General features: G+C 62.2%; 106 protein-coding genes and 1 pseudogene (1 of these 107 cut by a window edge). 24 read left to right on the top strand and 83 right to left on the bottom strand.

Annotated elements, in window-relative coordinates; all coding sequences use genetic code 11:
• Positions 1–49: 49 nt before the first annotated feature.
• Positions 50–1,066, top strand: coding sequence for an RnfABCDGE type electron transport complex subunit B (locus MU846_RS07855; protein WP_246951394.1), 1,017 nt, complete (start codon positions 50–52; stop codon positions 1,064–1,066).
• Here MU846_RS07855 and MU846_RS07860 read toward each other — a convergent pair.
• Positions 1,063–1,887: an HAD family hydrolase gene (locus tag MU846_RS07860; RefSeq protein ID WP_246951396.1), complete on the bottom strand. Its 825-nt coding sequence runs from the start codon at positions 1,885–1,887 to the stop codon at positions 1,063–1,065. The two genes, MU846_RS07855 and MU846_RS07860, sit on opposite strands and share 4 nt — an antisense overlap.
• Positions 1,888–2,150: 263 nt before the next feature.
• Here MU846_RS07860 and nth point away from each other — a divergent pair, with 263 nt between their 5' ends.
• Both nth and MU846_RS07870 read left to right on the top strand, forming a co-directional pair.
• Positions 2,151–2,792: an endonuclease III gene (gene nth / locus MU846_RS07865; protein WP_246951398.1), complete on the top strand. Its 642-nt coding sequence runs from the start codon at positions 2,151–2,153 to the stop codon at positions 2,790–2,792.
• A gap of 160 nt (positions 2,793–2,952) precedes the next feature.
• Positions 2,953–3,666: a BUD32 family EKC/KEOPS complex subunit gene (locus MU846_RS07870; protein WP_246951400.1), complete on the top strand. Its 714-nt coding sequence runs from the start codon at positions 2,953–2,955 to the stop codon at positions 3,664–3,666.
• Between the two features lie 11 nt (positions 3,667–3,677).
• Here the strand turns inward: MU846_RS07870 and MU846_RS07875 are convergent, their stop codons facing one another.
• From MU846_RS07875 to MU846_RS07895, 5 genes are all read right to left on the bottom strand, one after another.
• Positions 3,678–4,727, bottom strand: coding sequence for a succinylglutamate desuccinylase/aspartoacylase family protein (locus MU846_RS07875; RefSeq protein ID WP_246951403.1), 1,050 nt, complete (start codon positions 4,725–4,727; stop codon positions 3,678–3,680).
• Positions 4,724–5,632: a 30S ribosomal protein S6--L-glutamate ligase gene (gene rimK / locus MU846_RS07880; protein ID WP_246951405.1), complete on the bottom strand. Its 909-nt coding sequence runs from the start codon at positions 5,630–5,632 to the stop codon at positions 4,724–4,726. The genes MU846_RS07875 and rimK overlap by 4 nt, the downstream gene beginning before the upstream one ends.
• The gene (locus MU846_RS07885) at positions 5,629–6,105 is read right to left on the bottom strand and encodes an ATP-dependent zinc protease family protein (RefSeq protein WP_246951407.1); all 477 of its coding nucleotides are present in this window, start codon (positions 6,103–6,105) and stop codon (positions 5,629–5,631) included. The genes rimK and MU846_RS07885 overlap by 4 nt, the downstream gene beginning before the upstream one ends.
• Positions 6,102–6,491 carry a lactoylglutathione lyase gene (gene gloA / locus MU846_RS07890; protein ID WP_246951409.1) on the bottom strand — a complete coding sequence of 130 codons (390 nt, stop codon included), beginning with the start codon at positions 6,489–6,491 and terminating at the stop codon, positions 6,102–6,104. The genes MU846_RS07885 and gloA overlap by 4 nt, the downstream gene beginning before the upstream one ends.
• 162 nt (positions 6,492–6,653) lie before the next feature.
• Complete coding sequence (locus tag MU846_RS07895) at positions 6,654–7,874, bottom strand: argininosuccinate synthase (RefSeq protein ID WP_246951412.1); 1,221 nt, start codon at positions 7,872–7,874, stop codon at positions 6,654–6,656.
• A 153-nt stretch (positions 7,875–8,027) separates the two neighbouring features.
• Between MU846_RS07895 and rnt the strand changes: the two genes are divergently transcribed.
• Positions 8,028–8,702: a ribonuclease T gene (rnt, locus tag MU846_RS07900; RefSeq protein WP_246951414.1), complete on the top strand. Its 675-nt coding sequence runs from the start codon at positions 8,028–8,030 to the stop codon at positions 8,700–8,702.
• A gap of 131 nt (positions 8,703–8,833) precedes the next feature.
• On the opposite strand, the gene MU846_RS07905 is transcribed toward rnt, so the two are convergent.
• The 29 genes from MU846_RS07905 to rpsB form a co-directional block, all read right to left on the bottom strand.
• Positions 8,834–9,781, bottom strand: coding sequence for a cation diffusion facilitator family transporter (locus MU846_RS07905; protein ID WP_246951416.1), 948 nt, complete (start codon positions 9,779–9,781; stop codon positions 8,834–8,836).
• Positions 9,782–9,784: 3 nt separating this feature from the next.
• Positions 9,785–10,609, bottom strand: coding sequence for a peptidoglycan DD-metalloendopeptidase family protein (locus MU846_RS07910; protein WP_246951418.1), 825 nt, complete (start codon positions 10,607–10,609; stop codon positions 9,785–9,787).
• Positions 10,606–11,538, bottom strand: a complete 933-nt coding sequence (locus MU846_RS07915; protein ID WP_246951420.1) for a DUF368 domain-containing protein — start codon at positions 11,536–11,538, stop codon at positions 10,606–10,608. Before MU846_RS07915 ends, MU846_RS07910 begins: the two co-directional genes overlap by 4 nt.
• The gene (locus MU846_RS07920; RefSeq protein ID WP_246951423.1) at positions 11,539–12,201 is read right to left on the bottom strand and encodes a protein-L-isoaspartate(D-aspartate) O-methyltransferase; all 663 of its coding nucleotides are present in this window, start codon (positions 12,199–12,201) and stop codon (positions 11,539–11,541) included. It abuts the gene before it with no gap.
• A 31-nt stretch (positions 12,202–12,232) separates the two neighbouring features.
• Positions 12,233–13,258 (bottom strand): tRNA pseudouridine(13) synthase TruD, encoded by a 1,026-nt coding sequence (gene truD / locus MU846_RS07925; RefSeq protein ID WP_246951425.1) that lies wholly within the window; start codon positions 13,256–13,258, stop codon positions 12,233–12,235.
• Positions 13,255–13,740 carry a 2-C-methyl-D-erythritol 2,4-cyclodiphosphate synthase gene (gene ispF / locus MU846_RS07930; RefSeq protein ID WP_306799318.1) on the bottom strand — a complete coding sequence of 162 codons (486 nt, stop codon included), beginning with the start codon at positions 13,738–13,740 and terminating at the stop codon, positions 13,255–13,257. The genes truD and ispF overlap by 4 nt, the downstream gene beginning before the upstream one ends.
• A complete protein-coding gene (gene ispD / locus MU846_RS07935; protein WP_246951427.1) occupies positions 13,722–14,456 on the bottom strand; it encodes a 2-C-methyl-D-erythritol 4-phosphate cytidylyltransferase in 735 nt (244 codons plus the stop codon). Before ispD ends, ispF begins: the two co-directional genes overlap by 19 nt.
• Complete coding sequence (locus MU846_RS07940) at positions 14,443–14,745, bottom strand: FtsB family cell division protein (RefSeq protein ID WP_246951430.1); 303 nt, start codon at positions 14,743–14,745, stop codon at positions 14,443–14,445. Before MU846_RS07940 ends, ispD begins: the two co-directional genes overlap by 14 nt.
• Positions 14,746–14,838: 93 nt before the next feature.
• Positions 14,839–16,131, bottom strand: coding sequence for a phosphopyruvate hydratase (eno, locus tag MU846_RS07945; RefSeq protein WP_246951431.1), 1,293 nt, complete (start codon positions 16,129–16,131; stop codon positions 14,839–14,841).
• Between the two features lie 17 nt (positions 16,132–16,148).
• Entirely contained in the window at positions 16,149–16,997 is an 849-nt protein-coding gene (kdsA, locus tag MU846_RS07950; RefSeq protein ID WP_246951433.1) for a 3-deoxy-8-phosphooctulonate synthase, read from the bottom strand.
• Between the two features lies 1 nt (position 16,998).
• Positions 16,999–18,633, bottom strand: coding sequence for a CTP synthase (gene pyrG, locus MU846_RS07955; RefSeq protein WP_246951436.1), 1,635 nt, complete (start codon positions 18,631–18,633; stop codon positions 16,999–17,001).
• A 328-nt stretch (positions 18,634–18,961) separates the two neighbouring features.
• Positions 18,962–20,311, bottom strand: coding sequence for a tRNA lysidine(34) synthetase TilS (gene tilS, locus MU846_RS07960; RefSeq protein ID WP_246951438.1), 1,350 nt, complete (start codon positions 20,309–20,311; stop codon positions 18,962–18,964).
• A gap of 82 nt (positions 20,312–20,393) precedes the next feature.
• Positions 20,394–21,365: an acetyl-CoA carboxylase carboxyltransferase subunit alpha gene (locus MU846_RS07965; RefSeq protein ID WP_246951440.1), complete on the bottom strand. Its 972-nt coding sequence runs from the start codon at positions 21,363–21,365 to the stop codon at positions 20,394–20,396.
• Between the two features lie 157 nt (positions 21,366–21,522).
• A complete protein-coding gene (gene dnaE, locus MU846_RS07970; RefSeq protein ID WP_246951442.1) occupies positions 21,523–25,023 on the bottom strand; it encodes a DNA polymerase III subunit alpha in 3,501 nt (1,166 codons plus the stop codon).
• A gap of 82 nt (positions 25,024–25,105) precedes the next feature.
• Positions 25,106–25,747 carry a ribonuclease HII gene (rnhB, locus tag MU846_RS07975; protein ID WP_246951444.1) on the bottom strand — a complete coding sequence of 214 codons (642 nt, stop codon included), beginning with the start codon at positions 25,745–25,747 and terminating at the stop codon, positions 25,106–25,108.
• On the bottom strand, positions 25,744–26,913 hold the full coding sequence (gene lpxB / locus MU846_RS07980; protein ID WP_246951446.1) for a lipid-A-disaccharide synthase: 1,170 nt from the start codon (positions 26,911–26,913) through the stop codon (positions 25,744–25,746). Before lpxB ends, rnhB begins: the two co-directional genes overlap by 4 nt.
• A gap of 22 nt (positions 26,914–26,935) precedes the next feature.
• Positions 26,936–27,703, bottom strand: a complete 768-nt coding sequence (lpxA, locus tag MU846_RS07985) for an acyl-ACP--UDP-N-acetylglucosamine O-acyltransferase (RefSeq protein WP_246951448.1) — start codon at positions 27,701–27,703, stop codon at positions 26,936–26,938.
• 209 nt (positions 27,704–27,912) lie between these two features.
• Positions 27,913–28,347 (bottom strand): 3-hydroxyacyl-ACP dehydratase FabZ, encoded by a 435-nt coding sequence (gene fabZ / locus MU846_RS07990; protein ID WP_246951646.1) that lies wholly within the window; start codon positions 28,345–28,347, stop codon positions 27,913–27,915.
• Between the two features lie 116 nt (positions 28,348–28,463).
• On the bottom strand, positions 28,464–29,483 hold the full coding sequence (lpxD, locus tag MU846_RS07995) for a UDP-3-O-(3-hydroxymyristoyl)glucosamine N-acyltransferase (RefSeq protein ID WP_246951451.1): 1,020 nt from the start codon (positions 29,481–29,483) through the stop codon (positions 28,464–28,466).
• Positions 29,484–29,487: 4 nt separating this feature from the next.
• Positions 29,488–29,988, bottom strand: a complete 501-nt coding sequence (locus MU846_RS08000; protein WP_246951453.1) for an OmpH/Skp family outer membrane protein — start codon at positions 29,986–29,988, stop codon at positions 29,488–29,490.
• A gap of 10 nt (positions 29,989–29,998) precedes the next feature.
• On the bottom strand, positions 29,999–32,350 hold the full coding sequence (bamA, locus tag MU846_RS08005; protein WP_442780656.1) for an outer membrane protein assembly factor BamA: 2,352 nt from the start codon (positions 32,348–32,350) through the stop codon (positions 29,999–30,001).
• A 14-nt stretch (positions 32,351–32,364) separates the two neighbouring features.
• Positions 32,365–33,687: an RIP metalloprotease RseP gene (rseP, locus tag MU846_RS08010; RefSeq protein WP_246951455.1), complete on the bottom strand. Its 1,323-nt coding sequence runs from the start codon at positions 33,685–33,687 to the stop codon at positions 32,365–32,367.
• Positions 33,688–33,784: 97 nt separating this feature from the next.
• A complete protein-coding gene (gene ispC / locus MU846_RS08015; RefSeq protein ID WP_246951456.1) occupies positions 33,785–34,987 on the bottom strand; it encodes a 1-deoxy-D-xylulose-5-phosphate reductoisomerase in 1,203 nt (400 codons plus the stop codon).
• Positions 34,988–34,989: 2 nt separating this feature from the next.
• The gene (locus tag MU846_RS08020) at positions 34,990–35,811 is read right to left on the bottom strand and encodes a phosphatidate cytidylyltransferase (RefSeq protein WP_246951458.1); all 822 of its coding nucleotides are present in this window, start codon (positions 35,809–35,811) and stop codon (positions 34,990–34,992) included.
• Positions 35,805–36,590, bottom strand: coding sequence for a polyprenyl diphosphate synthase (uppS, locus tag MU846_RS08025; RefSeq protein WP_246951461.1), 786 nt, complete (start codon positions 36,588–36,590; stop codon positions 35,805–35,807). The genes MU846_RS08020 and uppS overlap by 7 nt, the downstream gene beginning before the upstream one ends.
• A gap of 90 nt (positions 36,591–36,680) precedes the next feature.
• On the bottom strand, positions 36,681–37,238 hold the full coding sequence (frr, locus tag MU846_RS08030; protein WP_246951463.1) for a ribosome recycling factor: 558 nt from the start codon (positions 37,236–37,238) through the stop codon (positions 36,681–36,683).
• Between the two features lie 111 nt (positions 37,239–37,349).
• The gene (pyrH, locus tag MU846_RS08035; RefSeq protein ID WP_246951465.1) at positions 37,350–38,102 is read right to left on the bottom strand and encodes a UMP kinase; all 753 of its coding nucleotides are present in this window, start codon (positions 38,100–38,102) and stop codon (positions 37,350–37,352) included.
• Positions 38,103–38,380: 278 nt separating this feature from the next.
• Positions 38,381–39,265, bottom strand: a complete 885-nt coding sequence (gene tsf, locus MU846_RS08040; RefSeq protein ID WP_246951467.1) for a translation elongation factor Ts — start codon at positions 39,263–39,265, stop codon at positions 38,381–38,383.
• A 117-nt stretch (positions 39,266–39,382) separates the two neighbouring features.
• The gene (gene rpsB / locus MU846_RS08045; RefSeq protein ID WP_246951469.1) at positions 39,383–40,132 is read right to left on the bottom strand and encodes a 30S ribosomal protein S2; all 750 of its coding nucleotides are present in this window, start codon (positions 40,130–40,132) and stop codon (positions 39,383–39,385) included.
• A gap of 271 nt (positions 40,133–40,403) precedes the next feature.
• Here rpsB and map point away from each other — a divergent pair, with 271 nt between their 5' ends.
• The 8 genes from map (at position 40,404) to MU846_RS08085 (ending at position 50,864) form a co-directional block, all read left to right on the top strand.
• Positions 40,404–41,180 carry a type I methionyl aminopeptidase gene (map, locus tag MU846_RS08050; RefSeq protein ID WP_246951471.1) on the top strand — a complete coding sequence of 259 codons (777 nt, stop codon included), beginning with the start codon at positions 40,404–40,406 and terminating at the stop codon, positions 41,178–41,180.
• Positions 41,181–41,384: 204 nt separating this feature from the next.
• Entirely contained in the window at positions 41,385–44,081 is a 2,697-nt protein-coding gene (locus MU846_RS08055) for a [protein-PII] uridylyltransferase (RefSeq protein ID WP_246951473.1), read from the top strand.
• Between the two features lie 75 nt (positions 44,082–44,156).
• Complete coding sequence (dapC, locus tag MU846_RS08060) at positions 44,157–45,350, top strand: succinyldiaminopimelate transaminase (protein ID WP_246951475.1); 1,194 nt, start codon at positions 44,157–44,159, stop codon at positions 45,348–45,350.
• A gap of 45 nt (positions 45,351–45,395) precedes the next feature.
• Complete coding sequence (locus MU846_RS08065) at positions 45,396–45,755, top strand: ArsC family reductase (RefSeq protein WP_246951478.1); 360 nt, start codon at positions 45,396–45,398, stop codon at positions 45,753–45,755.
• Between the two features lie 122 nt (positions 45,756–45,877).
• Positions 45,878–46,912 carry a 2,3,4,5-tetrahydropyridine-2,6-dicarboxylate N-succinyltransferase gene (dapD, locus tag MU846_RS08070; RefSeq protein ID WP_246951480.1) on the top strand — a complete coding sequence of 345 codons (1,035 nt, stop codon included), beginning with the start codon at positions 45,878–45,880 and terminating at the stop codon, positions 46,910–46,912.
• A gap of 723 nt (positions 46,913–47,635) precedes the next feature.
• Complete coding sequence (dapE, locus tag MU846_RS08075; protein WP_246951482.1) at positions 47,636–48,772, top strand: succinyl-diaminopimelate desuccinylase; 1,137 nt, start codon at positions 47,636–47,638, stop codon at positions 48,770–48,772.
• A gap of 60 nt (positions 48,773–48,832) precedes the next feature.
• Entirely contained in the window at positions 48,833–49,177 is a 345-nt protein-coding gene (locus MU846_RS08080; protein ID WP_246951485.1) for a hypothetical protein, read from the top strand.
• Between the two features lie 94 nt (positions 49,178–49,271).
• Positions 49,272–50,864: an aldehyde dehydrogenase family protein gene (locus MU846_RS08085; RefSeq protein ID WP_246951487.1), complete on the top strand. Its 1,593-nt coding sequence runs from the start codon at positions 49,272–49,274 to the stop codon at positions 50,862–50,864.
• Between the two features lie 131 nt (positions 50,865–50,995).
• On the opposite strand, the gene MU846_RS08090 is transcribed toward MU846_RS08085, so the two are convergent.
• From MU846_RS08090 to MU846_RS08100, 3 genes are all read right to left on the bottom strand, one after another.
• The gene (locus MU846_RS08090; RefSeq protein WP_246951490.1) at positions 50,996–51,841 is read right to left on the bottom strand and encodes a CvfB family protein; all 846 of its coding nucleotides are present in this window, start codon (positions 51,839–51,841) and stop codon (positions 50,996–50,998) included.
• 42 nt (positions 51,842–51,883) lie between these two features.
• Positions 51,884–52,414 carry a DUF2058 domain-containing protein gene (locus tag MU846_RS08095; protein WP_246951492.1) on the bottom strand — a complete coding sequence of 177 codons (531 nt, stop codon included), beginning with the start codon at positions 52,412–52,414 and terminating at the stop codon, positions 51,884–51,886.
• 129 nt (positions 52,415–52,543) lie between these two features.
• Positions 52,544–53,284, bottom strand: coding sequence for a TIGR04219 family outer membrane beta-barrel protein (locus tag MU846_RS08100; protein WP_246951494.1), 741 nt, complete (start codon positions 53,282–53,284; stop codon positions 52,544–52,546).
• A 346-nt stretch (positions 53,285–53,630) separates the two neighbouring features.
• On the opposite strand from MU846_RS08100, the gene plsB reads away from it, so the two are divergent.
• On the top strand, positions 53,631–56,141 hold the full coding sequence (gene plsB, locus MU846_RS08105; protein ID WP_246951496.1) for a glycerol-3-phosphate 1-O-acyltransferase PlsB: 2,511 nt from the start codon (positions 53,631–53,633) through the stop codon (positions 56,139–56,141).
• Between the two features lie 388 nt (positions 56,142–56,529).
• On the opposite strand, the gene MU846_RS08110 is transcribed toward plsB, so the two are convergent.
• The 14 genes from MU846_RS08110 to MU846_RS08175 all read right to left on the bottom strand — a co-directional run bounded on the left by MU846_RS08110 (position 56,530) and on the right by MU846_RS08175 (position 70,331).
• Positions 56,530–57,252, bottom strand: a complete 723-nt coding sequence (locus MU846_RS08110) for a class I SAM-dependent methyltransferase (RefSeq protein ID WP_246951498.1) — start codon at positions 57,250–57,252, stop codon at positions 56,530–56,532.
• A gap of 3 nt (positions 57,253–57,255) precedes the next feature.
• Positions 57,256–58,065 carry an undecaprenyl-diphosphate phosphatase gene (locus MU846_RS08115; RefSeq protein ID WP_246951500.1) on the bottom strand — a complete coding sequence of 270 codons (810 nt, stop codon included), beginning with the start codon at positions 58,063–58,065 and terminating at the stop codon, positions 57,256–57,258.
• Positions 58,065–58,505 (bottom strand): acyl-CoA thioesterase, encoded by a 441-nt coding sequence (locus tag MU846_RS08120; RefSeq protein WP_246951502.1) that lies wholly within the window; start codon positions 58,503–58,505, stop codon positions 58,065–58,067. Before MU846_RS08120 ends, MU846_RS08115 begins: the two co-directional genes overlap by 1 nt.
• A complete protein-coding gene (tsaB, locus tag MU846_RS08125) occupies positions 58,502–59,179 on the bottom strand; it encodes a tRNA (adenosine(37)-N6)-threonylcarbamoyltransferase complex dimerization subunit type 1 TsaB (RefSeq protein ID WP_246951504.1) in 678 nt (225 codons plus the stop codon). Before tsaB ends, MU846_RS08120 begins: the two co-directional genes overlap by 4 nt.
• Entirely contained in the window at positions 59,160–61,130 is a 1,971-nt protein-coding gene (gene yoaA, locus MU846_RS08130) for a DNA repair helicase YoaA (RefSeq protein ID WP_246951506.1), read from the bottom strand. The genes tsaB and yoaA overlap by 20 nt, the downstream gene beginning before the upstream one ends.
• 206 nt (positions 61,131–61,336) lie before the next feature.
• Complete coding sequence (locus MU846_RS08135; RefSeq protein ID WP_246951507.1) at positions 61,337–62,134, bottom strand: hypothetical protein; 798 nt, start codon at positions 62,132–62,134, stop codon at positions 61,337–61,339.
• 1,127 nt (positions 62,135–63,261) lie between these two features.
• A complete protein-coding gene (gene minE, locus MU846_RS08140; RefSeq protein WP_246951509.1) occupies positions 63,262–63,516 on the bottom strand; it encodes a cell division topological specificity factor MinE in 255 nt (84 codons plus the stop codon).
• The gene (gene minD, locus MU846_RS08145) at positions 63,513–64,334 is read right to left on the bottom strand and encodes a septum site-determining protein MinD (RefSeq protein WP_246951510.1); all 822 of its coding nucleotides are present in this window, start codon (positions 64,332–64,334) and stop codon (positions 63,513–63,515) included. The genes minE and minD overlap by 4 nt, the downstream gene beginning before the upstream one ends.
• Before the next feature lie 50 nt (positions 64,335–64,384).
• Positions 64,385–65,137: a septum site-determining protein MinC gene (gene minC, locus MU846_RS08150; protein WP_246951512.1), complete on the bottom strand. Its 753-nt coding sequence runs from the start codon at positions 65,135–65,137 to the stop codon at positions 64,385–64,387.
• Between the two features lie 319 nt (positions 65,138–65,456).
• Entirely contained in the window at positions 65,457–66,116 is a 660-nt protein-coding gene (gene adk / locus MU846_RS08155; RefSeq protein WP_246951514.1) for an adenylate kinase, read from the bottom strand.
• A gap of 177 nt (positions 66,117–66,293) precedes the next feature.
• A complete protein-coding gene (locus MU846_RS08160; protein ID WP_246951516.1) occupies positions 66,294–67,319 on the bottom strand; it encodes a TPR domain-containing protein in 1,026 nt (341 codons plus the stop codon).
• Positions 67,316–67,786 carry a cytochrome c-type biogenesis protein gene (locus tag MU846_RS08165; RefSeq protein WP_246951518.1) on the bottom strand — a complete coding sequence of 157 codons (471 nt, stop codon included), beginning with the start codon at positions 67,784–67,786 and terminating at the stop codon, positions 67,316–67,318. The genes MU846_RS08160 and MU846_RS08165 overlap by 4 nt, the downstream gene beginning before the upstream one ends.
• Complete coding sequence (locus MU846_RS08170; RefSeq protein ID WP_246951520.1) at positions 67,783–68,358, bottom strand: DsbE family thiol:disulfide interchange protein; 576 nt, start codon at positions 68,356–68,358, stop codon at positions 67,783–67,785. Before MU846_RS08170 ends, MU846_RS08165 begins: the two co-directional genes overlap by 4 nt.
• Positions 68,355–70,331, bottom strand: coding sequence for a heme lyase CcmF/NrfE family subunit (locus tag MU846_RS08175; protein ID WP_246951522.1), 1,977 nt, complete (start codon positions 70,329–70,331; stop codon positions 68,355–68,357). Before MU846_RS08175 ends, MU846_RS08170 begins: the two co-directional genes overlap by 4 nt.
• Before the next feature lie 637 nt (positions 70,332–70,968).
• Here MU846_RS08175 and fabA point away from each other — a divergent pair.
• From fabA to MU846_RS08190, 3 genes and pseudogenes are all read left to right on the top strand, one after another.
• Positions 70,969–71,487 (top strand): 3-hydroxyacyl-[acyl-carrier-protein] dehydratase FabA, encoded by a 519-nt coding sequence (gene fabA, locus MU846_RS08180; RefSeq protein ID WP_246951525.1) that lies wholly within the window; start codon positions 70,969–70,971, stop codon positions 71,485–71,487.
• Positions 71,488–71,579: 92 nt separating this feature from the next.
• Complete coding sequence (gene fabB, locus MU846_RS08185; RefSeq protein ID WP_246951527.1) at positions 71,580–72,794, top strand: beta-ketoacyl-ACP synthase I; 1,215 nt, start codon at positions 71,580–71,582, stop codon at positions 72,792–72,794.
• Positions 72,795–72,978: 184 nt separating this feature from the next.
• Positions 72,979–73,177, top strand: a pseudogene (locus tag MU846_RS08190) (transposase); the annotation flags it as partial.
• Between the two features lie 755 nt (positions 73,178–73,932).
• On the opposite strand, the gene MU846_RS08195 reads toward MU846_RS08190, so the two are convergent.
• Positions 73,933–74,970 (bottom strand): porin, encoded by a 1,038-nt coding sequence (locus MU846_RS08195; RefSeq protein ID WP_246951529.1) that lies wholly within the window; start codon positions 74,968–74,970, stop codon positions 73,933–73,935.
• Positions 74,971–75,169: 199 nt separating this feature from the next.
• Between MU846_RS08195 and ada the strand changes: the two genes are divergently transcribed.
• Positions 75,170–76,237 carry a bifunctional DNA-binding transcriptional regulator/O6-methylguanine-DNA methyltransferase Ada gene (ada, locus tag MU846_RS08200; protein ID WP_246951531.1) on the top strand — a complete coding sequence of 356 codons (1,068 nt, stop codon included), beginning with the start codon at positions 75,170–75,172 and terminating at the stop codon, positions 76,235–76,237.
• Complete coding sequence (locus MU846_RS08205; RefSeq protein ID WP_246951533.1) at positions 76,234–76,884, top strand: DNA-3-methyladenine glycosylase family protein; 651 nt, start codon at positions 76,234–76,236, stop codon at positions 76,882–76,884. Before ada ends, MU846_RS08205 begins: the two co-directional genes overlap by 4 nt.
• Positions 76,885–77,113: 229 nt before the next feature.
• Here the strand turns inward: MU846_RS08205 and mazG are convergent, their stop codons facing one another.
• The 4 genes from mazG to cysM form a co-directional block, all read right to left on the bottom strand.
• Positions 77,114–77,920, bottom strand: a complete 807-nt coding sequence (gene mazG / locus MU846_RS08210) for a nucleoside triphosphate pyrophosphohydrolase (RefSeq protein WP_246951535.1) — start codon at positions 77,918–77,920, stop codon at positions 77,114–77,116.
• Positions 77,921–78,101: 181 nt separating this feature from the next.
• On the bottom strand, positions 78,102–80,345 hold the full coding sequence (gene relA / locus MU846_RS08215; RefSeq protein WP_246951537.1) for a GTP diphosphokinase: 2,244 nt from the start codon (positions 80,343–80,345) through the stop codon (positions 78,102–78,104).
• A gap of 33 nt (positions 80,346–80,378) precedes the next feature.
• Positions 80,379–81,713: a 23S rRNA (uracil(1939)-C(5))-methyltransferase RlmD gene (gene rlmD, locus MU846_RS08220; protein WP_246951539.1), complete on the bottom strand. Its 1,335-nt coding sequence runs from the start codon at positions 81,711–81,713 to the stop codon at positions 80,379–80,381.
• A gap of 4 nt (positions 81,714–81,717) precedes the next feature.
• Positions 81,718–82,620 (bottom strand): cysteine synthase CysM, encoded by a 903-nt coding sequence (gene cysM, locus MU846_RS08225; protein ID WP_246951541.1) that lies wholly within the window; start codon positions 82,618–82,620, stop codon positions 81,718–81,720.
• Positions 82,621–82,742: 122 nt separating this feature from the next.
• On the opposite strand from cysM, the gene MU846_RS08230 reads away from it, so the two are divergent.
• Entirely contained in the window at positions 82,743–85,475 is a 2,733-nt protein-coding gene (locus MU846_RS08230) for a response regulator (RefSeq protein ID WP_246951543.1), read from the top strand.
• Here MU846_RS08230 and acpS read toward each other — a convergent pair.
• The 12 genes from acpS to rpoE form a co-directional block, all read right to left on the bottom strand.
• Entirely contained in the window at positions 85,436–85,819 is a 384-nt protein-coding gene (gene acpS / locus MU846_RS08235) for a holo-ACP synthase (protein ID WP_246951545.1), read from the bottom strand. The two genes, MU846_RS08230 and acpS, sit on opposite strands and share 40 nt — an antisense overlap.
• A complete protein-coding gene (gene pdxJ, locus MU846_RS08240) occupies positions 85,816–86,550 on the bottom strand; it encodes a pyridoxine 5'-phosphate synthase (protein WP_246951547.1) in 735 nt (244 codons plus the stop codon). Before pdxJ ends, acpS begins: the two co-directional genes overlap by 4 nt.
• Positions 86,551–86,681: 131 nt before the next feature.
• A complete protein-coding gene (gene recO / locus MU846_RS08245; RefSeq protein WP_246951549.1) occupies positions 86,682–87,347 on the bottom strand; it encodes a DNA repair protein RecO in 666 nt (221 codons plus the stop codon).
• 9 nt (positions 87,348–87,356) lie between these two features.
• Entirely contained in the window at positions 87,357–88,259 is a 903-nt protein-coding gene (era, locus tag MU846_RS08250) for a GTPase Era (RefSeq protein ID WP_246951551.1), read from the bottom strand.
• The gene (gene rnc, locus MU846_RS08255; protein WP_246951553.1) at positions 88,256–88,939 is read right to left on the bottom strand and encodes a ribonuclease III; all 684 of its coding nucleotides are present in this window, start codon (positions 88,937–88,939) and stop codon (positions 88,256–88,258) included. The genes era and rnc overlap by 4 nt, the downstream gene beginning before the upstream one ends.
• A gap of 53 nt (positions 88,940–88,992) precedes the next feature.
• Positions 88,993–89,370 (bottom strand): DUF4845 domain-containing protein, encoded by a 378-nt coding sequence (locus MU846_RS08260; RefSeq protein ID WP_246951555.1) that lies wholly within the window; start codon positions 89,368–89,370, stop codon positions 88,993–88,995.
• Positions 89,371–89,402: 32 nt separating this feature from the next.
• Positions 89,403–90,212, bottom strand: a complete 810-nt coding sequence (lepB, locus tag MU846_RS08265; RefSeq protein WP_246951557.1) for a signal peptidase I — start codon at positions 90,210–90,212, stop codon at positions 89,403–89,405.
• Positions 90,212–92,011 carry a translation elongation factor 4 gene (gene lepA / locus MU846_RS08270; RefSeq protein WP_246951559.1) on the bottom strand — a complete coding sequence of 600 codons (1,800 nt, stop codon included), beginning with the start codon at positions 92,009–92,011 and terminating at the stop codon, positions 90,212–90,214. Before lepA ends, lepB begins: the two co-directional genes overlap by 1 nt.
• 135 nt (positions 92,012–92,146) lie before the next feature.
• Positions 92,147–93,565 carry a DegQ family serine endoprotease gene (locus MU846_RS08275; protein WP_246951561.1) on the bottom strand — a complete coding sequence of 473 codons (1,419 nt, stop codon included), beginning with the start codon at positions 93,563–93,565 and terminating at the stop codon, positions 92,147–92,149.
• A 74-nt stretch (positions 93,566–93,639) separates the two neighbouring features.
• Positions 93,640–94,626, bottom strand: a complete 987-nt coding sequence (locus tag MU846_RS08280; RefSeq protein ID WP_246951563.1) for a MucB/RseB C-terminal domain-containing protein — start codon at positions 94,624–94,626, stop codon at positions 93,640–93,642.
• A gap of 31 nt (positions 94,627–94,657) precedes the next feature.
• Positions 94,658–95,236: a sigma-E factor negative regulatory protein gene (locus MU846_RS08285; RefSeq protein ID WP_246951565.1), complete on the bottom strand. Its 579-nt coding sequence runs from the start codon at positions 95,234–95,236 to the stop codon at positions 94,658–94,660.
• A gap of 88 nt (positions 95,237–95,324) precedes the next feature.
• Positions 95,325–95,894, bottom strand: coding sequence for an RNA polymerase sigma factor RpoE (gene rpoE, locus MU846_RS08290; protein ID WP_246951567.1), 570 nt, complete (start codon positions 95,892–95,894; stop codon positions 95,325–95,327).
• Positions 95,895–96,335: 441 nt separating this feature from the next.
• Here rpoE and nadB point away from each other — a divergent pair, with 441 nt between their 5' ends.
• A complete protein-coding gene (gene nadB, locus MU846_RS08295) occupies positions 96,336–97,952 on the top strand; it encodes an L-aspartate oxidase (protein ID WP_246951570.1) in 1,617 nt (538 codons plus the stop codon).
• Positions 97,953–97,971: 19 nt separating this feature from the next.
• Here the strand turns inward: nadB and MU846_RS08300 are convergent, their stop codons facing one another.
• Together MU846_RS08300 and MU846_RS08305 are read right to left on the bottom strand one after the other, a co-directional pair.
• On the bottom strand, positions 97,972–98,316 hold the full coding sequence (locus MU846_RS08300; RefSeq protein ID WP_246951572.1) for a hypothetical protein: 345 nt from the start codon (positions 98,314–98,316) through the stop codon (positions 97,972–97,974).
• Position 98,317: 1 nt separating this feature from the next.
• The gene (locus tag MU846_RS08305) at positions 98,318–98,587 is read right to left on the bottom strand and encodes an FAD assembly factor SdhE (RefSeq protein WP_246951574.1); all 270 of its coding nucleotides are present in this window, start codon (positions 98,585–98,587) and stop codon (positions 98,318–98,320) included.
• Between the two features lie 156 nt (positions 98,588–98,743).
• On the opposite strand from MU846_RS08305, the gene ygfZ reads away from it, so the two are divergent.
• Together ygfZ and yihG are read left to right on the top strand one after the other, a co-directional pair.
• Positions 98,744–99,781, top strand: a complete 1,038-nt coding sequence (gene ygfZ / locus MU846_RS14755) for a CAF17-like 4Fe-4S cluster assembly/insertion protein YgfZ (RefSeq protein WP_246951576.1) — start codon at positions 98,744–98,746, stop codon at positions 99,779–99,781.
• A gap of 126 nt (positions 99,782–99,907) precedes the next feature.
• Entirely contained in the window at positions 99,908–100,834 is a 927-nt protein-coding gene (yihG, locus tag MU846_RS08315; protein WP_246951578.1) for a 1-acylglycerol-3-phosphate O-acyltransferase, YihG family, read from the top strand.
• Here yihG and MU846_RS08320 read toward each other — a convergent pair.
• Entirely contained in the window at positions 100,831–101,298 is a 468-nt protein-coding gene (locus MU846_RS08320; protein ID WP_246951580.1) for a hypothetical protein, read from the bottom strand. The two genes, yihG and MU846_RS08320, sit on opposite strands and share 4 nt — an antisense overlap.
• A 146-nt stretch (positions 101,299–101,444) precedes the next feature.
• Between MU846_RS08320 and MU846_RS08325 the strand changes: the two genes are divergently transcribed.
• Positions 101,445–102,608, top strand: coding sequence for a PQQ-dependent sugar dehydrogenase (locus MU846_RS08325; RefSeq protein WP_246951582.1), 1,164 nt, complete (start codon positions 101,445–101,447; stop codon positions 102,606–102,608).
• On the opposite strand, the gene MU846_RS08330 is transcribed toward MU846_RS08325, so the two are convergent.
• The 6 genes from MU846_RS08330 to MU846_RS08355 all read right to left on the bottom strand — a co-directional run bounded on the left by MU846_RS08330 (position 102,578) and on the right by MU846_RS08355 (position 109,653).
• On the bottom strand, positions 102,578–104,335 hold the full coding sequence (locus MU846_RS08330) for an outer membrane protein assembly factor BamB family protein (protein WP_246951584.1): 1,758 nt from the start codon (positions 104,333–104,335) through the stop codon (positions 102,578–102,580). The genes MU846_RS08325 and MU846_RS08330 overlap by 31 nt on opposite strands.
• Positions 104,332–104,673 (bottom strand): glucose dehydrogenase, encoded by a 342-nt coding sequence (locus tag MU846_RS08335; protein WP_246951586.1) that lies wholly within the window; start codon positions 104,671–104,673, stop codon positions 104,332–104,334. Before MU846_RS08335 ends, MU846_RS08330 begins: the two co-directional genes overlap by 4 nt.
• A 207-nt stretch (positions 104,674–104,880) precedes the next feature.
• Positions 104,881–105,978: an enoyl-CoA hydratase/isomerase family protein gene (locus MU846_RS08340; protein ID WP_246951588.1), complete on the bottom strand. Its 1,098-nt coding sequence runs from the start codon at positions 105,976–105,978 to the stop codon at positions 104,881–104,883.
• Positions 105,979–105,992: 14 nt separating this feature from the next.
• Complete coding sequence (gene mmsB / locus MU846_RS08345) at positions 105,993–106,880, bottom strand: 3-hydroxyisobutyrate dehydrogenase (RefSeq protein WP_246951590.1); 888 nt, start codon at positions 106,878–106,880, stop codon at positions 105,993–105,995.
• Positions 106,881–106,950: 70 nt separating this feature from the next.
• Positions 106,951–108,099: an acyl-CoA dehydrogenase family protein gene (locus MU846_RS08350; protein WP_246951592.1), complete on the bottom strand. Its 1,149-nt coding sequence runs from the start codon at positions 108,097–108,099 to the stop codon at positions 106,951–106,953.
• 63 nt (positions 108,100–108,162) lie between these two features.
• Positions 108,163–109,653, bottom strand: coding sequence for a CoA-acylating methylmalonate-semialdehyde dehydrogenase (locus MU846_RS08355; RefSeq protein ID WP_246951594.1), 1,491 nt, complete (start codon positions 109,651–109,653; stop codon positions 108,163–108,165).
• Between the two features lie 120 nt (positions 109,654–109,773).
• On the opposite strand from MU846_RS08355, the gene MU846_RS08360 reads away from it, so the two are divergent.
• Positions 109,774–110,703 carry an AraC family transcriptional regulator gene (locus MU846_RS08360; RefSeq protein WP_246951596.1) on the top strand — a complete coding sequence of 310 codons (930 nt, stop codon included), beginning with the start codon at positions 109,774–109,776 and terminating at the stop codon, positions 110,701–110,703.
• Positions 110,704–110,810: 107 nt separating this feature from the next.
• Here the strand turns inward: MU846_RS08360 and ung are convergent, their stop codons facing one another.
• The 5 genes from ung to MU846_RS08385 all read right to left on the bottom strand — a co-directional run.
• On the bottom strand, positions 110,811–111,494 hold the full coding sequence (ung, locus tag MU846_RS08365) for a uracil-DNA glycosylase (RefSeq protein WP_246951598.1): 684 nt from the start codon (positions 111,492–111,494) through the stop codon (positions 110,811–110,813).
• A gap of 25 nt (positions 111,495–111,519) precedes the next feature.
• Positions 111,520–112,248 carry a TetR/AcrR family transcriptional regulator gene (locus MU846_RS08370; protein ID WP_246951600.1) on the bottom strand — a complete coding sequence of 243 codons (729 nt, stop codon included), beginning with the start codon at positions 112,246–112,248 and terminating at the stop codon, positions 111,520–111,522.
• A gap of 32 nt (positions 112,249–112,280) precedes the next feature.
• A complete protein-coding gene (lysS, locus tag MU846_RS08375) occupies positions 112,281–113,768 on the bottom strand; it encodes a lysine--tRNA ligase (protein WP_246951602.1) in 1,488 nt (495 codons plus the stop codon).
• An 80-nt stretch (positions 113,769–113,848) separates the two neighbouring features.
• Positions 113,849–114,968, bottom strand: a protein-coding gene (prfB, locus tag MU846_RS08380) for a peptide chain release factor 2 (protein ID WP_246951604.1) whose coding sequence is annotated in 2 segments (ribosomal slippage) — positions 113,849–114,895 and positions 114,897–114,968 — 1,119 coding nt in all. Because the reading frame shifts where the segments join, the coding sequence is not laid out codon by codon here.
• A 117-nt stretch (positions 114,969–115,085) separates the two neighbouring features.
• Positions 115,086–115,343: the 3' portion of a DUF7352 domain-containing protein gene (locus MU846_RS08385; protein WP_246951606.1), read on the bottom strand. Its footprint extends 27 nt past the window's final position; 258 of the gene's 285 nt are visible here — the last part of the coding sequence; the start codon falls outside the window, past its right edge; its stop codon occupies positions 115,086–115,088.

The following is a 115,343-nucleotide window of genomic DNA, read 5'->3' on the forward strand; positions in this document are numbered from 1 at the left end:
CCTGCCGCATACTGGCGCCCCTTGCCGACGCTGGCCGACGCCCTTGACCATGAACGACCCGCAGGCTGATCTGATTCCTCTTGCACAGCGCATTGACGCCCTGTTGCCGCAAACCCAGTGCGGCCAGTGCGGGCATCCCGGCTGCCTGCCCTATGCCAAGGCAATAGCGGCGGGGGCCGAGCACAATCTTTGCCCGCCCGGCGGCCAGGCCACCGCAGACGCACTGGCGACGCTGTTGCAGCGCCCTGTGCTGGCGCTGGATACCAGCGCCGGGCCGCATTATCCGATGCAGCGCTTGGCAGTGATCCGCGAAGACGAGTGCATCGGCTGCACCAAATGCATTCAGGCCTGCCCCGTGGATGCCATCGTCGGCGCCGCCCGGCTCATGCATACCGTGATTGCCGACGAATGCACCGGCTGTGAACTGTGCCTGCCGCCCTGCCCGGTAGACTGCATCGATATGGTATCAGTGCCGGATAGTGATGCAGCGGTGCAGACCCCGCGCGGCCGCGCCCGCGCCGATCATTTTCGGCGGCGTTACCAGGCGCGGCTGGCACGCCTGAACGCCCGGCAAGCCGCACGCAGCAAACGCCCGCGCCCGATGGTGCCGCCGCCGGCCTCTGCTGGCAGCGCCAGCCAGGATCAGCTCAAGGCGCTGCAAACCCGCTACAAGACCAGCCAGCGTTTGTGGCGCGAGGCCCATGCTGCGCTGCAACGCGCCGAGCGACAGGGCCAGGCCAGCCCCGCTATGGCCGCCCGCGTGGCCGACCTGCGCGAACAGGCGGACGCCTTGCGGGAGCAGATCGGCCAGCTTATGGACAACGCCCGGCAGCGCATTCTTGCCGACACGGGCCTAACCCTCGCTGCGCTGAAACAGCGAGCGGCGGAAACAGCCGTGGCGCTCGGCGCTGGCCAGCGTGCCCTCGTCACCGCTCGCGAGCGCGGCGACGAGACAGAGATACGGCGCCTGCAAAAGCAGCTGACGCGGCTGGCCACCGAAGCGGCCGCAGCCGAACGCACGCTCAACCGCGCACTTGATAATGCCGGGCTGGGTGACAGCACTTAACGAGCCCGCTCCACCCGCAGCTGCTGCGCCAGCATCCGCCGTGCCAGCGCCACCAGCTCGCCCAGGCTCGCCACCACACCATGCGGCCGATACGGGTGCTTGAGCGTGCCGGGGAAAATCTTGTCCAGCCAACTCTGCTCCCAGCCCGCTCCATTATAAAACAGCGCCGTCACACCCGCTTCGTGCGCTGCGATAATGTCGGTGGTGGAATCGCCCAGATACCAGCAACCCTGCGCCGGCGCATCCAGCTGCCGCAGTGCTTCAAGGAGCATGTCCGGTGCCGGCTTGCGGCGCGCCACCTCATCGCCACACACCATCACGTCAAACAGCGCCGGCCAGCTGCCAGCGTCCAGCTGTTGCAGCTCATGCAACATGAAACGACGGCTGCGATTGCTGATCAGTCCCAGCCGCAGCCCCAGCGCACGCAGACACTGTAATTGCGTGCGCGCATCCGGCTCCAGTGCATGCACCATGCCCACATAACGGTGATAGGCTGCATCAAACGCCTCATGGGCACGGCGCTTGGCCTGTTCGTTGTCGCCAAACAGCACCTCGAAAATATCTGTGCGGGAGATCTTGCGCTGGGCAACAATTTTCGGGTGAAGGTGACGGTGCTCCCGCACGTAGTGCACCAGTTTTGCATCTTCGAAGGTTTTCGCTTGTTCCGGTCCCAGCAGCTCGGTCAGCAGCCCCAACTCTGCCAATCGTGGCAGCACGTCATCGACCGCGTGATACATCGCATCGTGGGTATCCACCAGCGTCGCGTGCCAGTCGATCAGGATCACGGTCGGCCCGGCCTGCGGCTGTTGCAGGATTGCCATGGCAGCGTTGCTCCTTTTTTTACCCCGGCGCACTCAGTGTCGCGCCGGGGCCGGCACCTGAGAAGCACTCCGCGCCGCCACCGCTGGTCTTTTTACAGTCTCGCCTCGCAACGCACGGGCATTGCCGCGCTGGCGCGCAACACCGGCGTGAGAATGTCATAGAGAATGTTATACTTGCCCGTTGGCTCTGCCTTCGTCAGCGCGGCCTGGCACAGCAACGGCCGTCGCCGCCCGCATCCGCATCGACAACCAGCAAAACGACTATGAATCGGGAAAAACGTACTGAAATTTTCCGGCGCCTGCGCGAGCAACGCCCCAACCCGACGACAGAACTTGAATACAATTCCACTTTCGAGTTGCTGATTGCGGTCATCTTGTCGGCGCAATCCACCGATGCGGGTGTCAACAAAGCCACGGCGAAGCTGTTTCCGGTGGCGAATACGCCGCAGGCAATCTTTGCTCTGGGTGTGGATGGCCTGAAGCAATACATCAAGACCATCGGCCTGTTCAACAGCAAGGCCGAGAACATCATCAAGACCTGCCGCATCCTGCTCGATCAACACGACGGCGAAGTGCCACGCGAGCGTGCCGCGCTTGAGGCATTACCCGGTGTCGGCCGCAAAACCGCCAACGTGATTCTCAACACTGCATTCGGCGAGCCGGCCATGGCCGTGGATACGCATATCTTCCGCGTCGCCAACCGCACGCGCATTGCACCGGGAAAGAACGTGCTGGAAGTGGAACGCCGCCTGCTGCGGCTGATCCCGAGCGAATTTCTGCTCGATGCACACCACTGGCTGATCCTGCATGGCCGCTACACCTGTGTGGCGCGCAAACCGAAATGCGGCAGCTGCATCATCGAAGATCTGTGCGAGCTGCCGATGAGCCAGCGGCCCGAATACTGACGCCGCCAGCACCGATCAAACAATGGCTCATGCAAGCGCCGCCGCTGGTGCACTGCTGGCCCGATCATTGACAGCCGGGCGGGTTTGATCTGATTTTACCCGCCCATCCTGCGATGCCTTGCACTGGCGCGCTATGCTATGCGCCATTCTGGGAGGACACATGAACATTCACCCCCTGAGCCGGGCCGAGCTGGACGCGCTCGCCCGTGACGGCAAAGTGCTGGAGGCCGATGGCCACGGCGTGAAAGTGGTAGCGCTGCCGGACGGCCGCATCCTGAAATTCTTTCGCCGCAAACGCCGCTTCAATCGCGATCTGCTGGCGCCGGCGGCATTGCGCTTTGCACGCCACGCCCTGCGCTTGCAGCGCCTTGGTATCCCCACTCTGCGCGTGGACAGCCTGCACCGGGTAGCCGGCGAACCTCATAGCGTGGCGGTCTATCAACCGCTGGCTGGCAGCACCTTGCGCGAGCTGCTGCGTGACGGCCATGCATCACCGCAGTTGATGTATCGCGTGGGCGCTTTCCTGGCGCTGCTGCATCGCAAGGGTGTTTTTTTCCGCTCGGTTCATCCCGGCAATATCATCGTCACACCGCAGCAGCACTTCGGCCTGATCGATCTGCTCGACATGAAAGTGCGCCCGTGGTCGATGTCTCGCTGGGCACGCCGACGCAACTGGCTGCATTTCTTGCGCACACCGCAAGACCGGCCGTTCCTTTCGCCTGCGCTGCTGGATGCCGTCATCCTCGGTTATGTGGATAACGCCGACCTACCGCAACGGGAGCTGGCAACGGTCGGCAGCCATGCCTGGGGCAGCTATCAGGCCGCCGGACAAACTGCCTCGCAGCACAGCGGGCGCCCAGGCTCCGGCGCCTGATTCACCGGCCATCAGGGTGCGATGGGCACCTCGCCCTCGATGGCCGGCTCTGCCTGAAGAATATCGTTGGTGAACGTCTCGACCTGCTGCGCCACACCTCGCACTTCCTCAAAACGGGCGATATGAAAAAGTGCTTCGCCCTCGTTCACCAGCGGCAAATTGTCACGCCCGATCAGGATGCCGGCGCAGGGGGAGCGCACTTCGATTTCTTCGTCGGTAAACGGGCTGCTGATGCGCCCGAGCAACTGCCCTTCACGGATGCGCGCACCCAGCGCCACCAGCGCACGGAACACACCATCACAATCGGCACGCACCCAGGTGGAGCTGCCCGCCACGGTCGGCTTTACCGTAGACGGCGTCGTGCGGCGATCGGCAAGCATGCCCAGATGCCGCATCACGTTGATCACCCCGCGCACGCCCACACGAATCGACGCCTCCTCGAAACGCAACGCTTCGCCGGCTTCGTAGGTAATCACCGGAATACCCTGCGCCTCGGCCACTTCACGCAAGGTGCCATCCCGCAATACCGAGTTCAGCACCACTGGCACGCCGAACGCATCCGCCATGGCGGCGGTTTCTGCACTGGCCAGGTTGGCGCGTATCTGCGGCAAATTGGAGCGGTACACAGCGCCGGTGTGCAGATCAATCGCATGAGTGGCCCGATCCAGCACCCGGGTTTTGAACAGCCACGCCATGCGCGCACCCAGGCTGCCGGTTTCGGAGCCCGGGAAGCAGCGGTTGAGATCGCGCCGATCCGGCAGGTAGCGTGATTTGTGAATAAACCCGAATACGTTGACGACCGGCACGGCGATCAAGGTGCCGCGCAGCCGTTTCAATGCCGCCATACGCAACAGGCGGCGAATGATCTCCACACCGTTGAGCTCGTCACCGTGGATCGCCGCACACACCAGCAAGGTCGGCCCCGGTTGGCGGCCATGCACGACGTGCACCGGTATATTCAACGGCGTTTGCGTATAAAGCTGTGCGGCCGGCATTTCCACCACCGCACTCTGCCCCGGCGCGGCCACCACGTCGCCAAGCTCGAATGGTTGCACTGTCATCCCTTGATGCCTTTGGTAGCGGTACGGTGCGGGCGCGCCGCTTTTTCCAGAAAGCTGACAATCATGCCCGCCACATCCTTGCCAGTGGCCGACTCGATGCCTTCGAGGCCCGGCGAAGAATTCACTTCCATCACCAGCGGGCCATGGTTGGAACGAAGAATATCCACCCCAGCGACGTTCAAACCCATGATGCGCGCAGCTCGCACAGCCGTGGCGCGCTCCTCGGGCGTGATACGGATCAGCGAAGCGCTGCCACCGCGATGCAGATTGGAGCGGAACTCGCCATCTTTCGCCTGACGCTTCATCGCGGCAACCACTTTGCCGTTGATGACAAAACACCGGATATCTGCACCACCGGCTTCCTTGATGTATTCCTGCACCATGATGTTCGCCGACATGCCCATGAAGGCTTCGATAACGGATTCAGCCGCCTGCCGGGTTTCCGCCAGCACCACGCCGATGCCCTGCGTGCCTTCCAGCAGCTTGATGACCAGCGGCGCGCCGCCGACCATATTGATCAGATCGGGAATATCATCCGGTGCATTGGCAAAGCCGGTCACCGGCAGGCCCACCCCTTTGCGCGCCAGCAATTGCAGCGAACGCAATTTGTCGCGCGAACGGGTAATCGCCACCGATTCGTTGACCGGAAACACGCCCATCATTTCGAACTGGCGCAGCACGGCACAGCCGTAGAAGGTGATCGACGCACCGATACGCGGAATCACCGCATCGAAGCCCTCCAGCGTGCGGCCCTTGAAATGAATTTCAGGCTTGTGCGACACCATGCTCATGTAGCAACGCAAGGTATCAATGACATGCATTTCGTGGCCGGCCGCTTCGCCAGCCTCAACCAGGCGCCGGGTCGAGTAGAGCCTCGGGTTCCGGGAAAGAATTGCAATTTTCATAAGGGCTCACGTTGATTGCCGCCTAACAGGAAGGATGCTTGCGGGTTCACACACAGCCCGTGCATGGCGGTGCGCCCCAGCAACATCCGGAATTTCATCGTTTCACGATCGGTCAGGGTGATTTCGATCGGCCAGTGCCGACCGCCCATGGCGATATCAGCTTGAATGACAATCCGCTCCTCGCGGTGGCCACCGGAATCGGTCACCTGACGCCGATCCAGCACCGGGCAGACACACTCCTGCTCCAGTTCTGTATTGTCTTGCAGCGGATGAATGCGAAAGCGCACCCACTCCCTGCCATCCTCGACGAAAGTGTTCACCTCGAACGCGTGCAGCGCCGAGGTGCGCGCGCCGGTATCCACCTTTACCTTGATAGCGCGAATACCCAGCCCCGGCAGGCTGGCCCATTCACGCCAGCCTACATGTGTCGGCGACCGCGTCGGATGTGGCGTCGACGAGGGTGCCGACTTCATGCGTCGCGCCTGCCGAGCAATTCGATCCGGTAACCGTCCGGGTCTTCCACAAAAGCGAGCACGGTACTGCCATGCTTCATCGGGCCGGGCTCGCGCACAATGCGCCCGCCACGCTCGCGAATGCGCTCGCAGGCCGCATAAACGTCGTCTACCTCGAGCGCGATATGGCCGTAACCATTACCCAGCTCGTAGGCGCTGGTGTCCCAGTTCCAGGTCAGCTCCAGTGCGGCGCCATCCTGCTCGTCCTGGTAGCCGACAAACACATTGGTAAAGCGTCCTTCCGGGTACTCCTTACGACGCAGCTCACGCATGCCCAGAACATCGGTATAAAAAGCGACGGAACGTTCCAGATCGCCCACTCGAATCATCGTATGCAGTATGCGCATGTCATTCCTCTGGTTTTCCTTTGGCTCAGGGCACCATGACCAGTATCAGCGGTGTGTATCGCAGTTGCATTACCAGCAGAACAGATTTTGCAAACTGAAATGCCCGGCAAATACCGGGCATTTCAGCATCTTGCAGCAGGTATCCGTTGCGGATACCGGTATTTACTTCATCTTGCGGCCCGCACGTGCGGCAATGCGCAGGCGCAGCGCGTTCAGCTTGATGAAGCCTTCGGCGTCTTTCTGATCGTAGGCACCGGCGTCATCATCAAAGGTCGCGATGCTGGCATCGAACAAGCTGTCTTCCGAACGGCGCCCCACCACGATCACGTTGCCTTTGTAAAGCTTGATACGAACTTCGCCATTGGCGTTCTGCTGCGTTTCGTCGATCAGCTTTTGCAACGCCAGGCGCTCCGGCGACCACCAATAGCCGTTATAAATCAGCTCGGCATACCTCGGCATCAGGCTGTCTTTCAGGTGCGCAGACTCGCGATCCAGCGTGATCGATTCAATCGCACGGTGGGCGCGCAGCATGATGGTGCCGCCAGGTGTTTCGTAGCAGCCTCGTGATTTCATGCCCACATAACGGTTCTCGACGATATCCAGCCGGCCGACCCCGTGCTTGCCGCCCAGGCGGTTCAGCTCGGTCAGCACTGTCGCCGGGCTCATCGCCTCGCCGTTGATGGCGACGATATCGCCTTTCTCAAAGGCAAGATCGATATATTCGGCTTCGTCCGGTGCTTTTTCGGGGCTGACTGTCCAGCGCCACATTTCCTCCTCGGCCTCGGCCCAGGGATCTTCCAGAATGCCGCCTTCATAAGAAATATGCAGCAGGTTGGCATCCATCGAGTAAGGTGATTTGGTGCCCGCTTTCTTGAAATCCACGGGAATATCATGCTCTGCGGCGAACGCCATCAGCTTCTCGCGGCTGTTGAGATCCCATTCGCGCCAGGGCGCAATCACCTTCACACCGGGTTTCAGCGCATAGGCACCCAGCTCGAAGCGCACCTGGTCGTTACCCTTGCCGGTGGCACCATGGGACACTGCATCGGCGCCTGTTGCTTCGGCGATTTCCACCAGACGCTTGGCGATCAGCGGCCGGGCAATCGAGGTGCCCAGCAGGTATTCACCTTCATAGATGGTGTTGGCGCGGAACATCGGAAAAACATAGTCACGCACGAATTCCTCGCGCAGATCTTCGATGTAGATTTCCTTGATGCCCATCGCCTCGGCTTTGGCACGTGCCGGCTCCACCTCTTCACCCTGGCCGATATCGGCGGTAAAGGTCACGACTTCACAACCATAGGTCTGTTGCAGCCACTTGGCGATAACCGAGGTGTCCAGGCCACCTGAATAGGCCAGCACCACCTTCTTGATATCCGACATGAAGACTCCGCGTTAACAATAAAGACTCAGTGAGGGTCAAAGTGGGCGCCATTGTACCGTTGCCGGCGCGGCCCCGACAGCCCCGGCCCGCTTCGCACTGCCAACTATCCCCGGATTCCGGTAGCATTGCCCTCCAATCTGTACGGAGCCGTCATGTCTGACAATCGTCCCAGCCTTGCCCTGCGTTTCCGGGGCTACTTGCCTGTAGTGGTAGATGTTGAAACCGGGGGGTTCAACGCGCACACGGACGCGCTGCTGGAAGTCGCCGCGGTAACGCTGGAGATGGATCACGAGGGCCTGCTGCGCCCGGCCCAACGGGTGCACTATCATGTGGACCCGTTCGAGGGCGCCAATATCGATCAGGCAGCGCTGGATTTCACCGGCATCGACCCCTGGAACCCGCTGCGCGGCGCGGTGCCGGAAGACATGGCCCTGCGCGGCGTGTTCGAGGCGGTGCGCAAGGCGGTCAAGGCGGCGCACTGCAAGCGCGCCATTCTGGTCGGCCACAATGCCTTTTTCGATCACGATTTCCTGAAAGCCGCCGTGGTGCGCAACGATCTCAAGCGCGATCCATTTCATCCGTTTTCGTGTTTTGATACCGCCAGTCTGGCGGGCCTGGCGCTGGGCCAGACGGTGCTGGCGAAAGCCTGTGAAATGGCGGGCATCCCGTTCAACCAGAGCCAGGCCCACTCAGCGCTTTACGATGCCACCCGCACCGCAGAGCTGTTTTGCACCATCGTCAATCGCTGGCGCCAACTTGGCGGCTGGCCGCCCCCCCCGCCCACCGAGCTGCCGCCCACGCTGGCTAGCAAGAACAGCGATTTCTGATAGCGCAGGGATAAAGCAGGGATGGCCCAGGCATAGCGCAGATGCGGCACAGGCCGGCTGCGAGCTGCGCAGCTCGCCCGGCCTCAGCAGCTGGAACGTCGCGCTGAATGCAGGGCTTGCAACAGTAGCGCTTAACGCCCGCTGCCGCCGTCAGGCAACATCGCCGGGCCATGTCCCGGCAGCAATATTTTCTCCGGCCGCGCTACCGGATCGGGGTGAATGATAATTTCCGCCCCCGGCATCCGCTGCCGCAGCGCCTGCGCGACATTGACGATAATGTCGTGCGCCTGTTCCAGCGACAGCTCCTTGTCCAGCTCCACATGCACCTGAATGAACACCGTCCGCCCGGAGAGCCGGGTGCGCAGGTCATGAAATCCCATCACGCCGGGCTGCACACCAATAACCGCTGCGATGCGGTTGCGCTGGGTGTCGTCCAGCTCGCGATCCAGCAACAACTGCACCGCAGCATGGCCAATCTGCAACGCGGCCACCAGCATGAAAGTGCCCACCGCCAGGGCAACCAGCGCATCCGCCCGCAGGAAGCCGAAACCGGCTGCAACGATGGCACCGATAATGGCCACGTTCATCAGCAGATCGCTGACATAATGCAGTGCATCGCCGGCCACGGCGGTGGAGCCGGTGCGGCGTATCACATGGCGCTGGTACAGCACCAGCGCCAGTGTCAGCACAATCGATAGCACCATCACGCCAATCGCCATCCCGGTCGCCTCCACCGGCTCCGGGTGAATCAGCTTGCGGCCCCCTTCGATCATCAGCAGCACGGACGACACCGAAATGAAGGCCGACTGGCCCAACCCGGCCAGCGCCTCGGCCTTGCCGTGCCCGAAGCGGTGCTCGGCATCCGCCGGTTGCAGGGAATAACGCACCGCGATCAGCGTGACCAGCGAGGCGCCGCCATCCATCAGCGAATCCACCAGCGACGCCAGCAAGGCCACCGACCCGCTTTGCCACCAGACCAGCGCCTTGCTGACGATCAAGGTCACGGCCACCAGGGTGGAGGCCAGCGTTGCCCGGCGCATCAGGCGGGCAGCCTGCTGCGGCGAAGTCTCGGAAGGCATGGTTCAGGATCTCCGTGGTAAAACCGAGCCGGGATCGACCGGCTGACCGTCCCGGCGCACCTCGAAATGCAATTGAGTACGAAAAGTACCGGTGGCGCCCATGGTGGCGATCCGCTGCCCGGCGCGCACCGGCTCGCCCTCGCGCACCAGCATTTCATCGTTATGGGCGTAGGCGCTGAGCCAGCGGTCGTTATGCTTGATAATCAACAGGTTACCATATCCCGTCAGGCCATTGCCGCGATACACCACCACCCCGTCACTGGCGGCCAGCACCGGATCGCCGTCGCGGCCGGCAATGCTGATGCCGCGCTGCCCGGCGCGCTGGCTGAACGTGCTGATAACCTGCCCGTTGGCTGGCCAGCGCCAGGTGACAGGCCCAGTGCCGCTAGGTGTACTGCTGCCGGCCGAAGGGCCCTGCGAGGGCGCCGGGGTGCTGGCTACCGGCGGCGATGGCTGCGGCGGCTGCGAGGGCCGCGTCGCCGGGGGGGGAGTCTGCGATGCGGGCGGGCGTGTGGATGGTGTGGGTGTGGCCACCTGCTGCTGCGGCTGGCGATCCAGGTGAATGCGCTGGCCAGGGTGAATGGTGAAAGGTGCGCGGATGCCATTGGCCGCCGCCAGCTGGCGATAATCCCAGCCATACCGCCAGGCAATGGAAAACAGCGTATCGCCGCGCACCACAACGTGGCTGCCCTGGGTAATCTGGCTCGGGCGGCTGCTCATCTGGCCGCCGCCACGTGGGCCACTGGCATTGTATTCGACTACCGGGGCGTAGCTGGCGGCGCATCCGCCGGTCAGCATGGCCAGCACGGCGAGCCAGCGATAGCTCAAGAGTTCACCGTCCCTGACGCGGGGTTCTCCTGATTATGCCTGTCTCGGCCTGAAAACAGCCAGACCAGAAGTGCAGCCGCTGTCGCCGCGATGATTGCCGCCGGCAGCATGGCCGGTTCGCCAGTCGCCATACTGTAGCCGGCCGGCGTCAGCCACTGCTCGGCCGCTGTTTCGCCGGGCACCGCCACGCGCCAGGGCCAGAGCTTGACGAGTGAGCCGGCCATGAAGCCCGCCGCCAGCGCCATCACCACATCGTGGTAATGTAGCAGCAGCCAGCGCAGCAGGTGCACAAAGCCGAGCATGCCGCAGGCACAACCGGCGGCAAACGCGGCGATCAACGGCAAGTCGAAGCCGTTCAATGCCTGGAGCACGGGCGCATACATGCCCAGCAGCAGCAACACGAAAGTGCCGGAAATACCGGGCAGCAACATGGCACAGATGGCCAGCGCACCGGACAGGAAAAACACCAGCGGTGTCAGCCCCAGCGCGCCCAGGCCAGGCTGCAGGCTGACCCAGACGCCCGCCATCAGGCCCGCCGCCACCCAGCACCAGTTGCGCAGGCGACGCATCGCCAGTGGCCTTAGCACGACCACGACGCCAACCAGAATCAGGCCGCAAAAAAACGCCCACAGCGGCACCGGCCAGCGCTCCATGACCCAGATGATCAGACGAGCCGCCGGCACGATGCTGGTCACCATGCCCGCCAGCAGCACCAGCAGAAAACCGAAATTGGAGGCCCGCCAGAACGCTTTGAAACCCTGCTCGCGCCAGATGCGCAGCAGCGACGGGCGAATGCCACCCAAGGTGAGAATCAGCTCTTCGTAGATGCCGGTGATCAGCGCCAGTGTGCCGCTGGAAACGCCCGGTACGGTTTCCACCGCCCCCATGGCCATGCCGCGCAAATAAACGCCTCGCCAGCGACCGCTCATTTACCGGATTCCTCTCTGGAAGGGAACAAAACGCACCTGTTCGAGCTTGCGCTGGCGATAATCGTTCCCCTCGCGGTCGATCACGGTGAGATACTGGCTATCGGCCTCGCCTACCGGCATCACCAGCCTGCCGCCGTCAGCCAGCTGCGCGAGCAGATCGGCCGGCACATCGGGCCGGCCACAGGCGGCCAGAATGCCGTCGAAAGGCGCCTCGGATGCCCAGCCCAGGCCGCCATCGGCATGGCGCAACTGCACCGCCGCCATGCCCAGCGCCTGCAAGCGCTTGCGTGCCAGATCCTGCAACGGACGAATGCGCTCCACCGACCATATCTGCGGGCATAGCACCGCCAGCACAGCGGTCTGATAACCGGAGCCGGTACCCACTTCCAGCACTTTTTGCGGAATGCCCTTTTCGATCAACAGCTCGGTCATGCGCGCCACCACCCATGGCTGCGAGATGGTCTGCCCGTGGCCGATCGGCAAGGCGGTATCGTCATAGGCCTGGTGTGCCAGTGCTTCATCAATGAACAGATGGCGCGGGGTGTTGCGAATCACATCCAGCACGCGGGGGTCTGCGATGCCCTTGTCGCGCAGCCGTGCCACCAGCCGCTCGCGTGTGCGTGCGGATGTCATGCCGATTCCTGCGCGATCCAGCCCTGTCATGTCAGCCCCCAATGTTTTCTCCCCTTTCAGTTCAAGCCGTACGCTGCGGCCGCATCGTCTCGATCAGTTCCGCCAGCACCGTTGTGGCAAAAGCCCCGGCTGGCAGCGTCATCGACAGCACCAGCGTGGTGTCCGTGAGCGACCATTGCAGATCGCCCACCGGCAAGCGCATGGCGCGCCGTGCCGCCTCCACGCCCTGCTCACCCAACGCCTGAATCAGCGGCTGGTGCGGCTCCAGCACGGCGGCCTCCAGCTCGGCAGCCGCCCCGGATGATGCCATGCCACCGGCACCCGGCAAAGGCGCGGTAGGATGGGCCTCGCCCTGCACAACACGAGCCGCTGCCTGCGCGTCGTCATCGGCACAAAACAGCCCCCGGCTGCCCTGCGGCTGCAAGATGTCACCCGGCAACGCCCGGTGCCAGCTCTGTTGTTGTACGCGCTGCGCCAGCACCTGATTGAACAGCTCGCTGCGCACCGCAGAAAGCCACAGACTGCGCAACGCCGGCTTGCGTGGCGCCTCGCCCCGGCCCAGCAGCCAAGCGCTGGCGCGGCTGAAATTGTCGCCGGCGCGGCCAAAGCGTTGCTCGCCAAAATAATTGGGCACGCCCTGCTCGGCTATTGCAGCAAGGCGCTGCTCAAGCGCGGGCAGATCGCCCTCAAGCTCACGGATCACCAGTCTGAAGTGATTGGCGCGGTGGGTGCCACGGTTGAGCTTGCGGCGGTGGCGCACGGCGCTGAGCACGGCCACGCCATCGGGCAGCCCGGCCAGATCGGGATCGGCCTTGCCGGGCAGATGCAGGCTGAACCATTGATCGGCCACCGCCACGCGATCTTTCAGGCCGCTATAGCCCACCGCTCGCAGTGGCAGCCTGGCCCAGCGTGCCAGTGCCAGCGCCAGGTCGGTGGTATTCCACTCGCGCTTGCGCAGCAGTAACCACAGATGCTCGCCTTCACCACCGGGTTCGAAGCCGAGCTGTTCGATAACCACAAAATCTTCCGGTGACGCCCGCAATATGCCCTGCGCCACGGGCCCACCGTGGGCGCGAGGCAGTGTCATACGGCGGCTTCCAACAGCACTACGGCGAGCACGGCGATGCCTTCTTCGCGGCCGGTGAAACCCAACCGCTCGGTGGTCGAGGCTTTCACCGACACTTGAGAAATATCCGCTTGCAGCAGCTCGGCCATGCGGGCCCGCATGGCGCCCACATGCGGCGCCATTTTCGGCCGCTGGGCGATTATTGTCAGATCGGCATTGCCGAGGCGATAACCTTCGGCCTGTATCCGCTGATAAACCTTCTGCAACAGCACGGCGGAATCGGCGCCACGCCAGGCCTCGTCGGTATCGGGAAAAAAGTGCCCGATATCGCCGAGCGCCAGCGCTCCCAGCAGTGCATCAGCCAGCGCGTGCAGCACCACATCACCGTCAGAATGGGCTTTCAGCCCGTGCGTGTGTGCAATGCGCACGCCGCCGAGCATCACATGATCCCCCGGCGCGAAGGCGTGCACGTCAAAGCCCTGGCCTATACGGATGGCTGCCAACACTCGGACTCCTGTTGTTGCTGGTGCTGCTGTTGCAGAAAAAACCCGGCCAGCGGTAAATCTGCCGGCCAGGTTACCTTGATGTTGTCTGCGTGCCCTTCCACCAGCGTCGGCCGCCAGCCGATCAACTCCAGCGCCGAGGCTTCGTCGGTGATCGCCTGGCTTTTCGACAGCGCCTGCTCCAGCGCGTGTCGCAACGCGCCGATGGGAAACAGCTGCGGCGTCAGTGCGCGCCATATTTCGCTGCGTGGCAAGGTCGCGCTGATCTGCCCGGCGGCGTCGGCCTGCTTGATGGTATCGGCCACCGGCAGCGCCAGAATAGCCCCCTGCGGGCCGCACGCCTGCAACAGTTTTTCGATATCCGCCAGCCGCAGGCAGGGCCGTGCCATATCATGCACCAGCACCCAGTCGTCGTCTGCGGCGTCGGTAAGCGCCTGCAACCCCGCCAGCACCGATTCCGCCCTCGTGGCGCCGCCGGGCACGGTGCTCACACGGGGCGCCGTCGCCACGGGCAATTCCGGCCATCTCCGATCATCCGGCGCCACCACGACCACCAGCCGCACCAGCCGCTCACAGGCGAGCAAGCGGCTGACGGTGTGCTCGGCCACCGTGCGGCCCTGCAACACGAGGTATTGCTTGGGCAAGGCAGCGCCCATGCGGCTGCCGTGCCCGGCAGCGGGAATCAGACCGAACAGGCGGGCATCAGGGGGCAGCATCGCGATCCAGCACCAGATAAAATGTTTCGCCCTCGCGCACCAGGCCAAGATCGCGGCGGGCGATTTCCTCGATCTTGTCCAGCCCATCCTTGAGATCCTGAACATCGGCAGCGATCAGGCGGTTACGTTCCGCCAGGCGGGCGTTTTCGGCCTCCAGCGCAGCCAGCTGCTGGCGCAGGCCGGCCACATGGCGCAGGCTGCCCTCGCCAAACCACAATCGTGCCTGGAGCATCAGCAGCGCGAGCACCATCACCGCCAGCAGCAGTGTCGCGGTGGCGGGGCGTTTCATGCGGCTGCTCCGCCAGTGCTACAAACAGCGAACGCCGGGGCCTGTACGGCACCGGCGTTCACGCTGCGCTGCGGACGACGCGGCGTCATATCATCAGCCCAGGAAACGGAACTCTTTGCGGCCATGATACGCCGCCCGGCCCAGCTCTTCTTCGATACGGATCAGGCGGTTGTATTTGGCAACACGATCACTGCGGCAAAGCGAGCCGGTCTTGATCTGCCCGGCCGCGGTGGCCACCGCCAGATCAGCGATGGTGGTATCGGCGGTTTCACCACTGCGGTGCGAAATGACGGCGGTGTAGCCGGCATCCTTGGCCATGTTGATCGCTTCCAGGGTTTCCGTCAGCGAGCCGATCTGGTTGAACTTGATCAGGATCGAGTTGGCGATCTTCTCGTCGATACCTCGCTGGAGAATTCGGGTATTGGTGACGAACAGATCGTCACCGACCAGTTGTACCTTTTCTCCCAGGCGATCAGTCAGAATCTTCCAGCCGGCCCAGTCATCTTCGTGCTGGCCATCTTCGATGGAAATGATCGGGTAGCGGTCGCACAGCTCGGCCAGATAGTCTACAAACTGCTCAGAGCTGAGGCTGCGGTTCTCGCCGGCCAGCACATATTTACCATCCTTGTAGAACTCGCTGGCGGCGCAGTCCAGCGCCAGGGTGATGTCGTCACCAAGTTTGTACCCGGTCAGGGCAATGGCCTCGACGATGGCTTCCAGCGCGGCTTCGTTGGATGGCAGATCCGGCGCAAAACCGCCTTCGTCGCCTACAGCAGTGTTCAGGCCGCGCTTTTTCAGCACGCTCTTGAGGGCGTGAAACACTTCTGCGCCGCAACGTACCGCCTCGGCAATGGTCGGCGCGCCGACCGGCTGTATCATGAATTCCTGAATGTCGATGTTGTTATCGGCGTGCTCACCGCCGTTGATGATGTTCATCATCGGCACCGGCAGGCTGTAGGCGTTGTCATCGTCCTGCAGGTCCGAAATGTATTCGTACAGCGGCTTTTTCTGATGTGCGGCAGCCGCTTTGGCGGCGGCAAGCGACACAGCCAGAATGGCATTTGCACCCAGACGGCCTTTGTTCTCGGTGCCATCCAGCTCGATCATGGCGTGATCGATGTCGCGCTGCTCGGTGACGTCGCGGCCCAGCAGCAGCTCACGAATTTCCGAGTTGATGTTGCCGACAGCCTGCGTCACGCCTTTGCCGAGGTAACGCTGCTGGTCACCATCACGCAGCTCAAGCGCCTCGCGAGAGCCGGTGGACGCGCCGCTGGGGGCACATGCCGAGCCGACCGCGCCGGATTCCAGCAACACATCCGCTTCAATGGTCGGGTTGCCACGCGAATCCAGAATCTCGCGGGCTTTGATGTCAACGATCCTTGGCATGGAAGTCTCCGAAACGCTTAACGGTTATCAAATGGGGAAAAGGATTTGACCAGTTCATCAATGGCTTTCATCTGCGCCAGAAACGGCTCCAGGCGATCCAGACGCAGCGCACAGGGGCCGTCACATTTGGCGTTATCCGGGTCCGGGTGCGCCTCCAGAAACAGGCCGGCCAGCCCCTGGCTCATGCCGGCGCGCCCCAGCTCGGCAACTTGCTGGCGGCGCCCGTCGGCGGAATCGGCCCGGCCGCCCGGCATTTGCAGTGCGTGCGTCACATCAAGCAGCACCGGATAACCGAACTGCTTCATCACGCCGAAGCCGAGCATATCGACCACCAGATTATTGTAGCCAAACGAGCTACCCCGTTCGCACAGGATCAGCTGATCGTTACCAGCTTCTTCGCACTTGTGCAGGATATGGCCCATTTCACGCGGTGCCAGGAACTGGGGCTTCTTGATATTGATCGTGCGCCCGGTCCTGGCCATGGCCACTACCAGATCGGTCTGCCGCGCCAGAAAGGCCGGCAGTTGCAGCACATCAATCACTTCGGCGGCAGGCGCAGCCTGATAGGGCTCGTGCACATCGGTCAGCAGCGCGCAGCGGAAGGTCTGCTTGATCTCTTCGAATATCTTCAAGCCTTCATCCAGCCCCGGCCCGCGAAACGAACTCAGCGAGGAACGATTGGCCTTGTCGAAGGAGGCTTTGAACACCCAGGGGATGCCCAGCCGCTGGGTAACGGTGGCGTAGTGCTCGGCCACCTGCATCGCCAGATCGCGGGATTCCAGCACGTTCATGCCGCCAAACAGCACGAACGGCTTGTCGTTGGCGACGGCGATATCATTGATGTGCAATGTCTTCTGTGCTGTCACGTCAGCCTCCCTGTCGGGCGCGGTGCGCCAACGCCGCTTCCACGTAGCCGCGGAACAGGCCGTGGCCGTCGCGGGGCGTGGAGGTGAACTCCGGGTGGAACTGGCAGGCAACGAACCACGGGTGATCGGCCACTTCCACCACTTCCACCAGCTCGCCATCCAGCGAGCGGCCCACGATGCGCAACCCGGCTTCGGCCAGTTGCGGCACGTATTGGTTATTTACTTCGTAACGGTGCCGGTGACGCTCGACGATGCGGGCCTGCCCGTAGCAGCGAGCGGTGATGGAGTCCTCTTCCAGCACGCATTCCTGTCCGCCGAGACGCATAGTGCCGCCCAGGTCGGAGGCACCGTCGCGTTGCTCCCGACGGCCGTCACCAGTCTGCCATTCTGTGATCAGACCGACCACCGGCTCAGATGTGCCAGGATTCAGCTCGGTGGAATCAGCTTCCGTCAGCCCGGCCACATGGCGGGCAAACTCGATCACGGCCAGTTGCATGCCCAGGCAGATGCCGAGATACGGAATACGGTTTTCCCGGGCGTAGCGGATCGCCAGAATCTTGCCTTCTGCACCACGATCGCCAAAGCCGCCCGGCACCAGAATCGCATCCAGATTGCGCAGCATGGCGGTGCCATCGCGCTCCACGTCCTCGGCATCAAAATACTCGATATTCACGCGGGTGCGGGTAGCAATACCGGCGTGGGTCAGGGCTTCGTTCAATGATTTGTAGGCGTCGGCCAGCTCGATATATTTGCCCACCATGCCGATGGTGACATCCTGCTGGGGATTGAGCTGCGCATCGACCACGCGGTCCCACTCGCGCAGATCCGGCTCGGGACAATCGAGCCCGAACCGCTCGATGACGATCGAATCCATGCCCTGCTCGTGCAGCACGCGCGGCACCTGATAGATGGTGCGGCTGTCGGGACAGGAAATCACCGCCCGCTCTTCCACGTTGGTGAACAGCGCGATTTTCTCGCGGGCGCTCTCGGGAATCTCGTGATCCGAGCGACACACCAGAATATCCGGTTGCAGGCCGATGGAGCGCAGCTCCTTCACCGAATGCTGGGTCGGTTTGGTCTTGATCTCGCCGGCGGACGCGATCCATGGCACCAGCGTCAGGTGCACCAGCAGCGATTTGCTGGAGCCCATGGCGAGGCGCATTTGCCGCACTGCTTCAAGAAACGGCAGCGACTCGATATCGCCGGCGGTGCCGCCGATCTCGACAATGGCCACGTCAGCATCACCTGCGCCCTGGCGCACCATCAGCTTGATCTGGTCGGTGATATGCGGGATCACCTGCACAGTCGCGCCCAGGTATTCGCCCCGGCGCTCCTTGTCGATCACGTTCTGATAGACACGGCCCGTGGTGAAGCTGTTGCGACGGGTCAGGCGGGTGCGGATAAAGCGCTCGTAGTGCCCCAGATCAAGGTCGGTTTCGGCACCGTCCTCGGTCACGAACACCTCACCGTGCTGGTAGGGGCTCATGGTGCCGGGGTCTACGTTGATGTAGGGATCAAGCTTGAGCATGGTCACGTTCAGACCACGCGCCTCAAGCAGGGAGGCCAGGGACGAAGAGGTAATCCCCTTGCCCAGCGACGACACCACCCCGCCTGTGACAAAAATAAATCGCGTCATGCGCTCACCGCAGCAGGCCCGCAGGAGACTGGAGCCGTGTCACCCGCCATGCCGGAGCCAGCACGGAACCGGCGCTTTTCCGGCTAGCCACCAGACTCGATAGCCACCAGAAAAACAGGTTCTGTGACAGCCCGCACTATGGCGTCATGGTCACTCGGCGCCGGATCGCTCCGGGCTGGAAATGAAAACGCGGCACAGCCCTCGAAATCCGCTCGAAACTGGCTTCACCAATGGCAAAGACCGCTAAAATGCGGGCCAGATCAATGGATTGCTTCAAGGAATGCGCTGCAACTGGACGGGAGTAAATGCTAACAGAACGCCCCCATTCTCACAATGCGGAATCCGCACCCTGAAAATGCCAGGCGACCGCCCAGCCGGGCGCCCCGGGCGCACGCTGGTACCCATCCGCACAGCCCAGCTGTGCCGCTGCGAGCAGCTCATCGCCGTCAAGCAATACCGGCCAGCGGGCGCGCAGCCAGGGCGGCACGCCCGCCGCTCGCCAGCTCTCGCGCACTTCTCGTGACAACCCACCCGAGCGTATACGCGCACCAGCAGGCGCCGCCGAAACAGTAACTGCCGAAACATCAGCTGGCAGCACCCATTGCTCAGCACCGGCTGGCTCGCCTGCCGCCAGCCGACGCACGGTGACGGTCAACGGCCCCAGCGCCGTGACCGCACCGTCGGCAAGCAGTAGCGGCACGGCACCCGCCAGGGGCTGTAGCTCAGCATGTGGCAACAGATAAAGCCCGTCGCGGTGCCGGCAAAAAACGCCCTCTGGCCATTCCACACGGGGCTGCCGGTCTGGCGCAGCACAGATCAGCTCATCCAGCACGCGCTGCAACACCTGCCTGGGTGGCGCCTGCCAGCCCCGTGCGCGCACCCAGCCGTACAACAGATTGCGCTGCCGGGCCGGCCCGAGGCGCTGCAACCCGCTCAGGCTGATGGCGCCATCGGGCAGCCCCAGCGCCGCCCGATCTTCAGCGGCCAGCTCCGCCAAAAGCTGAGCGGTTTCGTGTTGCACGGCGGTGTTGCGCCCGAACACCTCCACCACTGCCGGCCAGCGTTGCGCCAGCCGGGGCAGGATTTCATGACGAAGATAATTACGATCCGCTTCGATTTCCGCGTTGGTGGGATCTTCTACCCAGGTCAGGCCCCAGTGTTGCGCCAGCGCCGCCAACTGTGGCCGACGCCACGGCAGCAATGGCCGCAGCACCAGCCGCTCACGGTAACGGGAGGCGGTGCGCATTGCTGCCAGGCCAGCCGGCCCGGCGCCACGCAGCAGGCGCAGCAGCAGTGTTTCCGCCTGATCGTCGGCATGTTGCGCCAGCAGCAGTGCGCCATCCGGCGTGGCCGCCGCCAGCAAGGCGGCCCGACGCGCCAGCCGCGCACGCTGCTCCAGGTCGGGCCCTGCCGCCAGTTCAAGGTGCACCACGTCAAAGGGCACCCCTGCCGCGGCTGCCACCGCACGGCAATGCTCGGCCCAGGATTCGGCCATCGCCTGTAGCCCATGCTGCACATGCACGGCGGTCAGCCGATGGCGAAAGCCGCCACGCACCAGGGCACTAAACAGCACCGATGAATCCAGCCCGCCGCTGAAGCCGAGCACCAGCGGGCCGGGCACAGCAGCAAGCTGTGCCTTCAGGTTTTCAATCAGCGAGGTTGCTTCGTCAGTGATCATCGGCCAGCTGGTTATCAGGCATACGCCGCCGGCAGGCGGCCACGCCATTTAACCGCGTCAGCCGGGATTGCTCAAACCGGTATCACTCGTCGGCTGGCGTGGTGCCCACATTGCCGTAGGACATCAACCGTTGATAGCGGCGTTCGATCAGGGCTTCGCTGTCGTACGCGGACAATTCGTCCAGCGCCGCCAGCAGGCTCTTCCTGAGCCGGCCCGCAGCCAGATCATAATCACGGTGGGCGCCGCCAAGCGGCTCGGGAATGACCTCATCCACGATCTCCAGCTCGTGCAGCCGGTGCGCGGTCAGGCCCATGGCTTCGGCCGCTTCGGGTGCCTTTTCGGCGCTGCGCCACAGGATCGAGGCGCAACCTTCGGGCGAGATCACCGAGTAGGTACTGTACTGCATCATTTGCAGGTGGTCGCACACCCCGATGGCCAAGGCGCCACCGGAGCCGCCTTCACCGATGACGGTGGCAACAATCGGCACCCGTAGCCGCGACATCACCAGCAAGTTCCGTGCGATGGCCTCGCTCTGCCCCCGCTCTTCTGCATCAATACCGGGGAAGGCGCCAGGCGTGTCGATGAATGTCAGGATCGGCAACCGGAACCGCTCGGCCATTTCCATCAGGCGCAGCGCCTTGCGATACCCTTCCGGCTTCGGCATACCGAAGTTGCGGCGCACCTTTTCCTTCACGTCGCGGCCTTTCTGGTGGCCGATGACCATGATCGGCTTGCCGGCCAGACGGGCCACGCCACCGATGATCGCGGGATCATCGGCAAAGGTGCGATCGCCGTGCAGCTCATCGAATTCATCAAACAGGCGTTTGATGTAATCACGCGTGTGTGGCCGGAGCGGATGGCGAGAAAGCTGCGAGATCTGCCAAGGGGTCAGGTTGCGGAAAATACTTTCCGTCAGCGCAATGCTTTTTTCCTGCAACTTGGTGATCTCGTCAGAGATATTCACCTCAGTGCCGCTGCCGACCAGTCGCAGGTCCTCGATTTTGGCTTCCAGATCAGCAATGGGCTGTTCAAATTCGAGGAAATTGGGATTCATTCCTGGACCTCTTCTGTCTTGTGCGGGGCAGTTTAGCGGCAAGCCGCCCAAAAGGTCGACCGCCGCCCCCTTTTTCTGTGGTTTCAACTTGTTACGCGGCCTGTAGTCGCGCGCGCTGCCGCTGGCCTGCAGCACCAGTGATCAGTCGGGCGAGGCGTCAGTATTCCACCGCCACTGCTTGCTCGCCGAAGCGATTGCGCAGATCTTCCAGCAGTGCCTGATCAGGGCTGACGCGCCACTCGTCACCAAGCCACACCATGCCGCGCCCCCGGGGATGCCGCAGGCGCAACGCCACCGGGCACCCACCGCCCAAATAAGGCCGCAGGGCGCCACGCAATGTTTCCGGCAATTGCGGCACCACTTCCGCGTGCACCGTGAGACGGCGGGCAAACACTGCTCTGGCGCGGCCGATGTCCATGATCTCATCGGCCGACATGCTGAAACCGCCCGTATAATCATCGTTGCGCACGCCACCGCGCACCACCAGCAGCACATCTTTTTGCACGATGTCACTGTATTGCGCAAAGGTGCGGCCGAACACCGAAACTTCCACTCGGCCGGTCTTGTCATCCAGCGTCAGAAAAGCCATGCGTTCGCCGCTACGCTTGCTGCGCGTGATGCGCAGCGCGACCACCAGCCCGGCAATCGTCGCCGCCTCGCCTTTGCCGGTAGGCGCCAGGGCATTCAGCCGTGCTGTGACGAACTGATTGACCTCATGATCGAACTGATCAATCGGATGCCCGGTGAGAAACAGCCCGAGGGTGTCTTTTTCGCCGTTGAGGCGCAGATCATCACTCCAGACACGCGCCGGCCGCCAGGCCACCGGGGTTGCAGTGGCCTCAAGGCCGCCACCGAACAGATCACCCATGCCCGCTTCGGCATTGCGGGCATCCTGCTCTGCCGCCTGGGTGGCATCCGCCAGGCTGGCCATCAGCACCGCCCTGTCCTGGTGATGCCGAGTCGGCCCGAGTTGATCCAGGGCACCGGCTCGCACCAGCGCCTCCATGGAGCGGCGATTCATCCGCTTCATGTCGACGCGGCGGCAGAAATCGAACAGATCATCGAACACCAGCCCCTGCTCACGCGCCTGAACAATGGCATCGATCGGGCCTTCGCCCAGGCCCTTGATCGCACCAAGCCCGTAGACGATGTTGCCATCCTGATTCACCGTGAAGCGGAAACCGCAGCTGTTCACATCCGGCGGCAGCACTTTGAGCTGCATGCTTTTGCATTCATCAATGAAGGTCACGACCTTGTCGGTATTCTGCATATCGGCAGAGATTACCGCGGCCATGAATTCTGCCGGATAGTGCGCTTTCAGCCAGGCGGTCTGATAGGCAACCAGTGCATAGGCGGCCGAGTGCGACTTGTTGAAACCGTAACCTGCAAACTTTTCCACCAGGTCAAAAATGCGGATCGCCAGTTCGCCATCAATGCCCTTGTTGCGCGCCCCTTCCTCGAAGATGGCGCGCTGTTCGGCCATTTCCTCGGGCTTTTTCTTGCCCATTGCCCGGCGCAGCATATCGGCTTCACCGAGTGAATAACCGGCCAGCACCTGGGCGATCTGCATCACCTGTTCCTGATACAGAATGACCCCGTAAGTCGGCTCGAGAATCGGTTTCAGCAACTCGTGCTGGTATTGTGGATCAGGGTAGGCAAGCGGCTCGCGGCCGTGTTTGCGGTTGATGAAGTTGTCGACCATGCCGGATTCAAGCGGCCCCGGTCGATACAGCGCCACCAGTGCGATGATGTCCTCGAAGACGTCCGGGCGGAGTTTCTTGATCAACTCCTTCATGCCCTGCGATTCAAGCTGGAACACCGCCGTGGTTTCGCCTTTTTTCAGCAGCTCGAAAGAGCGTGCATCGTCCAGCGGCAGTTGCGTGATATCCAGCGGCTCCTCGCCCTCGCGAGCGCGACGCTCGTTCACAGCCTTCACGGCCCAGTCGATAATGGTCAGCGTTTTCAGGCCGAGAAAGTCGAATTTCACCAGTCCGGCGGCTTCCACATCGTCCTTGTCGAACTGGGTGACAAGATTTTCGCCATCTTCGTCACAATGCAGCGCAGCAAAATCCGTCAACCGGCCCGGCGCAATAACCACACCGCCCGCGTGCTTGCCAACGTTACGGGTCAGGCCCTCAAGCCTGAGTGCCATTTCCCAGATTTCCGCCGCCGCTTCATGATCGCTGTTTTCCTCGTTTTGCAGGAAATCACGCAGCGACTCTTCCTGCTCCAGCGCTTTTTCCAGCGTCATGCCTGGCGTCGGCGGGATCATCTTCGAGAGGCGATCAGCCAGACCATACGGCTTGCCCTGCACGCGCGCCACATCACGCACCACCGCCTTGGCGGCCATGGTACCGAAGGTGATGATCTGCCCCACCGCTGCGCGCCCGTATTTTTCCGCCACATAGGCGATCACGCGGTCGCGGCCATCCATGCAGAAATCCACATCGAAGTCCGGCATGGAAATCCGTTCGGGGTTCAGGAAACGCTCGAATAGCAGATCGTACTGGATCGGATCAAGATCGGTGATTTCCAGCGCGTAAGCCACCAGCGAGCCGGCACCGGAGCCCCGCCCCGGGCCGACCGGCACACCGTTTTCCTTCGCCCAGCGGATAAAATCCGAGACGATGAGAAAGTAGCCGGGAAAACCCATGTTGTTGATGGTATCGAGCTCGAACTGGAGCCGGTCATCGTACTCTTTGCGACGCTCGGCATAATCCGGCGCGGCCGTATCCAGAATCAGCGCCAGCCGTTTATCCAGCCCGCGCCGCGACTCTTCCTGAATAAATTCCTGAATGGTCTTGCCGTCGGGAATCGGAAATTCCGGCAGAAAGTTTTTTCCCAGCCGGATGTCCAGCGAACAGCGACGGGCAATTTCGACCGTATTCTCCAGCGCTTCCGGCAAATCACTGAACAGCTCGGCCATTTCGGCGCTGCTCTTGAGGTATTGCTCGCTACTGTATTTACGCGCCCGGCGCGGATCGTCGATAGCGGCACCATCATGGATACAGACGCGCGCCTCGTGCGCGTCGAAATCGTCTTCTTCCAGAAAGCGGACATCGTTGGTGGCCACCACCGGCATACCCAGCGACGCCGCCAGCGCCACGCTGGCGTGCAGACAGTTTTCATCTCCGGCGCGGCTGGTGCGCTGCACTTCGATATAAAAGCGGTCACCGCATAACTCGCGAAAATACATCGCCAGGTGAGTGGCTTCTTCCTGCTTGCCCGCCAGCAGCAACTGGCCGATTTCACCCTGGCGTGCCGCGGAAAGGAAGATCAGCCCGGCGTGCAGCTCTTCCAGCCACTCGCGCTTCACCACCGCCCGGCCCCGCGACTGGTTATATTGCCAGGCGCGGGAAATCAGCAGCGTCAGGTTCTGGTAACCAACATCGTTCTGCACCAGTGCACACAGCCGCGCCGGTTCGTCCAGCACACCGCTTTCCAGCCACAGGTCTGCGCCGGCGATGGGCTTCACGCCCGCTCGCTGTGCCGCCTCGTAAAACTTGATGAGGCAGAACAGGTTGGAATCGTCGGTCACCGCCACTGCCGGCATTGCCTGATCGACGCACTGTTTTATCAAAGGCTTCACCCGCACCACGCCATCGACCAGTGAATAGTCGGTGTGCACACGAAGATGGATGAAGGTGGGGGTGCTCAAGATCATGTTCCTCACGAGTGAATGGCGCCGGGCATACTGGCCACGGAATCAGCTGGGCAACACCCGCCGCCGGCGCAGTGCTTCAGGCGTCAGCGCTTACCAGCCGCGCCACGGGTGCGAACGAGCGGCGGTGTTCGCGCAGCGCGCCATGCTCGGCCAATGCTGCCAGATGGCCAGCGGTCGGGTAACCCTTGTGGCGGTCAAAACCGTATTGCGGGTAGCGTTCGTGCAGCGCTGTCATCTCGGCGTCGCGGGCAACCTTGGCCAGAATCGACGCTGCACTGATCGCCGGGATCAGGCCATCGCCTTTCACCACTGGCTCGCTCGGCAGCCCGAAATCCGGGCAGCGATTGCCATCCACCAGCACCGCATCCGCGGCCTGGGCAAGCGCTTGCACCGCCCGCTGCATCGCCAGCATGGTGGCATGGTAAATATTCAGCTGATCAATTTCTGCCGGCTCTGCCCGGCCCAGCGCCCAGGCCAGCGCCTGCTCGCGAATCTCCGTGGCCAGCGCCTCGCGGCGGCGCTCGGTCAGCCGCTTGCTGTCGGCCAGCCCCTCAATCGGCCGCGCCGGATCAAGCACTACGGCGGCGGTCACCACCGCGCCCACCAATGGCCCTCGCCCCACTTCATCCACACCTGCCAGACGCATGCCCGTGAACCAGGCAAAGCGGGTCGGCTGCCACGGCAGCATTGCCGGATATTCGGCAAATGGCCGTGTCATGGCTGCTGCTCCGGCGCGAGCGTGCCGTCGATCAGCGCTTTCACGGCCGCTGCGGCGTGCACGCTGGCATCGCGGCGCAGCTGCTGATGCACGGCCTGAAACTCTTCCTGCAATTCCGCCACCGCCTCCGGGTGTTCAAACCAGTAGCGCACCGCTGCCGCCACGGCTTCCGGCGTCAGCGCATGCTGGATCAGCTCGGGAATACGCGGCGTGGCAGCGAGCAGATTGGGCAGACCGTAATGCTCAAGGCGGATCAACCGGCGAGCGATGGCGTAGGTCAGCCCACCAAGCCGATAGCCGATCACCATGGGTTTTTTCAGCAGCAACCCTTCCAATGTCGCGGTACCGGAGGCCATCAGGACGACGTCGGCGGCGGCCATGACTTCGCGGCTACGACCATCCACCAGCGCCACATCATCCAGGCCCGCTGCCAGCAGGCCACTGCGAATTTCCGTGGCCCGTTGCGGGGTGGCCGCCGGGATGACCACCGTCAAGGCCGGATCATCGGCCTTGAGCAGCTTCACCGCAGCAAGAAAATCCGGCAGCAGCTGGCGCACTTCGCCACTGCGGCTGCCCGGCAATACCGCCAGCACCTTGCCCTGCGGTGCCAGGCTCAGTGCAGCGCGTGCGCCGGCCACATCCGGTGTATCGGGAATCATGTCCGCCAGCGGATGCCCGACAAACGCCACCGGCACGCCCTGCTCCTGATAAAAACGCGCCTCGAACGGCAGCAATGTCAGCATCAGATCAATGCTTTCCCGAATCCCCTTGACGCGGCCCTGCCGCCAGGCCCAGACGGACGGGCTGACATAATGCACCGTCCGCAGGCCTCTGGCGTGTGCACGCCGTGCCACTGACAAGGTGAAATCCGGCGAATCGATACCGATGACGGCCAAGGGCGCTTCGCGCACCAGCAATTCCACCAGTTCCCGTCTGAGCCGGAACAGCTCAGGCAGACGCGGCAGCACCTCGGTAATGCCCATTACCGAGAGCCGCTCCATCGGGAACAGGGATTCACCGCCTTCCGCCTGCATTTGCGGGCCACACACGCCGATAAAGCGGGCATCGGGATAAAGGTCGCGCAGCGCACGGATCAACCCGGCGCCGAGGATATCGCCGGAGATTTCTCCGGCGATCAGTGCAAAGACGGGCTGCCTGCCTGCCATGGTCGCTCCCGTAACCGTGTGCTCAGCGGGTGATGCCGCGCTCGGAGGCACGCAGGGAATCAATGAATACTTGCAGCTCTGCGCCGCCCGCCAGCGCATCCAGCTGCGCCAGCGCCTGTTCCAGGGTCTGGCCCTGGCGATAGACAATCTTGTAGGCCTTGCGCAGCTGGCTGACCACCTCCGGGCTCCAGCCGCGGCGGCGCATGCCTTCGAAGTTCATCGAGCGTGCCGCTGCCGGGTTGCCGCCCACCATGACGTACGCCGGGATGTCCTTGAGCACCAGGCTGCACCCGGCCGTCATGGCGTAAGAGCCAATGCGGCAGAACTGATGCACGCCGGTCATGCCGCCGAGGATCACCCCATCACCGATATGCACATGGCCGGCAATGCCGGTGGTGTTGGCAAAGATATTGTTGTTGCCGATCATGCAGTCGTGCGCAACATGCACACCCACCATCAGCAGGTTGTTGTCGCCGATCCGGGTCAGGCCGTTGTCCTGGATCGTGCCACGGTGAATTGTCACGTGCTCGCGGATGACGTTGTTATCACCGATCTCGAGCGCGGTCGGCTCACCGTTATACTTCTTGTCCTGGCACGCTTCACCAATGGACGCGAACTGGAAGATGCGGTTGTCGCGGCCGATCGTGGTCGGCCCCTGAATTACCACGTGCGGCCCGATCACCGTGCCGGAGGCTATTTTCACGTCGGGCCCGATGATCGAGTAAGGCCCCACCTGCACGTCACCGGCGAGCTCTGCACCGGCGTCAATAATGGCGGTATTGTGAATCATTGTTGTCTGTTATCCGCTGTCGGCTGATTTCAGCTTTACGTTCTGTGCGATCCGGCAAGCTGGCTCTGGCGGCTGCCCTGGCAGTCGGACACAAGCATTCAGTCCGCGACGGCCTGGCAGCCGGGATCAATAGCAAGGAAGTATACGCCAGTGCGCGCCCGCATGCGCGCCGTCTGCACGACGCGCTGCTACAGCTGGTCAGGAGACGATCAGATTTTCTGCTCGGCCACCAGCGTCTCGGCGCTGGCCACCAGTTTGCCATCGACGTGCGCTTCGCAGCCGAACTTGAGAATGTTGCGGCGTACGGTGATCAGGCGTGCGCTCATCATCAGCTGATCCCCTGGCACCACCGGACGCTTGAAACGAGCGCGGTCAGTGCCCACCAGCAGGTAATTATAGCCGTCGGCTGGCCGCTTGCCGGCGGTGATGAAGCCAAGCACACCCGCCGCCTGCGTCATCGCCTCGATGATCAGCACGCCCGGCATGACAGGATCGTGGGGGAAATGGCCGTTGAAGAAGGGTTCATTGCAGGTGACGTTCTTGAGCGCCAGCACGCGCTCCCCCGGCACCAGCTCAAGCACCCGATCCACCAGCAGGAACGGATACCGTTGCGGAAGATATTCTTTGATTTCGTTGATGTTCATCATAAGCGCGCTGGCCGGGAACCATTGATCCGGCCGGAACCTTTAACAAGCCCAATGAGAAGAAGCCGCATCCGATGCCGCTTCGTGCGGTATGTGGAACAAACCGGCAAAGACGATCAGTCCCGGCGGGCGTCCTGCTCCAGCTTGCGTACACGGCGGTACAACTCATCCAGGTGGCGGAAGCGTGCCGTATTACGGCGCCAGCGGTCATGACGATCCGCCGGCAAAGCCGAGCCATAGGTGCCCGGTTCGGTAATGGATTTTGACACCAGCGTCATGCCCAGCACCACGACCTTGTCGCAGATATCCAGATGGCCGGCGATGCCGACAGCACCACCAATCATGCAATAACTGCCAATACGGGAGCTGCCGGAAACGCCCACCTTGCCCGCCATGGCGGTATGATCGCCCACCACCACGTTATGGCCTAGATGCACCTGGTCATCCAGGATGACGCCGTTGCCAATCACGGTATCTTCGATCGCGCCTCGATCAATGGTGACGTTGGCGCCGATCTCGACATCCGCGCCAATTTTCACCGCGCCGACCTGCGCGACCTTGCTCCAGCGGCCACTGCTGAAGGCATAGCCGAAACCGTCGGCTCCGATCACCGAACCGGCGTGTATGATAGTGCGAGGACCGATCACCACACCATGGTAAATTGTAACATTCGGGTAAAGCCGCACCTGCTCGCCAAGTTCGACGCCCTCGCCGACCACAGCATTGGCCATCACCACAACCCCCGCCCGCAGGCGAGCACCTGCACCAATCACCGCATTCGGCCCGATCGAGACGTTATCCTCGATCACGGCATCCGGGGCGATCACCGCTCGCGGATGGATTTCGCGGGGCGCTTCCGGTGTGGTATCGAAGTGCCGGCTGACCTTTGCGAAGGCGAGATAAGGATCGGCCACCACCAGCGTAGCTACCGGGCACGCCTCGGCCTGCTCGGCTGTACACAGCACGGCACCGGCACGTGTCTGCTCAAGATAAGGGCGATAGCGCGGGTTGGCGAGAAACGCCAGCTGCGCCGGGGTTGCCGAACGCAACGTGCCCAGCCCGCTGATTTCTGCCTCGCCATCGCCGCGCAACTCGGCGCCCAGCTCGGCCGCCAGCTGTGCCAATGTCAGCGCCACGGCCTTACTTGATCCGGTTGATGCGTTGAGTCACCTGTTTGGTGATATCCAGCTCGGGCTTCACGTAGACAGCAGCCTGTGCACTGATAACCATATCCAGGCCCATTTCGCCGGCGATTTCCTCGATGGCGCGCAGCACTTTCGGCTCCATGCTCTCCAGCAGATCCTGGCGGTCTGTATTCACCCGGCGCTGCAACGTTTGTTGCAGTGCCTGAAATTCCATGGTTTTTGTTTCACCTTCGTCGGTCAGCTTGTTGCGCTCGTCACGGCTCATGGTCATGCCGTCGCGCTGCAAGCGCTCTTCGATCTTGGCGACATCGTCGCGCAGCCGGCGCAAGCGCTGGCTCTCTTCTTCAAGCGAGGCCTCCAGCCGCGCATTACGGCTCTTCACTTCTTCGGATTCCACGATCGCCTGCATCGGATCGATCACGGCGATCTTCATATCCGCCGCAGCCACCAGTGGCAGCATCAGCACTGCGAACAGCATCGTCTTCATTGTTTTCATGAAATCACTCCTAAAAAACCTGCCCCAGGGAAAACTGGAAGAATTCGGTATCGTCGCCGGATTGCCGGTTCAGCGGCCGGGCGAAGTTGAAACTGAGCGGGCCGATGGCTGTCAGCCAGGTCAGACCGATACCCGTGGCGTAGCGAATTTCGCCGGCATCGAACTCGTACAGGTTGTTGGCTGTTTCGGTCTGGAACACCTGACCGCCATCAACAAAAAAGAAGGTGCGCACGTTGCGGCTTTCCGGCGCGAAAGGCGTCGGGAAAATCAGCTCCATGCTACCCTCCACCAGCAAGTTGCCGCCCACCGGATCGGGATCAGGGTCGCGCACACAGTTGGCCGGGTTGAGCTCGCATTGGTTGACGTAGGTGATTGCATCGGAGCGCGGGCCCAGGCTGCGTGATTCGTAGCCCCGAACGGAACCGATGCCGCCGGCATAATAGTTTTCGAAGAACGGCAATATATTGTTGTCACCATAGCCATCGCCGAAGCCGACATCGGCCCGCGTGCGCAGCGTCCAGCGGCGGCTGATGGGGAAGTAACGCTCGCCGTTCCAGGATACCTTGTAGAACATGTAATCACTGCCCGGCGAGGCCACTTCGACACCGAAGGTCTGTGACCAGCCACGGTCAGGAAGAATGCCGCGGTTCAGGGTGCTGGTGCGTAATGATGCGTTCAGCTTGAACAGATTGAACTCGTTGCCCTCGGCCATCATGAAGCGGTAAATGTCTTCCGCCACAAAATCGCCCGACGTCACCTCGATGTTGTCGTACCCGAAACCGAAATCCAGCCGCGAATATTCCGAAATCGGGTAGCCGTAGTTGACTGCTGCCCCGATCCGGTCTGCCGCATAGGAGGCCACCGTCGCCTTGCTGAAATCGATCTTGGAATAATAAAGGCTGAAGCCCCGGCTCACTCCATCGAGGGTGTAATAGGGATTGAAGTGCGAAAAGCTGTAACTGTCACGAATGTCACTGCGCGACAGGGCAAACGACACCCGGTTGCCGGTGCCCATGAAATTACTCTGGCTGACGCTGGCACCAAAAATGAAACCGCTGGCCTCGGAGTAGCCGACGTTGGCACCGATCGAGCCCGAAGGCTGCTCTTCGACGGTGTAATTCACATCGACCAGATCTTCCGAGCCGACCACGCGGGGCGTCTCGGCCTCCACCAGCCCAAAATAGCCCAGCCGCTGCAAGCGCTCTCGGGACAGATCAATCAGCGCCGTATTGGCTGGCGCGCCCTCGAACTGCCGCAGCTCACGCCGCATCACTTCATCCTGCGTTTTGACGTTGCCGCTGAAGTTCACTCGGCGCACATAGACCTTGCGCCCCGGATCGACGTAAAAGGTGATATCCACGGTCTCGCCGTCTTCACTCACCTCGGGGAAATCATTCACCTGGGCAAAGGTATAACCTTCATTGCCCAGCCGGCGCGTGAGCAGCTCCGCACTTTGCGTAATGATGCGCTGCGAGAACACTTCGCCGGGCTTGGCCAGCAACAGCGGCCGCAGATCCTCTTCTTCCACGACCAGATCGCCCGCCAGACGCACCTCGCCGATGCGGTAACGCTTGCCTTCATCCACATTGATGGTGATATATACGCGACTACGATCCGGCGTGACCGCTACCTGGGTGGATTCCATGGAGAAGTTGATGTAGCCACGATCCAGATAGTAGGAGCGCAACCGCTCCAGATCGCCGGACAGCCGCTCGCGAGAATAACGATGGCGGCTGCCGAACGGCCACCAGCCGCGTGGTTTCAGCTCGAACACACTGCGCAGCTCGGCATCGCTGAACACGTCGTTTCCGACAATATTGATATCGCGAATACTGGCCGGGCTGCCTTCGTAGATATTGATGTTCAGCGCCACCCGGTTGCGTGGCAGCGGCACTGCCTCGGTATCCACCTGGGCATCGTAACGGCCCTGGGCAACATACTGCCGTTGCAGCTCGCCGGTGATGGCCTCAAGGGTGGAGCGCCGGAAAACCTCGCCTTCGGCCAGCCCGGCATCACGCAGCCCCTTGCGCAGATTGTCTTCGTCGATGGATTTGTTGCCCTTGATCTCAAGGCGGGAAATGGAGGGCCGCTCGGAGAGCACCACCACCAGTTGATCGCCATCGCGACCGATCTGCACATCCTCGAAATCACCGGAGCCATAAAGGCGGCGCACTGCCTCGGCCACCTCACGCGGGCCGACCAGATCGCCCGACTGGATCGGCAATGCGGCATACACCCGCTCTACCGGCAGCCGCTGCAATCCTTCGACACGCACATCACTGACGCGAAACGAATCATTCGCCGCAGCAGTGGCGGCCATCATCAACAGGCCGGCAAATACACAGCAGGACCAGGCTCGCAAAACACCCCCGACTATCATGCAAACTGCCGCATCAGGTCGTTGAACACAGCAACACACATCAGCCCGAGCACCAGCATCATGCCGACACTCTGGGCCACCATCAGAAACCGCTCCGGCAGCGCTTTGCCGCGGATCATCTCGACCAGACCGAACACTATCCAGCCGCCGTCGAGCATCGGGATCGGCAGCAGGTTGATGACGCCCAGGCTGATACTGAAAAACGCCAGGAACATCAGGAAAGTCGCCACACCGATGGCGGCTGTTTCACCCGCCGCCTGCGCGATGGTGATCGGCCCGCCCAATGTCTTGACCGACAACTCACCGGTGAGCATCCGCCCCACGGCGACGAAGATCATACCGATCTGCTGCGTCATGCGCGACACGGCAGCAGGAATTGCTTCCAGCGGACTGTAATGAATTTCCCGCAGCCCGCCGAGCCGCACCCCGGCGCGGCCAACCGCCTCGCCGTCGGCGTTGACGATGGATTCAGGCACCAGCGTAACGTTAAGCGTGGCGCCATCACGGTGGGCGGCGATTGCCAGCGGCTGCCCAGGGGCACGCTGCACGCTTTCCACCCACTGCGACCAACCGGAAACCGGCTCACCGTTCACCCGCAGTATCCGGTCACCCTTGCGCAAGCCGGCCAGCTCTGCCGGGCTGCCGGCGGTGATCTCCCCCAGCTCTGCCGGCAGCGGGCGCGGGCTGACACCGATCACCGGCAGCAACGCCTGCTCCGGATCTACCGACCACGCCGCCAGCGACAACGCCACGGTGCGCTCCACGCTGTCGTCGCCGCGCACGGTCAGCGGCACCTCGCCACGCTCACCCACATGCCGCAGCATGGCCATGCCGAACTGCTCCCACGTCTGCACGGTGCGGCCATCCAGCCGCACCAGCTCATCACCGGGGCGCAAACCGGCCGTGGCCGCTGGCGAGCCATCCAGCACCGCACCGATCACGGGCGGCACACCACTCTGCCCGCCCATCAGCACCAGCCAGTAGATCAGCACGGCCAGAATCAGGTTGGCGGCGGGGCCAGCAGCATAAACGATGATCCGTTGCCAGGCGGGCTTGCCGGAAAATTCCTGGCTCTCCTCGCCGGGCTGCACCTCGCAATCGCGGCGATCCAGGGGCTTCACATAACCACCGAGGGGGATGGCGCTGATGACGAAATCGGTGCCGCTCTTGCTGCGCCAGCTGAGCAGGCGCGGGCCGAAGCCGACCGAGAAGGTGAGCACACGCACGCCGAACAGGCGCATGGTGAGATAATGGCCGTACTCGTGAATCGCCACGATGATGAGGATCGTGACCGCGAAAGCCAGCAGGGTGGTCAGCATGCTGTGTCCTGAAACTGTGTCATTGTCGTGCCTTTCCTTTGCCTGGCCCTTTGTCCGGCCCTTTCCATAGCTCTTTGCATCGTCCTTGCATCATCGCTCAACTGCTGGTGCGACGCATCAGCTGTGCCACGGCAATCTGGCGCGCTTCGTCGTCCACCGCCAGCACCGCCTCGACATCACTACAGGCGGGGGCTGACATGTGAGCCAGCGTTTCCGCCACCACCGCAGCGATCCCCGGAAAATCAAGCCGCTGGCGGAGAAATGCCTCCACCGCAACCTCATTGGCGGCATTCAGCACCGCTGTGGCCGTGCCGCCTGCCTGCATCGCTTCCCGCGCCAGCCGCAGGCAGGGAAAGCGTTGTTCGTCCGGCGCCTCGAAATCAAGCCCTCTGAGCGCCGTGAAATCCAGCCGCCGGGCGCCGGAATCAATGCGTGCCGGCCAGGCCAGCGCGCAGGCAATCGGGGTTTTCATGTCCGGTGTGCCGAGTTGGGCCAGCACCGAGCCATCCTCGTATTCCACCATGGAGTGCAGCACGCTCTGCGGGTGCACCACCACATCAATCCTGTCAGCCGGCATCGCAAACAGCCAGCAGGCTTCGATCAGCTCCAGCCCCTTGTTCATCAGGGTGGCTGAATCCACCGAAATCTTCGGCCCCATGCTCCAGTTCGGGTGCCGCACCGCCTGCGCCGGCGTGGCCGCGCGCAGTTGCGCCGCATCCCAGGTGCGAAACGGGCCACCGGAGGCTGTCAGCAGCAACCGCCGCACGCCCGCCAGCGGCGTCCCGCAAGGCGCAGCCTGGCCTCGCGGCAGGCACTGGAAGATGGCGCTATGCTCGGAATCCACCGGAATCAGCTCGGCACCATACGCCCGCACTGCATCCATGAACAGGCTGCCGGTCACCACCAGCGCCTCCTTGTTGGCCAGCAGGATGCGTTTGCCGGCTCGTACGGCGGCCAGCGTCGGCCGCACACCGGCGGCACCCACAATGGCTGCCACCACGGTGTCCACTTCGTTCGCGGCGGCCACCTGCGCCAGCGCGTCTTCGCCCGCCAGCACTTCGGTGTGTGACCCAGCGGCCCGCAGATGGTTCCGAAGTGATAGCGCGGCCTGCTCATCCGCCAGCACCGCGTAACGCGGCTGCCATTGCAGGCACTGCTCGGCCAGCTGCTGCCAGCGGGAGCCTGCCGCCAGTGCAAACACCTGGTAGCGCTCCGGGTGCAGCGCCAGCACCTCCAGCGTCTGGGTGCCGATGCTGCCGGTTGCCCCGAGCAAGGTCACCTGTTGCGGCGCTGCGCTCATGCTCAGACTCCGCCGGGCAAGGCAGCCCAGGTCAGCGCCGCCAGCGCCACCGGCAAGGCTGCCGTGACGCTGTCGATACGATCCAGCATGCCGCCGTGACCGGGCAGCATGGTGCCGCTATCCTTCACGCCGCGCTGCCGTTTGACCATGCTTTCAAACAGATCGCCCAGCACCGAGGCCAGCACGGTCAGGGCTGCGACCAGCAGCAGCCGCGACAGTGTGCCATCCACCGTCAGCAGTTGCGGCACCAGCGCGGCCACGACAAGCGCGAGCGCCAGCCCGCCGAGCAAGCCTTCGATGGTCTTGCCGGGGCTGACATTCGGCGCCAGCTTGTGGCGCCCGACAGCTCGGCCGACAAAATAGGCGCCGGTATCCGCCGCCCACACCCACACCAGGATGTACATCAACGCCCATGGCCCTGCCAGGCCCAGCGCCCCACTGCTTTGCACATGCACCACCGCGGACCAGGACGGCACCAGCAGCAGGTAGCCGATCAACGCCATCAATGCGGGCTTGGCCCAGAGCACCGCGCTGCGCGGGTAGCTCACCACCAGCACCAGCGCCAGCAGCCACCACAGCGGCAACCAGCGATACAGCCACAATGGCTGCATCATTTCTGCCAGCACCATCAGCGCCGCCAGCGATCCCAGCCACAGCAGGCGTGCCGGCATCGTCAGGCGACCGATCAGCGCCGACCACTCCCAGCCTGCTGCCATGAAGAATGCCCCCGCCACCAGGGCAAAGGCGGTGCGCTCCAGCAGGAACACTGCCCCGAGCACAATCGGCAACAGCACCAGCGCAGTGATGATGCGCAGCTTCAACATGTGGAATCCTCGTCCTGGGCGGCCAGTTGCTCGCCACTACGGCCAAAACGGCGCTGCCGGCCGGCATAGTCTTTCAGCGCATCGGCCAGGGCACGCTCATCGAAATCCGGCCATAGCAGCGGGCTGAAAAACAGTTCGCTATACGCGGCCTGCCACAGCAGAAAGTTGCTCAGGCGGCACTCGCCGCCCGTACGAATCACCAGATCAGGGGCTGGCAGGTCACCGAGCATCAGCCGCCCTTGCAGTGCCTCGGCGGTGACCTCATGCGGCGCCCGGCGCCCGGCGGCCACTTCTTCGGCCAGCTGTTGGGCAGCCTGGGTGATATCCCACTGGCCACCGTAGTTGACGGCGATGGCCAATACCATGCCTTTATTGTCAGCGGTGAGTTGTTCGGCAGCAGCCATACCCTGCTGTAGCGGCTGGCTGAAGGCATCGCGGGCGCCGATGAAGCGCAAGCGGATATTGTGTTCGTGCAGTTCGCGCACACGCTCATCCAGGGCTTCAAGAAACAGGCCCATCAGATGACGCACCTCGTCTTCCGGCCGGCGCCAGTTTTCGGAGCTGAATGCGAACAGCGTCAGCACTTCCACTTTCTTGCGGGCACAGACGCTGATGACGGCCTGCACCGCCCGCTCACCGGCACGGTGCCCCTCGAAACCCGGCAGCCCACGGCGGCGTGCCCAACGATTGTTACCATCCATGATGATGGCGACATGGCGCGGGATGCCGGCAGTCTTGAGCGAATCAATGTCCGGCGCGCTTGATCGGTTTTCCTGCATGCTGTCCATCCCGGCCCCGCGCGGGGTGCCTAAACAAAACCGGGCTGACCCTGCAGCCCGGTGTGTGCCGTTACTGTCGCCGTCAGGGCGTCAGATCGACATCAGATCTTCTTCCTTGATTTTCAGCATCTTGTCCACTTCTCCGACCATGCGATCGGTCAGCTGCTGAATCAGCTCTTCGCCACGGCGTGCATCGTCTTCGGAAATTTCCTTTTCCTTCAGCAGCTCCTTGAGGTCGCCATTGGCGTCCCGGCGAATATTGCGAATGGCCACTTTCGCCTGTTCCGCTTCGCCGCGTACCACCTTCACCAGATCCCGGCGCGTCTCTTCCGTCAGCGGCGGCAATGGCAAACGGATCAGCGTGCCGGCGGTGGAGGGGTTCAGCCCCAGATCGGATTTCAGAATGGCGCGCTCGATCTCCGGCACCAGCTGTTTGTCGAACGGCGACACCAGCAACGTACGCCCTTCTTCCACCGAGATGTTGGCCAGTTGCGACAACGGGGTATCGGAGCCGTAATAAGGCACGCTGATGATATCCAGCAGGCTCGGGTGGGCACGGCCGGTGCGCACCCGCTTGAGCGCGGTATCCAGCGCCTCGATGCTTTTCTTCATGCGGCTTTCGGCATCTTTCTTGATATCGTCGATCACCGTGCAATCCTCATTTGGTCAGATGTTCAAAAAACCCCTGCCGGGGTTTTTACGCCGCCTTCAGGCTCGGCGACAACCGCCACCGGAAGGCGTACTTCGTGCCATGGCACATCAGTCGGGCTCGATGCGTCCCGCTTCCACCAGCGTGCCTTCGCTACCCCCGAGCATCAGCTTCAGGAGCGCGCCTTTCTTGTTCATGTTGAATACGCGCAACGGCATATTGTGATCCTGGCACAAGCAGATCGCGGTCAGATCCATGACGCCGAGCTTGCTCGCCAGCACATCATCATAAGTCAGCCGATCATACTTGATCGCGGCCGGGTTTTTCACCGGATCGCTGTCGTAGACACCATCCACCTTGGTCGCCTTGAGCACCACATCTGCATTGATCTCGATGCCACGCAGGCAGGCGGCAGAATCAGTGGTAAAGAAGGGGTTGCCCGTGCCGGCGCAGAAAATCACCACTTCGCCATTCTTCAGGTAACGGATGGCGTGGCGATGGTCATAATGCTCCACCACGCCGCTCATCGGGATGGCCGACATCAGCCGGGTGCGGATATTGGAGCGCTCCAGCGCGTCGCGCAGGGCCAGGCCGTTCATCACGGTTGCCAGCATACCCATGTGATCGCCTGCGACCCGATCCAGGCCCGCTGCCTGTAGCGCGGCGCCACGGAACAGGTTGCCGCCACCGATCACCAGGCCAACCTGCACACCAATACCCACCAGTTGGCCGATCTCCAGCGACATACTGTCCAGCACCGCTGGATCAATGCCGAAGCCTTCTTCGCCGGCCAGCGCTTCGCCGCTGAGTTTCAGCAGGATGCGCTTGTAGCGCGGTGACCGGTCCTTGCTTGTGCTGGGCATGTCAGATTCTCCACTGCTCTTTGTCATTCAGGGCCTGAACTATCTGTCATTGGGAAACGGCTACCCGAGCCGGATGCCTTGCCGGCACCCTGGCTCGGCCACTGGCATCATTCACCGCGACACAGCGTTACCGCTCGGCGTCGCGGTGAATGATGCGCTATCGTGGCACACAGTGCCACGCCCGTGCCGCGCAGATGCATTTCTGGCCGGCAACAGGTACAAAAACGCCTCGCCGGCAAACCCGGCAAGGCGTTCTGCAACAACATCACTATCTCTGCTCAGCTCTTGCTGACCTGAGCCTGCGCCATTACTTCGGCAGCGAAATCGCTTTCCTCTTTCTCGATCCCTTCACCCACCACCAGGCGAACAAAGGCGACCACATCAGCACCGGCATCCTTGGTCAGCTTGCCAACGGTCACGTTCGGATCTTTCACGAACGGCTGCTCGACCAGGCTCACGTCCTTGAGGAATTTCTGCACGCGACCTGCCACCATCTTCTCGACGATTTCAGTCGGCTTGCCGGCCATGTCAGGCTGCGCACGGATAATGTCCTTCTCGCGCTCCAGCTCGGCTTCGGGCAGCTCTTCCGGGCGCACCACGCTGGGCGCAACCGCAGCAACGTGCATGGCCACATCCTTGCCCAGCTCTTCATCGCCGCCGGTCAGATCCACCAACACGCCGATACGGCCGCCGTGGACATAAGCACCCACGCGGCCGCTGCTTTGCAGCACGGCGGCACGGCGCACCTGAATGTTCTCGCCGATTTTCTGCACCAGTGCTTCACGGGCGCTCTCGACGGTGCCACCTTCTACCGGCAGCTCGGCCACGCGAGCGATGTCGGATTCGCCTGCCGCCAGCACTGCCTCAGCCACCTTGGCAGCAAAGCCGAGGAAGTTGTCGTCGCGGGCAACGAAGTCGGTTTCAGAGTTGATTTCAACCAGCGCGCCGGATTTGCCATCGGCAGACAAAGCCACCGCCACGGTGCCTTCTGCGGCTACGCGGCCGGCTTTCTTGGCCGCCTTGGCCTGGCCGGATTTGCGCAGGTCATCAATGGCGCGCTCGATGTCGCCGTCAGCTTCCACCAGCGCCTTCTTGCACTCCATCATGCCCAGGCCGGTGCGTTCACGCAGTTCTTTTACCAGAGCAGCCGTTACAGCAGCCATGATCTCACCTCATTGTCAGAGAATCCGGACGGTCGGACAACGACACGGGCCGGCCGGAAGGAGAATGTGAAGCGGGGCACCACCCTCGAAGACGGTGTGGCCCCGCGCCAGGTCGGTTCAGCTGGTGGCTTCGTCGACTTCCACGAAGCCGTCGGTGTCAGCCGCACCCGGAGCCTGGGTAGCCGCATATTCACGGCCTTCGAGGACGGCATCAGCCACCGCCTGCACATACAGCTGGATCGCACGAATGGCGTCATCGTTACCCGGAATGACGTAATCGACGCCGTCCGGGTTGCTGTTGGTGTCCACCACCGCAATCACCGGAATACCCAGCTTGCGGGCTTCCTGAACGGCGATGTCTTCGTGGTCCACGTCGACCACGAACAGGGCATCCGGCAGGCCGCCCATGTCCTTGATACCACCGATGGAGCGCTCCAGCTTCTCCATCTCGCGGGTGCGCATCAGCGCTTCTTTCTTGGTCAGCTTGTCGAAGGTGCCATCGGCCGCCTGGGCTTCCAGGTCACGGAAACGCTTGATCGACTGGCGAATGGTCTTCCAGTTGGTCAGCATCCCGCCCAGCCAGCGGTGGTCTACATAAGGCATGCCGCAGCGCTGTGCTTCTTCGGCGATGACCTTCTGTGCAGCACGCTTGGTGCCTACAAACAGAATCTTGTTGTTGCTGGCAGACAGTTTGTTGACGAAATTCAACGCATCGTTGAACAGCGGCAGCGTCTTTTCCAGGTTGACGATGTGAATCTTGTTGCGCGCACCAAAAATGAACGGCTTCATCTTCGGGTTCCAGAAACGGGTCTGGTGACCAAAGTGAACGCCGGCCTTGAGCATGTCGCGCATGGTGACGTTAGGCATCTGTTTTCTCCGGTTCGGGTTGGGCCTCCATGTTCCCTCATGACCCAACCCCACTACTGCGGGGGCACCCAGGGCCATGTGACGGAACATGTGTGGATTTCCCTTGGTTGACCCCCAACAGGTACAATCTGTACCCCTGCGGGCCGCCAGGGCGGGCGCTTTATACCACGTCCGTGCTCCGGCAACAATCGGAAAGACCCCTGGCCACGCCCGGAACATCTCCGCGCCAATCCGCGAAGCCTATGATATATCAGGAGTTTTTCCGCGTCCCATGACCATAACTTTGAAAACCCCAGAACAGATCGAACAGATGCGTGTGGCTGGCCGCCTGGCCGGCGAAGTGCTGGAGATGATCGGCGAGCATGTGCGCCCCGGCGTCAGCACTGAAGAACTGGATCGCATCTGCCACGACTACATGGTCAACACCCAGAAGGTGGTGCCGGCCACCCTCGGCTACCGCGGCTTCCCCAAATCGATCTGCACTTCGGTCAACCAGGTCATCTGCCACGGCATTCCCAGCGAAAAGAAAGTGCTGAAGAAAGGCGACATCATCAATATCGATGTCACCGTCATCAAGGACGGCTGGCATGGTGATACCAGCAAGATGTTTTATGTGGGCGAGCCGTCGGTGCTGGCGCAGCGGCTGGTCGAGGTAACGCGCGAATGCATGCTCAAGGGCATCGAGCTGGTACGGCCCGGTGTGCGCCTGGGCGATATCGGCGCGGCCATCCAGCAACATGCGGAAGCGCACCGCTTTTCTGTCGTGCGCGAATATTGCGGTCATGGTATCGGGCAGGTGTTCCACGAAGAGCCGCAGGTGCTGCATTACGGCAAGCCGGGCACCGGCCTGGTGCTGGAAGAAGGCATGGTGTTCACCATCGAGCCGATGATCAATGCCGGCAAGCCGCAAACGCGCCTGCTGCCGGATGGCTGGACAGTGGTAACACGCGATCACAAGCTTTCTGCGCAATGGGAGCACACGCTGGCAGTCACCCGCGACGGCTTCGACGTGCTGACCCTGCGCAAGGAAGAAACAGACCTGGGGTGAGCCCGCTCTGCAGCACACCGGCGGCGGTGCATCGGCTAGCGCGCACCGCCTTCTGCCTGCCCCTGCTCCTGCTGCGCGTCGCCCGCCGCAAAACACTGCACAAGCGCTGCAAAACTGCAAAAGAGACGCCGAGCCGCGCAGCATGGCATCATTGGGCATCGTTGCATTCACGGTGCCGCCATCTGGCACCAGACAGAGCAGAAGATGATTTTCGAACCTGACTTCAGCCCGGCCGCCGCCCTGAAAATGCTCCGCAACAGCAGCTCACCGGGCCAATGCGCTCGCGAACTGCTCGGCAAAGGCCAGGCGCGCCTGGCAGCCGCTTTCGCCACCACTCCCATTCGCGCTCTGGTGCGTGGTCGTGCTGCCATGGTGGATCGCGTCGTCACTGCGGCCTGGTCACTGTTCGAGCTCGATCACCTTGGCGCACTGATCGCGGTGGGCGGTTACGGGCGCGGCGAGCTGCACCCGCACTCGGATGTGGATCTGCTTGTGTTGCTCAACGAAACGCCCGATAGCGCACAGCAGGAGCAACTTGCCCATTTTGTCACCTTCCTCTGGGACACCGGCCTGGAAATCGGCCACAGCGTGCGCACCTTCGAAGAATGCGTCGCGCTGGCCACCGACGACATCACCGTGGCGACGAATATCATGGAATCGCGCACCCTGGCTGGCGACGACAGCCTGCGGGCACGGCTGGCCGCCCACACCGGGCCGGATCATATCTGGCCAACAGCCGCGTTCTTTGCCGCCAAATGGGAAGAACAGAACGAGCGCCACCGCAAGCACAACTACACCGAATACAATCTTGAGCCGGATCTGAAAAACGCGCCCGGCGGCCTGCGTGATCTACAGATGGTGAGCTGGGTTGCGAAACGTCATTTCTGCCCGCTGGATCGTGCCGGCAATCTGGAAAGGCTGGTCAGTCAGGGGTTTCTGACACAACGGGAATACGCAGCGCTGCGCCGCTGCGAGGATTTTCTGTTCCAGGTGCGCTGGGCATTGCACACCCTCAGTGGCCGTAATGAAAACCGTCTGCTGTTCGATTATCAACGGCAGGTGGCGGCCCTGCTCGGCCATGAAGACTCCGACGCCAATATGGCGGTGGAGCTCTTCATGAAAGAGTTCTACCGAGTTGCCCTGACGCTCTCGGTGATGAACGAGCTGCTGCTACAGCTGTTTGACGAAGCAATCCTGCAGGCAGACCAGCCGCGCACCATCCGGCCGCTGAACCGACGCTTCCAGATTCACAACGACTATCTGGAAGTGACCCAGCCCGACATCTTCACCCAACATCCTTCCGCGCTGCTGGAGATGTTCGTGGTGCTGGCACACAACCCCGAGGTGAAAGGCGTGCGCGCCACCACCATGCGGGACTGCATGGACAAGCGCCGCCTGATCAATCAGGCGTACCGCGACGACCCGCGCAACGCAGCGCTGTTCATGCAATTGATCCGCTCGCCCCATAAACTGTGGGCACAACTGCGCCGCATGAAGCGCTACGGCATCCTGGGCCGCTACCTGCCGGAGTTCGGCCGCATCATCGGCATGATGCAATACGACCTGTTCCATATTTACACCGTGGATGCGCACACCTTGCTGGTGGTGAAGAACATGCGCCGCATGCGCTACGAGGAAACCCGTGAGCGGTTCCCGCTGGCATGTGACGTGTTTTATCGCTTGCCAAAGCCCGAACTGCTGTACGTCGCCGGCCTCTATCACGATATCGCCAAGGGGCGCGGCGGCGATCATTCCGAGCTTGGCGCCGATGATGCCATTGCCTTCTGCCAGCGGCATGGGCTGTCCAGCTGGGACGGCAAGCTGGTGGCGTGGCTGGTGCGCAGCCACTTGTTGATGTCCGTGACCGCGCAGCGCAAGGATATTGCCGACCCGGAAGTAGTGCTGGAGTTTGCCCGGCAGGTGGGCGATCTGGTGCATCTCGATTATCTCTACGTGTTGACGGTGGCGGATATCAATGCCACCAACCCGAAGCTGTGGAATTCCTGGCGAGACGCGTTACTGCGGCAACTTTATACCGAAACAAAGCGCGCCCTGCGGCGCGGCCTGAACAACCCCATCGACAAGCAGGACTGGATCGACGATACCCGCCGCGATGCCATGAAACTGTTGCGGCAGCGCCCGCTGCCCATGCGCCGCATCGAGCAATTCTGGTCAGGCATTGGCGATGAGTATTTCCTGCGGGAAAACGCACGCGATATTGCCTGGCACACCGAGGCGATTCTCAACCGCGACACACCGGACGAGCCATTGGTGCTGGTGCGCGAGAGCAGTGGTGGCCAATATGAAGGCGGTACGCAGATATTCGTTTACACACCGGATACGGAAAACCTTTTTGCCGCCACCGTCAATGCCATGGATCATCTCAACCTGACGATCATGGATGCGCGCATCATCACCTCAGCGGATGGCTTCAGCCTGGATACCTATATTGTGCTGGATGAGCATGGCACACCGATCGGCAACGATCGCCCGCGCCTGCAAACCATGCGCGAGACGCTGACCCAGGCACTGCGTGATCCAAGCCAGTTCGGCCGTATCGTGCAGCGCCAGATGCCACGGCGAAACAAACACTTCAAAGTGCCGACGGAGGTCATCATCAGCAACGACATCGTCAACGATCGCACCGTGGTCGAGGTGCAGGCGCTGGATCGCCCCGGCCTGCTGGCCCGCATCGGGCGGCTGTTCATGGAGTTTGATCTGCTGCTGCAAAATGCACGCATTGCCACGCTTGGCGAAAAAGTCGAAGACGTATTCTTCGTCACGCAGAAAGACGGCAGCCCCGTATCCGACCCGGAGTTGTGCAAGCGCCTGCAACAGCGGTTGCAAGAAGAGCTGGACGATACCAGCCGGGATGCACTGGCCCCGACCGCCAGTGGCTGACTGATAAACTGCCGTTGCCTTTTGCTGACTACCCGACCGACCTTCGCCCCAAGCTGATTCTGAAAGAGCCGTGCCATGAACCCTGATTTGCAACAGCTGCACCCGTACCCCTTTGAAAAACTCGGCCGTCTCTTTCAGGGCATCACCACTGCCCCAATGCCGCCCATCAAGTTGTCCATCGGCGAGCCGCAACACCCGGCACCGGAGATCGTGCAGCAGGCACTGCGCGACAACAGCATCGCCCTGGCACGCTACCCCACCACTACCGGGCTGCCGGAACTCAACGCCGCCATCCGTGGCTGGCTGGAGCGCCGCTTTGGTTTGCCGCCACTTGAGCCGGGCCAGGCCCTGCCCGTATCGGGAACCCGCGAAGCATTGTTCGCCTTTGCGCAGGCGATGATCGATCGCAACCGCCCGGCGAAAGTACTGATGCCCAATCCGTTCTACCAGATTTACGAAGGCGCCGCGCTACTTGCCGGGGGCGAGCCGGTTTATCTGCCCGCCACCAGCGCCACCAGCGCCACCGGCTTGCAGCCGGATTTCGATGCCGTCAGCACGGAAACCTGGCAGCAGTGCCAGCTGCTTTATCTGTGTTCGCCGGGCAATCCCACCGGCGCAACGCTGGATATTGTCACCTTTCAGAAATTGATCCGCCTTGCCGATGAACACGATTTCATCATCGCTTCCGACGAGTGCTATTCGGAAATCTACGCCGACCAGCCACCGGCAGGGCTGATGGAAGCATGTGCCGCAATGGGGCGCACCGATTACGCCCGCTGCGTGGTATTTCATTCGCTCTCGAAACGCTCCAACCTGCCGGGGCTGCGCTCCGGCTTTGTAGCCGGTGACGCAGCCTTGCTGGCGCACTTCACGCGCTATCGCACCTATCACGGCTGCGCCATGCCGATCCATCACCAGCTGGCCAGTATCGTCGCCTGGAATGATGAAACGCATGTGGCGGAAAACCGCCGCCTGTATCAGCAGAAGTTTGCCGCCGTGCTGGATATTCTCGCCGGCGAGCTGGAGGTGGAAGCACCGCAAGCCGGCTTTTACCTGTGGCCACGCACACCCGGCAGCGATGAAGATTTTGCCCGCGAGCTGAAACGCACCCAGAACGTCACGGTGTTGCCCGGGCGCTATCTTTCCCGCGACGTGGACGGTCTCGATCCCGGCGCCGGCCGCATCCGCATGGCGCTGGTCGCCACACTGGAACAATGCATCGAGGGTGCGGAGCGCATCCGTACCTTTATCCGCAGCCAACCACGCTGACGGCACACCCGCAGCCTGGCTTTGCACTGAACAGGAGATCAACCCATGCGCATCACGATCTACGGCATCAGAGCGTGCGACACCATGAAGAAAGCCTTTACCTGGCTCGACCAGCATGGCATCGAATACGATTTTCATGATTACAAGAAAGCCGGCGCGCCCGCCGAGCGCCTGCCGGCATGGATCGCGCAACAGGGTTGGGAGCAGGTTATCAACCGCCGTGGCACCACCTGGCGCAAGCTGCCGGAGAGCACCCGGGAAAACATGACAGCCGAGGCTGCCGCGAGCGTTGCCGCCGATAATCCGTCGATGATCCGCCGCCCGCTGGTCGAGGCAGACGGCAAAGTATTGCTGCTCGGTTTTGATGCCGCCGCCTGGGCGCAGGCGCTGGGCGTGGAGCAGTGATCGTGGTCGTGCGCAGTCATTAGCGCGATGCGCTGAAGAAACGCAATGGCAAAACACGGTTCCAGAGGCTGCCTGCCGGCTGGCATAATGGTGCCGACCTTTGCAAGCAATCAGGAACGCACATGAGCAAGGCATTCGCACTCGCATTAGGCTGTGGCACACAGAACCGTAACGAGGAATGGCTCGAGGTCTACTATCCTGCACCGGTCTTGCACCCCGACGCAGCGCTCATCAAGGCCGTCGATGAGGTGCTGGGTTACGACGGCGGCAACGTTGCGCTGCCGCTGACCAAGCGGCAGGCCGGGCAACTGGCCCGCGCCTGGCGCGAAAGCGCGCATGAAGAGCAGGCGAGTTACGCGGTCGCCTTCCAGGAATCCGATCAGCCTCTGGTACTGACCCTGCTGGAAACCGACGACGCGCCGGTTTCGACACCCGAGGCGTACCTCAAGCTGCATCTGCTTTCCCACCGCCTGGTGCGCCCGCACAGCGTCGATCTCACCGGGCTGTTTGCGCTGCTGCCCAATGTTGCCTGGACCAGTGAAGGCGCCATTGATCTGGACGAGCTGCCGGAAAAGCGCCTGCTGGCCCGCCTCGATGGCCGGCTGCTGAGCATCTACGCGGTGGACAAGTTTCCCTGCATGGCCGATTACGTCGTGCCCAGCGGTGTGCGCATTGCCGACACCGCCCGCGTGCGCCTGGGCGCTTATGTCGGCGAAGGCACCACCATCATGCATGAAGGCTTCATCAATTTTAATGCCGGCACCGAAGGGCCGGGTATGATCGAAGGCCGCGTCTCTGCCGGCGTCGTCGTGGGCCGTGGCTCGGATATCGGCGGCGGCGCCTCCACCATGGGCACCCTGTCGGGCGGCGGCAACATCGTCATTTCTCTTGGCGAAGATTGCCTGCTCGGCGCCAATGCGGGCACCGGCATTCCGCTGGGCGATCGCTGCACGGTGGAATCCGGCCTGTACATTACCGCCGGCACCAAAGTGAATCTCATTGATACCGCCGGCCAGCCGACTCGCGTGGTCAAGGCACGGGAACTGGCCGGCCGGAACGATCTGCTATTTCGCCGCAACTCCCTCAGTGGCGCCGTGGAATGCCTGGCCAATACCGACGCCGCCACGCTGAACGGCGAGCTGCACCAGCACAACTGATGTGATGCACGCGCGCCGTGCCCGACCCGCTGCCGACACGCTAAGTGAAAGTCATGCAACCTGTAGCGGGGATTGTGACAGCTGCATGTCCGTAGCCCCCTCTCCCCCAACCCCTCTCCCACAAGGGGAGAGGGGAGAAAAAAGATCGGCATTTTGGGCAACCTTTTGGTGCTTTCGCGGATACCGGAAATGGCTCCACGAAAATCGACGATGAACCTTTTATAGCCCCTCTCCCCTTGTGGGACAAGCGCAGCGCAGAACAGCCGCAGGCTGGCCCGAAGGGTGAGCGAAGCGAATAAGGGGTTGGGGAGAGGGGGGATTATGGCAGAAAATATATACTCGGCACTTGACCTGAAACGAAATTGGCTAACGCTCAGGACTTTTTGGCTGTGAAAATTTTATGGAAATTTCTACGGAAGATAAGTGAAAGTAGTGCAACATGTAGCTGCTATCGTGACAGCTGCATGTCCGTAGCCCCCTCTCCCCCAACCCCTTATTCGCTTCGCTCACCCTTCGGGCCAGCCTGCGGCTGTTCTGCGCTGCGCTTGTCCCACAAGGGGAGAGGGGCGCAAAAAGATCGGTATTTTGAATAACCCATTGGTGCTTTCGCGGATATCGGAAACGGCTCCACGGAAATCGACGATGAAGCAGAAAAAAACCGCCTGAAAACGCTATGCCGAAAAACTGTTTCAGAGGACCGTCACATAAATGAGAGAGCAATCCATGCCCCTGCAAGACCGGGTACTTGCCTACAGCCAGGAATTGATTCGCCGTGCCTCGGTGACGCCCGAGGATGCCGGCTGCCAGCAATGGCTGGCGGAAAAATTGAGCGGGCTGGGTTTTCATTGCCAGCATTTGCGCTTTGGCGAAGTGGACAACTTGTGGGCGCGGCGCGGCACAAGCGGCCCGCTGCTGGCGTTTGCCGGCCACACCGATGTGGTGCCGCCGGGCGATCTGCAATGCTGGGCATCACCACCGTTCGCGCCGGAAGTGCGGGATGGCCTGTTATTTGGCCGTGGCGCGGCGGACATGAAATCCTCGCTGGCTGCCATGCTGGTGGCGATGGAGGATTTCATCTCCGAACGACCGGCGCATAGCGGCAGCCTCGCCTGGCTGATTACCGCCGATGAAGAAGGCCCGGCCACCAACGGCACCGTAAAAGTGGTCGAGACGTTGCAGGCCCGTGGCGAGCAGATCGACTGGTGTATCGTCGGAGAACCTTCTTCCACGACCACCGTCGGTGATGTGATCAAGAATGGCCGGCGGGGTTCGCTCGGCGGCGTGCTTACCATAGCCGGTGTGCAAGGGCATGTGGCCTACCCGCATCTGGCGCGCAACCCGATTCACCAGGTGGCCCCGGCGCTGGCAGAGCTGGCAGCGGAAACCTGGGACAGCGGCAACGAATTCTTCCCGGCCACCAGCTTCCAGATTTCCAATATCCAGGCCGGCACCGGCGCCACCAACGTGATACCGGGCAGCTGTGAAGTGATTTTCAACTTCCGTTTTTCTACCGCTGTGACGGCCGCCGCGCTGCAACAGCGCACCGAGGCGATCCTCCAGCGCCACGGCCTGGATTATTCGCTTGCCTGGCATCTCTCCGGCGAGCCCTTCCTGACGCCGCGTGGCGCTCTGGTGGACGCCGCCGTCACGGCGATCCGTGACACCACCGGCCGCGATACCATGCTGTCCACCGCTGGCGGTACCTCCGACGGCCGCTTCATTGCGCCCACCGGCGCGCAAGTGGTGGAACTGGGCCCGGTAAACGCCAGCATCCACAAAATCGACGAATGCACCCCGGTGGCCGAGCTGCCTGTGCTGGCTGAGATCTATCTTCGAATGCTGCGCCAGCTGCTGCCCTGACCCCGGCGGCGTGGCGGTGTATCATCATTCGTCTGTGATCAAGCAGGATGTGGCCGAGACATGCCCAAGTCCCCGAAGGAGCTATCCTTCAAGGCCCGGCAGCGTGCGCAACTACAGCGCCAGGTCGATGAATTCCTGGCCAACGGTGGCGCCATCCAACAGGTGCCCCCCGGTGCCTCCGGCGCGCCGCCCGGCAATCCCTGGCGGCAGCAGCCGTTCAGCGCCCATCGCACTGGGGAGCGCACCGAGCGCGTGCCGCTGGATCACGTCCTGGCCACACTGGAAGCACGCAAGCAGGCCCACCGGCAGAAGCCGCCGCGGATCAAGGCGCGCCGTGGGCCAAAGCGCAAGCTCATCTACGATGATTTCGGCGAGCCGCTACGCTGGCAGTGGATAGACGAATAACCCGCCAGCTAGCAGCCCGCCCGCTTTTGTGTTCACATTCGTGCTCTGTAAAACCGTGCCACCCCGCACTTGCTCGAATGATAAGGACACTGCCATGAACGCTGCCGAAACGCTTGCCGCCCGCACTGTGGAAAACATCAACCCGGCCACTGGCCAGGCTTTCTTTGAAATGCCGGAAACCGATCTGGCCCGCATGCCGGAGATGATGGCGGCTGCGCGGCGCGCCCAGGCGCAGTGGGCGGCCCGCAGCTTCAAGCAGCGCGCCGCGCATATCCAGCGGATGCGGCGCTATATTCTGGATAACGCCGAAGCGCTGGCGCTGACGATCAGCCAGAGCAACGGCAAGACCCGCACCGATGCGCTGGCCACCGAAGTGCTGCCCTGTGCGCTGGCCTGCAACTGGTATGCGCGCAATACCGGCAAGCTGCTGAAACCGAAAATGCGCGGCGCCGGCAGCCTGCTGTTCGCCAACAAACGCACCCAGATGATGCACCTGCCGCTGGGCGTGATCGGCATTATCAGCCCGTGGAACTATCCATTGTCGATCCCGTTTGGCGAGCTGGTCATGGCACTGATGGCCGGCAATGCGGTGCTGTTGAAAGTGGCCGCCGCGACGCCCGCCGTGGGCAAGGCAATCGAAGATATCGTCGCCGCCGGCGACCTGCCGCCGGGGTTGTTCCAGCATGTTGTCGGCAGTGGCGGCAAGGTTGCTGATGCGTTCTTCGCCCAGCGCGTGGACAAGCTGTTCTTCACCGGCTCCGTGGCCGTGGGCAAGCAGCTGATGGCCCAGGCCGCCCCCACCCTCACGCCGCTGTCGCTGGAGCTGGGCGGCAACGATGCCATGATCGTGCTGGCCGATGCGGATCTGGAGCGCGCTGCCAACGGCGCCGCGTGGGCGGGCTACCAGAATGCGGGGCAGTCCTGTGGTGGTGTCGAGCGCATCTATGTGGTGGCCGAAGTGTATGACGAATTTGTCCGCCTGCTCGCCGAAAAAACCCGCGCCCTGCGCCATGGCGCTGGCCATGACAACTTCGATATTGATATCGGCAGCATCACCACCGCTGGCCAGCTGCGCACGGTGCAGCAGCATGTGGAAGATGCGCTCGCCAAGGGCGCCAGCGTGGCAGCACAGTCACAACCGGCGGGGCCACAGGATGGCCTGTTCCATCCGGCCATGCTGCTGGTGGACGTGACCGACGACATGCTGGTGCAACGGGAGGAAACATTCGGCCCCGTGGTGACTGTCTGCAAGGTGGCCGACGAACAGGAAGCGCTGGCGCGGGCCAACGATTCCAACCTCGCGCTCACCTCGTCGGTGTGGACGCGCAACACCCGGCGCGGCCGGGCGCTTGCCGCACAACTACAGACTGGCGTCACCGCCATCAACGATCACCTCTACACCCACGGCCTGTCGGAAGTGCCCTGGGGAGGCTGGAAGGAATCCGGTATCGGCCGCACCCATGGCCCTGAGGGGCTGCTGGAAATGACCAACACCAAAGTGGTGAACTGGGATCTGCTGCCGGCGACACGCAACCTGTGGTGGTATCCGTTCGACGAGGCCACCTACCGGGCACTGCTCAACGCGATGCGTTTCGTGTTTCCCCGCAGTATCGGCGAGTGGTTGGGCAGCTCGCTGAAACTGACCCCCTACCTGCTGCGCAAGATGTTCACCCGCTGGAAGCCCTGATGTGCGCTGACGGCGGCATGGATGGCGGCGCCGGGCTGTCCCGGGCTGTCTTTGACCAGTGTAGTCCGCCTTGGCTGGCTACACTGGCCGCGGCCGTCCACGCCCCCGTTGCTGCGCCGTCAAGACAAACCTCACTGCCGCAAGCGGGTCTCATTGGCCGCCAGCTCCACCAGCCGCTGCCGATACAATATGCCGATCGCCTGCTTGAAGGCATTCTTGCTCAAGCCGGTGCTGGCGCGAATCGCCTCCGGCGCACTTTTGTCACCCAGCGGCAACACGCCACCGGAGCGTTTCAGTAACGCCAGCACCTCGCCCGCAGCACCTTCCAGCCGCGCCATGCCGACCGGCGCCAACGACAGATCAAGCCGGCCATCCTCGCGCACACGCCGTATATAACCCCTCATGCGCTGGCCACGGCGCACCGGCGTGGTGAGCTCATCGTGATAGAGCAAACCCCAGAAGCGGTGATTGACGATCGCCTTGCGGCCCAGATCAGTGCGCTCGGCCATCACCAGCGTGACCTCATCGCCGGATTTCAGCCCGCTGGCCTCATCGGCAATAAAATCATCCAGCCGTGTCGAGGCCGCCAGCCGGCCACGCTCATCGCGAAACACCATGGCCAGCAACTGACGCCCCTGCTCCACCGGCGCCTGCTGTTCGGAGAATGGCAGCAGCAAATCTTTCGGCAGACCCCAATCAAGGAAGGCGCCCACCGGCGAGAGGCTGGCGACACGGAACCAGCCCACCTCACCCACCTGCGCCAGCGGCATCTTCGGAGTAGCGGCCAGGTGGCCATCGGCATCCAGGAACACAAACAGATCCAGCCACTGGCCCACCGCGCAATCCGCCGCCGTATGCTGGGGCAGGATCAGTATCTGCCCATCCTCGCCGCCATCGGCATAGAACCCGGCACGGCCGCGCCGCACGACTTCAAGACGATTGCTGCGCCCGATCACCACCGCAGCGGTCGGGCTCATGTCGGGTTTTACCCTGTCAGCTTTGGTGTCAGACATGCAGGCCTACCACATCAGATCATCAGGAATCGGGTAATCTGCGTAGGGATCGTCTTCTGCCGGCGCGTTCTTGTCACGCTGGTGCAGCACTACCACGGTTTCCGGGCGGCGCTCCTGAATGCGCGCTGCAATATTGGCCGGCACAACTTCATAGCCGTTGTCGCCATGCACCACCGCAAGCTGACCACGGGCGAGCTGATCCACCATGGGCGGCAGCACGTAAATTTTCTGGATTTTCTTGTCGTCGGTGAACTGATACGGCGCCTCACCGCGCTCACGGGGCAGGCGATGGGCCATCACCAGCTGGCGCACCTGCGCGCTGATCGCCTTCTGCCGCGCCTCGTCTTCACGCTGCTGATTCAGCAGCCGTGAGCGCTCGGCCTGCTCCGCCTGCAACTGCCGCACCCGGGCAGCGGCGTCATCCACACTTTCACCACGCTCGCGTTGCTTGTTGGCCTGGCGCTTCTGGTGCTCAGCCTGCCGCGCACGTTTCTTGTCCGCAAGCCCGGCCTTGAGTAACTGATCCTTGAGAGACATGACATTGATCCGACACAGACTGTGATGCCGGTATTCTGGGGGAGGATGAAAACAAGTGCCAGCGATGAGGCCGGCCGGAACGTGCGCCTGCGCCGGCCCGGCAATGGCCGGGGGCGCAGGCGCAGTGCATCAGAACGTGAACGTCAGAGCCAGGTACGGGCCTTTGAGGGAAAAGTCGGAATCCAGATCGCTGACATCATCCAGCTCCAGATCGAGACGGTTGTAGCCCACTTGCACGCCGAGCAGGAAATCGGATGTCCAGCCCAGGTAAACATTGGTGTCTTGCAGCTTGCTACCGTCGTAGCTGACCACGTTCACTTCGCCACCGGCGTAAAAGCCGCTGAACGGCAGATTGCCGCGTGCAGCCAGATGCAGCATGGGGATGGTTTCGCTGGCGGATTCGCGGGCGCTTTCTGTCGTGGAGGCGATATTGAACTCGGCTTCCAGTCGGCGCACATTCAGACCCAGATCCAGCTTCACCCAGTTGTTCAGCGGGCTGTAGTAGAGCGTCAGATCGGTCATTTCCAGATCGTAGCTTGAGCTCACTGTGTCCGACACATTGAACGTCTCACCACCAAAGCTGATCTGGCGGCTCAACGTATTGCGTGCAGAGTCCGAAATTTCGCTGTGGCGCAGGCGCACATTGGGCAGCACCGGGATCGGATGCTCCAGGCCGATATACAGCACGTTCTCACGGGTCTTGTCGAAATCCAGATCCCGATCAAAGCTGATGTCATCCCCCCCGGACGACACGGTGCCGCTGAGCTCTGCATTCCAGGAATAGGCTCCGGCGTAGATATCCACCAGCGGGGCGCTGTACGCGGCCGGCGCCAGCAATGTCAGGCCCAGGGCCATACAGGCTTTACGCATTGTGCAACTCCTTGCATCAGACTTTTCCCGCCACCCCAGCGCGGCGAGAATCTGGCCGGCAGTATTACACCGCTCGCCAGCGGAAAAAAGACTCTTCGGATTGGCGGAGCCCGCTGCCGCAGGCATATGAGCCCGCCGGCTGAGCCTGCCGGCAGGGGGGTAAACCATGCCCAACCGAGCGCAAAGCGCAACCATGGTGCCAACTTTCGTTTTTTTGCTTTTGTCTTTTTGCCGTCGCCGCACCGCTGGTCGCCAGGTTACATCCTGAAATAAGCCTCCGCTGTCCCCATCGCCGCGCATTGATTACACTTTCGCTACCTTTCCGGACCTGTTCCCGACAAAAACTATGACTTTCTGGTTTGGCCTCGACCGACTGTTCTTCTTTCTGGCTCGCATTTTTCTCAACTGGTGCACCCGCACAACCAGCCTGCACCGTGATGCGGCAGAATTGGGGATCGACCCCACAAAGCCGATCTTTTATGTGCTGCGCGAGGCGTCTCTCGCCGATCTGCTGCTACTAGACCGGGAAACCCGGCGGCTCGGCCTGCCCAGCCCGCTGGCACCGCTTGCGCTGTCCGATCGCACCTTGCGTCGCAGCTACTTCTACCTTTATCGCCGTAAGGCACTGGTCGGCAGGGAGCGTGTCGGTGGCAACAACGCCCGCCTGATTCGTCTGGCAGAATCGCTGGGCCAACACCCTGAAGACGATTTGCAGCTGGTGCCGGTATCACTGTTCTGGGGCCGCCGACCCGACAAAGAAAACTCGCTCTGGAAGATCATCTTCGCCGATAACTGGTCGCCGCCGGGTTTCATCAAGAAATTCTTCATCATTCTGACCCAGGGGCGGCAGCTGTTCATCAATATCAGCCAGCCGATGTCCATGCGCCAGCTGGTGGACGAAAGCCTTACGGCGGAGCGTGCCGTGCGCAAGGCGCAGCGTATTCTGCGCGTACATTTCCGCCGCCAGCGCGAGGCGGTTATCGGGCCGGATTTGTCGCACCGACGAACACTCGTCAACAGCCTGATCGAAAGCGCTCCGGTGCGGGAAGTGATTAATCAGGCCGCCGCCGAAAGCGGCGACAGCTATGAAAAGCACGAAGCCCGTGCGCGCAGCTACGCCATGGAAATCGCTGCAGATTATTCCCACACCGTTATCCGTTTTCTGGAAGTGCTGCTGGAGTGGGTCTGGAACCGGCTCTACAGCGGCCTGCGTGCCTACAATCTGGAAAAGCTGCAAACCGCAGCTCAGCACCACGAGATCATCTACGTGCCCTGCCACCGCAGCCACGCTGACTATCTGCTGCTTTCCTACCTGCTTTACAAGAACGGCCTGGTGCCGCCGCACATTGCTGCCGGCATCAACCTCAACCTACCGGTTATCGGCACTGTTTTGCGGCGTGGTGGCGCTTTCTTCATGCGCCGCAGCTTCAAGGACAATCCGCTGTATTCGGCGGTGTTCAACGAGTACCTGCACATTATTCTCAGCCGCGGCTATTCCATCGAATACTTTGTCGAAGGCGGCCGCAGCCGCAGCGGGCGCATGCTCAATCCGCGCCCCGGCATGTTGAAGATGACCGTAGAGAGCTTCATTCGTGACAGCAGCAAACCGGTGGCGCTGGTGCCGGTTTACATCGGTTACGAAAAGCTGATCGAGGGCAGCACCTATATCGGCGAACTGCACGGGGCAAAAAAGCAGAAGGAAAGTATTTTCGGCTTCGTGAAATCGCTCTCGGTGCTGCGCAGCCATTTCGGCGAGGTGCATGTGAATTTCGGCGATCCGGTACTGCTGAATTCCTTCCTCGATGCCGAGCTGCCGCAATGGCGTGAGCTTGATGCCAGCCAGCCGCTGCCCGAGACACTGAAGCAGGTTGTCAGCACGCTCGGCAATACCGTGGTCACGCGCATCAATGCCGCCGCCGTTGCCAACCCGGTCAACCTGCTGGGCCTGGCATTGCTGGCGACGCCCAAACACACCATGGATGAGATGCAGCTCAAACGGCAGCTGGCGCTGTACATCACCATTCTTGAACAGGCGCCTTACGGCGGCAGTATCGAGATTGCCAATACCGACCCCGGCGACATCATCGAATACGGCCTGCGCAACGATTTCATCGTGCGGGTGGAGCATCCGATGGGCAGCCTGATCACCACCGACAACATGACCGCGCTGCAAATGGCTTATGTGCGCAACAACAGCCTGCACCTGTTCGTGCTGCCGGGCCTGGTCTGTGCGCTACTGCAAGATGCCCGCGATATCCGGCGCGACCAGCTCAAGCAGCTGGTGCACCTGCTGTATCCGTTTTTCCAGGCGGAATATTTCCTGCACTGGGATAACGATGCCGATCTGTTCCAGGCCGTGGATCACGCCATCGATGTGCTTGCGGCCCAGGGGCTGGTGCGCGTGACCGGTGATCAGTTGCGCGGCGCCCCGCTGCACTCGATGGAATCGGAGCTGCTGGATCACCTCGGCCAGACAGTCGCGCAGGCGCTGGAGCGGTTTTTCCTCACCATTCGCCTGCTGGTGGAGCACGGTAACAACCGCCTCACTGCCGAGATACTGGAAGACCTCGCGCAACAGACCGCACAGCGGCTCTCGCTGCTTTACGAATTCAATTCGCCGGAATTCTTTGATCGTGTCGTGCTACGCAACTTCATCAATCAATTGCGTGGTTACGGGCTGGTCAGCACCGGCGAGCACGGCCTGCTGTCATTCGACGAGCGCTTGCGGGCGCTGGACGATGAAGCCCGGCGCATGCTCAGCCCGACACTGCGCCACGCCATCGTCAGGCTGACGCAACTGTGCCAGGAGCAAGCCCTTGATACGCCAGTGCCGCCGCCGGAACGCAGCGCACCCTGACTGACGCCTCGGCGGCAGCTCGCCGCCGGGCGGTGCCGTGCCCCGGCTCTCACGCTCCGGAAACGGCATCAGCTGGCATCCGAGGCAGGCGCGTTACCCATGACACTTCGCACGTACTGGCCGCCGTGCAAACCTGACATTGGCGCTCCGCGCCCGAGCCTGCCGAACAGGCCGGGAGATTGAAGGTGCGACGTTGGTGCGCTGGCAGCAGATTCCCGTACGCAGTGCTCAGACCGTCCGTACTGCTCGACAGGACAATGCCGGATCGCTGGATAAAATAGTACCGGATGATAAGGCTAGATAGCCCAATAGATAGCCGCGAACAAAGACAGCGACAAGAGGTGCCGTCATGCAGTGCGCCGGGCCGCCTCAGCGCACCGCCAGCCCCTCAGCCCGTCACATAAACATCGAAGCGCACCGTCTTGCCGGTCAGCTGGTGCGAGGGCGTGCGGCCAGCCAGCACCGGCGCACGCAGCGGGCGCTTCACCACCACCCGCTTGCGCGCACATGCCAGCGCGGCCGCCAGCAGACCGGCCTCCCCCTCCGAGCTGTCAACCGGCGCCAGCTGCTGCACCCAGGCCAGCTCCTTCTTCACGGCGGCGGATTTCTCCCGCTGCGGAAACATCGGGTCGAGATACACCACCTCAGGCTTCTCGGTGGCTGTCGCCAGCCAACCGGTTGCATCCGCCTGCACCAGTGCCATCCGGCCGGCCGGCACGCCGGCACGGCGCAGCCCGTCTGCCAGCATCGCGTGCAGCACCGGCTGCCGCTCCAGCAAGATCACCTGCCAGCCGGCGGCGGCCAGAATGGCGGCATCCCGCCCCAGGCCGGCGGTGGCATCAATCACGGTGCCGCCGCCCTCGGGCAACGCGCCCGCTGCACGCACCAGCTTCTCGTGGCGCACGCGCTCGGGCGCAACCCGATAGCCGGTACGCCCAAAGGTGAGATCGACGCGCAGCGGCGCTTCAGGGCCGCCAGGGCGCCACAGCGACAACGCATCGTCGCGCACCCCCAACACCAGCGAGCAACCCGCGGCTAGCGCTGCCTGCTCGTCGGCCACCGGAGTGCCGGGCAAGCCGGCTGGCACGCCCGGCAACAGACCCAGCAACATGGCTCAGGCCACGCCCAGCCACAAGCTCAGCAGCAACACCGAGCCCAGCAGCAGACGATAGATCGCGAACGGCGCCATGCTCATACGCGCCACCAGTCGCAGGAAAAAGCCGATCGACAGATACGCCACCAGCGCCGACACCAGGCACGCCACGGCCAACTGCGCGAAGCTGTAGCCATGCTCGAACCCGATCAGGTCGCGGCTCATCAACACCAGCGCACCGAGAATCACCGGAATGGAAAGCAGAAAGGAAAAATGCGCACCATCTTCACGCCGCAGCCCCAGTAGCAGCGCCGCCGTGAGCGTAATGCCGCTGCGCGAGGTGCCGGGAATCAGCGCCATCGCCTGAGCCAGCCCGATCAGTGTGGCCACACCCATCCCGATGCCCATCAGGCCAATCGTTTGCCGGCCACGCGCGTCCGCCACCCACAGCAACAGGCCGAACAGGATGGTGGTGGTCCCGATGACGGCGACCGAGCGCGTGTACTGCTCGATCATATCCTTGAACAACAATCCGAAGATCACCGCCGGCAGCGTCGCCCATACGATCAATAACCCCAGCCGCAAATCGTCGTTCACGCGGCGCTGGCTGACGCCCTGCCAGGCGCCCGCCACCATGGCACCGAGCTGCGCACGGTAATAGCCCAGCACAGCCACCAGCGTGCCCAGGTGCACGGCCACATCAAACGCCAGCCCCTGATCCTGCCAGCCCAACAACTGCGCCGGCAGAATCAGATGCGCGGAACTGGAAACGGGCAAAAACTCGGTCAATCCTTGAACAACGGCCAGAATCAGGGCCTGCAACCAGTCCATCAGCTCTCCTTGGTAAGCGCCACAGCGTAACCTGAAATAAACTCCGGCGGCATCCGGCGCGGCTTGCCGGAATCCACCGCCACACAGACCCAACGGGTTCTGGCACGCGCCAGCGTCAGGCCATCCTGCTCACGAATAATCTGGTAGCGCCGCGTCATGCTGATGCGCTGATCGTTCTCGACGATCCAGGTGCCGAGCAGCAAGCGTTCATCGACAAACGCCGGTGCCAGGTATTCGATTTCGGTATGGCGCGCCACGAATGCTCGATTGAGGCGCTGATACGCATCCCAGCCCAGCCCCAGCGCATCGGTGTGCGCCCAGGCCACTTTTTCCAGCCAGCGCACATAAGCGGCATTGTTGGCGTGCCCCATGCGATCAATGAAAGCAGCATCCACATTCATCGCCAGCACATACGGATCGGGCAGATCCCACTCACTCATTGCCTTGCTCCCTGAATCACCTGGTCGCGCAAATACACCGGGCGGGCCTGTGCGGCCGCCACCCCCTCTCCGGCAGCAAAGCCTGGCGCTGCCAAGCGCACGATAGTTGCTGCGCGGGGGTAGCCGTCCGGCAACCACTGCTGCAAGCCAGGCAGCGCCCGTTGCAGCGCCTCGCGATGCACTTCGCCGGAGCCGGTGCCCATCTGCACTTGCGCTGGCAACGGTGGCAGCGTCGTCGGGCTGGCGAGACAGTCGGCCACCAGCGCGTGCACCCCGTCGCTGCCCTGTTGCTCATAGACGGCCAGATACAGCTCGTTCATGCGCGCATCAAAGGCCGTCAACAGCGGCCCTTGTGCACCGCGATCAAACGCGGCCAGCGCCGCCGATGCCAGCGTGGAAATACCCAGCACCGGGCGATCAATGGAGAATGCCAGCCCCTGTGCTACCGCCACCGCGACGCGTACGCCGGTAAAGGCGCCCGGCCCACGGCCGAACGCCACACCGTCAAGCTGCGCCGGCGTCAGCCCGGCGTCTGCCAGCAGCGCCGCAACCATAGGCAGCACCCGCTCGGTCTGGCGGCGTGGCGCCATTTCAAAATGCTCCAGCACGGTGCCGTTTTGCCACAGCGCGACCGAACAGCTGTCGGTCGCCGTTTCAATGCCGATCAGTTTCATCTGCAACCTGCGTGGGTGGGGGCGTTTGTGGCGGTGTCTGTGCCAGCATTCTGAAAAAACGCTGCACCACCTCAAGTTTTCGCGTGCGCGTCATGCCGGGCAAACTATCGAGAAACAACTTGCCGTAACCACGATTGACGATGCGCGGGTCGGCAACCACCAGCAAGCCACGATCAGACGGATCGCGAATCAGCCGGCCGGCGCCCTGACGCAGCGTCAGCACCGCCTGCGGCAGCTGGAACACCCAGAAAGGCTGGCCGCCGCTGGCGCGGATATTGTCGATGCGTGCCGCCGCCACCGGATCGCCGGGCGAACCGAACGGCAGCTTGTCGATAATCACGCAGCTCAGCGCATCGCCGCGCACGTCGATGCCTTCCCAGAAGCTGGCTGCACCGAGCAGCACCGCGTTGCCTTGCTCGCGAAACTGCTCCAGCAACTGGCGGCGCCCGGCCTCGCCTTGCACCAGCAACGGAAATGACAGCCGGCCGCGCAACAGCGCAGCGGCTTCGCGCAAGGCGCGGTGGCTGGTGAAGAGAAAGAACGTGCGCCCCTGTGCCGCTTCGATCACCGGCACCATGGTTTCCACCACGGCGCGCGTGTAATCCGGCGAATCCGGCATCGGCAAGCCATCCGGCACATACAGCACCGCTTGGCGGCGAAAATCGAACGGGCTGGACAAGCGCATCGTGTGCGCCTGCTCAAGGCCCAGGCGTTGAACGAAGTGGCTGAAATCGCCCGCGACGGAAAGCGTAGCCGAGGTAAATACCCAGGCGCACTGATGCCGGGCACGATGCGCACCAAAGGCTTCCGACACCGTCAACGGTGTGGCGTGCAGCATGAACGTGCGGCGAAAGTTTTCGAACCAGTACACTTGGGCCGGATCATCCGCCCGCGTCAGCCGGCCAAGGCTGGCCAGCAGCTCGCGGCTGCGACGCACGCAATTTTCCATGCCCCGGCTGGCCTTCTGCAAAGGCGCCAGCAACGCCTCAAGCTCCGCGAGTCGCGCCTGCAATGCCGCTGCCGCCTCCTGCACCGTCGGCAAGGCGGCTACTTCGTGCCAGGGCGAGCGGCGGCCTTCGTCGCCGAGGGCGAGGCGCAAATCGGCGGTGGCACGCTCCAGCGCCGCCACAATGGAATTGAGCACCTGCAAATCAGCTGCGGTATGCCCGGCTTCACTCAACGCATCACGGCCCAGCTCCGACAGCTGGCGCGCACTGAGCGATTCGCCAAAGAACGTCGCCGCCACATCCGGCAATTGGTGCGCCTCGTCGAAGATCACCGCGTTGGCGCTCGGCAGCAGCTCTGTCAGTCCCTCGCCTTTAAGTGCCGCATCGGCAAAGAACAAATGATGGTTCACCACCACCAGATCGGCTTCCTGGGCCTGCTGGCGCGCCTGAATCACCGGGCACTCGCTGTAGCGCGGGCAATCCTGGCCCAGGCAATTGTCCGCCGTGCTGGTTACCCAGGGCCATACTGGCGCATCTTCCGGCAGCTCTTGCAGCTCGGCCAGATCACCCGTGCGGGTACGAGCGGCCCAGCGCGCCACGATTTGCAGTTGCTCAGCCGTTTCGCGGGTAAGAAAGCGGCCCTCTTCCTGATGCAGCTCCATGCGGTAAGGGCACAGATAATTGGCGCGGCCTTTCAGAAGTGCGACGCGCCGCCGCAGGCCGAGTGCCTTGAGCACTACCGGGACATCTTTGAAGAACAGCTGGTCTTGCAGGCTCTTGGTACCGGTGGAAATGATGGTCGGGCCGTCGGAGAGCAATGCCGGCACCAGGTAAGCGAGCGTCTTGCCGGTGCCGGTTTCCGCCTCCACCACCAACGCCTGGTGCTCTGCCAGCGCTGCCTCGATGGCCACTGCCATCTCCACCTGTGGCGCACGCGCGCGAAAGCCGGGGATCGACGCTTCGAAGCGCTCCCCGAGCTGGAGAATATCGCGAACCTGACTCAATACCTTGCTCCTGCCGTGCGGCACTTGCTGACTTCACCGCCGCCGCCACGGCGTCGAGATAAGCGCAGAGGATAGCCGATGGCGTCCATTCACCCAAGCACGCACCGGCCCGGCATGTTACCAATCGAAACAACCTCGCCGTCATTACCAGGGGGCAGAAAATAAAAAACCCCGCCGAAGCGGGGTTTCACGTATGGACAAGCCACTCAGTTTCCGGTGGTCACAGGCTGCTTGCGCGGGCGGCCCGGGCCACGGCCGCTCTTTTTGGCCGGTGCTTTTTTGGCTTTGGTTTTGGCGGTGGTGCTGGCAGCGGTCGCACGCGGCTTGCGCTTAGCGGCGGCCTTGGTGCCCGCAGCGGCCTTGCGCGCCTTGGCTTTCGCCTTGCGTGCCGCTTTCAGCTCTGCTGCCTTTTCTTTGGCTGCCGCTTTGCGGGCAGCGGCCTTGGCCTTGGCTGCCGCTTTCTTTTCTGCTGCTTTGGCTTTCAGAGCGGCTTTCTTGGCCGCTGCCTTGGCTTTCTTGGCGGCCTTGCGCTCCTGCTCGCGCAGTTTGGTGGTGTGGTTACGCTCTGCGGTACGCAGCTTGCGCGCCTCGCGGGTGACCAGTTTCTTGGCCGCTTGCTCTTCCCCACGCACCAGACGGATCTGGTCGCGTACGTCTTTTACCTTGTCGCGCTGCGCAGCAACTCTTTCCCGTGCAGTGACAACGGCGCGCTTGGCGGCTGCTGTTGCTGTACCAGCACGCGCTTTCTCGCGTTTGGTCTTGAGGTCAGCTTGCAGCTTGGTCAGTTTGCCCAGCTCTGTTTCGAGCTTCTTGCGCTCGCGCTCCAGCTTGGTGCCTACCTGGGTGACGGTCTTCTGTGCCTGTTCGATCGCTTTCTGTTGCTGCTTCACTTTCGCTTCAGCATTGAGGAGAGCTTTCGATACAACAGCTTTTTTGGCCGGTGATGCCTTGGATGCTGTCGCCTTCTTTCGCGGCGTTACCGCTTTCTTCTTTGCACGAGCCATGTTTGATCTCCTAAACCATACATTGTTTTGGGTACTGCAACGGCTGAAAAGTAGCACAAAAAAAAAACGGTTGGTACATAATTTAGACAACATCTATTGATAATCGGAAAAAAAAGCCGAATGCGCCCCTTTCGAGGTCAATAATTGGCAAAGCAGAGCACTCTTTCTGTGACAAGGCGCCATCATGGCGCAGCACATTAAAAACAAACCTTCGACTCAATTAACGAAAGTGCAGCACGGCCTTTGATTGGCCAGGCCGTCCCGATATACGCCGGATATCTTCATGCGAACACAGCATGACGAAGCATCAAGCAGCCGCTGACAGTATTGAAATGCAGAATTGAACGGATGCAGATAATCCCTTCCGATGTTCAACCCCGCACATCACGCTGATGTGGCATCTATATAAAAGAAACAGCAATACCGGCCTGCGCTATGCAGCAAGCTATGCGCCAGGCTAAGCGTCAGGCGGTGCATGAGCACCGTTCATCATAGGCAGCGCGCAACCTCTCGCCTGTGTACGTCATCCGTTCACGCCAATGCAGATCAGGTTGGCGACCTGCCGTAAGCGTGCTTCCAAGCCTCTGCTTTCAAGCAATGCCAACGCCGCCAAGACGATGAAGCCGTCCCGCAGGTGTTCCCCGGCTGATGGTCACCAGTGCCGATAACGGGAAGCGGGTGCGCTGTGCCGCCATGCCCTACGCCCATGACGGGTTGAGTGGCAAGGCAGGCTCACTCGTACGAAACGGTTCATCGTCTCGCGAGCCATCGGGAACGCTTGCGGCGCCGCAGCCTCTAGCACACGGCTCAGCTCAGGCGAAACACAGGCAGCAGCACCATGAATGGCTTTGCTGCCCAAGGGGGCGGGGAATGAAAATACCGCCAGTTGACGCGCCGCAGCCCGCGCAAGCGGTGCCTGCACCTTGAACCGCTCTTTTGAAACGCTCTCTTGAACCGCTCTCTTGAAAGTATCTTGAAACAGCGAAAGAGATCGGGAGGGAGTGAGAGGCAGTGAGAGAACGGACGAGCGAGGCAGAGAGAGCGCTGCTGCCTCGGCCGGCGCCAGCGCGAGCACAAAAAAGGGCGGCTCGTGGCCGCCCTGGTCTTTCATCATTTCACCGTGCCAATCAATCCTTCTCTGGCAAAGTGATATTAAGCTCCAGAATCTCACAGCCGGATTCACGATCCATCTGTACGCTGACGGCTTCCGGATCGACCGGCACATACTTGCGTACCACCGCCAGCAATTCCTCCTGCAACCGTGGCAGGTAATCCGGGCCGCCACGCACCGAGCGCTCGCGGGCAACAATAATCTGTAGACGCTCCTTGGCTACCGTTGCGGTATTTTGCCGTTTCGGCAACAGGTAACTGAAGATGCTCATCCCTGACCTCCAAACAAGCGACCCAGCAGGCCTTTTTTCGTGACAGTGAGAAAGCGGTGCGGCACTTGCTCGCCCAGGAACCGCGCCACCGCATCCAGATACGCCTGCCCGGCGTCCGATTCGGTGTCCAGAATCACCGGCGAGCCGGCGTTGCTGGCATTGAGCACCGCCTGGGATTCGGGAATCACGCCCAACAGGTCAATGGCGAGAATTTCCTGCACATCTTCCACGGACAACATTTCACCCTTGCTTACCCGCTCCGGCGTGTAGCGCGTAAGCAGCAGCCGGGCGGGAATCTCACCCTGCCCTTGTTCGGCACGCCGTGTCTTGCTGGCCAGGATACCCAGAATGCGATCCGAATCACGCACACTGGACACCTCCGGATTGCTGACGACAATCGCTTCATCGGCGTAATAGGCGGCCATCAAGGCGCCGCGCTCGATGCCAGCCGGGCTGTCGCAAATGATGTAATCCATCGCCATATCGGTGCGCAGCGCCTCCAGCACCTGCTCGACACCTTCCAGCGTCAGCGCATCTTTGTCGCGAGTCTGTGAGGCGGGCAGGATATAAAGATTCTCGACCCGCTTATCCTTGATCAGCGCCTGACGAATGTTGGCATCGCCCTGAATCACATTCACCAGGTCATAGACCACGCGCCGCTCGCATCCCATGATCAGATCAAGATTGCGTAGCCCCACATCGAAATCAATCACCGTAGTCTTGAAACCCCGCAGCGCAAGGCCGGTGGCCAGCGCCGCGCTGGTTGTGGTTTTGCCCACGCCACCCTTGCCCGATGTCACGACGATGATCTTGGTCACACTTTGTCTCCTCAGGTTACTTTGACGGGCGATGCAGCTGTGAATACCGCTCAACGCGCCTTCAATGGCATGAATTGCATGGCTTCCCCATCCAGGGAAATCTGTACTGGCTGGTTGCGCCAGCTTTCCGGCAGATCTTCCGCAACCCGATAGTGCCCGGCAATGGACACCAGCTCGGCATTGAGCTGCTGGCAGAAAATGCGTGCGCTGCTGTCACCGCGCACCCCGGCCAGTGCTCGCCCGCGCAGGTTGCCGTACACATGGATATGACCGTCCGCCAACAGCTCGGCGCCGGTGCCCACGGGCGCCAGCACGATCAGGTCGCCGCGGCTGTAGATTTGCTGGCCGGAACGCACCGGCTGGTCGATCACCATGGTTTCAATGCGCTCCCGCGTCTGCTGTGCTGCGCCGGCGGGCTCTGTCGAGAGGGGTGTTTCGGCGCGCGCTGCGCTTTTCTCCTGGCGCGACGCGTTAGTGCGCTGATCGCCCAACGTGACCACACCCAGGCCCAGCGCCCGGACCTCCTGCTCCGGCATGGCCGTGCCGGTGGCCACCGCCACCAGATTCATATCCCGGTCGCGCAGTGCCTCCAGCACCAGCGCCAGTTCCACCACCGACACTTCGCCCTCGGCAGGCAGATCCAGCACGATCGGCACATCGCGCAACCAGTCCGGTGATTCTTGCAGGCTTTTATCAAGCTGGGCATGCAGCGCGTCAAGTGCCAATGTTTTCAGGTGCAGCACCGTCATCATCAACATGCGGCCGCGAAATTCGAGAATGGTGTGTTCTTCTACAGCTGTCATCACTGATCTTGTCTACGAGTCCGTTTGCTGGAACGCCGCACTGCCGCATCTGCACTAGATGGATGGCCGGCAGCACACATGGCGAAGGCTAGTGCATGGGACGCAAGCCTAGAGCAAAGGTTGCAAGGGGAAAAGCATGCCGGCGCGGGCCACAGCCTGGTTTTCAACTGCCGGCACGTGGCCGCGCAGCAAAACTCGACACTCCGGGCAGGTGCGCTGGCGCTGTCCCGAATTGTAAAACTGTTCACAGGTGCGACGATGTTCCGCAGGAGGGGGGCTTACCCCGGCGGGGTTGCCGGGGTTTGCCGAGCTGGTTCGCTCAGCGATTATCCAGACCTTCGAAAATACGGCGGCGAATCTCGTCCATCGGGCCCAGCCCTTCGACACGAATATAAGCCGGTGCGGCAGCGGCATCCTGGCGCGCCAGCTCCTGATAAAACCCGACGAGCGGGCGTGTCTGTTGCTGATAGATTTCCAACCGCTTGCGCACGGTTTCTTCACGATCATCATCACGCAGCACCAGATCATCGCCGGTCACGTCGTCCTTGCCGGGCACCTTGGGAGGATTGTATTTCAGGTGATAAACACGGCCCGATGCGGGGTGCACGCGGCGGCCGGACAAACGCTCGATGATCTCGGCATCATCCACATCCAGCTCGACCACGGCATCAATCGTGATACCGGCATCGACCAGCGCCTGCGCCTGGGGAATGGTGCGCGGAAAACCGTCGAACAGAAAACCGTTGGCACAATCCGGCTCGGTAATGCGCTCCTGCACCAGGCCGATAATGATGTCGTCGGAAACCAGCCCGCCCGCATCCATCACTTTCTTGGCTTCCTGGCCCAGGGGAGTGCCGGCCTTCACCGCAGCACGCAGCATGTCGCCGGTGGAAATCTGCGGGATACCGTACTTTTCCATGATGAACTGCGCCTGAGTGCCTTTACCGGCCCCGGGCGCGCCAAGCAGGATGACGCGCATAGCTTTCTCCATTTGTGGGAATCGGGCACCCCACCGAAAAGCACTCCCGGGACGGCCTGACGGCCATCAGGGAACACCTCGGCAAAGCGTCCGCACCTCGAAAACGCGCCACTTTACCTTGCTCGCCAGCGCGCCACAAGCGCGCAATTTGTCTCGCTTGCGTGCTGTAAACGCAGCTCAGGGCTCCATCGGCAGGCTTAGAATGACCGGCTGCCCCGCCACCAGCGCGGCTGGTTCGGCACTGCGTTCCGCCTGATCGACCCCGCCCGCGGCGGCCGCGCTATAGCGAGCGCCCACCTCGACGGCGGCTTGGGCGTCCGGATAAGGCTGTAGCCAATCCTGCCCTGTGAGCGCCACCGTGAGCGGAAAACTGTCCACCAGCACACGACGAGCGGCCAGCGGTTGGCCGCGCTGGCCTTCCACCCGGAGAAACACGAACAGCGAGCCGCCCGGCGGCAGCTCCGGCGGCGCCTCTATGGTCACGGTCACCACCTCGAAACGCTCCGCCAGCGCTTGCTGTGCTTCGGCGTAATCCAGGCTGCGCTGCAATACCGGCCCGGCTTCGCTGTCGGCGTGGCGGGCCAGCAGCGCGCGCCAAGTCTCTGCGGCCAGCGCATATTGGCGATTCTGCGTTGCCGCCATGCCCAGCAGCATCCGTGCACCGTCATGTTCCGGGTCTTCGGTCAGTACTCCGGCAAGCAGCTCCTGCGCCTCTGGCGTCAAACGCCCTTCTGCCTCACCAATCAGCCCTTGGGCCAGCAGCAGCCGCGCCGGCACCATCTGCGGCGCAGTCTCCAATGCACGGCGCGCCGCCAGCACAGCCATTTCCGGCGCCTGCAACTCACCGTAAAGGAGCCCCAGGGCATACCAGCCTTCGGCACTGGGCGTGATTGCCAATTGCCGCTGCAACACGCGGACCAGCGCCGCCGGCGATACATCACGATTCAGATCTTCCGGAGGCAGGCCAGCGGCGAGGCGCTCGGCCACCGGGCGCAGCGTCTGATAATCCGCCAGCCATTCGGCGGTACCCTGCCGATATCCCGCAGCAAGATAAACCAGCAGCCCGAGCACCGGCACCAGCGCCACCGCCAACAGCCAACGACTGGTCAGTGGCTCGCCAAGGCGCGCCGATTCCCGCCGCCACATCCAGGCCAGCCACAGCAGTGTGCCTACGGCCAGCGCCAACAACATTGCCGTCATCATTGTCCGCTGCTCCCGTGGCGGTCATCTTCATCCGCCTCGGGCGGCTGCGCTATTTCGTCGTCATCCAGCGGTGCTGCGCTTGCGCGGCGCAATTGCCGCACCACCAGCCAACCACCCAGCAGCAATACCACCGCCGGCCCGAACCATAGCAGCACGGTGTTCAATGCCAGCGGTGGCCGGTAGCTGACAAAATCACCGTAGCGGGCGCGGAAAAACTCCACCACTTCTTTGTCTGTCGCGCCTTCACGCACCATCGTTGCGGTGCGTGCGCGCATATCACTGGCAATATCCGCGTCGGAATCGGCAATGCTCTGGTTCTGGCATTTCGGGCACCGCAATTCTTGCGTCAGGCTGCGAAAACGCGCTTCCTGTTCCGCCGTATCGAATTCGTACACATCAATGGCGCTCAACGCCAGCGTGGGAAAAAACAGGCACACCAGCAACGCGTGCTTCAGCAATCGGATCACGGCGCTTTTCCTCCGTGGGCGTCTCGTCCAGCGTCTTGTTCAAGGGCCTCTCGGCCGGGCCACAGCGGCGCAAATTTCTGCGCCCACACACGGGCATTCACCTCGCCTGCGTGGCGCAGCATGATCTTGCCTTCCGGATTCACCAGATAGGTTTCCGGGGCACCATACACACCCAGATCCATCGCCAACGTGCCGCGTTTATCTACCACCACGTGGGTATACGGATTGCCCAGCTCGGCCAGATACTGCCGCGCCTTGTCGTCCTGATCCTTGTAATTGAGCCCGACAATGGCGACGCCTTCGCGTGCCAGCTGCATGAAATAAGGATGTTCGACGTAGCAGGTCGGGCACCAGGTGGCCCAGACATTCAGCAGCATCCAGCGGCCACGGAACAGCGATTCATCCAGCTCGCTGTCTGCACCCAGCAACGATGGCAACTGAAACGGCGGCATCGGCTGGCCAACCAATTGCGACGGCAGCGTCTCGGTATCGCGGCCCAGCCCGTTGTACAGCATCACCACCAGCCCGAGCAGCAACAGCAGCGGCACCAATGCCCAGATCGGCCGCTTCATGCGCTACCCTCCGCAACAGCCTGCGCGGTTGTATCCCGCGCCGGGCGACGGCGGTAACGCTTGTCGATGACCGCCAGCACACCACCAAGCGACATCAACAAGGCACCCGCCCAGATCCAGCGCACACCCGGTTTGAAATACACGCGCACCGCCCAGGCACCCGGCATGTCCAACGGCTCACCCAGTGCGACATACAAATCGTGAATCAGCCCCGGCCGCAGGGCCACCTGCGTCATGACTTGCCCGCCCACCCGATAGGTGCGTTTTTCCGGATACATGGTGGTCACGGCACGCCCGTTGCGCGTCACCCGAAACTCTCCGCGCATGGCATCGTAGTTGGGGCCAGCACGGGGGCCGACATCGACAAAGGCGAAATCGTAGCCGCCCACCTGAACGGTATCGCCGGGCACCATGCGCACATCACGCTCGATCTCGTGGTGTGTCACCAGAATGATTCCGGCGACCAGCAGCGCCAGCCCGCAGTGAGCGAGCACCATGCCTTTGTAGCCATTGGAAAGGCGCCACAGGCCGGCAAAAAAACTGCCCCGAGATGCCCGCGCCTTGCGAATCATGTCATCCAGGTGCGCCAGCACCACCCAGGCCACCATGATGAAACCCAGCGTGCCCAGCCATGGCGTGCCGCCCGGCAGCCAGGCCGCCAGCAGGCCGCCGACCAGCGACGCCGGAATCAACGGCAGCACCCGGCGACGAAACGCATCACCACGATGGGATTTCCAGTTGCTGATCATGCCCAGCGACAACAGCGCCATCAGCACCAGCGTCAGCGGCACAAAGAATTTGTTGAAGTACGGCGCGCTGATCGAAATACGCACATCCAGTGCATCGCCGATCAACGGGAACAAGGTGCCGAGCAGCACCACAAACGTGGCCGTCAACAGCAGCAGATTATTGCCCAGCAGGAAACTCTCCCGCGACAACAGCCGAAAGCCGGCGTTGTTCTTCAGCTTGGGTGCGCGCAGGGCAAACAATGACAACGAACCGCCCGCCACCAGCGCCAGAAAAATCAGAATGAAGGTGCCACGCTCGGGATCGTTGGCAAACGCGTGCACCGAAGTGAGGATACCCGAGCGCACCAGGAAAGTGCCCAGCAAGCTGAGTGAAAAGGTGAGAATGGCCAGCAGCACCGTCCAGGCGCGAAACAGATTGCGCTTCTCTGCCACCGCCAGCGAATGGATCAGCGCGGTGCCCGACAACCAGGGCATCAGCGATGCGTTTTCCACCGGGTCCCAGAACCACCAGCCGCCCCAGCCCAGCTCGTAATAGGCCCACCAGGAGCCCAGCGCAATACCGACGGTGAGAAACGCCCAGGCAATCGTCGTCCAGGGTCTTGCCCAACGTGCCCACACCGGGTCGAGCCGCCCGGCCAGCAGCCCGGCCACCGCAAACGCGAAGGCGACGGAAAAACCCACATAGCCCATATAAAGCATCGGCGGGTGCACGATCAGCCCGGGGTCTTGCAACAGCGGGTTCAGATCCGCGCCATCCAGCGGGAACCACGGCAACAGGCGATCAAAGGGATTGGAGGTGAACAGCATGAACGACAGAAAGCCGATGCCGATCATGCCCATGACGGCGAGCACACGGGCCACCATGGTCGCCGGCACACTTTTACTCAGCCAGGCTACCGCCGCTCCCCAGCCCGCGAGCATCCACACCCACAACAATAATGAACCCTCATGGCCACCCCAGATTGCCGACAACCGGTAACCCCAGGGCAGCGCGGAATTGGAATGATTGGCCACATAAGCCAGGGTGAAATCATTGAAGTAGAAAGCGTAGCCGAGTGCGATCAGCGCAATCGTCAGCAGCAGCAGTTGCATGATGGCCAGCGGCCGTGCAGTACTCATCAAGGCAATGTTGCCGCGCCAGGCGCCAATCAGCGGCAGCACCGACTGCAACAAGGCCAGCACCAGCGCCATCCAGACTGCAAAATGTCCCAGTTCCGCCGTCACAGGTACTCCTCTGGGCCCGCCGACACCGGGCCGGTTCTGGACTGCCCCGCACATCAGGCCGATGCTGCCGGAACGGTCATGATTCTCTTTCGGGGGGCGGGTGCTGCCCTCGCCGTGCGAGGAGCCCGCTTCAGGGACGGCCGGAGCACTGTGCCCGGCCTGCGCGACACGCTTTGCCGATGGTTCGGTCGCGGGCGCATAGCTTGGGTGAGAAAGCGCCATATTTCAAGCTATTGCGGCTTTTTTATGGCGCCTTCACGGCACTGCAATGATCCTCGTCAAACACGCGATCAGCCACCGCCTTACCCACTCCGCCGGGGGCCGGCCCTGCAACACCTTGACATAATTCAGCAGCATGGGTGTTCGCGACTGTCACAAACGCTTTGTTATGATAGCCGCGCCCTGATGCCGGTGAGACCGGCCCGGCGAGCCGGTGTTCCGCAGCCCGATGGCCTGCGGCACACACGTCTCCGGCTGCGGCACGGCCAGAGCTGAGCCTGTCGTGACCCGGCTGGCACACAGCGGCAGCATCCGTGTCATGCCCGCGTTTACAGCTATCGCACCGGCGGCCTCGCTCTTCATGCAACGGCTCAGGCCCGCCCGGTGACAACATATATAACAGGCCCTTGAGGACTTGATGGAAGCACGAAAGCACAGTTTTGACCGGGACGACTTGCTGGCCTGCGCACGCGGCGAGCTGTTTGGTGACGGTAATGCCAGGCTGCCCCTGCCGAATATGCTGATGATGGATCGCATCACCCACATCTGTGATACCGGCGGCAGCCATGGCAAGGGCGAGATTACCGCAGAGCTGGATATCAAACCCGATCTCTGGTTCTTTGCCTGCCACTTCGAGAGCGACCCGGTGATGCCGGGTTGTCTTGGCCTGGACGCCCTCTGGCAACTGGTCGGCTTTCATCTGGGCTGGCTTGGCCATCCGGGCCGGGGCCGTGCGCTGGGCGTCGGCGAAGTGAAATTTTCCGGGCAGATTCTGCCTACGGCACGCACCGTCACCTATCGCCTGGACATCAAGCGTGTCATGGCTCGCAAACTGACACTCGGCATTGCCGACGGCATTGTGTCGGTAGATGGACGCGAAATTTATCACGCCAAGGATCTGCGCGTGGGCCTGTTCGGTTCCACAGAAGGCTTTTAGGTGTGCGCCTGCCACGCAACAGTGGCGAGGCGGGGGCAATAGCCGGGCTGGCATGACCGCCGCCCGGTTCCGTGTATTGAGGTTGAAAACCGATGAAAAGAGTTGTGATTACCGGGATGGGCATCGTCTCCTGCCTGGGCAACGATCAGACAACCATCACCGAGGCGCTGCGCGAAGGCCGCTCGGGCATCCGCTACAACGACAGTTATCGCGAGCAGGGCATGCGCAGCCAGATCTCCGGCACCCCGGAGGTGGATTTTGACGCGCTGATTGATCGCAAATCACGGCGTTTCATGGGTGATGCGGCCTGCTATGCCTATCTGGCCATGCAGCAGGCCATCGCCGATGCCGGCCTCACCGAAGAGCAGGTTTCCAACGTGCGCACCGGGCTGATTGCCGGTTCGGGCGGCGCCTCTTCCAGCAACCAGGTGGATGCCGCAGATATCGGCCGCGAGCGCGGCATCAAGCGCATCGGCCCGTACATGGTGACCCGCACCATGGCCAGCACCGTCTCCGCATGCCTGGCCACACCGTTCAAGATCAAGGGCGTGAACTATTCCATCGCCTCCGCTTGCGCCACCAGCGCGCATTGCATCGGCACGGCCATGGAACAGATCCAGCTCGGCAAGCAAGACATCGTTTTCGCCGGTGGCGGCGAGGAAGAACACTGGACCATGAGCGCCCTGTTCGATGCCATGGGCGCGTTGTCGACGCAATATAACGACACCCCGGAAAAAGCGTCCCGCGCCTATGACGCGCAACGGGATGGTTTCGTTATCGCCGGTGGCGGCGGCATGTTGGTGATCGAAGAACTCGAGCACGCCAAGGCACGCGGCGCGAAAATCTATGCAGAAATCGTCGGCTATGGTGCCACCTCCGATGGTCACGACATGGTTGCACCGTCCGGCGAAGGCGCAATCCGCTGCATGCAGCAAGCACTGGCTACCGTAGAAGGCCCGATTGATTACATCAACGCCCACGGCACCAGCACGCCGGTCGGCGATCTGGCCGAGCTGAAGGCGATTCGGGAAACCTTTGCCGCGGGCGGCGTGCCGATGATCAGCTCCACCAAAAGCCTGTCGGGCCACTCACTTGGCGCCGCAGGCGTGCAGGAAGCGATTTATTGCCTGCTGATGATGCAGCATGGTTTTGTCGCCGGCTCCGTCAACATCGACCAACTTGACGAAGCCGCCGCTGACCTGCCTATTCTGCGCAAGACAGAAGAAAAAGTGCTGAATCAGGTGTTGAGCAACAGCTTCGGTTTTGGCGGCACCAATGCGTCGTTGGTGTTGAAGCGGTATAGCTGAGTATTGCTACCCTCGCAGCGCCGTGAGCGGCTGCGGGGGTGCAATCCATCAAGAACCTGCCCGTCAACCACCCCTGCCGTTACTTCTTTCTATATCCGTCACCTGCATTGTGTTGCAGCGAATGAGCGATGCCGCAATCGGGACAAGGAAAGCTTGGGGTAGCGGGTGCCACGAAGCTGAGAACTACGACATTGCTGCGTTAACCCCTGTTCGCACGAAGGCTGAAAAACCGCCTCCACAGCATCTTGTCACGTTGCCGCCATCCGCTGGACCCCAGCATCGTCGAGGGCATCAATAACACCACCAAGGTGATCAAACGCGGGGCCTACGGCTACCGGGATCAGGAGTATTTCTTCCTGAAAATCCGTGCCCCATTCCCCGGTAACAGCGATGATTTTTTAGCCCCTCTCCCCTTGTGGGAGAGGGGTTGGGGAGAGGGGGAGATTGTGGCAGTAAAAATATACCCGGCACTTGATCAAGAACGAAACTGGATAACGCTCGGTATTTTCTGCTGTGGAGTTTTTATGGAAATTTCTCCTGAAGACAAGTGAAAGTAGTGCAACATGTAGCTGGTATCGTGACAGCTGGAAGTTCGTCGCCCCCTCTCCCCCAACCCCTCTCCCGCAAGGGGAGAGGGGGGCAAAAGCTTATTCGCTTGCCCTTCGGGCAAGCCTGCGGCTGTTTTGCGCTTCGCTTGTCCCACAAGGGAAAGGGGAGCAAAAAAGCTCGGTATTTTGGACAACCCATTGGTACTTTCGCGGATATCGAAAATGGTTCCACGAAAATCGACGGTGAACCCAAAAAAACCACGCCTCACACGCGGCACTCGGGCTATTGCCGATTGAGCCATCTCCGACTCACCAGATTCGCGGAATCGAGCTACCCCCTGCTTGGGACAATCCCGGCATCAAGCTGTCCCCGTGATCGCGCTCTCTTCCCATTGAGCTATCCCGATCTGACAAGCCCTTCATCGGCAAAGCTGGCGCGATAATGAAACCGGCGAGATGCAGCCGGGCGCTCGATCAAAAGCGGGCGTGATGCAGAGCAACACAACCCGATTCGTTCTGGCTTACGCAGACAAAAAACACCCGCCGTAACGCGGCGGGTGTTCTGGATACTTCTGGTTGCGCGAGGCAGATCAGAAGTCGTAACGAGCGCCCAGGGAGAAGCCGGAAGCGTCTTCGTCCTGCGTACCAGCGGTGCTGGTGGTGCGCGCCTGGTTCCACGGGGTCAGGTTGGTATTCGTGTCGTTCATTACGACGGCGTAGTTGGCGTAGATGCGGAACGCGCGATCCAGACGGTGCTCGACACCCACAGTGATCATGTCTGTCTTGGAATCGTCTGCATCAGCGTCGCGGCTCAGCCACATGGCGCGCAGGTAGGTTTTCTCGGTGGCCTTGAACTCACCACCCAGGCCCCACACGTCAGCAGTCAGCTCATCTTCCAGTACCGGATCAGCGTCGTCGGTGTAATCGGAAGTCTGGTAGAAGCCGACTACCTTGAAATCACCCAGCTTGTACGCGGCGGCAGCACGGACTGCTTCGCGCTCCCCACGGCCGTGATCCTCACCATAGCCTTCATACGCCAGCTCACCTTCAAAGGCGCCCTGCGCATATGCCAGCGAGAGGCTCACACCTTCGCCCTTTGTATCATCCACATGGTTTTGACCTTCGTGGATCGAATAGCCCAGAGTGGCTTTGAAGCCGTTCATGTCCGGGGTCTGGTACTCGATGGTGTTCGGCATACGCTCGTCAAAGCGGGCGTCGTCCACGCGTGTCAGGTTACGCATGTCGCCCAACTGGTCACCAAAGAGGTTGGCCGGGCCACGAGCGCGTTTGAACGGGGAGTCGAACTGACCGGCGCGAACACGGCCGAAGTCGCCTTTCAGGCCAGCAAAGGTGTCGCGGCCAGCCCACTCGTTGCCTTTACCTTGTGCGAAGTTGATTTCCTGTTCGATCTGGAAGAACGCAGTCAAATCGCCGGAGCCCAGTTTGGTTTCGCCACGGAAACCCAGACGGGAAGAGTTCGAAGACAGGTTCAGTTCGTTGTAGTCGTTACCGTCGTCCAGCTGGTCCAGGGACAGGTGTGCACGACCGTAAATGGAAATGTCTGCCAGTGCTACGCCCGGCAACAACACTGCAGCCCCCACCGCCATCGCAAGCAACTTCTTGTTCATTCGTGATCTCCCAAATCAGGGTCATTTCGTTAGCGACGTAACAACATTGCTACGACTGGCGCGCAGTATGGAAAGAGCAGGTGACAGGCAGGTTTCCTGTTTATGAAGTTTTTATTAAACGGGAACTTGGCGCCGGTTTTCCGATTGCAGCGCAACTTTCGAGATGCACAGGCGCGCTGGCCGAGGCAAACTGGAACGCATGACCAATCACTCTCACGGCGCAAGCCTGCCCGCCCCGGATCATTGCTGGCAGGCGCTGATCGACAAGGATGCCCGGGCCGGCTTTTTATACGCGGTGGTGAGCACCGGGATATTTTGTCGCCTGGGCTGTGCCTCGCGCCGCCCTCGCCGCGAGAACGTGCGCTTTTTTGCCACGGCAACGGAGGCGCTCGCAGCGGGCTACCGGCCCTGCCGCCGTTGCCAGCCGGTAGCCGCCACCGACCCTCACCATGCGCTGGTGATCGCCGCGTGCCGCCGCATAGAAGCGGGGGCGGCCGCCGATCTGGCCAGCCTGGCTGCGCAGGCGGGGTTGAGCCGTTATCATTTCCAGCGGCGTTTTCGCGCCCTCACCGGCCTGTCGCCGAAAGGCTATGCCGATGCCTGCCGTGACCAGCGGGTGCGGGAGCGGCTGGCAGCCGGCGATGACGTCACTACCGCGTTGTATGCGGCGGGTTTTCGGTCACCGGGCCGGTTTTATCATCACAGCCAGAGGATACTTGGCATGACACCCAGCCAGTTTCGTCGCGGTGCGCCCGATGAGCGCATCCGGTTTGCCATCGGCCCGAGTACACTTGGCCGTGTGCTGGCGGCAGCAAGCACTCAGGGCGTTTGTGCCATTTTGCTCGGCGATGATGACAACCTGCTGACAGCCGACCTGGCGGAACGCTTCCCGCAGGCCGAGCTGGCACGGGATGACGACGCGCTCGCCGCCCAGCTCGCCAGCGTGATCGCCAGCGTGGATGATCCGCGCCAGGCGCCGGCCTTGCCGCTGGATATTCGCGGCACCGCGTTCCAGCAACGTGTCTGGCAGGCGCTGTGCCGTATTCCGGCTGGCGAAACTGTCAGCTACAGCGAGGTGGCGCAACGCATCGGTGCGCCCGGTGCGGCCCGTGCTGTCGCCACCGCCTGCGCGGCCAACCCGATCGCGGTGCTGGTGCCGTGCCACCGGGTGTTGCGTGGCGATGGCAGCTTGTCCGGTTACCGCTGGGGGCTGCATCGCAAGCAGCAGTTGCTGGCGTCGGAAGCGCACCAAGACGAGCCGGAATGACGACTATGGCGTGGCTCGGGGAGCCGGCGATACAACACCTTTGCCGATCCGATGACGACTGGCGCCCGGTGATCCGCCTGGCCGGGCCTCGGCCGCCGCCCTCCGCGCCGCAGCGCTCCCCTTATGAGGCGCTGGCCCGCGCCGTGATTTACCAGCAACTGCACGGCCGCGCGGCCGCAGCCATCACCGCTCGGCTGCTGGCGTTGTACCCGCGCCAACGCTTCCCGCAACCGGCCGCGCTGCTGGCCACGCCCACCGAGATGCTGCGCAGCTGCGGGCTCTCTGCACGCAAGATCGAGACGTTGCGCGGCATCGCCGAAGGCCGGCTGGCCGGGATTATCACCACTCGCGCCAAGGCGTTGCGCTGCGATGACGAAGCGCTGATCGCGCAATGGACGCAGTTGCGGGGGGTGGGCCGCTGGACCGCGGAAATGGTGCTGATGGATACGCTGGCACGGCCGGATATCATGCCGGTGGGAGATTTCGGGGTGCGCGAGGGGTGGCGCCTGCTCAAGCGCCTGCCGACGCAACCGACACCGGCGGCACTATTGGAGAGCGCCCGGCCATGGCAGCCCTATCGCTCCACCGCTGCCTGGTATCTGTGGCGGGTGGTGGATCTGTCACGCGCTGGCGCCCTGCCCGGCTGAGGCAGGCCGACGCGTCACTTGGTCGCGGCGCTAGAAGGTCGCGGCGCTAGAAGGCTACTGCACCAGCAGGATCACTGCGTCAAACGGCCTCTACTTCAGGGCGCCGCTATTTATTAGAGCGCCATTATTCTAGAGCGCCACTGTGTCAAAGCGCCGCCGCTTCAAAGCGCCGATGCTTCAAAAAACCACGGCTGCACGATCAACGGGCCGCAGTCGCCACGCTACCCGGCTATACTCGGTCAGGCGCCGCCAGCCGCTGCTTTGCAGCGCGCCAGAGCGCCTCCAGCTCGTCGCTGCTCAGGTTATCCAGCGTGTGGCCGGCGTCTGCCGCCTGCTGCTCCATCAAGCGGAAACGCTGTTCGAATTTGTGGCTGGCGCCGCGCAGGGCCATATCCGCATCAGCGCGCAGGTGGCGCGACAGGTTCACAGCCGAGAACAGCACATCGCCCAATTCATCGGCTACCGCCTCGGCGTCGCCGCTTTGCATGGCTTGTTCCAGCTCGGCCAGTTCGGCACGCACTTGCGCCAGCACCGGCGCAACCTCTGGCCAGTCAAAGCCCACCCGAGCGGCTTTCTTTTGCAGCTTTGCTGCGCGCTGTAACGCCGGCAGGCCCTGTGGCACGCCGTCGAGCGCGCTCGTATGCACCACGCCGGTCACAGCCCGCTCGGCGGCTTTGATCGCTTCCCAGGTTGTCTTGATCTCGGCAACGGAGGCGCCTTGCCGATCATCAAACACATGCGGATGACGGCGCACCATCTTGTCGATCAGGCCCCGCGTCACATCGCTGAAATCGAACAGGCCCTGCTCTTCTGCCATGCGCGCATGGAATATCACTTGCAGCAGCAGGTCACCCAGCTCGTCGCGCAACCCGTCCATGTCACCGGCCGCGATGGCTTCGGCCACTTCAAACGCTTCTTCGATGGTGAAGGGCGCGATGCTGGCAAAATTCTGTTCGCGATCCCAGGGGCAGCCGTGCTCCGGGTCGCGCAGTTGCGCCATGATGGCGAGCATTTCTTCGATAACGTGGCGGCTCATGTGGCTACTCGATTGTGGCTATTCGTGCGTCACGCATGTAGTTGCCCATGTAGTGGCTCGGACGGCACTGGCATGTTGCGCGGCTGCTGTGCATTGCCCGTGGGGCCGGCCCGATAAAACCGGCGCCGATATGATTGCCGACATGCGCCAGCGCGGCGCCCCGGCCCCCTTGCTATCGCCGTCAGTTTTTATAGCGTCTGACTTCCAGCACGCCCGGCAGCTGATCCATGCGTGCCAGCACCTTGCCAAGATTCCCCAGGGTGGATATCTCGATGGTCAGCAACATGGTGGCGGTGTTGTCGTCCTGATGGGATTCAGTATGCGCGGCGGTCACATTGACGCGCTCGTTGGCCAGCACCGACAGCAGATCGCGCAGCAACCCCTGCCGGTCCCAGGCGCGCACAAAAATATCCACCGGATAACTGATCCGATCCGCATGGCCCCAGCTGACTTCGATGACCCGCAGCGGATCATCCGCTTGCATCGCCAGCAAGTTCGGGCAATCCGCCCGGTGCACGGTCACGCCACGCCCCTGGGTGATGTAACCCATGATCGAATCGCCGGGAAGCGGCTGGCAACATGCGGCGATATGCGTCATCAGATTGCCGACGCCCTCGATGGTGATATCGCTGCTGCCTTCGTCGCGCTTATGCGCTTTGCGCGGTATGAATTCCAGCTCCTGCTGGCCGGTATCTGCTTCCAGCAAGCCCTGCAAATGATTGACCACACTGGCCGGGCGCAAATCGCCCGCGCCCAGTGCTGCCAGCACATCCTCGCCGCCTTTCAGATTGAAGCGCGGCGCAAGCTTGTCCAGATCCATCTGCCCGACCGCCAGCCGTGACAGCTCGCGCTCCAGAATGGCACGCCCCTGCGAGATGTGCGTGCTGCGATCCTGCCGCTTGAACCATTGCTGAATACGCGCCCGCGCCGATGAGGTGCGCACATAGCCCAGCGAGGCGGTGAGCCAGTCACGGCTTGGCCCGCCTTCCCGCGTGGTGAGAATCTCCACCTGCTCGCCGGTCTTGAGGCGGTAGTGCAACGGCACAATGTGGCCGTTCACTTTGGCGCCCCGGCAGCGATGCCCCACCTCGGTGTGCACCTGATAGGCGAAATCCACCGGCGTGGCGCCGGCCTCCAGATCCACCACGTGGCCTTCGGGGGTAAAGACGTAAACGCGCTCGCTGCTGTGCTGGGCGCGCAGATCATCAACCAGGTTGGTCAGGCTGGCTTCGCCCAGCTCATCGTGCCATTCCAGCACCTGGCGCAACCAGGCGATCTTCTGGTCATCCTGCCCTTTGCGGCGGCGCGGGCCTTCCTTGTAGTGCCAGTGCGCGCACACGCCAAGCTCGGCATCGTCGTGCATCTCGTAGGTGCGAATCTGCACTTCCAGCATCTTGCGATCCGGCCCCACCACTGCCGTGTGCAAGCTCTGATAGCCGTTTTCCTTCGGGGTGGCAATGTAATCATCGAACTCGGTCGGCACGTGCTGCCAGAGCGAGTGCACCACGCCCAGTGCGGCATAACAGTCGCGCACTTCCGGCACCAGAATGCGCACGGCACGCACATCGTACACCTCGTAAAAATCCAGATGCTTTTTTTGCATCTTCCGCCAGATGCTGTAGATATGTTTCGCGCGGCCGTCCACCTGCACATCTTCGATGCCCGAGCGCGCCAGATGTCCTTTGATTTCCTCGACAACCTGGGCGATATACTCCTCTCGATCCAGCCGTTTCTCGTCCAGCAGGCGGGCAATTTTCTTGTAGGCACCGGGTTGCAGGTAACGGAACGAAAGATCCTCCAGCTCCCACTTGAGCTGGCCGACACCCAGCCGATGCGCCAGCGGCGCATAGATATCGAAAATTTCCCGGGCCACTTTCTGGCGGTGGCTCTCGTCGCTATCTTTCACCGCACGGATGATGACGGTTCGCTCCGCCAGCTTGAGCAACGCCACACGCACGTCGTCGACCATCGCCACCAGCATCTTGCGCACGTTGTCGAGCTGGCCTTCCTGCTGGCCCAGCACCGGTTTGCGGCTGGGGTTGAGCACCGCGCTGATCGCCGCCATACGCAACACGCCCTCGACCATCCGGGCGATGGTTTCGCCAAATTCCCGCTCCACTTCAAGCAGTGACAGGTGGCCTTCGCGCACGGCGCGATACAGCACCGCCGCAGGCAGTGCTTCGCCATCGGCATGCAAATCGGCCAGTATCTCGGCCATCTCCAGGCCGATGCGGTAGCAGCCGATACCGTAGGGCCAGCGGCGGCCAGCCAGATCGCCGGCTTTTTCGCAGCCCCTGGCGCGCTCGCAAGCGCGCTCCAGAAGCGTGGTGTCCTGAAGATGGCAGCGCGCAGCCACACTGGCGAGCCAGGCGGCGAGATCGCTGTCAGGGCCAGCTTCCGCTGACTGCCGGCGAACCGTTACCATCGAACACTTCCTCCATTGCGACCGCGCACCGGCTCAGCCACGTTCAAACAGAGCGATCGACTCCACGTGCGTCGTGTGCGGGAACATATCCATCACCCCTGCCGCCCGCAGCCGGTAGCCCAGCACTTTCAACTCGCCGGCATCGCGGGCGAGCGTGGCGGGATTGCAGGAGACGTATACCAGCTTTTGAGCCCCGAATTGGGGCATCAAACGCACCATTTCAAGAGCACCGGCCCGTGGCGGATCAATCAACACGCGATCGAACTGCTCCGCCGCCCAGCTTTGGCCACTGATATCCTGGCTCAGATCCCAGGCGTGGAATGACAAGTTCGACAGCCCGTTTCGCCGGGCGTTCTCCTCGCCCCTGGCCACCATCGCCTCGCTAAGCTCCACGCCCACCACCTGCTGCGCCCGGCGCGCCATCGGCAGGGTGAAATTGCCGAGCCCGCAAAACAGATCCAGCACCCGGTGCTCGGGATGGATATCAAGCAAATCCAGTGCCAACGGCACCATCTCGCGATTGATGGCGGCGTTGACCTGCGTAAAATCGACGGGATGAAATGCCAGCTCCACATCATCGGACGGCAAACGATAGTAGAGCCGCTCCTCACCTTCCGTAGGCCAGACGCGATGCACCGTGCTCTCATTGCCGGGTTGCAGGTAACAATGCCAGCCACGGGCCTGACAAAACGCCACAATCGCCGCCAGATCATCCGGCGAGAGCGGATCCATGTGACGAAACACCAGTGCCACCAGCTCATCGCCGGTGGCGACCTCGATTTGCGGCAGCCGCGCCCGCGCCGCGAGGCCCGTCACCAGCGTCCGCAGCGCCATCAAAGATTCCCCGATGGCCGGCGTCAGCACCGCACAACTGTGGATGTCGGCCAGAAAATTGTTGCGCTTTTCACGAAAACCCACGAATGCTGTTTCTCGCGGGATCACATAGCGCACACCCAGCCTGGCCTTGCCCCGATAACCGGTGACCGGGCCGCGCAGCGGCGGCAACCAGCGCTCCGGCACCAGGCCACCAAAATGATCCAGTTGCTCCGCCAGCACTGATTGTTTCAACGCCACCTGCGCATCACTGTGCATATGCTGCAAGCTGCAACCGCCGCACAGCAAGGCGTGCTCGCAGGGCGGCTCGGTGCGCTCCGGCGAGGCACGCAGAATCTCCTCCGCCCGCCCTTCGTCGTACTTGCTGTGCACAGCGGTGTAACGAAACATCACCTGCTCGCCGGGCAATGCGTTATCGAGAAAGGTGGTCTTGCCGTCGATCCGGGCGATGCCGCGGCCGTCATGACTGAGCGCGGTCACCTCGGCCGTCACCGCGTGCGGCGGCAGCGGCCGGCGTCGCTGTCTGCGTGCCATGGGATCAGCTCGTCGCCGGGGGCGTGAAAACACCCGTGGACAGATAACGATCACCACGGTCGCAGACAATCGCCACAATCACGGCGTTCTCGACACGCTGCGACAGCTGTAGCGCGGCAGCCACTGCGCCACCAGACGAAACGCCGCAGCTGATACCTTCTTCCCGTGCCAGCCGGCGCATGGTTTCCTCGGCGGTGTACTGATCCATATCCACCACTTCATCAACGCGGCTGGCATCGAAAATGCTCGGCAGATATGCCTTCGGCCAGCGACGGATGCCGGGAATCTGCGCGCCGTCGGTGGGCTGCAAGCCAATGATGCGCACCGCCGGGTTCTGCTCCTTGAGATAGCGTGACACGCCCATGATGGTGCCTGTGGTGCCCATGGACGACACAAAATGGGTGATCCGCCCGCCGGTATCGCGCCAGATTTCCGGGCCAGTGGTTTCGTAATGGGCCAGCGGGTTGTCCGGGTTGGCAAACTGATCCAGCACCTTGCCCTCGCCCCGCGCCGCCATCGCCTGGGCCAGATCACGCGCGCCTTCCATACCTTCTTCGGGGCTCACCGAGATCAGCTCGGCGCCATAGGCGGCCATGGCATCACGGCGCTCCTGGCTCTGGTTGGCCGGCATGATCAGCTTGATGCGGTAGCCGCGCATCGCCGCCGCCATCGCCAGCGCGATACCGGTATTGCCACTGGTGGCCTCGATCAGTGTATCGCCGGGCTTGATGTCACCACGCGCTTCGGCCTGGCTGATCATGTGCAGCGCCGGCCGGTCTTTCACCGAACCGGCCGGGTTGTTCCCTTCAAGCTTCACCAGCACCACGTTGGTGGTGTCACCGGGCAGGCGTTTCAGGCGCACCAGCGGGGTATTGCCCACTGTGCTTTCGATACTGGGGTAATTCATAACGGCTCCGTCAGCGTCGTGCTGCCGCAATTGTACCTGATGGCACAGGCCGCACCAGCGCGGCTGGCGGCCAGCTACAGCAGGAAGGCATAATCCGGTGATCCCGTTGAAACAGGCTGGCCATGAGTAATATCAATCTGCGCACCCGCATTCTGCTAATGACCGCAATTCCGGCGATCGTCGCTGCGCTGGTGCTGGGTGGCTATGTGCTGAGCAGCCGCGTCAATGAGATTCGCGGCAATACGCAAAACCTGCATCGGCTGATCGTCGATAATTATGTTGCGCGTATTCGCGCCATGCAGTCGCCGACGCTGGATGATTACCAGCACCTCATGCGTGCCGTGCTGGAAGAACAAGACGTACGCGCTGCCACTTTGCGAGAAGGCAGCCGTGCAATCCATGCCGGCCCGCGCATGCACCCGCTGAACGAGGAGTTCACACTTACCCAGTTGGCGCCCGGTACCGATGTCATCCCTACTGACGGCAGCTGGCGCTGGCGCCAAACGCTGGATGACAGCAATACACAAGTGCTGGAAGTGGAATTCAGCAGCAGCCGTCAGCGTATCGAGATTCTCGAAACCATGCTGACCTTGTTGCTGACCACCGCCACCATCATCGGCCTGGCGTTGATCCCTGCCTTGCGCTTCAGCCGCCGCATGACCGCCCCGGTGCAGCGATTTACCGAAACGCTGGAGCAGATTCGTGATGGCGAGCTGGGTGTGCGTGTGCACACTGGCGCAGGGGGCGAGCTGGGGCGGCTGGAGCACACCATCAACAATATGGCTGCGGCACTGCAAGAAGCACAGACAGAGCTGCAACAGAACGTCGATCAGGCCACCGAGGATTTGCGCGAAACCCTGGAAACCATCGAAATTCAGAACATCGAACTGGATATGGCGCGCAAGCAGGCATTGAAGGCAAGCCAGATCAAATCCGAGTTTCTGGCCAACATGAGCCATGAAATCCGCACGCCGCTCAACGGCATCATCGGATTTACCCGGCTGCTGCTGCGCTCGGAGCTGAGCCCGCGCCAGCGCGAATACCTCAGCACCATTCGCAAATCCTCCGAGGCGCTGCTGGCGATCATCAACGACATTCTGGATTTTTCCAAAATCGAGGCCGGCAAATTGAGCCTCGACCGGGTGCCGCTGCATTTACATGATCTGATCGAAGAGGTGCAGACCATGCTGGCGCCGCTGGCGCAGGAAAAAAGCCTGGAACAAGCCGCCATCATCTATTCGGATGTGCCGCTGCAACTGCTTGGCGATCCGCTGCGCATCAGGCAAGTGCTGACCAATCTGATCAACAACGCAATCAAATTCACTGCACGCGGCTCCGTGGTGGTGCGCGCCATGCTGGAAGAACAGCGCGATCATCTGGCAACGCTGAAAGTGGCCGTAACCGATACCGGCAGCGGCATCAGCGAAGATATGCAGAAAGAGCTGTTCAGCGCCTTCACACAAGTGGACCAAAGTGCGGCGCGGCGCATCGGCGGCACCGGCCTGGGGCTGGCGATCAGCAAGCGGCTGGTGGAGGAAATGGGCGGCGAGATCGGCGTCGAGAGCACACTGGGCCGGGGCGCCACATTCTGGTTCACGCTGCGCGTGGAGGTGGATGAACAGACACCGCTGACAGACAGCTTCCGCGCTTTTCGTGGCGTTCCAGCCGTGCTGGTGGAGCCGAACGAACATGCCCGCCTGGGCCTGTATCACATGCTGCGCGCCTGGGGTATGGATGTCACCAGCGTGCAGGCGTTGGACGCACTGCAGGCGATGCTGACAGAACAGCCCCTGGAGGCAGAGTTCGTCATCATCGGCATGCCGCCCGGCCACGATCAGGAAGACACCCTGCAAAACATGCTCAACCAGCTTTGCCACCAGCTCGGCAAGCCGGTCATCGTGCTGTGCAACCAGACGGATCGACTCAATCGTCTGCTGCCGAACACCCCCACCCTGTGCCGTATTCTCGGCAAGCCGGCAACACGCCTGCGGCTCTATGACGCCTTGCTCGAACTCAGCGGCCAGAATCGCGAGCCGACCCCGAGCCCGGCCAGCCAGGCACCCGATACCGGCTTGCACGTCATGGTGGTGGACGACCACCCCGGCAACCTGCGGCTGGCGCGGGTGTTCCTGGAGGAGATGGGCGTGCGGGTGACCGCTTGCGCCAGTGGCGCCGAGGCCATCACCGCGTTCACGGAAGAGCAGGTTGATCTGGTTTTCATGGATATCCAGATGCCGGACATGGACGGCATGCAAACCACACAGCAGTTGCGCGCCCTGGATGGCGACACCCGCCATACACCGATTGTTGCCCTCACCGCGCATGCCCTGGCCAGCGAGCGCCAGCAATTGATGCAGGCAGGCATGGACGATTACCTGTCCAAGCCCGTCAGCGAAAGCCACTTGCACCACATGCTGCAAAAATGGGTGCCCGGTTATCAACCCGAGCAACGCGATGCCCCGCCTGCGCCCACCGTGCCCGCTGCTATCCCGGAAGACGAGGCGCCAACCTTCGACGCTACGCTGGCGTTGCAACGCGCCGGTGGGCGCACTGCGCTGGCGGCGGAAATGCACAATATGCTGCTCGCCAGCCTGGCTCAGGATGGCCCGCGTATCCGTGCGCTGGCGGCACAACAGGATAAGCCCGCGCTGCTGGAGGCGGTGCACAAGCTGCACGGCGCGACCCGCTATTGCGGTGCCGTGCGCCTGGAACAGGCCACCGGGTCATTAGAAGAACAGCTGAAAACAGGCGCCACCGATGCCGACATCCAGGCAGGCACGCAGCGCCTGCTGGACGAGATCGAACAGTTGCTGGCTCAGCCTCCGGATTCGATGATGGCGAATGCCACCACGTAATCCCGCTCATCGGTGATCGAAACGTGAGTGCGGCACGGGCCGAATTGCGCCAGCCGGGCCGCGCCCGCCCCATACCAGGTGACTTGCGGCCGCCCCAGCGCATCCGGCAGCACTGCCATATCGTGCCAGCTCAGCCCGGCCCTCAAGCCGGTGCCCAATGCCTTGAGCAACGCTTCCTTGGCGGCGAAGCGTTTGGCCAGCCAGCGTGCCGGCGCATTGCTGGCACGCTGCAAGGACAGCTCATCGGGATGCAGCAGGCGCTCGGCCAAGGCATCGCCACGCCGCACGCAAGCCGCCTCGACACGGGAAACAGCGATAATGTCGGTGCCAATGCCGACAATCATCCGCGCCACGCCGCCTGGTCGATCAGGGTACGCATGGCGCGCACGGCCTCATCCAGCCCGGTCAGCACCGCACGAGCAACGATTGCGTGGCCGATATTCAGCTCGTTGATGCCCGGCAGCCCGGCAATCGGTGCGGTGTTGTGATAATGCAGGCCGTGGCCGGCATTGACGATCAGGCCGTTTTCCAATGCCAGATCCAGCCCTTCGTGAATGCGCCGCAGCTCGGCGCGTATCTGCGCAGGGTCGGTCAGCTCCGCATAGCGGCCGGTGTGAATCTCGATGACCGGCGCACCGCAACGCACGGCGGCTTCGATCTGCGCGGGTTCGGCGTCAATGAACAGTGATACCTGAATGCCTTCGGCGCTCAATTGCGCGCACACGTCTTTCAGGCGCGCCTCGTTGGCAATTACATCCAGGCCGCCTTCCGTGGTCAGCTCGTCGCGTCGTTCCGGCACCAGGCAGCAGTGCGGCGGCCGCAGGCGCGTGGCGATGCCGATCATCTCGTCGGTGGCGGCCATCTCCAGGTTGATGCGTGTCTGCGCGGTCTGTAGCAAAAGCTCCACATCCCGGTCGCTGATATGGCGGCGGTCTTCACGCAAATGCACGGTGATGCCATCAGCGCCGGCCTGCTCGGCGATCAGCGCCGCCTGGACAGGTTCGGGATACCGCGTGCCGCGCGCCTGACGCAATGTGGCAACGTGGTCGATGTTCACACCAAGAAGGACGGGCATATCAAAACTACCTTGTGTTCAGTCATTGCGGGGTGGCCAGTATAGCGGAACCGGGCAGCGGGCTATAACCGGCGGCATTCGGGCTACGGGCGGCTGTGACAACGACGGCGCCGAGCAGCCGCGTAGTGTTGTCAGCGAAACAGCTCACGGCTGACCAGCGGGCGGTTACCGAGATGCGGTGCCAGCGCAGCGCGCAGCAGATCCCGTGCGGTACGGCGCGCCTCGTCGTGCCAATCGCCCGCCGCGATGGCGAGCAACGCTTCACCCGGCCAGCCGGTCGTTGCCGGCAACAAGCCCTGTTCGGGGTCGAAGCGATAGCGCTGGCCAACCGCCAGTGGCTCGCCATCCGCCGTTTCCGTCAGCGAAAAGCCGTATCCCAGCTCGGTGAGCAATGTCAGTTCAAAATGCCGTAGCAGCACATCCTGTTCGCGCACGCCAGCGGCCAGCGTGGTGAGCGTCGCTTCGTAAGGGGTCAGCAAACCGGGGTGCGGATCATGCCGGTGCAGCAGCCGCACCAGCAGTTCATTGAGATACAGGCCGCAGTAAAGCGCCCGGCCGGCCAACGGCAGCACCGGGCCTTGCGCCTCGATGTGGACCAATGTCAGCAGCTCGCCGCGCCCGCCAAGATTGGCCAGCAGCGGGCGGAACGGCTGCAACAACGGATTGCGGCGGCCGCCACGGGCCACCACGCCCATGCGGCCACGACGCTGGCCCAGCAGTTCCAGAATCACGCTACTGTTGCGGTAAGGCCGCGCGTGCAGCACCCACACTGCTTCCAGTGCCCCTGGCTGCTCCACAGCAGCGCCTCAGTCGTAGCCCAACGAGCGCAGGGCGCGCTCGTCATCCGACCAGCCAGAACGGATCTTGACCCACAGATTCAGCATTACCTTGCGATCAATCAGTGCTTCGATATCCCGCCGAGCGTCAATGCCGATCTTCTTGATGCGATCACCACCCGTGCCGATCAGAATTTTTTTCTGCCCACGCCGCTCCACCAGAATAGCGGCCGAAATGGTGGTCAGCGTCGGTGTGTCCTCCCACACCTCGACCTCCACCGCGACCTGATGCGGCAGCTCCTGCCCGAGTTGCCGGAATACTTTTTCGCGCACGATTTCCGCCGCCATGAAGCGCAGGCTGCGATCCGTTACCTGGTCTTCGTCGTACCAGAATTCGCTTTCCGGCAGATGCCGGGCGAGCGCCAGCTCAAGCTCGTTCAGGTTGTGCCCGCCGAGTGCAGACACCGGCACCACTTCGACAAACTCGCGCTTTTCCGCCAGCTCGGAAAGATGAGGCAACAGCCGTGTCTTGTCTTCCAGCGTATCGACCTTGTTCACCACTAGCACTACCGGCGTGCTCACGCGGCGCAGCAGCTTGAGCACGTAGTCGTCGGCATCCGTCCATTTCAGGGCATCGACCATGAAACAGATCAGATTCACATCCTCCAGCGCCGTCACGGCGGCATTGTTCATGCTCCGGTTAAGCGCCCGCTGCTGCTCGCGGTGGATACCGGGCGTATCCGCGAAAATGATCTGGTAATCATCGCGGGTAAGAATGCCGTGAATACGGTGCCGCGTGGTTTGCGGCTTGCGCGAGGTAATGCTGATCTTCTGGCCGATCAGATGGTTCATCAATGTCGATTTGCCGACATTGGGGCGGCCGACAATCGCCACCACACCGCAACGGGTCGTCACGGGGGGCTGCTGTGTCATAGGTTGTCCTCCAGCCACGCCAGCGCCAGCGCGGCAGCGTCCTGTTCAGCGCGGCGGCGGCTGCTGCCGGTCGCCACAAATTCAAGTTGGTGGCTGGTCAGCAGGCATCGAACGTCAAACTGCTCGCTGGGTGCCTGGCCACGGATATCCAGCACAGTGTACTCCGGCAAGGGCAGCTGGCGCCCCTGCAACCATTCCTGCAGGCGGGTCTTGGCGTCCTTTGCCGCATTCTGCGGCGAGACAGCGGCCAGCCGCGCCTGGAACCAGCCCAGCACGATCTGGCGGCAGGTTTCCTCGCCCGCTTCCAGCAGCAGTGCGCCGACGAGGGCTTCCAGCGCATCGGCGAGAATCGAGTCGCGGCGGTGCCCGCCACTTTTCATTTCGCCACCACCCAGCGCCAGGCATGGCCCGAGCTCCAGCTCACGCGCCACATCTGCCAAGGTGGCACCGCGCACCAGTACCGAGCGCATGCGCGTCAGCTGGCCTTCGCTGGCCTCGGGAAACTGATCGAACAACCAGCGGCTGATGATCTGCCCTAATTGGGCATCTCCGAGAAACTCCAGCCGCTCGTTATTGTTGCGCCGGTCGGCGCTGCGATGGGTGAGCGCCTGCTGTAACAGGCGTTCATCCTGAAACTGATAACCCAGGCGCTTGCCAAGCCTGGCCAGGTCGTGGGTCATGTTGTCTTCCGATCAGGGCCGGGCGAGCTGGCCCGGTCAAGGCACTGTGTGCGTCAGCGGATGTTCTTCTCGAAATCCTGCTTGAAAGTGAGGATCACGTCCACATTGCCGAACAGCGGCTCCCGCACTTCGTAATCCACACCGATATACAAAATGCCGCTTTCCTTGCTGATGATGAGGTCGCGAGCACTGATGGCACCGACGTTGTTGACGCCAAAACGGCGATCAAGCGCGGCACGGATCTCGTTCTCGGACTGCAAGCCCACCTTGCTGTCAGCCAGCGTGCTGTTGATGGCGGTGCGAATGGTGCTGTATTCCATATAAGCCGGAATAGTGCGGAGGGCTGCGGTTCCCAGCACTACCGCCAGCACGATGATCACCATCCAGCCAGCCAGCGACACCCCTTTCATGCGTGAAGGAAAGGTTTTCATGCCACAGCCCCCTGTCGTATTCGGTAGCAGCTTTATTCGGTAGCCGCGTCCGGCAGATCGTCTACTTTGTCGATGGCGCCATTGCGAGAAAAACTCGGCAGCGAGAATCCGGGGCGCCAGTGCATCCAGATCAGAAACGCCTTACCGACAATATGATCTTCCGGCACCATTCCCCAATACCGGCTGTCGTTACTATTGTTCCGGTTGTCTCCCACCATGAAATATTCGCCCTCGCCCACCGTCCATTCGCGGTCTTCCGAGCGCACCATCGGCTGCCCGGTAAAGGGGTTCAGCTCTGTTTCATGGCGGATCAGGTGGCGCGAATCATCCAGCGTCTCGACATAGAGCGTCTCCTGCAATCGCCCCATGCGCTCGCTTGACAGCGCTTCCCGTGGCAGTGGCTCGCCGTTGATATACAACTGACCCTGGCGCTGCACAACATGATCGCCCGGCACACCCACCACCCGTTTGATGAAATTCTGGGCCGGCTTCAGCGGGTAGCGAAACACCATCACATCGCCGCGCTGGGGGTCGCCCAGGGCGACAATCCGGGTGTTGGTTACCGGCAGCCGCAAGCCGTAGGCAAACTTGTTCACCAGAATAAAGTCGTTGACCTCCAGGGTGGGCAACATGGAGCCCGAAGGAATGGTAAACGGCTCGACGATGAACGAGCGGATCACCAGCACCACGAAAAACACCGGCAACAACGAGTTGGTGAATTCCACCACCTCACGCACCAGCCGCCCACCGCGCTCGCGCAGCCTGAATTGCTTGTCCGCCAGCCAGATCACCCCGGAGACGAATACCGCCAGCGTCAACCAGAAGCCGATATCTATTTCCATCAGTCACTCACCTTCAGCACGGCCAGGAACGCCTCTTGCGGGATTTCCACGTTGCCGACCTGCTTCATGCGCTTCTTGCCGGCTTTCTGCTTCTCAAGCAATTTCTTTTTCCGTGATACGTCACCGCCGTAGCATTTGGCGATCACGTTCTTGCGTAATGCCTTGACCGTCTGGCGAGCAATGATCTTGTTGCCGATCGCCGCCTGAATGGCTACATCGAACATCTGACGCGGCACCAGATCTTTCATTTTCTCAACCAGGATGCGGCCACGATACATGGCCTGATCGGCGTGGCAGATCATCGCCAGTGCATCCACCCGGTCGCCGTTGATGAGTACATCCACCCGCACCAGACGGGCCTGCTCGAAGCGATCGAACGCATAATCAAGCGAGGCATAGCCCCGGCTACAGGATTTCAGCTTGTCGAAGAAATCCAGCACCACTTCTGCCATCGGCACGTCGTAGGTCAGCGATACCTGTTTGCCCAGATACTGCATGTTTTTCTGCACGCCGCGCCGTTCCACTGCCAGCGTGATGACGTTGCCCACATAATCCTGCGGCACCAGAATATTCACCCGCGCAATCGGCTCGCGGAATTCTTCGACCTTGTTCGATTCCGGCAGCTTGGAGGGGTTGTCCACATACAGCAGCGAGCCGTCGGCCAGCAGCAATTCGTAGACGACAGTCGGCGCCGTGGTAATCAGATCAAGATCGTATTCGCGCTCCAGCCGCTCCTGGATGATTTCCATGTGCAGCATACCCAGGAAACCGACACGGAAGCCGAAACCCAGCGCATCGGATGTTTCCGGCTCGTAGAACAGCGAAGCGTCATTGAGCGCCAGCTTCGCCAGCGCATCGCGGAAGCCTTCGTAATCATCTGCGCTGACCGGGAACATGCCTGCGTAAACCTGTGGCTTGATCTTCTGGAAGCCGGGCAGCGCCTCGACTTCCGGGGTGCGTGCATGGGTCAGCGTATCGCCCACCGGCGCACCGAGAATGTCCTTGATGCTGGCACTGATCCAGCCCACTTCGCCCGCTTCGAGTACCGTCCGCTCGGTGCGCTTCGGAGTAAAGACACCGAGCAGATCGACCGAGTGGGTCTGGCCGGTGGATTTCACCAGAATCTTGTCGCCTTTCTTCAGGCGGCCGTGCTTCACGCGCACCAACGACACCACGCCCAGGTAATTATCAAACCAGGAGTCGATAATCAGCGCCTGGAGTTTGCCGTCTCGCTCGCCCGTCGGTGGCGGAATGCGCTCCACCAGCTGCTCCAGCAGATCATCAATGCCCAGGCCGCTTTTCGCGGACACCCGGCAGGCATCCTGGGCATCCAGGCCGATGATCTCCTCGATCTCCTGAATCACCCGCTCCGGCTCCACCTGCGGCAGATCGATCTTGTTCAGCACCGGCAGCACTTCAAGATCCTGTTCGATTGCGGTGTAGCAGGTGGCAACCGACTGCGCCTCCACACCCTGTGCCGCGTCCACCACCAGCAGCGCGCCTTCACAGGCCGATAACGAACGAGATACCTCGTAGGAGAAATCCACGTGACCGGGGGTATCAATAAAGTTGAGCTGGTAGGTTTCACCATTACGCGCCTTGTAGTGCAGCGTCACGCTGTGCGCCTTGATGGTGATCCCACGCTCGCGCTCCAGATCCATGGAATCGAGCACCTGCTCCTTGAGCTCACGCTCGGAGAGGCCGCCACAAACCTGAATGAACCGGTCTGCCAACGTTGATTTGCCATGATCAATATGGGCGATGATGGAAAAATTTCGAATATGGCTGATATCAGTCACAAAGCACGCCGAACCTGAGGATGATGGAGCGCGATGATAGCGGATTTGGCCTCTCAGGGCGATGGCCGGCATCGCCCTGAGATGGCATCAGGAGAGTTGTGGATGATGACGAACAGCCACCATCCTGACGACCGGTCAGGGCGCCTCCTCGATACGAATCGCCATGAAGCGTGGATTATCACCGCGCTGCACCAGCGCCGGCACCCAGCTGTTGGGCGGCAGGTTCTGCGCGATTTCCTGCAATGCCTCCGGGCTCTCCACGTCCAGATTATTCAGCGTGCGCAACACGTCTCCGGCGCGCATACCGGCCCGCGCAGCCGGGCCCGGCTGCACATCGGTGATGCGCACGCCGGTTTCGATATCCAGTTTGGCCAGGTCTTCCGCCGCTAGCGGCGCCACCGTCAGCCCCAGCGGTGCCGCCGCCTGCGGCGCGGCCTCGGGCTTACCACTGCCGCTGCGGCCCTGCCGCAGATCGTCCGGCAACTCGCCCACCACCAATTTCAACGTCTTGCGCTTGCCGTCGCGCACTACCTCCATTGCAGCTTCGGCGCCCGGCGCCAGCCGGCCAACCAGATGCGGCAACTGCGCCGAGCGATCAACCGCTTCGCCATTGAAGCGCACCACCACATCGCCGGCCTCAAGACCGGCCCTGGCTGCCGGCGAATCCGCCATCACCTGCGCCACCAGTGCCCCGGCCGGTTTATCCAGACCGAACGATTCCGCCAGATCCCGATCCACATCCTGTATCAGCACACCCAGCCAGCCACGGGCGACGCGGCCGGTTTCACGCAATTGCTTGACCACATCCATGGCCATGTCGATGGGAATGGAAAACGACAGCCCCATGAAACCGCCGGATTGCGACACGATCTGGGAATTGATGCCCACTACCTCGCCATCCAGATTGAACAGCGGGCCGCCGGAGTTGCCGGGGTTGATGGCCACATCCGTCTGGATGAACGGCACATAGTTTTCATTCGGCAGGCTGCGGCCCAGGGCGCTGACGATACCGGCTGTCACGGTGCTCTCGAAACCGAATGGCGCACCGATGGCCACCACCCACTGGCCCACCTTGAGATCACGGGAAGAGCCGATCCTGACCACCGGCAGATCGTCTTCTTCGATATGCAGCAGTGCCAGATCGCTCTGCTCATCGTGGCCGATCAGCTCGGCTTCCAGTTCGCGCCTGTCCTGCAGCCGCACCAGAATACGATCGGCGCCGCGCACCACATGATAATTGGTCAGAATGTAGCCATCGCCCGAGATGATGAAACCCGATCCTTGCGACTCGGCATCACGCGGTGGCGTATTGAACTGCTCTTCCATGCCCTCGAAGAAATGACGGAAGAACTCCGGCACCTGCGGCCCACGGCCAGCGCTCCCGGTGCCACCGACGCGCTGCAACGTGCTGATATTCACCACCGCCGCGCCCTGCTGTTCGACCAGCTCGGTGAAATCCGGCAAGGTGCCGGCCTGTGGCCCCGCCTGCCCGCAACTGATGACCAGGCTCGCCAGCAGCAAGAAAACCCAGCGCGTCAAAATTTTGTGTGTCATGTCCTTCGCCCCCTTTGAGCTCCAGCTTGTCCGTTCACTGCCTGCCGCTAGCCACTCGCGCCGCTCACACCAACTCAGTGCAGCGTGGCGCCCACTGCCGTGCCCGGCAAGCGCATTTCGCTGAGCACCCGCTCCGCCGTGGCCTGCGGCACTTCGCCCACCAGCGTCACCAGATAATTTTCGTTATTGCCGGCTGCCATGCGCCGGCTGATGGCCACAGTGGGGCCAAGCCGGCTGACACCCTCTTCCGCCGGCACACCTGCCGGGATGGGTTGCAAAAACAGAGTAAAGGAAGCAAGGCCGTCGCCGTAGGCGGTCGCGGCCACCGGCAGGCGGTGCGGTGCGGAGCGGCGCAAATCGCCTTGCACGGCCACGAAACCGGCTGGCAGCCAGCCCGCTTCCAGCTGCGGTGGTTTCGGGGCGGGCTCGGGCAGCGGCTCGATGGCGTGGCGAAGCACCGCGCCGGGAACGTCGAAGTCGCTTCGCGCCACTTGCGTGCCCACGTCAAGGGCCAGAAATTCCAGCCGCTCAAGCGCGACACCCTTGGCGTCGACCATTTCCGATTTCAACAGCAGATTGCTGTCGCGATCAATCCAGAGCCGGTAGCCGTAACGATGCTCATCCAGCGGATTGACGCGCATACGCAGCGCAGCACGGCCAGCCACGCGGCCATCGCCATCCAGCAGGACGTTGTATTGCCGGGGAAGCTGGCCGGCCATGGGCCCGCTGATGCCCAGTGGCGCAAGCGCCGTGCTGGCAGAGAGGCGGGTCATGCTGCGGTCAGAGTGGACGCAGATCACCTGATCGTCCGCCCGGATCAGCTCCGCAACCGGGCCGCTCAGGTGCGTAAGCCGCTCATATTCGACACCTTCGATCACCGCATGGCGAATCTCCAGTGTCGAGAGCTCGTTACCATAGGTGTAGAGAAAGCGACCCTGATAATCCAGGTTCCGGTAGGCGCTGGCCATGGCGGCCAGCAAGGATTGCGGGGGCGACATCACTGGCTCGGCAGGAGCGGGCTGTGCCAGTACCAGATGGGGCAATATACACAGAACAGGCACCAGAGCCCTGCGCAGGGAATGCCTCATCGTCTTAACGTGTGCCTTGCCGTGCGTCCGCGCTCACAAGCCGCGCGTAGGGCACCATGCCCTGGCTGCTGTGACGAGCCGTAAATTCGCTATGCCGCATCAGCATCGGGCTCAGATGCTGGCTCTGCTGCACCTGCCCGGCCTGAACACGGCCGCCCAGGCCCACCAGCGCCGTTTCGGCAAACGGACGATGCTGCAAGCGCGGTGCTTCCTGTACTGGCTGCACTGGCGCTGCTGCCACATGTGCCGGCTGCTCGCCAACACCCTGGGTGCCCCAATATTGCCAGCCCACGGTCACGGTGGCCGCTGCCACCGACGCTGCCACAGCGGCCCGGGCAACACCGCCCAGCCAACCGCTGCGGCGGCTTTTTTCGTCCGCCAGCGCAGCATTGAGCCGGGCATTGAAATCCGCCGGCACGGCAGCCACCTCCTGATGGCGCAGGATATCGCCGGCGAGCTGCCAGCGTGCCCAGCGGGCAGCTCCTGCGTCGTCGAGGTCGCGCAGGATGCGGCGAGTTTCGAGTTCAGAGGTTTCTCCATCCAGCAAGCTGGACAGGACTTCACGCTCACGTTCGATATTCATGGCGTCACCACCCTTTCACATAACCCGATAGCAAAGATGCAGAGCCCTGTTGCACTGTATCCTACCAGCTCACCAGCTCTTCCAGCCCCTAGCCTCGCTCCATCAGAGGCCGCACAACCTGATCAATCGCTTCCCGTGCCCTGAAGATACGCGATCTCACGGTGCCCACCGGGCAATCCATGACCGCCGCAATATCTTCGTAACTCAGCCCTTCGAACTCTCTCAGCGTCACTGCCGTCTTCAGCTCTTGCGGCAACGCATCGATAGCCTCGTGGATAGCGGTTTCCAGTTCATGAGACAGCGCCAGGGACTCCGGAGTTCCAAGCTCGTGCAAACCATCTGCGCCGATAAACTGCTCGGCCTCCACCGCATCGACATCCGAGCCCGGCGGGCGGCGCCCTTGCGCCACCAGGTGATTCTTGGCGGTGTTCACCGCAATCCGGTACAGCCACGTATAGAAAGCACTGTCGCCACGAAACCGGGGCAACGCACGCCACGCCTTGATAAAGGCCTCCTGGGCGACATCTTGTACTTCATCATGGTCACGCACATAGCGGCTGATCAGCGCAAAAATCCGATGCTGGTATTTGCGCACCAGCAGTTCGAAGGCACGCTGATCGCCCTTCTTGCAGCGTTTGACCAGTTCTTCATCTGACACCCGTGGTCCCCCGACAGGCTTCTCTCAAGCCGCAATGGTTCCATCTGATAGCCCGATTGCGAACAAGTTCCGCAACCACCTTCACACCCGCCCGGAATAACCGCGATCAATACCAATCAGGCGTCGATCATGCGCCAACAGGCTACTGTGTTCAAAACGGCGCATTGTAGCAAAGCCTTCCGCCAGGCGCGCCAGCCGTTTCAGCAGGTTTTACACAGCAGCCCACCCGCTACGCCGCACGCCAGTATTGCACTGCGATATGGTGCCACCGGGGCTGCGTTTCTATACTATCGCCAACCGCCAGCAGGCCAGCCAGCGGCGAGAGGGCCGGTATCTGTGTTGCGCAGGTCCGACGCGGCAGCCACTGCACGGCGCGCCCCCGCTGCCGTTTGAATGATCGACGTTCGAGCACCGACATCGAAGCACCGACCCGGAGTAACCATGGCCACCTATCGCCACGACGTATTGATCATCGGCAGCGGCGCTGCAGGGCTCACCACCGCACTGCGCATGCGGCCGGATGCACGCGTCGCCCTGCTCTCCAAGGGCCAGCTCACCAGCGCCAGCACCTATTACGCTCAGGGCGGCGTGGCGGCGGTGATGGATCAGCGCGATTCGCTGGAATCCCATATTGCCGATACCCATATCGCCGGCGCCGGCCTGTGCCACGATGATGCCGTGCGCAAGACGGTGGAGAACGGGCCGGATGCGATCCGCTGGCTGATCGAGCAAGGCGTGGGCTTTACACAGTTCGAGGAAGATGGCCGCCAGTCACTGCACCTGACCCGAGAAGGCGGCCACAGCCACCGTCGCGTGATCCATGTGGCGGATGCCACCGGGCTGGCGATCTCCGGCGCACTGATTGACCAGATTCGCCAGCGCAGCAATGTTGAGCTGTTCGAGCACCGCACCGCGGTGGATCTGATTGTGCAGGATGGTCGCTGCACCGGGGCTTATATTCACGACACCACCACCGGCAAGACCGACGTCTTTCTGGCCCGCGCTGTGGTGCTGGCCACTGGCGGCGCCTCGAAAGTGTATCTGTACACATCCAACCCGGATGTAGCCACTGGCGATGGCATTGCCATGGCGTGGCGGGCCGGCTGCCGCGTTGCCAACATGGAGTTCATGCAGTTCCACCCCACCTGCCTGTATCACCCGAAGGCCAAATCCTTTCTCATTACCGAGGCGATTCGCGGCGAAGGCGGCCATCTGCTGCTGCCGGATGGCCAGCGCTTCATGCATCAGCACGATGCCAGAGGCGAGCTGGCCCCCCGCGACGTGGTGGCGCGCGCTATTGATTACGAAATGAAGCGGCTGGGCGCAGATTGCCTGTATCTGGACATCAGCCACAAACCGGCCGATTTCATTATTCACCACTTTCCCACGGTGTATGCCAAATGCCTGCAACTGGGCATTGATATCACCCGCGACCCGATCCCGGTGGTGCCGGCGGCGCATTACACCTGCGGCGGCGTGATGACCGACCTGCACGGCCGCACGGATCTGAGTGGCCTCTATGCGATCGGCGAAACCGCCTTCACCGGCCTGCACGGCGCCAACCGGATGGCGAGTAATTCACTGCTGGAATGCTTCGTCTTCGGCCACGCCGCAGCCCAGGATATCGGCACCCGGCTGGATGGCCTGGCCGAGCCGGCCAGCGTGCCGGAATGGGATGATTCGCTGGTGACCGATTCCGATGAAGACGTCATCATCAGCCACAATTGGGATGAGCTACGCCGCTTCATGTGGGACTACGTGGGCATCGTGCGCACCGTCAAGCGCTTGCAACGCGCCATGCACCGGATTGATCTGCTGAAACGCGAGATCGCGGAATATTATTCGAATTACCGGATTTCCAATGATTTGCTGGAGCTGCGCAATCTGGTCGTGATCGGCGAGCTGATCATCCGGTGCGCATTGCAGCGGTGCGAATCCAGGGGCCTGCATTACATTCTGGATTATCCCGAAACTGCTGCCGAAACCGGCGACAGCATCCTGACGCCCGCCGCCCCGGTTGCGCGGCAACCCGCCTGTCACCTGGCCGACACCATCTGAGCGGCGCACGGCCGCAGGCTCAATGCCGCAGCACCAGGCAGAGCCTGCGCCAGTCACCGTCGGCCATCTGATCGCGATACAGCACCAGCTCCTCCAGCCGCACACACCCCGGCCAGAACCCCACTGCAAAGGGCGTCTCGAACAGGCGCCGCTGGCCGTCCTCGCACTGCACCGTGATCGCGCCCGGCCATAACCATAACGCCTCGGCAGTCCGCTGCCGGCGCTGCCAGCGCAGCAGCAGCACGCCCATCAGCCCCAGCAACACCAGCCGCAACCACCACGGCAGGCCGTTGCACCACAGCGCCAGCGCCAGCACCGCCGCCACGGCGCAGGCCCACAGATACCGCAGCTTGCCCGGCCGCAATTCAATCCTTGCGCCCCAACAGGGCGAGCATGTGTCGGACAAAGCCATCCAATGCCTCATCATCCGCCGTGGAGCGGCCGGTGAACCACTCGAACATATCCGTATCGTGGCAGGTCAGCAGGCGCTCGAACAGCGCCTGATTGGCCACCGAATCCGCAAGAAAATGCTGATCCAGATACGCGTTGAGCACCACATCCGTTTCTTTCAATCCACGCCGGCATTGCCACACCAACCGCCGTTTTTTTTCTTCAGGAGACATTACTTCACTCATGCCACACTCCACCATGCCCGGCCTGCGGGCTGGAAAATCCGCACGCCGCCCCCATCTCTCGGAGCAGCGGCTGACACAGGTCAGCGATATTATCTATTATCAGGCGCGCTGGCGCCCGCAAGGTGCCAGCGCCATTCCGTTTATCAAGGAGCCAACGTGTCACAGCCAGCCCTGTGGGCATCGTTTCTCGATCAGGCCGGCGCTGTCCGCGACGGCGACGGTATTCTATTGCACTTCGGCCAGGCAGCCGCGCCCGATACGGCGGCCCGGCTCTGTGTTGCCGATCACCTGCGCGTGTTCACCTTGCGCGGCCCGGATGCCGCCACATTCTTGCAGGGGCAGGTAACAGCCGATGTACGCGAAATCAGCGCCGGCAGCAGCCGGCTGGCCATGCATCTGAGCCTGAAAGGGCGCGGCCTGGTCAGCCTGCGGGCGATTCCCGCCGAGGACGGATTCGATCTGCTGGTGCCCGCCAGCATGGCGGAGAGCCTGCGTGCCCTGCTGGGCAAGTACATCCTGTTTTCCAAAGCCACCCTTGCCGCTGATGAGAGCCGCGTGGTGTTGGCACTGGAGGATAGCGACCCTGTGGCCTTGCACAAGAGCATGGCTGAGAACCTGACGCCACTGGGGCTGTCAGTCCCGGAGCCGGAGCAGACCGTTTTCGCCGGCGCGCTGACCTGCACCCGCCTGGATGCCCGGCGCAGCCTGCTACTGCTGCCGGCACAGGACGCCCGGCGCCTGTGGCCAACGCTACTGGCCGGCCGTGAACCCGGCGGCAGCGAGCAAGTGCTGCTGAGTGATATCGTCGCCGGCGAGGGCAGCATTCTGCCCGGCGCAGAAGACCTGTTCCTGCCACAAGCACTCAATTACGACGCACTAGCCGGCGTCAGCTTCCGCAAAGGCTGCTACACCGGGCAGGAAGTGGTGGCGCGTATGCACTTCAAGGGGCAAATGAAACAACGCATGCAGCGCCTTAGCTGGGCCGGCGAACACGCCTTGCCGCCGGGGGCGGTGTTGCGCAATGCCGAGGGCAAGGCACAGGGCGAGATAGTGCAGAGCATTGCAGCGGACGGCCGTGTGCACGCGCTGGCGGTGCTGCGGCTGGATTACGAAGGCGAACTGTTCTCCGAGCCTGATAACGCCCTGCACGGCTTGCTGCGGGAGCCGCTGCCTTATCCGCTCCCGGCACGCTGATACCAACTTCGCAGCACGGGCCGCTCGCTTCTGCCACCTCGGCGGGCGGCTTGTGACGCAAGCCCATTGGGAACACCGCAAGCGCCGCGTATGATGTGCCGGGACGACACCAGAAGTGGGAACACCATGCGCGCGTTACTGACCGGCGTCATCACCGCCACCCTGTTGCTGCTCAACACCCTGATACTGATCGGCCCGATGATGCTGATCGCCCTGCTCAAGCTGATCCTCCCCGGCAAACCACTCAGAAATGCCTGCTCTCGCGGCGTCATGTGGATCGCCGAAACCTGGGCGGAAATCTGCAAAAGTATTTTCGCGCTGATGACACCCGTACACTGGGACATACGCGGCGGCGAGGCGTTGCGGCGTGATACGTCTTATCTGGTGGTGAGCAATCATCAATCCTGGGTGGATATCCCGGCGCTGGTGCAAGCCTTCAATCGCAAAACGCCCTACTTCAAGTTTTTTCTGAAAAAAGAGCTGATCTGGGTGCCACTGCTTGGCCTGGCATTCTGGGCGCTGGATTACCCGTTCATGAAGCGTTATCCGAAATCAGTGCTGAAAAAGAAACCGCATCTGCTAGGCAAGGATCTGGAAATAACACGCGCCGCCTGCGAAAAATTCCGCGATATGCCGGTCACCATTGTCAATTATCTGGAAGGCACCCGCTTCACACCCGAGAAACAGGCCCGGCAGAAATCACCCTACCAATATTTGCTGAAACCGAAGGCGGGCGGCGTGGCCTTTGTGCTCGCAGCGCTGGGCGAACAGATTGATGCGTTGCTGGATGTCACCGTGGTCTATGAAACCGACACCCCGCCCGGCTTTGCTGATCTGATCTGCGGGCGCGTGCATCGCGTGATTGTCGATATCCGCACACTGCCGCTGGATCCTGCACTATGGCAAGGCGATTACGAAAATGATCCCGCCTTTCGCGTCGTGATGCAGCGCTGGGTGGGTGATCTCTGGGCGAAAAAAGATCAGCGCATCCGCGAGCTGAAGGCAGAGGCAGAGGCAGAGGCAGAAGCAGAGGCACAGACAGACCAGCGCTAAGGAGCGCTGGCCCGCACCAGACGGGCAAACACCACGCCACCGACACCGGCTGCCAATGCCAGCAACAGCAAGCCATGCCAGGCGCGAGTGGCCGCAATCAGCGTGGGCATCGGCACCAGCTGGTTTACCACCAGCACCGCCACCACCAACCCCACCAGCGCCGCCAGGCCATACACCAGCGGTTGCGCCCGCTGCGACAACCGCCTGGCGCATAACGCTGCTACCGGCAAGCTGCACAACAACGCCCACACCACCAGCACCGCATACACTGGCGAGAAACCCAGCAAATCCTGCCCGGTGGTGCGCAGCCGGATGGCAAGCGGAATATCCACCCCCAACGCAGCCAGCGCCGCCAGGTTGTACTGCGTCTGGATCATCGCGCCCAGGGCAACCGCCACGACCACCGCGACGAAAAACGCCCCTGCTCGCCGCAGCGCTGTTGCCTTGCTGTTCACTGTACTCATTCCTGTTGCCCTCCCCGGCAGCGCGCCGATAGTGTATCGGGTTTTGCAAGGCGGGCACCAACAGCCAGGCCCGCTATGCGCGGCAGATAATGGCCGATAACATGCCTCGGGCAAAGGCTCCACATTCGCGAAACAGGGGATTTCACATGCTGCGCCCGTTCACAATTCTGATGCTGATGATGCTGGCGATTTCCACACGCGCCGAGCCGCCCGGCTACCATATCGAAACACTCGCGGAGGGGCTGAACCACCCTTGGAGCTTGGCTTTTCTGCCGGGCGAAAAAATACTGATCACCGAACGTGGCGGCATGCTCAGGCTGTATCAGCCGGCGCAGCCGATGCGCACGATCGAAGGGGTGCCGCCGGCATTTGTGTCAGGCCAGGCCGGGCTGTTCGATGTTTTGCCTGCCGAAGATTTTGCCCGGAGCCGGACAATTTATCTGTCGCTCGCTCACGGCGACGAGCGCGCCAATCACGCCCGTATCGTCGCAGCCGAGCTGCAAGGCGAACGCCTGCACAACGTGCGCGAGCTGTTTACCTCGCAACCGGCCAAACGCGGCAGCGCACACTACGGCGCCCGCATGGCGTGGCTGCCCGACGGCACGCTGGTGATGGGGCTGGGCGATGGTTTCGATTATCGGGAACAGGCGCAGCGGCTGGATTCCCACCTTGGCAAGATCATCCGTATCACAGCAGACGGCAGCATCCCGGCCGATAACCCTTTTGCAGATCAGCCCGAGGCGCTGCCGGAAATATACAGCCTCGGGCATCGTAATGTGCAGGGGCTGGTGGTGGACGCCGCCCGCGGCCTATTGTGGGCTCACGAGCACGGCCCACGTGGCGGGGATGAGCTCAACCTGATCGAGCCGGGCGGCAATTATGGGTGGCCACTGGCCACCCATGGCGTAGATTACACCGGTGCGCGCATCAGCCCCTACCGGGAGCTGCCGGGGCTGGTGCCACCACGGCTGGTGTGGACGCCCTCCATTGCCCCGGCCGGCCTGGCGCTGTACGAGGGCGAGCTGTTCCCCGGCTGGCAAGGCTCACTATTGGTCGCTGCACTGGCAGAACGCAGTGTGCGCCGGGTAACGCTTGGCGCCGATAGCAGCTTCGATCACAACGGTATTGAGCACAAGGATGCCAACGAGGGCACAGGCCAGGAGCTGTTGTTCACCGAGCTGGGCGAGCGCCTCCGCGACGTGCGCGTTGGCCCGGAAGGCGCGCTGTATCTGCTGACCGACAGCGCGGAAGGCCGGTTGCTACGGATCACCCCTGCCACTCAATCCGGCAGCGCAAACACCAGCAGATAGTGGCCGGCGCGCCCGGCCACCTGCCCGGGTAATTGATAGTCACCGCCCGCCACAATGGCCACATACTGGCGGCCATCGAGCCGGTAACTGATCGGTGTCGCCTGCCCACCGGCTGGCAATCGCACCCGCCAGCGCTCTTCGCCGGTCAACGTATCGAAGGCGCGAAAATAGTTGTCGGGGGTGGCGCCGACAAAAGCGAGGCCGCCTGCGGTGAGCAGCACCCCACCCTGGTTCACCGTGCCGTTTTGCGCCGGCCACGGCAGCCGCCAGCCAAACGGCAGCGGCAGCCCGCCCCGGCCCAGCGCACGATCCCAGGCCAGTTCGCCCTGCTGGATATCAATCGCCATCAAACCGCCGTGGGGCGGGCGCAGGCAAGGCCAGGGCTCGCGCACCGGCACGCCGTCGCGCAGCATACCGCGCATGGGCAGGCGGCTGTAATTCAATACCAGCAAGCCACGGCCTTGATCCACCGACACACCGCCCCAGCCCACTCCGCTCAATGCCCCGGCCGTCTGCAACCAGGGCTGTTCTGTCGGTGGCGTAAAGCGCCCCTGGTACGACAGCCGGCGAAATTGTATACGGCACCAGAGTTGCTCCACCAGGCTGCCGCCCCAGGCATCCTCTTCCTGTGCCAACGGCGGGCGCGGCCCCGGCAACGCCGAGTGAGGCTGCGCCGGCGGCAACGCCCCGGCGGGGCCATAGCCTGCCGGAACAGGCCGCGCTGATATCGGCACCAGCGGCTCGCCGTGCTCACGCTCCAGCACAAACAACTCCCCATGGACGGTCGGCAGCACCAGCGCCGGCACACGCCCGCCGTCTGCCGCAGGCCAGTCCAGCAAAGTCGCCTGCGCCGCCAGGCCGTAGCCCCAGACGTCTCCGTGCACGGCAGTAAACGCCCAGGCCGCCTCGCCCTGTGTTACGTCCAGCGCCACCAGCTGCGCGGGCTGAAGCAGCGGCACATAGACCAGCCCGAGCGCTTCGTCCGCAGAAAAAACCGTCTGCGCTTGCACCGCACCTTGTTTCGCACCTTGTTCCGGCCAGCGCCACAGCTCGCGCCCGGACACCGCGCTCAAGCCGATCACGGCATCATCACTGGCGACCACCGCCACCCCGCGCACCACCGTGGGCGGCACGGTTGTGCCCAGCTGCAACCTGCCACGCCGGCCGAACTCCCGACACGGCTCGCCCGATGTCGCATCCAGCGCCCACAGCGTGCCGTCCGGCAGGCTCACCAGCAGCCGTTGCCGGCATAGCCCATGCGCATCTGCGCCCAGTGATTCATGGAACGCCACACCACGGCAGCTGGCGTCACCGCTCACGGCGGCCGCCGTGGCGAGCTGGCGCCGCCAACGCTCCGTGCCGTTGGCCGCATCCAGCGCCAGCACCTCGCCCGTGGCGGTGCAGAGAAACAGATCGTTGCCGATCTTCAAGGGTGTGGTGCGGGGCGCCCAGCGGTCGGCCAGTTCCGCCGGGGGCGCCCCGAGCGCCACACGCCAGCGCTCTTGCAGGGCGGCCACATTATCCGGCCGGATGTCGTCATGGGGGGCAAAGCGTGTTGCCTTGTTGCTACGCCCGTAGGCGCTCCAGTCGTCCGCGTGGGGCGCGGCCGCCGGCGCGTCACCCACCGGCACAGGCTCGGGCCGGACGCTCGGCGTTACGGGCGCCACCAACGCCTCCCGCGCTACGGCCAGCACCGGCAGCAGCAACAGCAACATCGCGTATCTCATTGGCGTGCACTCCGCCACCAGGCGAGCGACAGCCACAGCCCCAGCATCGTCGGCAACCACAACCGCGACCACAATGCGGGGGCGTCGGCACCCACTTCGGTTGCCGCCCAGATCACCGTACACGCAAGCGTGGCCATATAAAGCGCGACGCCGCTACGGCGGCCGGCAAACACCAGCGTGGCGGCCACCACCATCGCCAGCCCGGCCAACAGGTAAAACCATGCGCCGCCGAGCACCGCCAGCCACAGGCCGCCAACGAGCAGCCACAAGCCAAGGCAGAGTATCAGCAATGCACACAGCGCCAGCGAGCGCGAGCGACGGAAAAAATTCAGGATCACGCTTGTCCTTGCCCCCTTTTTCCCTAGCCACCGCCAATGCGGCCCGAACGTCAGGCAGCATTCGATGGCGCGCGCTGTTTCGAGCCCACCAGGCAGCCGCCACCCAGCATAGCGGCTGCTGATGCAGGCGGCCAAAACAGCCCGTCACATACAAAACATGTTTACGATTGCCCGGCCCGGCGGTCATCGCCGGGCGGGCCAGGAGGGTCACAGATCGGCGAGCGGGTGGTGTGGCAGCGGGTTGGCAAAGAAACCTTCGATATACGCTCGGGGCACATCCTCGATGCTGGTATAGCGAAACGCCGGGTTGCCGTCTTTTTCGATCAGCAATGCGCGTACTCCTTCGCGAAAATCCGCGTGCATGGCGCACTGCACAGACATGCACCACTCCATGCGGAATACCTCGGCGAGCGACAGATATCTGGCGCGCTGCAACTGCTCCCAGACCAGCCAAGCGGTTTGTGCACAGCCGCGCTCAAAGGTACTGGCGGCACGCTGGAACCACTCGTCATCACCCTTCAGCGCCAGTAATGCAGCGGCCACCTCGGGTAATGTGGCGTGATCGCACGCCTGATTGATCTCGTCAAACCGCTCTCGCACCGGCGATGCCGGCGCCGGCGCCGCCGCCGCACGCAGGCAGCGGTGCACTACCGCAGCATCTTGCGTCTCGTCACCGGCAAAAGTGGCGGCGGCCAGGCTGGCCAGCACGGCATCGCGCTGATCCGATGGAATGCACACATCCGCCAGCCCCATGAACAGCGCATCTCCAGCATTCAGGTGCACCCCGGTGAGCCCGGCGAACAGCCCGGTCTTGCCCGGTGTGCGATTCAGAAACCAGCTGCCGCCTACATCCGGGTACAGGCCGATGGTGATTTCCGGCATCGCCAGGCGGGATTTCTCCGTGACCACGCGCTGGCTGGCGCCCTGCATCAGCCCCATGCCGCCACCCATGACCACACCATGGGCCCAGCAGATAAGCGGCTTTTCATACACATGCAGCAGATAATCGAGCCGGTATTCCGATGCGAAATAATCTTCGATAAACGGATTTGCCTCGCCCAGCGGTGTCATGCTGCGATACATCTCGACAATATCGCCACCGGCACAAAAGGCACGTTCGCCTTCGCCTTCCAGCCACACGCAAACAATGCCGTCATCCTGCTCCCACTCGGTCAGCTTGTCTTCCAGCAGGCTGATCATGGTGCGGCTCAACGAGTTCAGCGAACGCGGCGAGTTCAGCCGCGCAATCCCGATCCGGTGGCCGGAAGCAGTGGCCCGTTCTTCAAACAATACTGAATCAGACATGGAAAAACTCCGCGTCATTCCTGCGCGCGCAGCATCGAGAGAATGCTGGAGAAATCCAGCCGCCCGTTACCCTGCGCGCCATGAATCCCATAAAGGTTTTTCGCCAGCGCGCCCATTGGCGCACGGCCCTTGACCGCCAGCACGGTTTCCATTGCCAGCGACAGATCCTTGTTCATCAGATCCACGGCAAAACCGCCCTGATACTGATTTGCCGACGGCACATTTTCCATCGCACCCGGCCACGGATTATACACTTCCAGCGACCAGTTTCGGCCGGAGCTGGCAAGCATGATGTCCGACAGCACTTTCGGGTCCAGCCCGTTATCCGCACCCAGCTGCAACGCCTCGCAGGTGCCGATCATGTGAATGGCCAGCAGCATGTTATTGCAAATCTTCGCAATCTGGCCTGCGCCCACGGCACCGGCATGAAAGACGTTGCGGCCCATGTTCATCAGCACCGGGCGGGCACGTTCCACAGCATCGGTTTCGCCGCCACAGATAAATGTCAGCGTGCCGCCCCTGGCGCCGCCGACGCCACCGGATACCGGCGCGTCGATGACGGTCAGGCCCACGGCTGCCGCTTCGCCGGCGAGATGTTTTGCCGTGGCCGCATCAATGGTGGAGCAATCGATGATCAACGCCGAGGGCGCGATCGCTTTCAGCACGCCCTGCTCGCCCAGGTAGAGGCCGTTCACGGCGGCGGCGGAGGGCAACATGCTGATCACGATGTCAGCCCCGGCAACAGTCTCTGCCGGCGTGCCGCCCGCTTCGGCACCCTCGGCCACCACTGCCTCGACCAGAGGCTGCGCCAGATCGTAGACGCGCACCTGATGCCCGGCCCGAACCAGGTTGATCGCCATCGGGCCACCCATGTTGCCTACACCAAAAAATGCGATCTGCATGTGCTTCTCCTTTCTTTTTTATTTGGGCTGCGCGCTGCGGCAAGCTCGGCCGCTGACGCGGTCAGGGGTGTCAGGCTGTAGCGCCCGCCAGCAGGCGCCGGGCAATGATGACGCGCATGATTTCGTTGGTGCCTTCCAGAATCTGGTGCACGCGCGCGTCCCGCAAGTAACGCTCCAGCGGATATTCTCGAATGTATCCGTAGCCACCGTGCAATTGCAGCGCGTCGTTGCAAATATCGAAGCACAGATCCGTCGCCAACCGCTTGGCCATGGCGCAGTAAAGTGTGCGTTCGGCATCGCCCTGATCCAGTTTCCAGGCAGCGAGATAGACCATCTGTCGCGCCGCCACCAGCTGTGTCGCCATGTCCGCCAGACGGAATTGCACCGTCTGGAACTCCGCCAGCGCCTGGCCAAACTGCTGCCGAGTTTGCACATATTCGGTGGCCTGAGCCAGCGCTGCGCTGGCAGCGCCGAGCGAGCAGCTGGCGATATTGATGCGCCCGCCGTCCAGCCCGCGCATGGCGATCCGGAAGCCCTCACCCTCGTCGCCCAGGCGATAACGCGCCGGCACGCGTACATTTTCCAGGTTCACCTGCCGGGTCGGCTGGCTCTTCCAACCCATCTTGTCTTCATTGCGCCCGTAGCTGATACCTGCGCTGTCCGCCGGCACCAGAAAACAGGACACGCCACCGGGCCCTGCGGCCCCGGTACGCGCCATCAGCACCAACACATCCGTGCTGCCGGCGCCGGAAATAAATGCCTTGGTGCCATTGAGGATATAATCATCACCATCACGGCGCGCACTGGTTTTCAGCGACGCCGCATCGGAACCCGCGCCCGGTTCTGTCAGGCAATAAGAGGCCAGCCGTTCGCCGGTCGTCAATGCGGGGCACCATTCGGCACGCACCTCATCGCCACCAAAGGTGGCTACCATCCAGGTGGCCATGTTGTGAATGGTGATGAACGCGGTTGTCGACGTGCAACCTTGCGACAGCTCCTCGAACACCATGGCGGCGTCGAGCCTCGGCAAGCCGAGGCCGCCCGCTTCTTCCGGGGTGTAAAGCCCCATAAAGCCGAGCGCGCCGGCTTCACGCAATGTCTCCACCGGAAAATGACTCTCGGCATCCCACTCGGCCGCGAACGGCGCCAGCGCCTTGTCGCTGAACTGGCGCGCTGTATCGCGATAGGCCAGCTGTTCTTCGCTCAGTGAAAAGTCCATGGCAAGCTCCAACCTTTTGCACCCGGCGGCGCGCTGGCGCCACCGGGTGCTATTGCTGCGGTGTTATTTAAGGCTGATGGTCATGTTGGCTTCGTGCACGATGTCCGCTTCCGGCCAGCGCGAGGTGACGGTTTTGGTCTCCGTGTAGAAGCGCACGCCCTGCTTGCCATACGCATGCAGATCGCCGAAGAACGAGCCTTTCCAGCCGGTGAAGGAGAAGAACGGCAGCGGCACCGGGATCGGAATATTGATGCCCACCTGCCCGACTTCCACTTCGTGCTGATATTTGCGCGCCGCGGCGCCACTTGCAGTGAATATCGAGGTGCCGTTGCCGTACTGATTGGCATTGACCAGCGCGATTGCCTCTTCCAGCGTGTCCACCGTGACGCAGCACAGTACCGGCCCGAAAATCTCTTCCTTGTAGATGCTCATTTCGGGGGTCACGCCGGTGAACATGGTCGGGCCCACCCAGTTACCGTCGGGCAGCCCTTCCACCACGCAATCCGAGCCATCCAGCAGGCACTCGGCGCCTTCTTCCTTGCCCTTGCGAATCATGTCCAGCACACGCTGCTTCGCCTGCGGGCTGATCAGCGGGCCGTAACCGGCCTGCTCATCATTCCAGGCGCCCGGCCGCACCTTGGCCAACTCATCACGCAATTGCGGAATCAGCTTTTGCGCATCGCCCACAAATACCGCCACGGAAATTGCCATGCAGCGCTGGCCAGCCGCGCCAACGGATGCGCCCACCATCTGATTGATAACTTGCTGCGGGTTGGCATCCGGCATGATGACGGAGTGATTTTTGGCGCCAGCAAAACACTGCGCACGTTTGAGATGCTCGGTGGCGGTGCGATACACATGCTGGCCCACCGGCACCGAGCCGACGAACGACACGGCACGAACCGTCGGGTGGGTGAGCAGTGTGTCCACTTGCTCGCGGCCACCATGCACCACTTGCAACACGCCTTCCGGCGCGCCGGCTTCCATGAACAGCTCGGCCAGGCGCACGGCGGTCATCGGGTCCTGTTCGGACGGCTTGAGCACAAAGGTGTTGCCGCAGGCAATCGCCATCGGGAACATCCACAGCGGAATCATGGCCGGGAAGTTGAACGGCGTGATTCCGGTGCAAACGCCAAGCGGCTGAATCCAGGAATGGGTGTCTACACCGCGAGCAACGTTTTCCACTGTTTCGCCCATCATCAGGGCAGGAATATTGGCGGCCTGTTCGACCACCTCGATGCCGCGCCACAGATCACCTTTGGCGTCGGCAAACGTCTTGCCGGTTTCCTGAGAGATGAGCTCGCCGATTTCATCGTGATGCTCTTTCAGCAGATGCTGGTAGCGCATCATCAGGCGCGCACGCTCCGGCACCGGCACCTCGCGCCAGGTCAAAAATGCTTTGCTTGCGGCATCGATCGCTGCCTGCATTTCTGCGGGCGTCGCCAGCGGCACATTCCAGAGCACCTCCTGGGTTGCCGGGTTGGTGACCGGCAAGGTGTCCCCGCCGCCTGTAATGAATTCGCCACCGATCAGATGGGGTACGGAACGAGTCATGACGTTCTCCCTGGAAGCTGTTGTTGGTATGCCCGGCCACGCCGGTTGTCAGTGATACAGTTTTAGCACGCTGGCCGCTGGGGTAAGATGGCTTTCATTGCGCAAGATGGACTATATTGCATGGTCACACCACAGCAACCCGCTTCAGTGCAGCCGGCCCAGACCTCGGACTGGCCGCTTTCCAGGCATGGTGAACGCGCGCTGCTGCCCCAGGCGATGCTCGCTGCACTACTCGATAATCCGCTCACCAAAGCATTCCACCCACTGGCTTTCGGTTACTATCCGCAGGCTCGGGGGCACCGCATGGCGCGCCAGCAACCAACGGATAACATTGTTATTTATTGCGTCGAGGGCCGTGCGCGAGTCAGCCTGCCCGGCCATCAGGCCACGGTGCGCGCCGGTGACCTGCTGTGGCTGCCGGCGGGCGAGCCACACGACTACCAAGCCGACACCGAGGCGCCCTGGAGTATCTACTGGATGCACCTCGCCGGTGACGATGCCGCGTTACAATTGCAGCAGCTGTTTGCCGAGCACAGAGTGCTTCACCCCGGCCTGCATGAACGGCTGATAAGCGATTTCCGGGCGCTGATGGATTGCACCCGAGCCAGCCATCAGGCGCAGGCTTTTCAGCACGCTGCCAGCCTGTGCCGGGCCATTCTGAGCTACACCGCGCTGCTACTGAGCCAGCCCCGGCAACAGGGCGGCACGCTGGATATCCGGGCACTGCATTTACAGATGCAGGCGCGTATTGATGAGCGTTTGACGCTGGAAGACTTGTGCGAGCTGGCCGGGCAAGCCTCTCGCTATCAGTTTATCCGTCAGTATCGCGCCCACACGGGGCAGACGCCGATTCAGGCGTTCCTGCACATGAAAGTCGCACGCGCCTGTTATCTGCTGGAAACCACCCGGCTGTCCGTGGCGGATCTCGCCCAACAGCTGGGCATTGATGATCCTTATTACTTTTCGCGCCTGTTTCGCAAGATGACTGGCGTCAGCCCGGCACGTTACCGCAGCCACGGCATGGCGCAGACATCTAAGCACAAAGACTGAGAGAGAAAGCCGTAAACTTGTGTAAATGACTGTGCACCAAGCGACATTAACGCATGAAACCCACTTGCGATTACTGCGCCAAGCTCGCCGCGATACGCACAATCAGGCTACAGCGACCAATCGATGGGGGCTTCGCCACGAGCACGCAAGTACTCGTTGGCACGCGAAAAATGGCCACAACCGATAAATCCGCGGTGCGCAGAAAGCGGCGAGGGATGCGGTGCGGTCAGCACCAGATGCCGCTCTCGATCTATCAGGCTGCCCTTGCGTTGCGCATAGGCACCCCAAAGCAGAAACACCAGCCCGTCACGCTGCCGGTTGAGCGTGTCGATGGCGGCATCCGTGAATTGCTCCCAGCCCTTGCCCTGATGTGACGCAGCCTGACGCTGCTCCACGGTAAGCACAGCATTGAGCAACAGCACGCCCTGGGCCGCCCAGGGAATCAGACAACCGCTGGCCGGCACAGGCAGACCAAGATCGCGGTGAATTTCCTTGAAGATATTTTGCAGGCTCGGCGGCGGCGGTACACCCTCTGGCACCGAAAAGCTGAGGCCATGCGCCTGCCCCGGCCCGTGGTATGGGTCCTGGCCCAGAATCACCACTTTGACCTTATCGAACGGTGTGTTGTTGAAGGCATTGAAAATCTGCGAGCCGGGTGGATAAATCACCCGGCCCGCTTTTTTTTGCTGCAACAGGAAAGCCCGCAGCGATTGCATGTAATCGCGCTCGAATTCCGCCGCAAGCATGGCCTTCCAGCTGTCATGCAGCTGAATATCGCGATTTGTTGTCATGATCCCCGATTGATTGCCGCCAGCCTCAGGCTGGCATTGAATCACCGTCTGTCGGATGGCTGCCTGCCGCCGGGTGGCCGGTTGCGCCCTCGACGGGCTGTGCCGCCTGCATCAGCAGCCCGAGCACATGCGCCACACGCGCATGCACATCGGCTTCCGAATACCGGCCAGGCATGGCGAGCATATCCTGTTCGATACCGGAAAGCACCGAATACAGCAGCTCGGCATCCAGCGCCGGGCTGCGGCTGCCGACACGCTCGCAAGCCACGGTCAGCACATCCAGCTGCTTCTGCTTGTACACTTCGGCCAGCGAGCGCAACCGCTCGTCGAGCACCGCCTCATGCATGAACGCCTGCTCGGCGATCAGGTGATCGCGCTTGTTGCGCACCTGGTTCAGCAAATAAGCGCCGGTCATTTCTGCCAAGCCATCAAGCAATGCCTCATCGGCGCCCGCGCGCGTATCGAACTGATCCATCAGCGCAAACGCCTGATCCCGGAACGGCTCGATCACCTCTGTCATGGCCTGCTCGGCAAACAAGGTGAAGGTGTCGGCGATAAGGTCGGTGATGTCTTTGAAGTAATAAGTGGTAGCCGACAACGGCACATCAGCTTCGCGGGCTACCGCCCGGTGGCGCACGCTACGCACGCCGTCACGAATAATGATGCGCAGTGCCGCCTCAAGAATAGCGCGCCGGCGCTGTTCACTGCCGGCGCGACGCGCCTTGCGACCCTGATACTGAATTACGGATGTCATCTCGATCCCTTGATGTCAGCGTTGCCCCCGGTTTATTGCACCCCCGGCTTCGCTTGAGGGCGCATGTGCGGAAAGAGAATCACATCACGGATAGATGGCGTATCGGTAAAAAGCATTACCAGCCGATCAATGCCGATACCTTCACCAGCGGTAGGCGGCATGCCGTACTCCAGTGCCGTCACATAATCTTCATCATAGAACATCGCTTCAAGATCGCCCGCATCCTTCTCGGCCACTTGCTGGCGGAAGCGCTCGGCCTGATCCTCGGCATCATTCAGCTCGGAGAATCCGTTGGCGATCTCGCGGCCACCGACAAAGAACTCGAAGCGATCGGTGACAAACGGATTGTCATCGTTGCGTCGCGCCAGCGGTGACACTTCGGTCGGATACTGGGTAATGAACGTCGGTTGCACCAAGCGATGCTCCACCGTCTTTTCAAAGATTTCGATCTGTATCTTGCCCAGTCCGTCGCTTTCTTTCAGCGCGATGCCGAGCTCCTCAGCTATGGCACGCGCTGCAGCTTCATCGGCCAGCGCCTCGGCGGTAATCTGTGGATTGAAATGCAGGATAGCGTCAAATACCGTCAACCGCGCAAACGGTTTGCCAAAATCAAATACCTCTCCCTGATACGGCACTTCAGTGGTGCCCAGCACATCCAGCGCCAACGTGCGCAGCATATCCTCGGTAAGATCCATCAGGTCATTGTAATCCGCGTAAGCCTGATAGAATTCCACCATGGTGAACTCGGGGTTGTGCCGTGCCGACAGCCCTTCGTTGCGGAAATTGCGGTTGATCTCGAACACCCGGTCAAACCCGCCCACCACCAGCCGCTTGAGATACAGCTCCGGCGCAATGCGCAGGTACATATCCATATCCAGACTATTGTGGTGGGTAATGAAGGGCCGCGCTGTCGCCCCGCCGGGGATCACTTGCAGCATCGGTGTCTCGGCTTCGTAGAAGCCGCGCTGCTCCAGATAACGGCGAATGCCGCTGATCACCTGCGCCCGAATCCGGAACGTGCGTCGCGTATCGTCGTTGGTCATCAGATCCACGTAGCGCTGGCGATAGCGCATCTCGGTATCGGTCAGGCCCTTGTGCTTTTCCGGCAACGGACGCAGTGATTTGGTGAGCAGAATGTGCTCATCCATCATCACATACAGATCACCCTTGCCAGATTTGCAGAGCTTACCGCGCACGCCCACGATGTCACCGATATCCCAGTGCCGCGTTGCCTGCTGTACATCCTTGGTGGCATATATCTGGATGCGCCCGCTCTGATCCTGCAACACCTTGAAGGATTTACGATCCAGCATCAGCCGCCCGGCTACCGCCACGACAATGCCCTGGGCTTCCAGCGCTTCCTTGTCCTGCTCACCGTAGCGAGCGATCAGGTCTGCGGCCAGGCTATCGGGGCGAAAGTGGTTCGGAAATGCCTGCCCTTCGGCACGCAACTGGCGCAGCTTGTCGCGGCGCTCGGCGATCAGGCGGTTTTCCTCATGCTGGTGCTGGTCGTCGGTCATTCAAACAATCCTTGGCCCGCCGTCTGACGTCGAACGTGCGCGGCAAAAAAAATAACAACGTCGGACGTCCGACACTTCGATTACAGGCCGGATTTCAGCGACGCCTCGATAAACTGATCGAGCCCGCCATCCAGCACAGCTTGGGTATTACGAGTTTCAACCCCGGTGCGCAAATCCTTGATGCGCGCATCATCCAGTACATAGGAGCGAATCTGGCTGCCCCAGCCGATATCGGATTTGCTGTTTTCCAGCCGTTGTTTTTCGGCGTTGCGCTTTTGCACCTCCAGCTCATACACCTTGGCTTTCAGCATTTTCCAGGCTTCGTCCTTGTTCTGGTGCTGCGAGCGTCCGCTCTGGCTGGCGGCAACAACGCTGTGCTCTTCGCCGGTATCCGGATCCTTGAAGAAATACGTCAGCCGCACCGCAGAGTCAGTCCGGTTGACGTGCTGGCCACCCGCGCCCGACGCACGGTAGGTATCCGTGCGCACCTTGCTCGGATCAATCTCAAGATTGATGTCGTCGTCCACTTCCGGCGAGACAAACACCGAGCTGAACGAGGTATGGCGGCGGCCACCGGAATCAAACGGCGACTTGCGCACCAGCCGATGTACGCCGGTTTCCGTGCGCAGCCAGCCATAGGCGTACTCGCCCTGCACATGCACCGTGGCGCTCTTGATGCCGGCCACATCGCCAGCCGAGGCTTCCACCAGTTCGGCCTTGAAGCCCTTGGCCTCGGCCCAGCGCAGATACATGCGCAACATCATTTCGGCCCAGTCCTGAGCCTCGGTGCCGCCAGACCCGGCCTGGATATCCAGATAGGCGTTACAGCCATCCATTTCACCTGCGAACATGCGGCGAAACTCAAGCGTGGCGACATCCTGCTCAAGCTTGTCGAGTTCCTCGCCAAGCTCTTCGAGCATGGATTCGTCCTGCTCTTCCAGCGCCAGCTCCAGCATGGTTTCGCTGTCTTCAAAGCCGCTCTCCAACGCATCCACGGTATTCACTACCGCAGCAAGCTGGGCGCGTTCGCGGCCCAGGGTCTGGGCACGTTCGGGAGTATTCCAGATCGCCGGATCTTCCAGCTCGCGTTCTACTTCTGTCAGGCGTTCGCGCTTGGCAGCATAGTCAAAGGTACCCCCTGAGCGCTTCGGTACGCGCTTTCAGGTCGGCCAGCTGATTGCGCAGCGGGTTGATTTCCATAGTATTCCTTCCGAATGGCGGAGCGGGCCGGGCGGCCCGCAAAGGGCGAGGATTTTAAGGAACCTCCCTGCAAGTATCCAGCGGTTCCGGGCAAAGCCCGCCACGCCGCATGCAAATTTACTCGGTCAGTTCGAAAATGTGATACGACTCGGGCCGCAACGAATCCAGCGCCGTACCCACGAATACCGCGTGATCCGGGATGCCATCACCGGTCATGAACACGCGGAAGCAACGCTCGGTCTTGCTGTTCTCGATCAGCGAGCCTGCCGGCACTTCCGCCCACAGATAAAGGTGCTGATCGTGCGGACTGTAGGCCACTTGCCGGATAACACCTTCGGGGGAAAGCTTGATCTTCTGGGGTTCGTCACCGACCTT

The organism is Alcanivorax quisquiliarum (assembly GCF_023051175.1).
Taxonomy (GTDB): Bacteria; Pseudomonadota; Gammaproteobacteria; order Pseudomonadales; family Alcanivoracaceae; genus Isoalcanivorax; species Isoalcanivorax quisquiliarum.

Excerpts from the sequence above, each read along its gene's own strand:
- ung (WP_246951598.1), bottom strand. The coding sequence starts at position 111,494 with ATGACAACAAATCGCGATATTCAGCTGCATGACAGCTGGAAGGCCATG.
- tsaB (WP_246951504.1), bottom strand. The coding sequence starts at position 59,179 with ATGAAACTGATCGGCATTGAAACGGCGACCGACAGCTGTTCGGTCGCG.
- lepB (WP_246951557.1), bottom strand. The coding sequence starts at position 90,212 with ATGGAAATAGATATCGGCTTCTGGTTGACGCTGGCGGTATTCGTCTCC.
- relA (WP_246951537.1), bottom strand. The coding sequence starts at position 80,345 with ATGGTAACGGTTCGCCGGCAGTCAGCGGAAGCTGGCCCTGACAGCGAT.
- MU846_RS08230 (WP_246951543.1), top strand. The coding sequence starts at position 82,743 with ATGAGTAATATCAATCTGCGCACCCGCATTCTGCTAATGACCGCAATT.
- eno (WP_246951431.1), bottom strand. The coding sequence starts at position 16,131 with ATGCCAAGGATCGTTGACATCAAAGCCCGCGAGATTCTGGATTCGCGT.
- MU846_RS08330 (WP_246951584.1), bottom strand. The coding sequence starts at position 104,335 with ATGAGATACGCGATGTTGCTGTTGCTGCTGCCGGTGCTGGCCGTAGCG.
- ispC (WP_246951456.1), bottom strand. The coding sequence starts at position 34,987 with ATGAGCGCAGCGCCGCAACAGGTGACCTTGCTCGGGGCAACCGGCAGC.
- MU846_RS08085 (WP_246951487.1), top strand. The coding sequence starts at position 49,272 with ATGAACGCTGCCGAAACGCTTGCCGCCCGCACTGTGGAAAACATCAAC.
- MU846_RS07920 (WP_246951423.1), bottom strand. The coding sequence starts at position 12,201 with ATGACAGGGCTGGATCGCGCAGGAATCGGCATGACATCCGCACGCACA.
- mazG (WP_246951535.1), bottom strand. The coding sequence starts at position 77,920 with ATGAGCCGCCACGTTATCGAAGAAATGCTCGCCATCATGGCGCAACTG.
- dapD (WP_246951480.1), top strand. The coding sequence starts at position 45,878 with ATGAGCAAGGCATTCGCACTCGCATTAGGCTGTGGCACACAGAACCGT.
- MU846_RS08055 (WP_246951473.1), top strand. The coding sequence starts at position 41,385 with ATGATTTTCGAACCTGACTTCAGCCCGGCCGCCGCCCTGAAAATGCTC.
- MU846_RS07915 (WP_246951420.1), bottom strand. The coding sequence starts at position 11,538 with ATGAGCGGTCGCTGGCGAGGCGTTTATTTGCGCGGCATGGCCATGGGG.
- lpxB (WP_246951446.1), bottom strand. The coding sequence starts at position 26,913 with ATGGCAGGCAGGCAGCCCGTCTTTGCACTGATCGCCGGAGAAATCTCC.
- yihG (WP_246951578.1), top strand. The coding sequence starts at position 99,908 with ATGCGCGCGTTACTGACCGGCGTCATCACCGCCACCCTGTTGCTGCTC.
- pyrG (WP_246951436.1), bottom strand. The coding sequence starts at position 18,633 with ATGACGCGATTTATTTTTGTCACAGGCGGGGTGGTGTCGTCGCTGGGC.
- plsB (WP_246951496.1), top strand. The coding sequence starts at position 53,631 with ATGACTTTCTGGTTTGGCCTCGACCGACTGTTCTTCTTTCTGGCTCGC.
- MU846_RS08355 (WP_246951594.1), bottom strand. The coding sequence starts at position 109,653 with ATGACTCGTTCCGTACCCCATCTGATCGGTGGCGAATTCATTACAGGC.
- truD (WP_246951425.1), bottom strand. The coding sequence starts at position 13,258 with ATGACACTGCCTCGCGCCCACGGTGGGCCCGTGGCGCAGGGCATATTG.
- adk (WP_246951514.1), bottom strand. The coding sequence starts at position 66,116 with ATGCGCGTCATCCTGCTTGGCGCGCCCGGGGCCGGTAAAGGCACTCAG.
- MU846_RS07870 (WP_246951400.1), top strand. The coding sequence starts at position 2,953 with ATGAACATTCACCCCCTGAGCCGGGCCGAGCTGGACGCGCTCGCCCGT.
- nadB (WP_246951570.1), top strand. The coding sequence starts at position 96,336 with ATGGCCACCTATCGCCACGACGTATTGATCATCGGCAGCGGCGCTGCA.
- ada (WP_246951531.1), top strand. The coding sequence starts at position 75,170 with ATGACCAATCACTCTCACGGCGCAAGCCTGCCCGCCCCGGATCATTGC.
- tsf (WP_246951467.1), bottom strand. The coding sequence starts at position 39,265 with ATGGCTGCTGTAACGGCTGCTCTGGTAAAAGAACTGCGTGAACGCACC.
- MU846_RS08260 (WP_246951555.1), bottom strand. The coding sequence starts at position 89,370 with ATGAAAACCTTTCCTTCACGCATGAAAGGGGTGTCGCTGGCTGGCTGG.
- MU846_RS08370 (WP_246951600.1), bottom strand. The coding sequence starts at position 112,248 with ATGACATCCGTAATTCAGTATCAGGGTCGCAAGGCGCGTCGCGCCGGC.
- MU846_RS08135 (WP_246951507.1), bottom strand. The coding sequence starts at position 62,134 with ATGGCTCGTGCAAAGAAGAAAGCGGTAACGCCGCGAAAGAAGGCGACA.
- MU846_RS08170 (WP_246951520.1), bottom strand. The coding sequence starts at position 68,358 with ATGAAGCGGCCGATCTGGGCATTGGTGCCGCTGCTGTTGCTGCTCGGG.
- rlmD (WP_246951539.1), bottom strand. The coding sequence starts at position 81,713 with ATGGCACGCAGACAGCGACGCCGGCCGCTGCCGCCGCACGCGGTGACG.
- fabZ (WP_246951646.1), bottom strand. The coding sequence starts at position 28,347 with ATGAACATCAACGAAATCAAAGAATATCTTCCGCAACGGTATCCGTTC.
- lpxA (WP_246951448.1), bottom strand. The coding sequence starts at position 27,703 with ATGATTCACAATACCGCCATTATTGACGCCGGTGCAGAGCTCGCCGGT.
- MU846_RS07895 (WP_246951412.1), bottom strand. The coding sequence starts at position 7,874 with ATGTCGGATATCAAGAAGGTGGTGCTGGCCTATTCAGGTGGCCTGGAC.
- ispD (WP_246951427.1), bottom strand. The coding sequence starts at position 14,456 with ATGCTGCCCCCTGATGCCCGCCTGTTCGGTCTGATTCCCGCTGCCGGG.
- MU846_RS08160 (WP_246951516.1), bottom strand. The coding sequence starts at position 67,319 with ATGATGACGGCAATGTTGTTGGCGCTGGCCGTAGGCACACTGCTGTGG.
- MU846_RS08360 (WP_246951596.1), top strand. The coding sequence starts at position 109,774 with ATGGTCACACCACAGCAACCCGCTTCAGTGCAGCCGGCCCAGACCTCG.
- rimK (WP_246951405.1), bottom strand. The coding sequence starts at position 5,632 with ATGAAAATTGCAATTCTTTCCCGGAACCCGAGGCTCTACTCGACCCGG.
- MU846_RS08350 (WP_246951592.1), bottom strand. The coding sequence starts at position 108,099 with ATGGACTTTTCACTGAGCGAAGAACAGCTGGCCTATCGCGATACAGCG.
- MU846_RS07905 (WP_246951416.1), bottom strand. The coding sequence starts at position 9,781 with ATGCCTTCCGAGACTTCGCCGCAGCAGGCTGCCCGCCTGATGCGCCGG.
- MU846_RS08195 (WP_246951529.1), bottom strand. The coding sequence starts at position 74,970 with ATGAACAAGAAGTTGCTTGCGATGGCGGTGGGGGCTGCAGTGTTGTTG.
- MU846_RS08340 (WP_246951588.1), bottom strand. The coding sequence starts at position 105,978 with ATGTCTGATTCAGTATTGTTTGAAGAACGGGCCACTGCTTCCGGCCAC.
- MU846_RS07855 (WP_246951394.1), top strand. The coding sequence starts at position 50 with ATGAACGACCCGCAGGCTGATCTGATTCCTCTTGCACAGCGCATTGAC.
- MU846_RS08065 (WP_246951478.1), top strand. The coding sequence starts at position 45,396 with ATGCGCATCACGATCTACGGCATCAGAGCGTGCGACACCATGAAGAAA.
- gloA (WP_246951409.1), bottom strand. The coding sequence starts at position 6,491 with ATGCGCATACTGCATACGATGATTCGAGTGGGCGATCTGGAACGTTCC.
- minE (WP_246951509.1), bottom strand. The coding sequence starts at position 63,516 with ATGAGCATCTTCAGTTACCTGTTGCCGAAACGGCAAAATACCGCAACG.
- pyrH (WP_246951465.1), bottom strand. The coding sequence starts at position 38,102 with ATGCCCAGCACAAGCAAGGACCGGTCACCGCGCTACAAGCGCATCCTG.
- MU846_RS08110 (WP_246951498.1), bottom strand. The coding sequence starts at position 57,252 with ATGTTGCTGGGTCTGTTGCCGGGCGTGCCAGCCGGCTTGCCCGGCACT.
- MU846_RS08000 (WP_246951453.1), bottom strand. The coding sequence starts at position 29,988 with ATGAAAACAATGAAGACGATGCTGTTCGCAGTGCTGATGCTGCCACTG.
- rseP (WP_246951455.1), bottom strand. The coding sequence starts at position 33,687 with ATGCTGACCACCCTGCTGGCTTTCGCGGTCACGATCCTCATCATCGTG.
- rnc (WP_246951553.1), bottom strand. The coding sequence starts at position 88,939 with ATGACCCACGACCTGGCCAGGCTTGGCAAGCGCCTGGGTTATCAGTTT.
- tilS (WP_246951438.1), bottom strand. The coding sequence starts at position 20,311 with ATGATCACTGACGAAGCAACCTCGCTGATTGAAAACCTGAAGGCACAG.
- dapC (WP_246951475.1), top strand. The coding sequence starts at position 44,157 with ATGAACCCTGATTTGCAACAGCTGCACCCGTACCCCTTTGAAAAACTC.
- fabA (WP_246951525.1), top strand. The coding sequence starts at position 70,969 with ATGGAAGCACGAAAGCACAGTTTTGACCGGGACGACTTGCTGGCCTGC.
- MU846_RS08305 (WP_246951574.1), bottom strand. The coding sequence starts at position 98,587 with ATGAGTGAAGTAATGTCTCCTGAAGAAAAAAAACGGCGGTTGGTGTGG.
- rnt (WP_246951414.1), top strand. The coding sequence starts at position 8,028 with ATGTCTGACAATCGTCCCAGCCTTGCCCTGCGTTTCCGGGGCTACTTG.
- cysM (WP_246951541.1), bottom strand. The coding sequence starts at position 82,620 with ATGAATTACCCCAGTATCGAAAGCACAGTGGGCAATACCCCGCTGGTG.
- pdxJ (WP_246951547.1), bottom strand. The coding sequence starts at position 86,550 with ATGCCCGTCCTTCTTGGTGTGAACATCGACCACGTTGCCACATTGCGT.
- MU846_RS07860 (WP_246951396.1), bottom strand. The coding sequence starts at position 1,887 with ATGGCAATCCTGCAACAGCCGCAGGCCGGGCCGACCGTGATCCTGATC.
- MU846_RS08080 (WP_246951485.1), top strand. The coding sequence starts at position 48,833 with ATGCCCAAGTCCCCGAAGGAGCTATCCTTCAAGGCCCGGCAGCGTGCG.
- dapE (WP_246951482.1), top strand. The coding sequence starts at position 47,636 with ATGCCCCTGCAAGACCGGGTACTTGCCTACAGCCAGGAATTGATTCGC.
- MU846_RS08020 (WP_246951458.1), bottom strand. The coding sequence starts at position 35,811 with ATGTTGAAGCTGCGCATCATCACTGCGCTGGTGCTGTTGCCGATTGTG.
- MU846_RS08320 (WP_246951580.1), bottom strand. The coding sequence starts at position 101,298 with ATGAGTACAGTGAACAGCAAGGCAACAGCGCTGCGGCGAGCAGGGGCG.
- nth (WP_246951398.1), top strand. The coding sequence starts at position 2,151 with ATGAATCGGGAAAAACGTACTGAAATTTTCCGGCGCCTGCGCGAGCAA.
- era (WP_246951551.1), bottom strand. The coding sequence starts at position 88,259 with ATGACACAGCAGCCCCCCGTGACGACCCGTTGCGGTGTGGTGGCGATT.
- MU846_RS08095 (WP_246951492.1), bottom strand. The coding sequence starts at position 52,414 with ATGTCTCTCAAGGATCAGTTACTCAAGGCCGGGCTTGCGGACAAGAAA.
- MU846_RS07940 (WP_246951430.1), bottom strand. The coding sequence starts at position 14,745 with ATGAAACGCCCCGCCACCGCGACACTGCTGCTGGCGGTGATGGTGCTC.
- MU846_RS07885 (WP_246951407.1), bottom strand. The coding sequence starts at position 6,105 with ATGAAGTCGGCACCCTCGTCGACGCCACATCCGACGCGGTCGCCGACA.
- fabB (WP_246951527.1), top strand. The coding sequence starts at position 71,580 with ATGAAAAGAGTTGTGATTACCGGGATGGGCATCGTCTCCTGCCTGGGC.
- rpsB (WP_246951469.1), bottom strand. The coding sequence starts at position 40,132 with ATGCCTAACGTCACCATGCGCGACATGCTCAAGGCCGGCGTTCACTTT.
- map (WP_246951471.1), top strand. The coding sequence starts at position 40,404 with ATGACCATAACTTTGAAAACCCCAGAACAGATCGAACAGATGCGTGTG.
- mmsB (WP_246951590.1), bottom strand. The coding sequence starts at position 106,880 with ATGCAGATCGCATTTTTTGGTGTAGGCAACATGGGTGGCCCGATGGCG.
- uppS (WP_246951461.1), bottom strand. The coding sequence starts at position 36,590 with ATGCAGGAAAACCGATCAAGCGCGCCGGACATTGATTCGCTCAAGACT.
- MU846_RS07875 (WP_246951403.1), bottom strand. The coding sequence starts at position 4,727 with ATGACAGTGCAACCATTCGAGCTTGGCGACGTGGTGGCCGCGCCGGGG.
- MU846_RS08275 (WP_246951561.1), bottom strand. The coding sequence starts at position 93,565 with ATGACACACAAAATTTTGACGCGCTGGGTTTTCTTGCTGCTGGCGAGC.
- lysS (WP_246951602.1), bottom strand. The coding sequence starts at position 113,768 with ATGACCGACGACCAGCACCAGCATGAGGAAAACCGCCTGATCGCCGAG.
- MU846_RS07965 (WP_246951440.1), bottom strand. The coding sequence starts at position 21,365 with ATGAATCCCAATTTCCTCGAATTTGAACAGCCCATTGCTGATCTGGAA.
- MU846_RS08090 (WP_246951490.1), bottom strand. The coding sequence starts at position 51,841 with ATGAGCCCGACCGCTGCGGTGGTGATCGGGCGCAGCAATCGTCTTGAA.
- MU846_RS08120 (WP_246951502.1), bottom strand. The coding sequence starts at position 58,505 with ATGAGTGAGTGGGATCTGCCCGATCCGTATGTGCTGGCGATGAATGTG.
- rnhB (WP_246951444.1), bottom strand. The coding sequence starts at position 25,747 with ATGACACGGCCATTTGCCGAATATCCGGCAATGCTGCCGTGGCAGCCG.
- MU846_RS08285 (WP_246951565.1), bottom strand. The coding sequence starts at position 95,236 with ATGAATATCGAACGTGAGCGTGAAGTCCTGTCCAGCTTGCTGGATGGA.
- acpS (WP_246951545.1), bottom strand. The coding sequence starts at position 85,819 with ATGATTGTCGGCATTGGCACCGACATTATCGCTGTTTCCCGTGTCGAG.
- minC (WP_246951512.1), bottom strand. The coding sequence starts at position 65,137 with ATGACAGCTGTAGAAGAACACACCATTCTCGAATTTCGCGGCCGCATG.
- MU846_RS08205 (WP_246951533.1), top strand. The coding sequence starts at position 76,234 with ATGACGACTATGGCGTGGCTCGGGGAGCCGGCGATACAACACCTTTGC.
- MU846_RS08325 (WP_246951582.1), top strand. The coding sequence starts at position 101,445 with ATGCTGCGCCCGTTCACAATTCTGATGCTGATGATGCTGGCGATTTCC.
- MU846_RS08100 (WP_246951494.1), bottom strand. The coding sequence starts at position 53,284 with ATGCGTAAAGCCTGTATGGCCCTGGGCCTGACATTGCTGGCGCCGGCC.
- MU846_RS08115 (WP_246951500.1), bottom strand. The coding sequence starts at position 58,065 with ATGGACTGGTTGCAGGCCCTGATTCTGGCCGTTGTTCAAGGATTGACC.